Origin of the sequence: Pedobacter riviphilus (assembly GCF_014692875.1) — a bacterium.
In the GTDB taxonomy this organism is placed as follows: domain Bacteria; phylum Bacteroidota; class Bacteroidia; order Sphingobacteriales; family Sphingobacteriaceae; genus Pedobacter; species Pedobacter riviphilus.
In genome coordinates, this window is sequence record NZ_CP061171.1 from 3,112,608 (window position 1) to 3,227,950 (window position 115,343).

74 protein-coding genes and 1 pseudogene are annotated in these 115,343 nt (G+C 41.1%); 29 read left to right on the forward strand and 46 right to left on the reverse strand.

Features of this window, described 5'->3' with window-relative positions; translation table 11 throughout:
• The first annotated feature begins 88 nt into the window (after positions 1-88).
• Positions 89-1,486: a hypothetical protein gene (locus tag H9N25_RS12840; RefSeq protein ID WP_190326129.1), complete on the forward strand. Its 1,398-nt coding sequence runs from the start codon at positions 89-91 to the stop codon at positions 1,484-1,486.
• 273 nt (positions 1,487-1,759) lie between these two features.
• Here the strand turns inward: H9N25_RS12840 and H9N25_RS12845 are convergent, their stop codons facing one another.
• The 16 genes from H9N25_RS12845 to H9N25_RS12920 all read right to left on the reverse strand — a co-directional run bounded on the left by H9N25_RS12845 (position 1,760) and on the right by H9N25_RS12920 (position 40,215).
• Positions 1,760-4,207 (reverse strand): glycoside hydrolase family 95 protein, encoded by a 2,448-nt coding sequence (locus H9N25_RS12845; RefSeq protein WP_190326130.1) that lies wholly within the window; start codon positions 4,205-4,207, stop codon positions 1,760-1,762.
• A gap of 97 nt (positions 4,208-4,304) precedes the next feature.
• Positions 4,305-5,915: a glycoside hydrolase family 43 protein gene (locus H9N25_RS12850; protein WP_190326131.1), complete on the reverse strand. Its 1,611-nt coding sequence runs from the start codon at positions 5,913-5,915 to the stop codon at positions 4,305-4,307.
• A 102-nt stretch (positions 5,916-6,017) separates the two neighbouring features.
• The gene (locus tag H9N25_RS12855) at positions 6,018-7,595 is read right to left on the reverse strand and encodes a DUF5013 domain-containing protein (protein ID WP_190326132.1); all 1,578 of its coding nucleotides are present in this window, start codon (positions 7,593-7,595) and stop codon (positions 6,018-6,020) included.
• A 9-nt stretch (positions 7,596-7,604) separates the two neighbouring features.
• The gene (locus H9N25_RS12860) at positions 7,605-9,476 is read right to left on the reverse strand and encodes a LamG-like jellyroll fold domain-containing protein (RefSeq protein WP_190326133.1); all 1,872 of its coding nucleotides are present in this window, start codon (positions 9,474-9,476) and stop codon (positions 7,605-7,607) included.
• A 13-nt stretch (positions 9,477-9,489) separates the two neighbouring features.
• A complete protein-coding gene (locus H9N25_RS12865; protein ID WP_190326134.1) occupies positions 9,490-11,139 on the reverse strand; it encodes a DUF5008 domain-containing protein in 1,650 nt (549 codons plus the stop codon).
• An 8-nt stretch (positions 11,140-11,147) separates the two neighbouring features.
• On the reverse strand, positions 11,148-11,852 hold the full coding sequence (locus H9N25_RS12870) for a hypothetical protein (RefSeq protein ID WP_167295143.1): 705 nt from the start codon (positions 11,850-11,852) through the stop codon (positions 11,148-11,150).
• 17 nt (positions 11,853-11,869) lie between these two features.
• Positions 11,870-13,438: a RagB/SusD family nutrient uptake outer membrane protein gene (locus H9N25_RS12875; protein ID WP_190326135.1), complete on the reverse strand. Its 1,569-nt coding sequence runs from the start codon at positions 13,436-13,438 to the stop codon at positions 11,870-11,872.
• Between the two features lie 47 nt (positions 13,439-13,485).
• A complete protein-coding gene (locus H9N25_RS12880; RefSeq protein WP_190326136.1) occupies positions 13,486-16,575 on the reverse strand; it encodes a SusC/RagA family TonB-linked outer membrane protein in 3,090 nt (1,029 codons plus the stop codon).
• 49 nt (positions 16,576-16,624) lie between these two features.
• Complete coding sequence (locus H9N25_RS12885; RefSeq protein WP_190326137.1) at positions 16,625-17,689, reverse strand: DUF5007 domain-containing protein; 1,065 nt, start codon at positions 17,687-17,689, stop codon at positions 16,625-16,627.
• Positions 17,690-17,721: 32 nt separating this feature from the next.
• Positions 17,722-18,933 (reverse strand): carbohydrate-binding protein, encoded by a 1,212-nt coding sequence (locus H9N25_RS12890; protein ID WP_167295147.1) that lies wholly within the window; start codon positions 18,931-18,933, stop codon positions 17,722-17,724.
• Position 18,934: 1 nt separating this feature from the next.
• Positions 18,935-20,506 (reverse strand): RagB/SusD family nutrient uptake outer membrane protein, encoded by a 1,572-nt coding sequence (locus H9N25_RS12895; protein ID WP_190326138.1) that lies wholly within the window; start codon positions 20,504-20,506, stop codon positions 18,935-18,937.
• 8 nt (positions 20,507-20,514) lie between these two features.
• Positions 20,515-23,460 carry a SusC/RagA family TonB-linked outer membrane protein gene (locus tag H9N25_RS12900; RefSeq protein ID WP_190326139.1) on the reverse strand — a complete coding sequence of 982 codons (2,946 nt, stop codon included), beginning with the start codon at positions 23,458-23,460 and terminating at the stop codon, positions 20,515-20,517.
• A gap of 740 nt (positions 23,461-24,200) precedes the next feature.
• On the reverse strand, positions 24,201-30,992 hold the full coding sequence (locus H9N25_RS12905) for a LamG-like jellyroll fold domain-containing protein (RefSeq protein ID WP_190326140.1): 6,792 nt from the start codon (positions 30,990-30,992) through the stop codon (positions 24,201-24,203).
• 98 nt (positions 30,993-31,090) lie between these two features.
• Entirely contained in the window at positions 31,091-31,585 is a 495-nt protein-coding gene (locus tag H9N25_RS12910) for an alginate lyase family protein (protein ID WP_190326141.1), read from the reverse strand.
• A 1,428-nt stretch (positions 31,586-33,013) separates the two neighbouring features.
• Positions 33,014-39,928 (reverse strand): FG-GAP-like repeat-containing protein, encoded by a 6,915-nt coding sequence (locus H9N25_RS12915; protein WP_190326142.1) that lies wholly within the window; start codon positions 39,926-39,928, stop codon positions 33,014-33,016.
• An 11-nt stretch (positions 39,929-39,939) separates the two neighbouring features.
• On the reverse strand, positions 39,940-40,215 hold the full coding sequence (locus H9N25_RS12920) for a hypothetical protein (RefSeq protein ID WP_190326143.1): 276 nt from the start codon (positions 40,213-40,215) through the stop codon (positions 39,940-39,942).
• A gap of 781 nt (positions 40,216-40,996) precedes the next feature.
• On the opposite strand from H9N25_RS12920, the gene H9N25_RS25470 reads away from it, so the two are divergent.
• The 3 genes from H9N25_RS25470 to H9N25_RS12935 are packed head-to-tail and all read left to right on the forward strand — an operon-like array spanning position 40,997 to position 43,523.
• Complete coding sequence (locus H9N25_RS25470) at positions 40,997-41,455, forward strand: 6-bladed beta-propeller (protein ID WP_190326144.1); 459 nt, start codon at positions 40,997-40,999, stop codon at positions 41,453-41,455.
• On the forward strand, positions 41,452-42,531 hold the full coding sequence (locus tag H9N25_RS12930; RefSeq protein WP_190326145.1) for a carboxypeptidase-like regulatory domain-containing protein: 1,080 nt from the start codon (positions 41,452-41,454) through the stop codon (positions 42,529-42,531). Before H9N25_RS25470 ends, H9N25_RS12930 begins: the two co-directional genes overlap by 4 nt.
• Entirely contained in the window at positions 42,528-43,523 is a 996-nt protein-coding gene (locus H9N25_RS12935) for a hypothetical protein (protein ID WP_190326146.1), read from the forward strand. Before H9N25_RS12930 ends, H9N25_RS12935 begins: the two co-directional genes overlap by 4 nt.
• 913 nt (positions 43,524-44,436) lie before the next feature.
• Here H9N25_RS12935 and H9N25_RS12940 read toward each other — a convergent pair.
• A complete protein-coding gene (locus H9N25_RS12940; RefSeq protein WP_190326147.1) occupies positions 44,437-44,703 on the reverse strand; it encodes a helix-turn-helix domain-containing protein in 267 nt (88 codons plus the stop codon).
• A 287-nt stretch (positions 44,704-44,990) separates the two neighbouring features.
• Positions 44,991-46,136: a hypothetical protein gene (locus tag H9N25_RS12945; protein ID WP_190326148.1), complete on the reverse strand. Its 1,146-nt coding sequence runs from the start codon at positions 46,134-46,136 to the stop codon at positions 44,991-44,993.
• A gap of 542 nt (positions 46,137-46,678) precedes the next feature.
• Between H9N25_RS12945 and H9N25_RS12950 the strand changes: the two genes are divergently transcribed.
• Together H9N25_RS12950 and H9N25_RS12955 are read left to right on the forward strand one after the other, a co-directional pair.
• A complete protein-coding gene (locus H9N25_RS12950; RefSeq protein ID WP_190326149.1) occupies positions 46,679-47,497 on the forward strand; it encodes a sensor histidine kinase in 819 nt (272 codons plus the stop codon).
• The gene (locus H9N25_RS12955) at positions 47,494-48,231 is read left to right on the forward strand and encodes a LytR/AlgR family response regulator transcription factor (protein WP_190326150.1); all 738 of its coding nucleotides are present in this window, start codon (positions 47,494-47,496) and stop codon (positions 48,229-48,231) included. Before H9N25_RS12950 ends, H9N25_RS12955 begins: the two co-directional genes overlap by 4 nt.
• On the opposite strand, the gene H9N25_RS12960 is transcribed toward H9N25_RS12955, so the two are convergent.
• Both H9N25_RS12960 and H9N25_RS12965 read right to left on the reverse strand, forming a co-directional pair.
• Positions 48,228-50,309, reverse strand: a complete 2,082-nt coding sequence (locus tag H9N25_RS12960; protein ID WP_190326151.1) for a lantibiotic dehydratase — start codon at positions 50,307-50,309, stop codon at positions 48,228-48,230. The two genes, H9N25_RS12955 and H9N25_RS12960, sit on opposite strands and share 4 nt — an antisense overlap.
• Positions 50,201-51,241: a lantibiotic dehydratase gene (locus H9N25_RS12965; protein WP_190326152.1), complete on the reverse strand. Its 1,041-nt coding sequence runs from the start codon at positions 51,239-51,241 to the stop codon at positions 50,201-50,203. Before H9N25_RS12965 ends, H9N25_RS12960 begins: the two co-directional genes overlap by 109 nt.
• Before the next feature lie 89 nt (positions 51,242-51,330).
• Between H9N25_RS12965 and H9N25_RS12970 the strand changes: the two genes are divergently transcribed.
• The gene (locus tag H9N25_RS12970) at positions 51,331-51,756 is read left to right on the forward strand and encodes a MauE/DoxX family redox-associated membrane protein (protein WP_190326153.1); all 426 of its coding nucleotides are present in this window, start codon (positions 51,331-51,333) and stop codon (positions 51,754-51,756) included.
• 118 nt (positions 51,757-51,874) lie between these two features.
• Positions 51,875-52,198: a hypothetical protein gene (locus tag H9N25_RS12975; RefSeq protein WP_190326154.1), complete on the forward strand. Its 324-nt coding sequence runs from the start codon at positions 51,875-51,877 to the stop codon at positions 52,196-52,198.
• A gap of 39 nt (positions 52,199-52,237) precedes the next feature.
• Here H9N25_RS12975 and H9N25_RS12980 read toward each other — a convergent pair whose 3' ends face one another.
• The 8 genes from H9N25_RS12980 to H9N25_RS13015 all read right to left on the reverse strand — a co-directional run bounded on the left by H9N25_RS12980 (position 52,238) and on the right by H9N25_RS13015 (position 63,156).
• Positions 52,238-53,590, reverse strand: coding sequence for a RagB/SusD family nutrient uptake outer membrane protein (locus H9N25_RS12980; RefSeq protein WP_190326155.1), 1,353 nt, complete (start codon positions 53,588-53,590; stop codon positions 52,238-52,240).
• 11 nt (positions 53,591-53,601) lie between these two features.
• The gene (locus tag H9N25_RS12985) at positions 53,602-56,799 is read right to left on the reverse strand and encodes a SusC/RagA family TonB-linked outer membrane protein (protein WP_190326156.1); all 3,198 of its coding nucleotides are present in this window, start codon (positions 56,797-56,799) and stop codon (positions 53,602-53,604) included.
• On the reverse strand, positions 56,796-58,121 hold the full coding sequence (locus H9N25_RS12990; RefSeq protein ID WP_190326157.1) for a TlpA family protein disulfide reductase: 1,326 nt from the start codon (positions 58,119-58,121) through the stop codon (positions 56,796-56,798). Before H9N25_RS12990 ends, H9N25_RS12985 begins: the two co-directional genes overlap by 4 nt.
• A gap of 50 nt (positions 58,122-58,171) precedes the next feature.
• A complete protein-coding gene (locus H9N25_RS12995) occupies positions 58,172-58,441 on the reverse strand; it encodes a hypothetical protein (protein ID WP_190326158.1) in 270 nt (89 codons plus the stop codon).
• Positions 58,442-60,257: 1,816 nt separating this feature from the next.
• Positions 60,258-61,202 carry a nitrilase family protein gene (locus H9N25_RS13000; RefSeq protein WP_190326159.1) on the reverse strand — a complete coding sequence of 315 codons (945 nt, stop codon included), beginning with the start codon at positions 61,200-61,202 and terminating at the stop codon, positions 60,258-60,260.
• Between the two features lie 100 nt (positions 61,203-61,302).
• Entirely contained in the window at positions 61,303-62,109 is an 807-nt protein-coding gene (locus tag H9N25_RS13005) for a helix-turn-helix domain-containing protein (protein ID WP_330221035.1), read from the reverse strand.
• Positions 62,110-62,257: 148 nt separating this feature from the next.
• A complete protein-coding gene (locus H9N25_RS13010; protein WP_190326161.1) occupies positions 62,258-62,689 on the reverse strand; it encodes a nuclear transport factor 2 family protein in 432 nt (143 codons plus the stop codon).
• A 65-nt stretch (positions 62,690-62,754) separates the two neighbouring features.
• Positions 62,755-63,156 carry a nuclear transport factor 2 family protein gene (locus H9N25_RS13015; RefSeq protein ID WP_223833373.1) on the reverse strand — a complete coding sequence of 134 codons (402 nt, stop codon included), beginning with the start codon at positions 63,154-63,156 and terminating at the stop codon, positions 62,755-62,757.
• Between the two features lie 144 nt (positions 63,157-63,300).
• Between H9N25_RS13015 and H9N25_RS13020 the strand changes: the two genes are divergently transcribed.
• The 8 genes from H9N25_RS13020 to H9N25_RS13055 all read left to right on the forward strand — a co-directional run bounded on the left by H9N25_RS13020 (position 63,301) and on the right by H9N25_RS13055 (position 70,072).
• A complete protein-coding gene (locus tag H9N25_RS13020; protein ID WP_190326162.1) occupies positions 63,301-64,314 on the forward strand; it encodes a helix-turn-helix transcriptional regulator in 1,014 nt (337 codons plus the stop codon).
• A 205-nt stretch (positions 64,315-64,519) separates the two neighbouring features.
• Positions 64,520-65,542, forward strand: a complete 1,023-nt coding sequence (locus H9N25_RS13025) for a sensor histidine kinase (RefSeq protein WP_190326163.1) — start codon at positions 64,520-64,522, stop codon at positions 65,540-65,542.
• Positions 65,539-66,315, forward strand: coding sequence for a LytR/AlgR family response regulator transcription factor (locus H9N25_RS13030; protein ID WP_190326164.1), 777 nt, complete (start codon positions 65,539-65,541; stop codon positions 66,313-66,315). The genes H9N25_RS13025 and H9N25_RS13030 overlap by 4 nt, the downstream gene beginning before the upstream one ends.
• A 110-nt stretch (positions 66,316-66,425) precedes the next feature.
• Positions 66,426-67,259, forward strand: coding sequence for a sterol desaturase family protein (locus H9N25_RS13035; protein ID WP_190326165.1), 834 nt, complete (start codon positions 66,426-66,428; stop codon positions 67,257-67,259).
• Positions 67,260-67,285: 26 nt separating this feature from the next.
• Entirely contained in the window at positions 67,286-67,504 is a 219-nt protein-coding gene (locus H9N25_RS13040; protein WP_190326166.1) for a hypothetical protein, read from the forward strand.
• A gap of 43 nt (positions 67,505-67,547) precedes the next feature.
• Entirely contained in the window at positions 67,548-67,937 is a 390-nt protein-coding gene (locus tag H9N25_RS13045; protein WP_190326167.1) for a hypothetical protein, read from the forward strand.
• 1 nt (position 67,938) lies between these two features.
• Positions 67,939-68,982, forward strand: a complete 1,044-nt coding sequence (locus tag H9N25_RS13050; RefSeq protein ID WP_190326168.1) for an alpha/beta hydrolase family protein — start codon at positions 67,939-67,941, stop codon at positions 68,980-68,982.
• 4 nt (positions 68,983-68,986) lie between these two features.
• Complete coding sequence (locus H9N25_RS13055) at positions 68,987-70,072, forward strand: serine hydrolase domain-containing protein (protein ID WP_190326169.1); 1,086 nt, start codon at positions 68,987-68,989, stop codon at positions 70,070-70,072.
• Between the two features lie 279 nt (positions 70,073-70,351).
• On the opposite strand, the gene H9N25_RS13060 is transcribed toward H9N25_RS13055, so the two are convergent.
• From H9N25_RS13060 to H9N25_RS13090, 7 genes are all read right to left on the reverse strand, one after another.
• The gene (locus H9N25_RS13060) at positions 70,352-71,605 is read right to left on the reverse strand and encodes a DUF2264 domain-containing protein (RefSeq protein WP_190326170.1); all 1,254 of its coding nucleotides are present in this window, start codon (positions 71,603-71,605) and stop codon (positions 70,352-70,354) included.
• A gap of 16 nt (positions 71,606-71,621) precedes the next feature.
• On the reverse strand, positions 71,622-72,980 hold the full coding sequence (locus H9N25_RS13065; protein WP_190326171.1) for a glycoside hydrolase family 88/105 protein: 1,359 nt from the start codon (positions 72,978-72,980) through the stop codon (positions 71,622-71,624).
• A gap of 408 nt (positions 72,981-73,388) precedes the next feature.
• Positions 73,389-77,735, reverse strand: a complete 4,347-nt coding sequence (locus H9N25_RS13070; RefSeq protein ID WP_190326172.1) for an Ig-like domain-containing protein — start codon at positions 77,733-77,735, stop codon at positions 73,389-73,391.
• A 283-nt stretch (positions 77,736-78,018) separates the two neighbouring features.
• On the reverse strand, positions 78,019-78,273 hold the full coding sequence (locus H9N25_RS13075) for a hypothetical protein (RefSeq protein WP_190326173.1): 255 nt from the start codon (positions 78,271-78,273) through the stop codon (positions 78,019-78,021).
• Between the two features lie 26 nt (positions 78,274-78,299).
• Positions 78,300-79,184, reverse strand: coding sequence for a discoidin domain-containing protein (locus tag H9N25_RS13080; RefSeq protein WP_190326174.1), 885 nt, complete (start codon positions 79,182-79,184; stop codon positions 78,300-78,302).
• A 171-nt stretch (positions 79,185-79,355) separates the two neighbouring features.
• Positions 79,356-80,519 (reverse strand): type IX secretion system outer membrane channel protein PorV, encoded by a 1,164-nt coding sequence (gene porV, locus H9N25_RS13085; RefSeq protein ID WP_190326175.1) that lies wholly within the window; start codon positions 80,517-80,519, stop codon positions 79,356-79,358.
• 935 nt (positions 80,520-81,454) lie between these two features.
• A complete protein-coding gene (locus H9N25_RS13090) occupies positions 81,455-82,849 on the reverse strand; it encodes a hypothetical protein (RefSeq protein ID WP_190326176.1) in 1,395 nt (464 codons plus the stop codon).
• A gap of 260 nt (positions 82,850-83,109) precedes the next feature.
• On the opposite strand from H9N25_RS13090, the gene H9N25_RS13095 reads away from it, so the two are divergent.
• Positions 83,110-85,425: a ligand-binding sensor domain-containing protein gene (locus H9N25_RS13095; RefSeq protein ID WP_190326177.1), complete on the forward strand. Its 2,316-nt coding sequence runs from the start codon at positions 83,110-83,112 to the stop codon at positions 85,423-85,425.
• A gap of 11 nt (positions 85,426-85,436) precedes the next feature.
• Positions 85,437-87,152 (forward strand): ATP-binding response regulator, encoded by a 1,716-nt coding sequence (locus H9N25_RS13100; protein WP_190326178.1) that lies wholly within the window; start codon positions 85,437-85,439, stop codon positions 87,150-87,152.
• A gap of 70 nt (positions 87,153-87,222) precedes the next feature.
• Here the strand turns inward: H9N25_RS13100 and H9N25_RS13105 are convergent, their stop codons facing one another.
• The 9 genes and pseudogenes from H9N25_RS13105 to H9N25_RS13145 form a co-directional block, all read right to left on the reverse strand.
• The gene (locus H9N25_RS13105) at positions 87,223-88,482 is read right to left on the reverse strand and encodes a DUF2264 domain-containing protein (protein WP_190326179.1); all 1,260 of its coding nucleotides are present in this window, start codon (positions 88,480-88,482) and stop codon (positions 87,223-87,225) included.
• Between the two features lie 9 nt (positions 88,483-88,491).
• Positions 88,492-89,688, reverse strand: coding sequence for a glycoside hydrolase family 88 protein (locus H9N25_RS13110; RefSeq protein ID WP_208398918.1), 1,197 nt, complete (start codon positions 89,686-89,688; stop codon positions 88,492-88,494).
• Positions 89,689-90,157: 469 nt separating this feature from the next.
• Entirely contained in the window at positions 90,158-91,432 is a 1,275-nt protein-coding gene (locus H9N25_RS13115) for a TolC family protein (protein ID WP_190326180.1), read from the reverse strand.
• 2 nt (positions 91,433-91,434) lie between these two features.
• A pseudogene (locus H9N25_RS25475) lies at positions 91,435-94,531 on the reverse strand (efflux RND transporter permease subunit).
• Positions 94,532-94,549: 18 nt separating this feature from the next.
• Positions 94,550-95,680: an efflux RND transporter periplasmic adaptor subunit gene (locus H9N25_RS13125; protein WP_190326181.1), complete on the reverse strand. Its 1,131-nt coding sequence runs from the start codon at positions 95,678-95,680 to the stop codon at positions 94,550-94,552.
• A 31-nt stretch (positions 95,681-95,711) separates the two neighbouring features.
• On the reverse strand, positions 95,712-96,413 hold the full coding sequence (locus tag H9N25_RS13130) for an MgtC/SapB family protein (protein WP_167295199.1): 702 nt from the start codon (positions 96,411-96,413) through the stop codon (positions 95,712-95,714).
• A 609-nt stretch (positions 96,414-97,022) separates the two neighbouring features.
• Complete coding sequence (locus H9N25_RS13135; RefSeq protein ID WP_190326182.1) at positions 97,023-98,390, reverse strand: HAMP domain-containing sensor histidine kinase; 1,368 nt, start codon at positions 98,388-98,390, stop codon at positions 97,023-97,025.
• 21 nt (positions 98,391-98,411) lie between these two features.
• Positions 98,412-99,095 (reverse strand): response regulator transcription factor, encoded by a 684-nt coding sequence (locus H9N25_RS13140; RefSeq protein ID WP_190326183.1) that lies wholly within the window; start codon positions 99,093-99,095, stop codon positions 98,412-98,414.
• Between the two features lie 203 nt (positions 99,096-99,298).
• Complete coding sequence (locus H9N25_RS13145; RefSeq protein WP_190326184.1) at positions 99,299-100,186, reverse strand: LysR family transcriptional regulator; 888 nt, start codon at positions 100,184-100,186, stop codon at positions 99,299-99,301.
• Between the two features lie 90 nt (positions 100,187-100,276).
• Here H9N25_RS13145 and H9N25_RS13150 point away from each other — a divergent pair, with 90 nt between their 5' ends.
• The 11 genes from H9N25_RS13150 to H9N25_RS13195 all read left to right on the forward strand — a co-directional run bounded on the left by H9N25_RS13150 (position 100,277) and on the right by H9N25_RS13195 (position 113,214).
• Complete coding sequence (locus tag H9N25_RS13150; protein ID WP_167295203.1) at positions 100,277-100,999, forward strand: class I SAM-dependent methyltransferase; 723 nt, start codon at positions 100,277-100,279, stop codon at positions 100,997-100,999.
• A gap of 159 nt (positions 101,000-101,158) precedes the next feature.
• Positions 101,159-102,568, forward strand: coding sequence for a S41 family peptidase (locus H9N25_RS13155; protein WP_190326185.1), 1,410 nt, complete (start codon positions 101,159-101,161; stop codon positions 102,566-102,568).
• Positions 102,569-102,640: 72 nt separating this feature from the next.
• On the forward strand, positions 102,641-103,063 hold the full coding sequence (locus H9N25_RS13160; protein ID WP_190326186.1) for an RNA polymerase sigma factor: 423 nt from the start codon (positions 102,641-102,643) through the stop codon (positions 103,061-103,063).
• On the forward strand, positions 103,063-103,230 hold the full coding sequence (locus tag H9N25_RS13165; RefSeq protein WP_190326187.1) for a sigma factor-like helix-turn-helix DNA-binding protein: 168 nt from the start codon (positions 103,063-103,065) through the stop codon (positions 103,228-103,230). Before H9N25_RS13160 ends, H9N25_RS13165 begins: the two co-directional genes overlap by 1 nt.
• A 195-nt stretch (positions 103,231-103,425) precedes the next feature.
• A complete protein-coding gene (locus H9N25_RS13170) occupies positions 103,426-104,448 on the forward strand; it encodes a FecR family protein (protein WP_190326188.1) in 1,023 nt (340 codons plus the stop codon).
• A gap of 170 nt (positions 104,449-104,618) precedes the next feature.
• A complete protein-coding gene (locus H9N25_RS13175) occupies positions 104,619-107,864 on the forward strand; it encodes a TonB-dependent receptor (RefSeq protein WP_190326189.1) in 3,246 nt (1,081 codons plus the stop codon).
• Positions 107,865-108,250: 386 nt separating this feature from the next.
• A complete protein-coding gene (locus H9N25_RS13180; RefSeq protein WP_190326190.1) occupies positions 108,251-109,552 on the forward strand; it encodes a hypothetical protein in 1,302 nt (433 codons plus the stop codon).
• Between the two features lie 92 nt (positions 109,553-109,644).
• Positions 109,645-110,745 (forward strand): hypothetical protein, encoded by a 1,101-nt coding sequence (locus H9N25_RS13185; protein WP_190326191.1) that lies wholly within the window; start codon positions 109,645-109,647, stop codon positions 110,743-110,745.
• Between the two features lie 198 nt (positions 110,746-110,943).
• The gene (locus tag H9N25_RS25100; protein WP_255524460.1) at positions 110,944-111,399 is read left to right on the forward strand and encodes an inorganic phosphate transporter; all 456 of its coding nucleotides are present in this window, start codon (positions 110,944-110,946) and stop codon (positions 111,397-111,399) included.
• A complete protein-coding gene (locus tag H9N25_RS13190; protein WP_255524461.1) occupies positions 111,285-112,361 on the forward strand; it encodes an inorganic phosphate transporter in 1,077 nt (358 codons plus the stop codon). The genes H9N25_RS25100 and H9N25_RS13190 overlap by 115 nt, the downstream gene beginning before the upstream one ends.
• Before the next feature lie 31 nt (positions 112,362-112,392).
• The gene (locus H9N25_RS13195; RefSeq protein ID WP_190326192.1) at positions 112,393-113,214 is read left to right on the forward strand and encodes a universal stress protein; all 822 of its coding nucleotides are present in this window, start codon (positions 112,393-112,395) and stop codon (positions 113,212-113,214) included.
• Positions 113,215-113,606: 392 nt separating this feature from the next.
• On the opposite strand, the gene H9N25_RS13200 is transcribed toward H9N25_RS13195, so the two are convergent.
• Positions 113,607-114,548, reverse strand: coding sequence for a phosphatase PAP2 family protein (locus tag H9N25_RS13200; protein ID WP_190326193.1), 942 nt, complete (start codon positions 114,546-114,548; stop codon positions 113,607-113,609).
• A 1-nt stretch (position 114,549) separates the two neighbouring features.
• Positions 114,550-115,170 carry a sterol desaturase family protein gene (locus tag H9N25_RS13205; protein WP_190326194.1) on the reverse strand — a complete coding sequence of 207 codons (621 nt, stop codon included), beginning with the start codon at positions 115,168-115,170 and terminating at the stop codon, positions 114,550-114,552.
• Positions 115,171-115,343 lie beyond the last annotated feature (173 nt).

A 115,343-nucleotide genomic window follows, 5' to 3' on the forward strand; every position in this document is an offset into this window, starting at 1 on the left:
TAGAAACTAAGCTTTTAATTATAACTTAACATTACTTTCTGAACAGATCTAACATACAAGGACTCAACGTTCTCATACTCGGTTTACCTTGAAAAATGGAGAAATTTTCATCATATTCCCTTCGTGGGTTTTCTCTTTTTTGGGTATGGGGTTTTCTCCGGTTCTTGCCTCCGCCTTAGGTACTTCAGCGCTTTTCTTCATTATTACAAGTTCGATCAGCGCGCACCAGTACCGAAACTGGTTGTTTTGGGGCATACTCATTACCTTTATGCTGCATCCTGCGTTCATTTTTTTCGCTGTATCAGGAAAAAGTTCGTACATGGTGCTCATCTTCTTCTATCTTTTTGTAATGAGCATTTTCCGGTATTTCAGCACCAATACATCTTACCATATTTCGGTGGCCAGTATCTATTTCACACTGCTTATTTTCTGTTCGTTCAAGTTTTCCTGGCTAATGCTGTTTATCCTTCCCATTATTTTTTTTGTAGCCCTTCAATCCATGACAGTTGCAAAAAACGATCCAATGGACAAGATCGCAATCGCATTCAATACCAAATCGATACGGCGTAAACTGGCTAATAAAACCCTGGCCGTATACCTCATCATATTTGCCCTGCCGATAACTGCGATATTGATTTTCAGGATGCTGAACCAGACCTACACCGGAGATGCCGATTATTATTTAAACAGTCCTTATGCAAATTATAGCGCAATTACAGATCAGACAGATAATCTCAATAATTTAGCTGATAACAAACTGGGGCGTATATTTCCTGAGGTGCATTTTTTGGTAACGGTAAGGATATTGATGTTTGCGCCCCTGTTACTGCTCTGCCTGGGCATTTTCAAGAGCATCAACCGCAACATCTTTATGGTTTTTTCCCTTTTCTTCTTCATGGAATTCTTAAAGATAAAATATCCCAATGTTTATATCCCCATTCATTTTTACGCAGCCTTTATATGCCTTTGTTGGGCTGTTATAGCAAACGCAAAAAGTACCAGAACACTTCGGTTCAATAAACATTTTTATTTCTCGATTATCATTTTACAGCTTGTTACCGCATACCTTACAATGAATGCAAGCCCTCTGCCTGAAGAAAAAAAATACCAGGGCGCACTTGTATCCATAATGACGCAAAAGCCGCTTGAAAGAGACGATGATGAAAAACTATCCAGCTACATCAAAAAGATCAGCGCTAATGATGGCATACTTGCAGATGATGCCAATGCCTACCAAATCATAGCATTAACAGGGTCTGCCAAAATTTTTCTGACTCCAGGCGAAAATAGGTTTTTGGCCGCAGTTGCTCAACCTGTAAACCATGTATCCTACATATTGGCAACCAAAAAAGAAAGCCAATACGATTCCTTTGGACTATTGAATAACAATACGGTACAAACATTACGTTTAAAAGGAATTTCGCTGCATCCGGTCTGCTCCAATAAAAACTGGATATTGTGGCATATCAAAAACGAGAAAAAATAACCATTCAGCGATACATACATCGGTTTCATTGCTTTTCAAGTCACCATCCGGAACACTTCTTACCCTAATAATTGCCAGATCTACAAATTCAACCCTCAGCGTCTTATGTCCCGAACGGAGCAACAATCCGTTAGAGATCCTGGTGGCCTTAAAGGCAGATTGAGCAAATGTAACCGTAGCTGCAAGAGAAAATATCAGTATGCATATTATTGTGGATGCGGAAAATTTTAGTGTTGCGTTAACATTCATCTGCCAAACCAGTTTTTTCAAATCTTAGTTCCTTACTTTATAGCTTTTTCCTTTACTGGTTAAAAACGTTGTCAGGTATCCATTTGCTGATTTAGTGACTTTTGTTTTAACCCCATCAACACGAATCGGGATGCTTGTTCTGATCACACAATTACCCCCATTTCCAGATCTGATCAATGCCGACTTTAATTTACCTGCATTCCATTCCATATCAACGGTAAAAGCGCCTCTGGCCTTTAGTCCAGATATGTTTCCATTCGCCCATGATGTTGGAAGAGCCGGCAATAGATGCAATTCGCCCAGGTGGCTTTGCAAGAGCATTTCTGTAATGCCTGATGTTGCACCGAAATTTCCATCTATTTGAAATGGAGGATGGGCATCGAAAAGATTTGGATATAAACCACCACCTTTTGAGACACTTAAATCGCGCATTAAATCACGAACCAGTTTATAAGCATGGTCACCATCTAGTAAACGCGCCCAGAAGTTAATTTTCCAGGCAAGGCTCCAACCGGTTCCTTCATCACCGCGTAACTCCAACGTTTTTTTGCTGGCCGCAGCAATATCGGCATTGATTAACGGTGATATTTCACGCCCAGGGTGTAAACCATAAAGATGGCTTACATGACGGTGATGTGGTTCTACATCTCTCCAGTCTTTATACCATTCCTGTAAGTTACCCGCCTTGCCAATATGAAGTGGGTATAGCTTCGCTAACTTTGCTTTAAGTAACTTTCTAAATTCATTATCGGTTTTTAATGCTTCTGAAGCTTCGATACAGTTACGGAAATGGTCGCGAACGATTGATATATCCATGGTTGTAGCGATAGAGGTATTTGCTTTTTTCCCTTTATCGTCATAATATTCGTTTTCAGGTGAGAATGATGGGGCGGTAACCAGATATCCATTTTTATCTTCTACCAAATAATCTACTAAAAATTCTGCTGCACCCTTCATCACCGGATAAACCTTTTTTAAAAAGTCTTTATCCTGGGTAAAGCGATAATGTTCATACAAATGGCGGCTTAACCAAGGAGCTGCCATATACCAGTTTGCCCATTTGGGATCGCCTTTTCCTAAATTCCCTACCGGGTTACTTAAAGCCCATATATCGCTGTTATGATGGGCAACCCAGCCTTTCATATGATAAAAGTCTCTGGCTGTTTCTTTACCTGTTACAGCCAAATCGTTGATAAACTTAAATAATGGATATTCCATTTCTTCCAGGTTACTGATTGCCGCAGGCCAGTAGTTCATTTGGGTGTTAATATTGATGGTATAATTTGAGCTCCATGGTGGTCTCATTGAGGCATTCCATATCCCCTGAAGATTTGCCGGAGGTCCGCCAGGTCGCGAAGAACTAATCAGCAGGTATCTTCCATATTGGTACAAAAGTGTTTCAAATGCCGGGTCGGTTATACCTTTACTAAATTCAATGAGGCGCTCATTTGTAGGAAGTTTCGCATTCGAAGTATCGTTGGCTGTGCCTAGCTTAAATTTAACACGGTTAAAATAACGCGAATAATCTGCCAGATGCTCAGTATATAACTCCTTCCATGGGCGCTTAATCGCTGCTGTAAGATTAGTACTGCAAATTTTTATCTCATCTTTCCCTTCGCTTACCGGACATTTATCAAAACCGTTAAAGCTGGTGGCGGCACAAATAAACAGCAACACTTCATCTGCATTTGCAACCTTCACACCAGAAGTATCCGACTTAACGCTTCCACCCTTCAAAACAGCGCGAACCTGCATGGCTACCCGCATACCGCGGCAATCGGCATCGTCATAGTTTATTGGCTTGGGATTATAGTTCACATAACTCGGATCAACCTGTGATGGGGCTTTTCCTTTAAAAATAATACCATTGTTCCCATCTGCAGTTATAATCCCCTTAAGCTGACTACTTACACTGGCAAAAAAGTTGATCATGCCAGGTTTATTCGCACTTAAACGAATAACAATGGCTTTACCTGGTGCAGTAGCTATCACCTCGCGTTTGTAGGCCACTCCATTTGCCTTGAAATTGACCGAGGCCAAACTTTCATCAATAGATAAGTCTCTTATATAATTCTCAAATTGACCGGGGCCAATATCCTGCTTCAACTTCAGGTCTGCCAAGGGCAGGTAAGATTGAGAATAAACGCCCTGCATTTTCTTTATCTCGGTATTTGCCTCCTGATAATTTTCATTTTTTAAAAGCAGCTCCCGGGTACGTAAAAGATATTCGGGTGCCTTGGGGTTTACATTAGCTTTTACCGGACCGCCACTCCATAAAGTTGCCTCGTTAAGCTGGAGTAATTCATTAGACGGATCGCCATAAATCATGGCGCCCAACATTCCATTTCCAACAGGTAAAGCCTCAGTCCATTTTTTTGCAGGTGTATTGTACCATAATAAATCATTTTTCTGTCCAAAACATTGAAAGCATAAATTGAAAAAAATAGTCAGGAAAAATAAGAAACGAATCATAAATTATATTTGTGTGTGTGTATTTTAGTTTAAAAATGGGTGAAAGCGCTTATATGTTTCTCAAATTCGAATAACGAATAGTCGTAAATACCAAACCTTATTTGGTATACTTATACTTAAAGTAATCTATATCCACATAACCTTTATCTGCAAGTTTATTATAATTGAAGATGCCTATTCTATCGCCCCGGTAACTCCCCCAGGTTAATTGGGTAACATTGCCAATTGGTAAAAACGTTTCCCCATCTAAACTATAGAAGTAACGATTTTGGCCTTGGTAATCCCAGATCGACCTCAGCCAAACCGTGTTTTCTTTTATTTTTATCCCAGGTGATTCCTGCCCATCCGCATGGTACACCATCAACCTCTCCTCACCTTGCTGTATAATACCCAGCATGCTTATAGATGTTGTAGAAAAGTGTGTTAGGCCGGCAAACTGTCCGTCGGCCATTCCACTGATATCCAGTTTCACGGTAGCCTCATTAGCCCTGGTTCGCATACTACGTTGCGTAATGGTATTACCAGCTCTTAATAAGATTTTTTTCGGATCTTCAGGTTTTATAGGTTGAAAAGCCTTAAGGCGAAGAAACCCTTTTCTTTCAGAGAGCGACCACCTGTCATTTCTGGGTTGATAGTTCCACTCCCATTGTGGACGTAATGTTGCGGATGAAAAATCGTCATCTGTTTGGATTTTTATATTTGAATTAAGGGGAATTGGGGCTTTTCCAGACCATACCATGTTCCCAATACGATCTTCGCCAACCTTACCAACTATCGGCCAGCCATCTACCCAGGTTACAGGTAACAAACTTGCTGCCCTTCCTTCCCAATCGCCGGAGCCATGATGGGTAAAAAACCACCATTGTCCATTTTTCAATTGCATTAGTCCGCCTTGGTTAGGTTCTCTGTCTGTGTTTTTGTTTACGTGGTTTAACTGTTTAATTTCCCACGGGCCGGTAATATTCCGAGATCTTTCCATCATCATTACACGGCCTTCTGCTTTTACTTCGCTAAAAAAATGATAGTATAAGCCATTGATCTTATATAATTTATTTGCCTCACTGCCTGAAGATTGATGAATAATCGTATCAGTATCCATATGCAGGCTCTTGCCGTCCTGAGCCATCTTAAAGAGATGAATGTTGTACTTTTTATTGGTTTTAGTATCCAGTTTAAAGTTTGTCGCTATAAAATAAAGCTGTCCGTCATCATCACAGAAAGAAGAACAATCGTCCCATCCCGACACCTTCCAAACCTGGTGTAGTGGCGCCCAGGGCCCTTTAGCATCAGTGGCTGAACTCATAAAAAATCCGTCGTCCGGACTACCGAAATAGACCCAAAATTTATTTTTATAATACCGGATAGACCCAGCCCATATCCCTTTGCCATAACTGTTCATCTTCGTCCAGTCCAAATTAGGACTGATCCGAGTGAGATCAGCAACTACATGCCCCGCAATTTCCCAGTTCACCAGATCTTTAGAGTGTAATACAACCATTCCGGGCGAAAACTGCATGGTTGAGGATATGGCGTAAAAATCATCGCCAACACGGATGGCATCTAAATCACTATAATCAGCAGGTATAACCGGGTTATAAAAGGTTCCATCCTTTTGCCCGCCCCAGCTTTCCGTTTTCTGACCGAAAACAGTGGCACTAAGCGTAACAAACAAAAAAGTCTGGTATAAAAAATTAAGTGCAAATTTCATAAATAAAGGTAATCAAGGACGCTTTAACCTCATCTGGTTTTTAAGGGGTTTAACTAATTTACAATTTTGACTTCCAATTCTGAGGATATTTTCTAACAAATACTAAGGGTTTAACGTACGCGTTAACGTTACTCCTGATATATTGACCGATTGGCTACCAGAAAGTGTGGCAACAAAGCCCATCGATACCGTAGCAGCAGCGTTTAGCGTAAAGGTAAATGATTTGCTTCCTGCCCCATTTATAGCCACCCTGCCTACAAAGTTTGCAGGGGTTGTTGGAGCAGCAATATCAGGAATATTAGTACCTATTGCAGCAACACTGTAGGCCCCTTTGATGTTATCGGTTGTTACACCTCCACGCACGTTTGCATCAAATTTGTAAGTACCCGCCGGCAATAAAACAGTCTGATAAATCTTCCCGTTTGTAATATTGGGTGTTGTTGGAGAACCTCCCGGCTTTCCGGCATCTGAAGCGGCATAACCAGATTCGAAGGCAATTTGGGTGCTATTGTTATTATCAAACGAGCCATAGGCACCATTCAGTTCGTTTGTTAGGCTGTAAGATTGGTGAGTATTTCCTTGCGCATTAAACAGCCAGCCCGAAAGCACGCCCCATCTGCCCTGATTTGGGTCTATGGTGCTGGTTTTAAAGGGTTGTGAAGTGTTTTTCAACACTTTTGTGATATCGGAAAATATACGCAGCGGGTCTATTAAATAAATCAGTGTGCTTTTTGCAGCATTTACCTGGTATTTTTCAGGATTAGATAAGGTAAATGCCACTGCAACTTTTGATGGAAATCTTGCAAAGATACTATCGATGTTAACCCTCATTTCAACAATAGCCGAACTCTTATAATCATCAAGGTAAACATCATTAAGATCCAATGCGGCATTTGTAAGAATAGCGGTGCCTGCAGGAAGCAGTCCTTTTGCAAGCAATTTTTTTAATGTATCGGCATTATATGCAATTGATGTTTTAAAGCCTCTTGAGGCTTTTCCACCTAAATCTACCTGTGCTTTTATAGAGAAACCATTATTATCAAAGCTTACATTATTAGCGGTTAGATTAGGAGAAGTTAGTTGCGTTACCACCTGGTTTGGATTGCTTACCGCAGCAGTAAATGATAAAAAGTGTAACTCATCTATTTTAGCTATATCTGCAGTATTTAATGTAAGCACTACAGATTTTTTACTTTCATCCAATTTTTGCGATTTTGACGGATTGGAAAGCGTGATGGCAAAAACCAGATTTTTACCATAATTCCGCTCAATAGCACTTGCAGAAACGGCTACATTAAAGGTTACACTCTTTGTACCAAACCGCACTTCAACAGATTGAGGCATTGAAAAATCAGGGAAATTGATCACTGCACCATTCGTCACCGTTTGCGAAATTGCCAGCTGTGGCTCAGGCGCAATATTAACGGTAAAAGTAGCATTAGCAGGGTTTTCCAGTGCTATCCGAACAGGAAAAATAATTCTATCGTCTCCTTTTGTGATATCACCAACATTAACTGCATTAACCAGCGATGGATAGTCGAATTTAAGCACTCCGGGCGAGGAACTCACCTCATCAACAAAGTCTTCCTGTTTACAGGAGTACAGAAAAGTGACCGTAAGCACTAAAAAGGTACAAAAGATGATCAATATTTTACTATGATTTTTATAAAACGTATTCATATCGACGAATTAATTATTTAAAAATACTTTCCCATCTAAATTCCAGTTTTCCTTGATCGGAATACTTAGCCACGACAAGATCTGTGCGGTTATATCATCCGATCCTGGTACTGTTGCAGATATATCGGGAAGTGAAATTGGACAAACGATGTAATTGCTTTTTTCCCACACGGTACTATTTCCAAGTTCAGTGCCCTTTACAAGGGGTGTGCCCCCTTTGAGCACTTTAAAATCATAATTACCATTCTCCGTTAATATTTCATTCTTAAACCTCCCGCCAGCTCCATCCCTGCAAGGCCAGTAGCTTGCGAGATAACTGTAATCAGGGTGAGAACTACTCACATAGGTGTCGCAAGAAAATTGCTTGATGGTCTCATCAGATAATGCTTTTCTCCAGATTCTGATATCAGACACATTCCCATCAAAGGGATCTTTGTTTTCATCGGGAATATAACCTATAGTATAGGGTGCATTATAAGTATCGATTAAAGGCCATAAGGTTTCAGGAATTTCTGCTTTAGTATTAAAAATGCCATCGGTATACAGCGAGACGAAACGCTTTGTGCCCTCTGTCCTAATTACAACAGCAATCGCATGCCAGTTTCCATCGGCAATAATAACCTTCTTATCATCGGCATTTACCCCAATCTCATTAGTACCTGCGGGTGTTGCCCCTCTGGCAAGTGAAAAACGCCAGGTCAGCTTTTCTATAGAAAGGCACCAGCCAACACCTCCGGTATTGTTAAGCCTGGTAATCTTTCTGCCAAAGAAACTTGGCCATTGATAGGTATAAGTGCCTATATTTTCCTTTGCAAAAGTGCCTATTGTGTTTTTGTTCTTTCTTACCTTCATTTCAATGGTAAAGTCGCCTTTACTACCGAAATTCAATGGATTTATAGCGGAAGATTTTAAAACGTCATCAAATCTGAGTTCAGCCCTGATCGCACCGCTTTGCAGCGCTGCTTCAGACGCTACTCCCGTAGATGAATAAAAGCGAACGAAGTTTCCGTCATAAACATTGCCGGTAAATGGTTTGTCTATTAGTTTTGATTGATACTTATCGTTATAAAAAAGCGTAAATGTATTGGCCTTTGGGTTTGAAAATATAGTATTATCGTTCACCACACTTGCTGCCGCCCCTCCGCGACTGGAAGTAATGATCACCATCCAGTTTTCCTTGCTATAATTTTTTCTATTTTTTAATGCCTCCATGGCCTGGCCAACATAGGTATCAAACTGAAGGATAGCATTTTTGTATTGTTGATTTGAACTCTCGTAAGCATTGGTGCTACCGGCAGTATTTACACTTTTATACATACCCACTACCACACCGGCATTATCATCCGCCAACTCTTTTAAAACAGCATTTTGGATTTCCGTATCACTATTATAGGTTGCCCTCGAATCAACAGAAGCGTCGCTTGTAAAATTGTCTGTAAACGTATTGCTGTAAGAAAAAGTTGCAATTCTAACATTTGCATTTGCCTCCTTGATACGCTGAAATACTACCGGATACAAATTCAGTTTATTATTGCCGAGTGTTGCACTTGTTACCTCGTGCTTGGCTTTTGATACCCCGGTAAATAGGTCCGCCCATGTGGTCGCCTCATCATAACCTTCATCGCTTACGGAGTAATACGAATAGGTAGACTTTTTTAAAAGGCTGGTCATATTAGGAGGCCCAACTTCTTTTAAAGCCACCCCACGCAATCCATCAACAACCAAAACCAACACTTTCCTTGCTTTCGGACTATTGAAAGTGGTATCGTTTATCACTAAAGGGGCTACCTTGTCAAATTCACTTTGGCAAGAACTTCCCAAAATGGCCACCATCCAAAAGCAGAACAGCCTTACCATTACCGTTGTAAAATTCTTTTTCATAATTTACTTTTAATTAATCCTCAAGCACTAAACCTTTGATATTCTGAACAGCTTGCGAATCGAATTTTCTAAACGAGCCAAGCAAAACGATGCTTCGCTTATTATCTTTATTTCTCTCCTCTAAAACCCTGTTAATTGTTCCTGTTAACTCGCCCAGGGTATTGTAACCTGGAGCCAAGCCTCCCTGTGGCGATAAAATCATAAATCCGGCACGCCGTACATTGTTATATTTTTTAAAATTACCCGATACCACAATCAAGCCGTTAGACAACTGCTGCGCAAACAACGGATAACCGCTATCAAAGTTTCCCGAAACAAAAGTATCATCAATTGATCCGTCGGCTTTGAGCACCAAAATATTCTGAATGGGCTGGTTGTTAAATGAGCTAAAAACACCTGTAAGTACAAATCGCTGCGTAGTACTGTTCCAGTTGATGCTTGTGATATAACCAGTAGCACCTTTACCTGCCTGAAAAGAATCGTCAACAGTTCCGTCCGTATTAAGCCTAACAATTCCACCGGCTGCCTTATTATCAAATTTTGAAAAGGCCCCTACCAATACCAATTTACCATCGGCCTGCATTACGGCATCTAAAATGTTACCATTACCGCCTTCAAGGGTAGTTCCTCCAGAGAAATGGTAAGTATTGTCAAGACTTCCATCCAATTTAAAACGTACTACCTGCCTGATGGGAACAGAGTCACGAACAAGACTATCTCTATAGCCGGTTAAGGTTGTATTTCCAGATGTGTAGGTAAACGTTCTACCCACATCGTACCGGTGGGAGATATAATATTTAACTCCTCCTACGGCAATTATTCCGTTATTGAAGTAAAAAATCCGCTTAATCGGGGCGTCTGTTCCTCCATTGAAAACGGGAACGGTAAGTTTTGGATAAGTGGCTCCACCATTCTTTGATGAATAGGTATCAACCTGCTTAAGGTCAATCGCCCCAAGAGAAGTAAGTCTTGTGATATTTTTAACCGGCCCCTTGAGGTCGAATGCAGACATATTTCCCGCAACGAAAATATTGGCATCGTTCGGGCTCGACGTAACAGCACTGAGGTAACCGCTAACTACCCCCGTACCCAATTGCAATGTTCGTTGAACCTCCCCTTCGTACGTAGTCTCCGCTATTTTTTTAATGGCCAAAACAATTCCTTTATCATTAAAGTCGGTAAATTCTCCTACCATCAGGTATTTTCCACTCCTCATTTTATAGGCATCGTAAATGGTGTTATTGGCACCTATTTTTGCCTTGAAGTAGGGATCATCCGATATTTTGCCAAAAACCTTAAACTGTGGACCAAAAAAGACCTGGTCGCCAATTTGTATGGAAGTTGAGCCTGAACTACCCGCAGCAGGAACTTTAACTTTTACCACATCGCCAACAATCGAAACGATCTCCGCTTCTTCACCACTAAACTGGAAATGAAGTTGTGTTTTATATTGTTCGGCTCCTATAACGCTTACCGTTACCACATCATTGGCACTGCCTTGTGTAGGTTCTATAGCACTGGCTGTGTTAAATTTTAATCCTAAAGGCATTTTCCCGCCTATATAGGGGTTTTCAAACTCTGTAACTTCATCCTTGCATCCGGCTAGCAATAGCAATGAAAGGCTGCAGGCCGTAAACCAAATTTTTATTTTAAAAACTGACATATTTCGAATTACTTAGTTAATAATACGTCCTGGATTAAATTTTGAGGATCAGCCCCAAACGGAAAATCTGTACTCAGCACATGCACTACAGCATGCTTAGGCTGCACATCCGAAGAAGTGATGGGGATACTGACCCAATTATCTAAAGGCTGGGATACATTCGGTATATAAGACAGCAGTAACTGCCTGTAGCCCGTGTATTTCACCCCGCCGGCATCCGCATATCTTACACCGATATTAAATACATCTCCACTATACGCTACATAATTTTGGCCCGGGAATATGGCTTTTGCGCCAACATCTATTTGTGGATAATCGTTAAGCTTGTTCGCGCCTTTAAAAATATAGTTGGAAAGATACCTGCGCCAAATCAATCCATCTATATCGGTAAGCGTCTTCACCGTGTCTTTTCCATAGGTAAATAATGTCGAATTAACTTGTTTGATCAACAAAGCAACAGCATAATCCTGCGGGGCGAAAAAGGTAAGGGTATCTTCGCTAAACTGGCGTTCCATGCCGGCTATTTTAATGATGTTGACAATAGTGTCAAAACTTCTCGGATTCGACTTTAGGTATTCTAAAGTAGTTCCGGGAAAAACAGGATTAGATTTGCCCCCATCAAAATAGTATTGATCTTTTTTGCAGGCAAAAATGAGCAGGCAAGAAAATAATACGAATAGCCATGGGCTTGATAATTTCTTAAAATAGTTCATTGTGATTATATAAATTGTTAGAACCAGTAATCATTTAATGTCATAAAAGGGTTTCTATCGCGGGCAGCCGGGTCTATCGGCCATGTCCAAGCCCCTCTGTTAAATTGATCGATTGATAGCGGGTTTGAAGTCCATTTCGGATCAAGAATCCGTTTTGTACGTACCAAATCGAAAAAACGGTAGCCTTCCCCAAGCAATTCGCGCCCTCTTTCCTTAAATATCTCATCTTTCAGATCCTGACCTACCAAACCAGATAAAACAGGAGCATTAGCCCTCATCCTGACCAAATTAACCGTAGCCGCCGCCTCTCCGTCCCTTCCTAAGTTGGCAAGGGCCTCGGCCTGGAGTAATACCGCATCAGCGTACCTAAAGAGCACAAGTGCCCAGTCGGGAAAGCCCAGCACAGATACCGGACCTTCAAATTTAGATAAGGCAAACCGCCCATTTTCCTGATCCCTATTTTGAATCATATCTGCCCGGTAATCACTCCCGTTGCCAAACAGAAAATCGATATATACTTTATTATAATGCAGCTGCGTTGTGGTTCCGTTTTCTTCATGTTTGGTTAACACAACCGGTTCGCCAGGAAATGCTGATTTATAAAAAAGATTGGAACCCGATGTAAAGGCAGAACTTTCTTTCAATTCAATTAAACTTTCGCTTGTTCCGCCAAGGAATATCCGACTTGTTTCTTCAATCGGAATAAGCGAATGCTGGTTACTCTGAATAAGTTCGTTTCCTAAAGCAGCTGTTTTCTCATAATAACTGCTTTTGTTTGCCTCATCAAATCCCGCATTCCACATATACATGTTCATTAAAAGTGAAATTGCTCCTGCTCTGTTTGCACGTACGCCATTTAACGCCGGATCATCATATTTCCATGGAAGATTATTTTTTAATGGTTCAAGTTCGGCGATACATTTGTTCAATACACTTACAAATTTCTCCCTTCCCAGTGGCGTAGCGTGATTTGCATCGATATAATAAGCAACATCACCATATATCCTAACCATAATGAAATAGGTGAGGCATCTGATAAATACAGCTTCAGCCATATACCGCTGTTTATCGGTATCACTTAACCCGGGAATTCCTTTGTTCACCTCCTCATACATGATATTGGTTTCCTGTATAACCCTGTAAAAATCCGTCCAATTGGTATTAACCGCGAAATTGAAAGCCAGCACCGTATTAAATGTTCTGGGCGATGCACCGTTAGTTAACCATGGTGAGTTTGCCGTTATTCCATAAACTACAGCCTTCATATCGTTTTTAACCAGATAATCATAAACCACTCTTCGGTTCTGGTCATTGGATTGAAAGCTGGTAACACCTGCGGCTGCTGTATTTGATGCAAGCTCTCCGAGCCTAAATTCGCCTGCAGCTGGCCAAAAGCAAGAGTTAGAGAGTTTATCCCAAAGCCTTGCGTAAATATCAATGGTAAATGCCTCCACGTCGGCACCTGTTTTCCAGTAGCGATTTCCGGAGAATCTTTCTATCGATTCAACCTCAAGAAACTTCTTACAACTTGTCCCGGTTAACACAAGTAAAAGAATTAAATAAAACCGTATATTTTTAATGTTCATATTCGTGATTTATAGTTCTAAATTCAAGCCTATTGTATACCTTCTTGCTAGCGGGTATCCCCGGAATTATCAAAACCAAGTGCAGTTACATTTTCTGGGTTGGGTCCGCTGTATCGGGAAAAAGTGGCCAGGTTATCTCCGGTTAAATAAACACGCAAATTATTAAGTCTAAGCTTATTCGCCAGTTCCTTTGGAATAGTATAACCCAGCGTAACCGCGTTTATTTTAAAATAAGAACCGTCTTCTTGAAACAAGCTCTGATTGGTTCTGAATGGAGCAACCAGAGCTGCCCTTGTATAGTTGTAGGGATTCGGATATTTTGCAATGTCGCCTGGTTTAGTCCAAATATCCAGCCCACTCAATGGTAAAACGGCTTGCGTACCAAACGGGTTTCCAGTCATGACCAATCTTTCGGCAATGGCTGTATTCATAATATCACGATCGATAGTGAACGAGCCGTTCAATGAAAGTGAGAAACTTTTATAACTTACTGTTGTTGCAAATCCGCCTGTGTATATCGGTTGCGTATTTCCGATCACCGTACGGTCATCCAGGTCGCTTATAACATAATCGCCATTACGGTCAACAAAAATGGGGTCTCCCGCCTGGTAATATCCGCCACCAGAGCTTCCCTGCCGTAACGGAAGCCCGGTTACAGGGTTTACAGGAACATCAGATTGATTGGAATAAACACCTTTGTTCTCATATATAAAATTTGACAACGAATTACGCCCTACGTGTAACACTGTACCGCCGATTACAATTTGTTGCACGCCCCCAGGCAACCTGGTTAACATATCTCTGTTCATTGCTCCGTTGATGGTGAAAGACCAATTCACTTTACTATTTAATGGAAGCGGGCGAAGCGTAAGAGAAATTTCGTTACCCCAGTTGCGGATTGATACCTCATTGCTTAAAACATTGTCAAACCCTATTATATTTGGAAGGGTTAAAGTTCTGGCCTGGCGATCGATGGCACGATAGTACGACTCAAAAGTTAGTTGAATCTTATTATTAAACAAACCTAAATCATAGCCCAGATTGTATGTTGTTCCTACCGCCGAGCCCAGGTTTTTATTTGGAAGTAAAGCCTGGTCAATTGTTATTCTTGATTGACCGTTATAGGTTCCATTTGGATTATAAGTTCCATAAACCGTAAATATGTTTCCTGTTGGCGTTATATTTTTACCCCACGTTAATCGTAACGAACTATTGGTTAACCATTTCCATTCACTAAAAATAGCTTCCCTTTCCATATTCCATCTCAAACCGATAGAGGGGCTCCTGGTATACGGATCGTCAACACCGCTGAAAGAGGTGGCGTCCATTCTATAACTGGCGTCGAAAACGTATTTTCTTCGAAAATTATAGGAGAAACTGCCCGCGAAAGAAACTGCCCGTAAATTACTGTAGGCACGTAGTCCCGCACCCCTGGTAGAAGAAGCAGCACTGATAAAGCCAAAAGGGCCCAGATAATGGTCTGAAGACAGCCCCACCTGCTTAAGATCGTTCGCCTGGTATTTTTTAAAATAAACCTCGTTAAAGCCAAATATGGTAAAGTCATGCCCGCCTTTTAAACTTTTTGAAAAGGATATTAAATTTCGGTTATAAAGTGTCTTACGGGTATCATTGAAATATTGTATTGCCGCCTGTTGTGTATTGGCAATTGCAGGTGTAAAAGTATAATCAACTGCATTTAAAATATCATAACTACCAGTCGTACGTAATGTTAATCCAGGTATTGGGTAATAGGTAAATTCGAGATTGGTCTTTAAATTCTTAGTTGGATTGCTGTTATCTACATTAAGATTGGCAAGGGCATCATTAGAGGCTAAAAATAATGAGGGGCCAGGCAAGAGAGACGATGCAGCCGCACTTCGTGCAATTCCTGTATTGAGCAGGCCAACGCCATTTCCCTTTTTTCGGTCCATAATACTTCCGTTGATCAGAGCGAAAAGTGAAATTTTTGAATTTGGCTTATATTCAAAATTATTACTAAGCGTAAAGCGGGTAACCCCTGTATTTACCTGGATACCAGTTTCCTTATAATAACCAAAATTGGTCTTGTAATTAAAACTTTTATCGCCACCTTCTACACCGATGTTATGCGTTTGATTATAGGTAGTACCATAATAGATGTCTTGCCAGTTTGTAGAGTTACTATAATAAGGATTTAAACTATCAACCAAAGCCGCAGTAGAGTTTAACAGCGAATTAATATCCCTAAAACTTCCATACTGGTAAATCTGTTGCAGTTTTAAGTCGCGTTCTGCCTTACCACCAATTGTAGCCCTTAGCTTCGGAGGCGTACTGATAAAAAAATTGGTGGTGTAACGCAATCTGGGTATTGCCGACATTCCCCGGCGGGTTGTGATCAGAATAACACCATAAGCCCCGCGCGACCCATATAACGAGGTTGCCTGTGCATCTTTGAGCACTTCTATATTAGCAATATCTTCCTGGGGGATCAGCGACAGCGGACTTGCACCACCAAAAGAATTAAAACTATCTGCAGTGGCAGGATCTACATCGGTCGGCACCCCGTCGATTACATACAATGGTGAAGTTGGACTAAGAAAAGCATCCGCATCATTCCCTGTAGTTGATGCGCTGACATCCACGTTCGAAAGCCCCCTCAGCAATACACTACCCCGAAAACCCGGTGCCCCGGTATTTACCTGTATATTTAACCCTGCCACCTTACCTTGTAGCAACTGTTCGGCATTTGCAACAGGAACCTGCTGTAAATCGTCGCCAGAAATCTTTACCGAAGAACCAGAGCTTAAATCGCGGGTCTTGGTAACAAATCCACGTATAACCAGGTCATTTAAAGTGCTTACATCCGGATTTAGTACAATATTAAGGGTCTTGGCAGCAATAACTTCTCTCGGCTCAAAACCTACTATCGTAAATTTTAATCTTGCATTTACCGGTACGCTTACCGTGAAGCTACCGTCAGCCCTTGTTGAGCTAAGCGCTCTATCCGGAGGCCCTTTCAATGTTATACTTACACCTGGCAGGCCAACATTGGTCCCTTTCTCTTTAACGGTACCACTCACAATCAAGGTACCCTGAGCTGAAAGGTCCTTTATCGAGCATAAAAGGATGAACATGAGTACGGAAAAAAATATTTTCATTTGAGTAAAATCTAAACCAGATAATAATTGATTTTTAAGTTTTATGTCCTTATTCATCTTCAAACTTTGGATTCTCGTTATGAAAGAAAAACACAATCTCCCAATCGCCAGCTTGATAGATATTAAATGGCAATGTCATGGTTGCTACCACCCTAAGACCGCTAAAACCAATTCTATTGTAACTAAAAGTCAATAGTGCCTGAAGCCCGTCTGCGGTGGTGTAAGGTGTGGGTAAGTTTGTTAATGGAATTGGATAGGCTACATCATACTTCACCGAAGTAGGACTAATTACAGGGTTGAATCCATGAATCAGTTTCTGCCAGTTTGTACCATTAAATTTTAAAGGATTGATGGCGATTGAATCCTTGTCGAAAAATTTGATCGTAAGTGTATTTCCATCACCTTTGCGCTTAAAATATACCCAAACATCTTGTTTCAATGTGGTGGTTCCTGCACCTGTCTCTCTAACTAACGGATTACCGGTAGTTACGCCAAACATGTTTACCAAGGTTGCAGGTATTAGTCGTTTAACAGCACCAGAAACTTCTTTTCGTGGAGCTGCAGTAATTTCATTAAGATGATAGGATGGTTCGTAAGGTCTTGTAGCTAAAGGAGCCAGGAACAAGGGGCCCAAAACTCTTTCACCACCACCATTGCTGATCTTTACATTAAACCGGTAAGCAGTATCTGGTTGGGGTTTTCTAAAATCTGCATCAGTGGCAGATGACCACATAATAAACTCACCAGCCGAATTAACCTGGAAAAGAGGGCGTTCTTCTATACTGCGTTTGGCATTTATTTCTTCAATGCTTTTCTCATTACCCGTATAAGCTTGTTTCCAAACGTAAACATTACGCTTCAGGTTCAATTTATCTGAAGGAGATCGATCAAGATTGGTAAAATCGACAATTTCAAATTTAATCGGGAAACTCGAATTATCCGATTTAAAATAGCTAAATAGGCTACTACGGCCCATAATTGGCCTTAATACGGGTGCCGAAGTATAATTCGCATCCGGGCTAAGAAATGGCTTATCTTCAGGTAAATTGAATATTTTTTTGCATGAAGAAAGAAAAAAAACTGCTATTGCTACAAATAAGATAGTTTTTTTCATTATCAATAAGGTTGTTCTATTACTTTGGTTCATTAGTTAACACGTTTAAATACAAAAGCATCAAAACTTAAATCAGGTACAGAGGTCATGGTACAAAAAGTCAGGTAATGATTTCCCTTTGTTAAATAAAAGGTGCCTGCTTTTATTTCATCCATCTTTCCACCGGTTATCGGCAGCGCTACACGCCTGGTCAATATTTTCCAGTCAAGCCGGAGATCGCAGTATGCAGGAGGGTTGCCCGTGCTATTTTGTACGCTATAGTGCAATTTGATTTCGTAGTTACCATCTGCGGGTACATCAATAGAATAATTGGTCCATTCACCAGTTCTCATAGCAGCAATCCTATACCCTTGCCTGTAATAAATACCTTTGTTGTATGCTGCAGGTTGCCCCCAGAGATCTACCCCTTCCGTAGTTCTATACTGCCCACCATCATTCCAGTATCTTCCGTCAATCTCGTTACAAGGGCTTCTGGTATCGTGGTAGGCTACACCGCAGCCTCCATTATCATAATCTTCCGCTTCTAAAGGTTCCGAATCAACATCGAATGTTTCTGGCAGTCTGTATGCAAAATCGCGGAAAGATGTAGAAGGTTGCTTGCTGTAATATCCAAAACCAAAAAAGTTCTTGTCATCAATGATATGTACCAGGCCGTTCTTGGTTGGTATATCGATAGAATAGGCTATGGCCGACGACCAGTTCGCTTTAAACTCCGTTCTATTTTTACTGCTGTAAACGATTGATGATGGCCCCGCGCCCACCTGCCCCATTGCAGACGAAGCGGTGGCCTTAGCATTCAGCTCATATCCGTATTTGTATGCAAAAACATTTATTCCGTTAAGAACCGATAACTTTTTAGAAGAAAAAGTGCCTTTGAGTATATAACGGCACATCAGGCTATCCAATTGATCCAAGCGGTAATCCTTCAGGTAGATCGGTTTTTTGCCTGTACGCAATCTTTGTGCATTTAAGTCGTCAGATGCCAATCTAAAACTGGCATTTGTAGAGGCAAAAAGGGTTATTGAATCTGACTTCAGCACATCGGCCAATTTCAACCGGTCGATCACAAATAATAACGAATCGAAGATTCCGGGTTTACTTTTAAGATAATCGTAAGTATTGCCTGAGAAACCCCCTCCTGTTTCCGAAGAACCACCCTTTAACTCGTTTTTTTGACAGGAAGGTAACAACAATGCACCGGCTACCAAGCCAAGTATCATTATAATAAAACTAAATCTCTTCATATTATTTCCAATAAGGATATTGTGTTAACATTGGATTTTGACTGATCAACGTTCGGGAAACGGGCCAATAGATACCGCCACTTTGGATGAGCTGGTTAAACTTTGGATCGTTATTTTTGATTTTCTTAAACCTGACATAATCATACCATCGCCAACCCTCTCCCATCAATTCGCGCCTTCTTTCCTTGAAAATGGCATCCACGAGCGGACCATTATCCCGTTCGCTTACATAGGCTGGTACGCTGTTATTGAGCCTGACCTGATTTAAAATAGCAATTGCACCATTTTTATCATTTAATGCCGCTTTCGCTTCTGCCAGAAGTAGTCCCATTTCTGTAAATCTGCTGAAAACGATTGGGCTGGCAAAAACGCCTAAATCTGAGGGCACATTAATACCTTGCTTATTTGGGAAACTAGACCATGGCACGAATATTTTCCTGAAAACAGGATAGGGTTTATCAAATCCTGTAAAAAAGCCGTCGGCCGACCTCACAATCTTCGTTACACTGTCTACCGTGAAGCGGGCATCTGCTCCCTCGTTATAAATGGAGAATAAACTGTCTTTAGATACATAAATTGCCGGGATTTTTCGGTTTGGTACAATGGGATCAGCGGCAGTTAATTCTTCTATTACACCCGATGTTGCCAATTCACCCCGGGCTACTGCAAACAATACTGCTGGGTGATTCGCGGCCCACATATACCCGATGTAACGAACGTTTACTGTAAGTCCGTCGTTTACATTACGGAATGTTCCGGCCAATGCTGCCCCAGATCCTGAAGGCCGCACGGTTTTATCAACTATCTTTTGCGCATAAATGGCCGCATTCGCATAATCGCCCTTCCAGGCATACATGTGAGCAAGCATTGCCCAAACCGCTTGTTTACTAACCAGGTAACCGTAGCCGTAGTAAGTTGCGATGTTCTGCCCATAATAAGCTCCTGTTTGTTCAGGATCAAAACCATCATAAGCATAAGGCAATTTGGGTTCCGCTTCAAGCAAATCATGTTCTATTGCAGCAAAAACCTTATCCTGGGGATCGCGTGGCTTATTGGTAAAACTACCTTCATGTGAAGATAAAATAAGCGGTACATCGCCCCATATTCTGCACATATAAAAATAAGAGAAAGCCCTTAAAGCTTTTACCTGCGCCCTGTCTAAATTATAAGTTTGCTCTACAAATCTTTTATCCTTTTCATACACTTCATGGATTCTTTCCAGGTATAAATTGGCGGCATTAATGGTGGCATAAAATGGGCGCCAGTCTGAAAGGTCATTAAGGAGCTTATAATCGGCATTCAGCATGTTATTGTGAATGGCCTTAAGATCGAGCCTCGAAGTAGGCTCAAAATCGGCCAATCGAACATCTCCGTAAATTACGTGTCGGTTATTATCAGACATTGCAGCCCGGTTAAGTGCATAAACGCCAAACAATGCAGCTCTTGCATCTTCCAATGAGCTCCACATATTGGTTTCCCCGATGGCACGTGTAGATTCTACATCTAAAATCTTCTTGCATCCTAATAAGGGAAGCAACAGGCTGATAAGCATTATATAACTTAATCTTCTCATTTCTAAAACTATTTAAAATCAACTTTTAATCCGGCAATAAACATCGTTGGCAAGGAAAGTCCGTAGCCGGTATCAATACCGCTGGTATTAACCAGTTCGGGGTCGCGCCCGGAGTATGGTGTTATTTTGAATAAATTATTCGCAGAAACAAAAACATAAAAGGACTTAAATTTTGTTGCCTTATTCGACTTCAACAACTTGTCGGTTAGATCGAAACCAAGGCTAACGCTTCTCAGCTTAAAAAAAGAGGCATTTTCTAAAAACAGGTCCTGCTCTGTCCGATAAGGAACAACCGGACTCCAGGGGTTATATATAGGATATAAAGCCGTATTACCCTGTTCCTGCCAAAACGTAAACTCTTTTACCGAATTGATGCTGTTCTCTGCTTCCTGGTTAATGAAATTGAAGCGGTTAGCCATATTTTGATTCAGCACTTTTCTACCTAAATTAAAATAGAAACTGGTTTGCAAGTCCCATTTTTTGTATCTCAGGCTGTTGTTCCAACCTCCTGAAACCACAGGTAATATATGCCCCGTTAAAATCTTGTCTTTATCGTCAACATTATAATCACCATTAATGTCTGCCCATTTCGGATCTCCTGCTTTTAATTCGGTGCCTTTATAGGTCATTTTATTTCCTGTAGATGGATTTACAGGAACCTCGTCATCAGCATTGTATATACCATTATTCTTTAATACCCAAAACTGATCAACGGCCTGGCCAACCTGTAACTTTCTATCATCTATAATAATTTCAGATAAGCCGCCCGGCAAAGCTTTTAAGGTATTCCGGTTAAAATTTATATTAACAGCGGAGTTCCAATTAAAACTTTTCTTTGCAACAGATTTTAAAATATCTGCTGATAAAAATAAATCGACACCCTTGTTATTAATATCCATACCTGGCTGAAACAATCCTTTATAGCCATACTCTGCAGCCCCCGGAATATTAATCAACTGATTTTTTGTTGTTGTTGAATAAAAGCTCAGTTCTCCTACAATCCTGTTTTTAAAAAACCCAAAATTTGCCCCTGCACTTAACTGCTCGTTATAACTCCAGGGTATATCATAACCCAGATATCCATATAGGTAAGACCTCATTAATGTTGCGGTATTCAGGTAAGAAGCAATTCTGAGTTCATTTGTCCAGCCAGCTTCTGATGCGTATTGCGTTCCCAACGAAATACGATCGGTTAATTGAGCCATACCAATCCGCCCCACACTGGCTTTAAGCGTTAAAGCCGAAATGATCGGAGACTTTGAGAGTTTGTGATTTTTGATGTCCCAGGCCCCTGAAATTACTGGAGAAAAGAACCAACGGTGAACCGGTTGCATATTAGATGCGCCATCGGTTCTGAGCAATAAACTTGCGCTGTAAAAATCTTTGAACTTATAGGTTGCAGCACTATAAAAAGATAAAAGGTTTGTAGCGGTTTGGTCGAGAAACTTGAAGGTTAACTGGTCTTTAAAAGCGCCATTGGAGCTAAAACTGCCTGCTTTGAGCAAATTCACCTTTAAATAGTCGCTTACGCCTTTATAAGCGTAAGAATAGCTGTACCGGTCTTTATCCCATTGGATAGAACTGCCTACTGAGAAATCAAAGGAGTGCTTCGAATTTAGGCTAATTTTGTAGTTGAGCGAATTATCATAAACCAGGCGCTGGCTAAGCCCAAAATAGTTGGATGCATAGTTCGAATTATCTAATAATGTACTCGGATAAAACAGGTCTCTTCCCCCTTCATTGTAACTCACTCCAAAACGGGTATTGTAGTTGATATCAAACGGTAGTTTGATCGCCACATTTAAAAAACCATTCACAATATTATTATAATTCTTATCAAATCCTTTATTGTACTCATTGATGAAAGAATTGTAACTGTCAATATTTGGTGCAGGAGCCTCTGCTAAGTCTGGTAAATACCCCACCTCTGCGAGGCGGTCCCTGTTGTACCTATTCCGATTCCGGTCTAACCGGGTACCTTTTATATTAGCACTCACCGTTATCCAGCTTCTCGGTATAATATTCAGGTCAATAGAGGTGTAATATTTATTCAAAGAAGTTTCGTCTGCGTTGCCTGAGCTTTTTTGTGTTCCCACATTAAACTTAAAGGTGGCTCTCTTAGACCCTCCAGACATTAAAGCATCAGCATTATATATTAATGCATTTTTATAATAAGCATCTGCCCAGGATGACTCACCATAATATTTGGTTGTAATTGAATCGCGCAAAAAACCAGGATAGGACTGTAACTGTGCAGGAGTAGCATATCTGGTGTAAAAGCGTTGTCTGAAACTATCTTCGTAACCCCCATTTAAGGTGGTAATTGATGGTTTTGCTGCAATACCAAGAGAAGAGTTAAAACTTATATTTGATGTTGTTGACCCCGCCCTTGTTCGGATATAAATTACACCGTTTGCGCCGCGGGGTCCGTAGATTGCCGTTTTAGACAGATCTTTTAATACTTCTACTGATTCTATATCAGCAATATTTAATCCCGCAAGCAGATTGGTTGACGGGCCAATTCTATTAAAACTATAATCAGGGCGTTGTATATCGTAGGTATATGGGTTTTCGCTTGAAAGAACAGGCAATCCATCAATAACCACCAATGGTTGGGTTTTTAAAACGTCTTCCTGCGTAATCAACGGAGTAGATGTACCATGAACAAACATGTACTGATAAGTGCCTGGCTCGCCACTAGCCTCGGTAGCAAACAACCCTGAAACATTGCCTTTTAGATATTGCTGTATACTATTAGCTGGAAAGTTAGATTTTATAGGCACCGGAACACTCTGAAGCCCCTTTGATTTGATCGGTTGCTTTTTGATCAGGATTTTCGAAGTATCTTCTAAAGGCTTTTTACTCGAAAGTGAATCAGATTGAACTTTTTGAACTGCACTTGCAGTACTTAAAAAGCCCAGCAAAAAAACACACAAAACAACAATAATACGCATAGTTTGTTCGTTGATAATAAAAGTTCTTAGGACGGTTAGCTCTAAAAGATATTTTTGAACATTTTAGATTTAACTGGTCTATATTGGTTAGTTATTTACTCAGAGGTGAGTTAAGCCTCCGTGTGATGAAAGATTTCTGAATTAATCTGCTCCCAATTTGGTCGGTCTTTATCCGTTTCCTGCGGTTTAATTTGCTGTGGCAAATTTTATATACAGTAATGTGAAACTTTTAAAGTGGCATGTTTTAATATATCCGGTTCTCAAGGGCGAAGATTAAGGCTCTTCAACATCTCATCTAAAGCTTTTTCAAGCTATTTACCCAATAGACACGGCTCATCAGATTTAATACTCTGTTTATTTTAAAAAAATAAATATTTATCTATAGGTATTCGAAAAGTAATCTCCGAACAGGAAAAAAATGATCGGCCCCCAGGTGGCTAAACCCTTCTATTATAGTTTACTAATAGGAACATACAACTGCGGGTTTTTCCATTTTTAAATCAAGCCGGTTAATCTATCAGCTATCGGATCGGGCTTAAAGTACCGGGAATTTGTTCTTTATGGCAGTTTTTTCCCTTGCACCGGCCTTTGTTAAACAAATCGAACTCAGGTTTATCGTTTTCAGACTTCCATTTATATCTGCCTGATGGCTAGCATAACTAAAAATCACAGATCAGATAGTGCATAAAAAAACCGCCCCATAATTGCTTATGAGACGGTCTTTTTTGTCAGATGATATTTTATTTATCTACGATCAGCCTGATCGGTGTTAGTTTATTCAGATACACGAAATAAACGCCTAAACGATAATTTCCTGATAAACCCACCTGCAGATCGCGGTCTGCAGCGCGATAGCTTCCGCTCTGCATTACCCGGCCTACTACGTCTCTGATGGTTACCGTAATATTCTGATCTCTGAGATCCGGCGTAAGCCTCACTTTGAAAGACTGCTCTCTAACTGGATTCGGATAAATGATATTGCTGGTTAAAGACTCTGGCGTAAGAGGCTGTGCCGTGATTACATCTGAACGGGACTGTGTACTTGAAAGACTACCCGTAGCAGGCGCTGTTCCGTACACCAGTTGCCCTTTGTAATACAAGGTAATATGTGCATTGCTGTCCATTGCGGCTTTTGGCAGATACGAATGATCGTCAGCCTCGTTAAAGGCAGACCAGTTGCTTTTATAGATGCGGAACTGGATGTTTCCGGTACTGCTTAAAGGATGCAGTTTCCCTGCCGACTGGTCGATCGATAATTCCAGGTGGCTATCGGCCCCGGCCAGCGAAGGACTGATCTCTGTAAACTGCCCTTTGATCTTGTTATTCCCCAGTTTGGCATAATCAACTACCATATTTAATCCGGCTGTTCCGTCTTTGCTAAACCAGTAACGCGCAGTCAGATCACTATAATCAATAGCACTGTTGCCTGTGTTTTTAATGGCAATAAAAGCACTGATTGTATTGCTGTTTGCATTCTGGTTTTGATTCTGATACAACACATTCAGTTTAGTTATAACTGGTACAAGTGCCGGTTCTTCTCCAGATATCAATTTACCATTGCGGTATAAGGTTATCCGGTTGTTTGTTCCGTAGCTGCTGGTATTGGCCTGGTAAGAATAATCATCTGCTTCTGAGAAATTAGACCAGTCTTGGTTGGCAAACCTGGTACGGATTACCCCGCTGTTGCTGTTTGCATTTAACTTTCCGCCAGGTATAAAACTATATTCCATGTAACCCAGCGCTCCAGAAGCAGGATTTGGTAGTTGTACGTATTTCATTTTCACGTTACTGTTTCCCATCTGGGCATAGTCTATCCAGGTATTTATCCCGGCGTAATTTTCTGCTGTAAACCAGTAACGCAGGGTTAGCTCATTGTAGTTTATCCCGATCGAATCCTGGTTAACCAGGCTGAAATTTGGCCTGATCACATTGTTGGTGAGCTGGCCACCATCGCCATCCATTGATTGTACCTGGATATTGAAAGGGATCACGTTAAACGGCTGGGTCGAACTAACTGAAGCATAAGTGTCGTTCCCTGCCTGTATTGCCGTAATAACGGCCGTTCCCTTACCTACCACCTGCAGTTTATCATTTACGATCTTGGCAACCGTGGTATCGGAACTCGAATAGCTAACCGGTAAATTAGCATTTGTTGTCGCACTTAATGTTACATCGGCATCTCCTATCCTTTTGGCAGGTAAGCTGGCGAAACTAATGGTCTGTTCAACTTTATGAACGGTTAAGGCCTGGCTTACAGGCGCGGCAGCCGCATATATTGCATTGCCTGCCTGGGTGGCGGTAATGGTGGTAACACCTGCCCCTTTAACCTGGATCATATTGTTGGCAACCCTTGCCACCGTGGTGTCTGAACTGGCATAACTGATGGCCAAACCCGAACTGGAAACTGCACCAGCGTTAAAGCTCGTATCGGTAACCGTTTTTTCTGGCAAAGCATTAAAGGTGATGGTTTGCGCAACTTGATAAACGGTTAAGGCCTGGCTTACAGGCGCGGCAGCCGCATAGGTTGCATTGCCTGCCTGAGTGGCGGTAATGGTGGTAACACCTGCTCCTTTAACCTGGATCATATTGTTGACAACCTTTGCCACTGTGGTGTCTGAACTGGCATAACTGATGGCCAAACCCGAACTGGAAACTGCACCAGCGTTAAAGCTCGTATCGGTAACCATTTTTTCTGGCAAAGCATTAAAGGTGATGGTTTGTGCAGTTGTTAAACTTTCGGCAATCTCCGCATCACTTAATGCCCTGCTATAGATCTTAAATTCATCAATTGAGCCCTTAAAAAGGGGATCATTAAACTGCGATTTACCCAGGTAATTCAACGTAGTGCCCGTAGTTGTACCTGAAGCGGTGAGCTGCGAAGGTTTAATGTTCAGGTTGGTATTGGTTGATACCAAAGTACCGTTAATGTACAGCTTTGCCGTATTTCCTGATTGGGTAACGGCCAAATGTGTCCAGGTATCCAACGGAAAAGCAAAGTTGGCACTTACGTTTAACTCTGTACCCCCGTTTTTAACGGCATAACGAACCGTTGATAGCTTTACACCATTTACAGTAGGCGTTCCCTGCTGAACGGTAAGGAACATATACTGTGTGGTACTGGTACCAAAATCGAATACACGCATCCAGGTAGAGAGTGCATCCATCCTTACCCAGGTCGAAACGGTAAAATCGGATACTGTTTTTACAATCCCTGCTGGCAAGGTAGCGTAAGAAGTAGCTGTACCATCGAGTTTTAGCGAAGTTCCATCTTTTCCGGCTGCACGGGTTGCCGTTGCCGCCAATGTTCCGTGTGTAGCGCCCCAGCTGTCAATAGCGCGGGTTCCGCTCCCCTCATCGAATTTAAGGTAAGTAAGCTGGCCAGCCGCAGGTTTTGCGGTTACCGCTGTACCCGGAGGCAATTCTCCTATGCTATCAACCGCTGCAATTACATAATAATAAGTAGTTCCATTGCTCACACCGGTATCTGTAAATTTAGGGCTACTTGTACTACCCACTGCAATATAAGGACCTCCTAATGCGGTTGAACGCTTAACGTTATAGGTAAAATTCTGAATAGCATCCCATTCCAGTACATTTTTTGCATCACCTGCAGCAGCAATTAAATTGCTTACCGCATTATTTTTCACCGTTAAGGTGATCGTTTGTGTATTGGTAATGCTGTCTTTAACAGCACCTATAATTACTGGAAAAGTACCATATTCGGTAGGCGTGCCTGATATTACGCCCGTTGTAGCATTTACATTTAGCCCGGCTGGCAAACCTGTTGCCGTAAAATTACTTAATGGCTTATCGGTAATGGTATAGCTAAATGGCCTACCCAATAAAGTAGTAAGCTGTGTATTAGTGGTAATGCCAACCAACAAGGTTCTTGCTTGTGATATTGGCCCATACACTTCATCTCCTGCCTGCGAAGCCGTAATGATTGCTGTTCCGGCCGATACGATATGGACATTCCCTTCCACTATAGTTGCAACTGCAGGGTTCGAACTGGTGTATTCTACCGGAAGCCCTGAAGAAGCGACAGCTTCCGGATCAAAATCATCACTACCTACCAGTTTTGGTGTAATGGTATTGAATGTAATGGTTTGGAAAACCTTCATGCCCTCTACAATTTCAGAAGCACTTAAAGCCCGCTTGTAAATCTTAAACTCATCAATTGAACCTCTGAACATCGGATCATTAAATTGACCTCTGCCAAGGTAGTTTAAATTTGTACCGGTAGTAGTACCCGTAGGGGTAAGTTGTGAAGGATTAATATTAATTGCGGTATTGGTTGATTTCAGCACGCCGTTGATATACAATTTGGCGGTGGTTCCGGATTGGGTAACCGCCAGGTGTACCCAGGTATTCAACGGGAAGGCATATGGAGAAGTTATACCTAACTCTGTACCCCCGTTTTTAGTTCCATATTTAACGGTTGATAAGGTTACCCCATTCGCTGTAGTGGTTCCTCCCTGCACGGTAAGGTACATATACTGGTTAGTACCGGTACCAAAATCAAATACACGCATCCAGTTGGCAAGGGCATCCATTTTTACCCAGGCCGAGATGGTAAAATCAGTTACCTTACTCACAATTCCGGTAGGAAATGTAACATAAGAAGTGCTTGCCCCATCCAGCTTAAGGGCATTTCCTGTTTTACCTGCATCACGTGTTGATGTAGCTGCCATAGTGCCATAAATAGTTCCCCAGCTGCTCACACAACGGTTTCCGCTGGTTTCGTCAAACTTCAGGTAAACCATTCCTACATTCCGTGAGGCCGAAACTTCCGGACTGGATGCAACACCATCCGGCGAAGCAACGATGTAATAATAAGTTGTCCCATTCACAACAGCAGTATCAGTAAAGGCTGTGGTGTTCACTGTGGCAATATCGGTATAAGGCCCGCCTGGTGTGGTTGAGCGTTTGATCGTATAGGTTAAATTTGCAATTGGGTCCCATTCCAGGATGTTTTTTCCATCGGTAGCCGAAGCAGTCAGGCTTATCGGAACCGTTCCAACCGGTACAAAACGGAACGGAAAAGTATAGGGAACCGGGTCATTATCATTTCCAAGCACAGCAAGTATCTGATTGCCATTTTTATACCAATAGCCGTTTCCAGCGTTTTGTGCCCGCTGAACCGCATACGAGGTACCGTTACCATAAATATTAAATGAATTGTAAGCGTCGTTGTAGGCAATAACATTACGGCCAAATAAGGCATCCTCATAAATATAATTGCTAAATGCCGGAAGTGGCGAGCTCAGGCAAATAATTTTATACCTGCCATTCCCTTGCTTTTTCACATTCCACATTTGAGTTAAGGGATTAGGATTCAACACATCAAATAAGGGCCTGTTCGTCTCGTTTTTCGTCCATAACGAATCGCTGTCAAGCGGTTTAAGATAGTAATTCCCGTCAGCAAGGCTATTCGTATAGTAATACATGGTAGCCTTATACCGTTCCATCGCATTCTCCAATATCGTAACATAGTCACTAATCTGAAAAACTGTTGATTGGGGGTTGTACAAGGATTGTACATGGGTGATACTATCGTTCAACTGTACCTTGGCCGCCACCGGAAATTTACCGCCTTCCACTGTTGTACTCGTTTGGGTGGTATCGCGTAGTTTTATCGCTTCAGCCAGTGTTTTAAGGTAAGCAGAAGACATGTCTGGTTGCGTAACCGGTTCTATTCTATAAATCTGGTTGGGGTTATCCAGCCACCTGTTCAGGTTCATTGCGGCACCATTTAACGTACTCGAGCTGGCAACCTCTAGTGCTTTCTGGCTTGGTTTCCCCACAATACTGAACGTGCTGTTCTCCCGGTCCTTAATAGACCATATCTGGGCTGAATCTGTAGCCGAATAACTGCGTTGCTCGATAAGTGCATTATTGGTTATAGCGTTGTTCACCACATCCATCGCTTTCCCACTCCGCAGGTTTACAATCTTATAATCGGTACCTGATAAAGGCGTTATTCTCCAATGCTGGTTACTGGAAGAAGAATAGGCATTTTGTCCCAATAAGGCCCCTTCGGCTGTTGATCCGTTTTTAACCTCCACGGCTTTATTGCTGTGTACGGCTATAATCCGGTACACCCCATTAAAACTATCTGAATTTAATACCTGCGGAACCGGTGGCGCCTCCGGAGTACCTCCGTCTCCTGGTGAATCTGCACTGGTGCCCGCAGTATTTACTGCACAAACTTTATAATAATAAGTCTGGCCGTTTGATAAATTATTATCCAGAAATGTATTTCCGGAAAGGCCTGTAGCAATGGTAGAATAGCTCCCGTTCAGGGAAGACGCCCGTTTAAGCGTATAGCTCACTGCGCCAAAGGAGGATAACCACCTTACCCGCATCTCTTTATCTCCGGGATAGGCATATACCGAAAGCGGGGCTTGGGGTGCAGTAACCACTCCGCCCTGCCCGCCGGTAATACTCACATTACTAAAAGTAGCGGTATTTAAAGCACCGCTGCCAGATGAACAAACCGCCAGGCCAATGTAGGCCCTGCCGGTAAAGCCAGTATACCTGCCCTCATGTGAGGCCGCCCAACTTACCCCATCAGGAGAATAATAAACGGCAACCATCTCCCCTACACGCTCAACTTTCACCCAGTAAGGAATGCTGGTTACCGGTCTCGACGCTTTCTCATAATAAGCACCACCCCTTAGTTCTGACCATCCATGCATAAACGCCTCGGCTTTCACCTCAGGCGTTATCGCTATCCATGCCCTTTGCGCGGCATTAGGGCTCAGATCAGAACGGAGCATTACCCCCGCTTTAGAACTGGAAGTAGTACCCTCAACAGATTCTACTTTAGCAATGATGGAACAATTTCCGGTCACTTCCTTATATACAAAGTGCAAGGCATCTGCCCCATGGGTCCAGATATCTCCTTTTCCTTTTACCGTCCACACATTGTTATTGTAGGAACTGCTTCCGGCAGCCGATACCGTGCCTATATCAACAGAGGTTAAGCCCCCTGTTCCAACTTTTGTAGGCTCAGGAACAATTTCTGTTTGCGTCGGTACCGTGGCTGTAGCGTTGTCTTCTGATTTATAGAACCAGGTAATTACCGGGTCAAAACGTCGGGGGATGTTATTTAGCAGTTTGTTCAGGTAAACCGAACTTTGCTTTTTACGGACGATATAGGCCCCATGGGCTATAGTCGGGCCAAACCTTCCCTGATCCCATGGAACGGTTACATCATTTAAATAATAGGCATCAATAGTGCCAAAAGGAACGTAAGGGATGGGCAGGCTTAAATTTTTCCTGGAAAAATATTCGGCATTGGCCATAATCCGGTCTTCCAGGTCCGAATAAATGTCGATACCCTGTTTATAGAGCACTTCTGCAACGAAGGCCAGGTTGTTCCAGGTACCATGGGCATGCCCCTGGTCTCTTAAACTTTCTCCGTTCTGGCCACTGGGTAAGGTATTTTTAATTCCGCAAGAGGCGATATTTCTCGCCAGGTATACGATATGCGCTATCTTGGCGGGATCATCGGAAAATGCGGCGATCACCGCTCCTGCAGATATACTCAGGTTACCTTTATTGGATGGGCCTATAGCATAAAAAGTGCAGCCCGAAGCCGGCCAGTATACGTTGTTAAAGAGGTTTTTTACGGCTGCTGTGTTCGCCGCCGTCCAACCACTCCAGCTGCCGCGGAGGATAGAAGCCGCGCCCCCATAGGCATAGGCATAATCCCTAAGTCAAGGTTGCCCAACTGGCCTCCAAACTCTGTTTGGGTAGTGGCCCAGGCAATTAAAATATCCCTCGCTTTTGCAGCATAAGCTTCATTTTCAGTAAAATACCACATTAGTGATAAATAAAAGGCCGCAGTCATATCGTTTCTCCAACGATAAAGGTTTAAATCAGGGCTACGGGTAACCGTAGCAAAAGCCTGATATGTGTAGGTCAGTTGCGCCTTGCCATCGGCAGCCATAACATCATAAGCCTGTTTCCAGGGATAATCTCCGGCCCTAATGTGTGCTTTTAAGATACTCAGATCAGAAGCCGACAGCGGAGCCCCCGGATGCACGAAGGTTTGGGATCGTGCCGAGAAGCAAACACTCAAAATGAATAACAGCAGGATAAAAAAGTACTTGTTCATCATATTTAATGGTTTAGGTTATTAATTATTTAAAAGGTTGCAGAAAATTGAAGTGCCACGCAAAACTTTTAACAGGTTCTTTGCTAAAAAAAAGAATGTCTGATCTGTTGAATAGTGCCAAAAGCAGCACAGCGGTGTATCGTCTTTCGGTATACGTTCAGGAAGATGCTTACAGGCCATAGCCTGGGCATGATGCGTTTTAAGTGAGACCATTTGTTAATTTATTCGAGCAATATTTTAGTGTTAAGCGTTGGCATATAGTACCCTATATGTTTTCATATAGACAAAATTATTATTTGCCCATACTCTCTTTGTAAACAATATTCTACAAACAAAAATTAATAACCAGTAAAGTATGGCATTATATGATATACATTTCTTTAGTGGCCCGAAAGTACAGCAGGCAAATTATGCCCATATTATATATTTGTTAATCTATTGATTTAAGTCAAAGTTTGCCGCCAGGAACAAAAAAGTTCGGCTCATCGCGGGCAATACCTGGGAAATAGAAGGAGTAGCGATAACAGAAAACTGACTTTTTTGGTAGAAATGTCAGAACAATGAAATATTGATAGGCGTTTGCGTCTGCCCTGCTGAGTTGGTTTGATTTTTGAATTGTTGTCCGTATGAAAAAGTATCTTCCATATTTGTTTGCCTCTGGCGTTTCAGCAGCAGCCATTATATCCTCCTTCACTCTGGCCGACCCTGAACTGGGAATTTCAACAGCTTTCTTAAGCTGGGTAACCTGTTTCTGGATTATTTCCCGAGACAGGAAAAACCGCAACTGCCTTTCATAAGTTTAGCATTCCATTAAGGCTCAAAGTTACCTGCGGCCGTAGCCGGTTCGCAAAGGGCTTCGGATATTACATCGCATTTTCCATTGATGGAGGCTATGCTCACCAATCATATAATATCGATCTAAAACAAGCAATTGTTGGAAACCACCAGTTACTACAATGATCTATATTTCACACATACTGTCGAAATATGAAATAAGTAGGTTATCAACGAAAGTTAAACAGACTATAGCCCAGATTGAGTCAATTAATTACTGTTATTTTTTTATCTAGTGTTCGAGTTTTCCGACCAGCTGGATACATGGCAGTGACCGTAAATGAAACAAATAAATTCATTAGGTAATAAGATCATTGATCAGAGCCTATTCCAAGTACAAATCTTTATGTGGTAACCAACGGCTTGCATCGGATGGCAGTTATTTTATCACACGTATTCATCTGTGTATATCTTCCTATCTTTGGGTATCTTCGCTCGGTTATGATGTCTGAACACAAACTGGAATTCTTCGAATTATTTGGTGTGGTTTTGATGGAAGTAATAAGGGAAAGCAAAAGAAACTTTCCCTTATTATAATATATTCTGATATCCCTGCTGTCGGTGGCGTTGGAGTTGATTTTGGGCAGGGATGCTTTTTTAATAGCTTATTGCCCTGAAATTCTGCCGACTTAGAACCCAGTTTTCAAATTGACGGTTAAATTCGGCTAAGTTTCTGGCCATAGTATTGGCGATGTTGCTAAAGTTGAAATTAACGCTTACTTCGTAATTTGCACCGAATGCGCCAGCTGATCCAAAGAATCCGTTTTTGGATCCCATATTGATACCCATACTCGCTCCTCCAACTGTCTTAATATCCCAGCCGTAACCTGCGCTTACAGTAGTTTCATGGGTAATGAGGTTGTGGCTGACTCCTCCTCCTACTCCCATATAAACGCCGACGCCAAGGTCGCCTTCAAGGCTTGCGTTTGCAAAGTTGCCAAGGCTTACACCGCCTTCGATACAAATACTCTTATCATCGGTGCAGAATTCGAAACTTCCGTCTTTGGCATCGCTAGGATGGGTCTGGTTTTCATTAAAGATCTGCACCATAGCTCCTGATACTGCTCCGTTGGCAAATTTTCCCCCTCCCAGAGCAGATGCGGTACCGCCAACAAGTCCGGAAAGCAAGATACGCTGCTCATTTGTTACACCAGGGAGCTGTGTTACTGGAGTGGCAGCTGAAGTAAAGGATCCTGCCAAGAATCCATGTTCAAAACTTCCTCCCATAGCCTCTGTAGCTATTCCCTGGTTTAGTCCATGCAATGAGGCTTTAGCAAAGTAGTTTCCTTTTAAGAATTCGGGGTTATTGCCGAATGCCTCTCCGATCCCGAAGGTAAAGCAGGCGGAAACACCACCAACTATGCCACCCTTCAAACCATTTTCAAATGCTTGTCCGAAAGTACCACCATTAACCAGTGTGGAGGTGAAACTGCCGGCAAAACCTGCTGCTGCACCACTTGCAACAATCATTCCTGGGGTGACAGTAGCTCCTGCGGTATAAATTGCCGGGGCGGCCAGGTATCCACCTGCAACAGATATTCCCCCCACCAGGGCCCCTTTCCACCAATTTTCATTCCATTGCCAAGGAAGAAGCGAGCCTCCTGCGGCTGAGGCACCCAGGTATGCGCCTACAATAACAGCCACGAGAAATCCAAATTTGCCGTTTTTGTCGATATAGACTGTGGGGTTATTGTACCCATAAAGATATCCGTTAAAAAACTGGGTATTGGCATAACGGTTGTTGGTAATAGGGTCTACACCTGTGAATCTGCCAGATATCGGATCGTATAACCTTGCCGCCATATCTACCAGCCCATAACCATCAAGAGCTATATTGTTCAAATAGCCTTTTTCTTTGGTACCCGTTTCCATGTTTTTTAAGGCATTCCAGTCGTATTTCCATGTTAAGGGATCTCTGCGCAGCCCCCAAATGTCGTAGGCGAATTCTTTCAATATCTTTCCTTTTTCATCTGTAACTGCAATTACGCTCTGCAGGGCATCTTTCAAAAAGTATTCTGCAGTACCTGAGTGACTGTAGAAACTTGCAACAGTTTTGCCTTCAATCTGTATGTTTATCTTTTGGTAGCGCAGCTGTTCTGCCATATTGAGTTTATAGTTGTATTCTGAAAGTCCTCCCAAAAATAGACTTCCACTTCCGCTAGAACTGTTATAAAGGGCACATTTTGTTTCGTCATATGCGTAATGGAATCGGGTATCGGAAATAGAATAAGGAAGGTTGAACTGATTGTAGACGATATCAGTTCTGCTTCCGCCGAAAAGATAGACGAAAAATGCTTCCTGGATATTGCCCGCAGCATCGTAATCGATGGGGTCTTTTCTAACGGTGCCGTTTGAAATATTGGTCAGCTTTACTTCCTTAAATCTGTTGCTGCCAACTTGGTATGCATATTCCAGTTTATAGTCAGCCCCGTACTGTTTTTCTCTGATGTCGCCATCATCTTCATATTTTACAGTTGTGCCATATATCCCGGTTTTGACTGCGATAACCCGGTTAAGTTTGTCATAGTAAATGGAATCTGCCAGGAGAGAATCTTTCGAGGACTGTCGGAAGACAAGGTTTCCTATCTCATCATAGCTGTATTTCATTCCTGCGATGACTTGGGCATTTCGAGTGTATTGGATGCTTTTCAGGCTGTTTAGTTCAGGGCTAAATTCCTGCACTGATCTAATACTGTCGCCCAACTGATAAGCAGTTGTCGTGCCGATCGCATTTTTATCAAGGAGCTTCCAAAATTCTATGGTACGCCCTGCTGTTTTTGAACTGGCACGAACAAGCGTTCCGTTCTCATAACTGTAATCGAGCACAAATTTACTGTTATCATTTTTCATCCCGGTATTAGGATAAATCAGGCTAGAGAGTTGACCTCTTATGTATCTGTATTCATAGATGAGCGTGTTTTTGCTTTTACTCGATGAATGGGGCTCATATAGCCACGATCCTTTGCGGATCTGGTAGCTGTGGGTAAGCATCTGTCCAGAGCTATTATAAGTAAAGGTCTCATCTAGCGGATGGTCGTCGGAGTTAGATGAGATAGATTTTAAGCGCCCTTTTCCCTCCAGAGCTTCGTCCTGGCGGATATAAGTGTAACTGAATTCATGTCGGTTGTATCCAGGCCTATCTGCTTTGATCCCTGTGAGCCTATCGAGCTTATCATAGCTGAAGGCTTTTTCATATCCTTTTGGATCAGTGGTTTTAATTCTTCGTCCATAGGCGTCATATACCGCCGACTCAGGTTTTGAGAAATTGGGACTGATATACTGGGTCCGATTTCCGTTAAGATCATATTCCATTCGGTAGGCCAATCCGTTTTTATCGGTAATGGTCCGTACCCTTCCAAAGTTATCATAGGCGTAGCTGATTGTAAAACCGTTATCGTCGGCTGATTTTTCCAGTTCTCCAAGGATGTTTTTTATGGAGGTGCTTCGCTGTCCTTTTTGATTTATGATTTGGGAAGTAAGGCCAATGTATTCGTTCTTAATAGTTGTATTGTCCGGAAGCAGTGTTAATATTTTTCTGTTGAGCGCATCGTATCTAAAGGTGGTATAGTTTGTTTTTTCTCCCTCAAAGTATGGACTGGATGACCGGGTAAGGTTGCCTTCAGCATCATAATGGTAGCTGGTAAATACTTTTTTGAATCTATAGTCAAGATTTACTTTGAAGACTACTTTACCGGTATTATCGAAAAAATTGATTACGGGAATGCTATGATCTGAGATGCTGCTGGTTTCGACACTAAAATAGCTTGCATTACCGTAGATTGAGCAGTTAGTGCATATGCGCATTTCTTTTCTATTTTCAATGCCTTCTGGTAAAAGTACCTTCTGAAATCTTCCAAATTCATCTGCTGTAGTTGTAGTCCTGCATCCTTTGTCTGCCAATACGCTTTCGACTACCAGACCACTTATAGGATCGGTAAGCTTGGTACTCAGGTACCCCATGGCATCTATTGTGCTTTCCACAAACCGATTGTCCTTGTTGTAAACAGTGGAAATGGTTTTGATCATTGCAGGATCCGGGTTATTGGTAGGAAATATTTTGCTCTCCAAAATGCTACCCGACTTGTTATAGCTATAAGTCTTGGTCAGGCTCAACGGACTCACAGGGTCATCTGCGTCTGATATTTCTTTGATTAGCTGGCCAGTTTCATTGTGGTAGAAGAAAATGGAGGTTCTAACTGTTTTCTGCTCGCCGCGTTGGGTAGTAATTTCTGAAGACTTTAATCTACCCAGTAACCATTTATCTTCATCTATCCATCCATCTTCTACAGAATCGTAATAAACATTGCGAAGGCTTTGGGTGATTTCACTTAGTCCTTGCCCTTTTTTTATCTGGGAGGATAAAATATTTCCCCACCTGTCATATTTGCTTTCTATATCTGAAAAACTCGTAGGTATACCTAATAGATCAAAAGTAGCCGAAGTTTTTTTGATGTTAAATAGGCTATACACGTTTTTATTGTCCAGATGGAAAGTTGTTTCGTATCTCATGCTTTCATCCGAGACCTGGCCCAGCGCCCCATGTACGTAGGTTTTAATTGATTTTATGGGCATTATGCCAAGTTTTAACAGCGAGGAATCCACTAAGCTGGTCTGATCGGTACGGTTTCCGTTGTTTTCATTGATAACCTGTTTGTGCTCAAATCCCAGAAACCCTCGCCCATTAAGTGATACGACGGCATTATAGTAATTGTAGGAGGTATAGTTGAGGGATTTAGAAGAAAGACCGTTAGTAACACCTACCCGCGATACGGTATAGATCGGCGCATGACAGGGGATATAAGGGTAGGAAAGAGCTGTAGATGTAAAAGGATTTTTCTTTTCAATTGTGGATGATGCATATTCCAAGCTTATTTTGCTTTGGTTGGAATGGGTGATGAGGCTGATGTAGCCGTTTTTGATAGTTTCATTTATCGCTACAAATGCAAATAAGCGATCTTCGAGTTCGTTTTTCGGCAGGCCGAGGGCAGAATCGCTGGGTACCTGCCTTGGGTAAGCGAGCATTAGGTCTGAAATGCCGTCGGCATTAAGATCGGCCACATAGGGCTGCCAGTAATCTCCATAAGTAAACTTTGTATAGTACTTATAGCTCTGGTTGCCGCAGAACCAGCCACTTGCCGTAGTGGTAATCGAATCTCCCCAGTAACTGCTTTCGATGATACGTTTGATGTTGTTTTCGATGTTGAGCTTCTGAGGGATGAAGTTTTTGAGGATATCTGACATGGGTGCCTGGTATGGGCGGGAAACCCTCTGTGGATAAAATCCGGTCTCTTCGGGGAATATCTGCCTGATGTTGCGCAGTAGGCATTCATGTTGGCTCATTCCGGCGCAGTCTACTATTTTTTTTATGCGGCCGTCGTCCCAGATTCTTTCCAGTCTGTACAACTGGGAAGCGCAATAGGGCATTACGTAGTCAGTTATGTATCTTTGGCTATAAGAAAAGTTTTTAGCCAGTAGCAACTCGAAATCTCCATCGGCTTTGCTGAGTTTGAACTGTCCTTGCCCATTTCCGTAAGCAATGAGTTGAAACCAGCCTTTTTCATCGGTCTTCTGAAGAATCAGGTCCGGATTTCCGTCTCCGTTAAAGTCCCCGAAGCTGGATTTATGGTTGTAAGCAAATTTTTTGCTGTTTGTTAAGACACTCTTGTTACGAAAAGTAAATGTTCCGTCTCCCTTTCCCAGGGCAACATATACTGCCCATCCGTCCTGATCTGAGTTAGATATGAGGATATCAATATTGCCGTCCTTATTGATGTCTGCATACATGAGGTTTCCCAGTTTGGAATAATCTCCTTCTGCGATGGTCTGGTTGGTACCTTTTTCGATCAGGGAATCTAGCTGGCTCTGGTTGAGCTCGCCAGCCGCTATCTTTTTCATGATATCGTCATAAGACATTCCATCTGGAAATTTGATGTCCACTCCAGGGTTAAAAACAACCTGATCTGCTTTGTTCTCTTCACTTTGGATAAAGCCCAAGTCTTTGCTATTGGCAAACATGAAGGATTTAATGTACCAGCCATCTTTGTTTGTCCAGGTATATAGCAGATCAGTTATGCCATCCCCATTTAGGTCTGTTGCCTGGGAGTTGTAGTTTTCATCTGGTATGTTGCCTTTACTGTATACTCTGCGTGTACCAGCCTTGATAGCGGAAGGAGAATAAAAGAAGGATTGGTAGTTAATCTGTTTTTTATCTATGTAGTAAAGCAATATATCAGAATATCCATCTGCATTGAGATCGCCTACGCCAAAGCAGAAGTTCTTAAATTCGAGGGCAGGTAGAGAGGCGATATTGCGTGAGATGGACTCCTTTAATTTAAAATTGCCATTGGATCCACCAGTTGAAGAGTAGTAAGTGTAGATACAGAATTTATCGTTTTCTTTAGAAAGGTAGACCAGATCGTTAAGCCCATCGGCATTAAAGTCTCCTGTAAAAGATTTTGCTTTGGCATCGATGGTGGTTAGCACCGTATCCACATGTGTAAAGTGCGTAAAGTTTCCCTTTCTATCGTTTAGCGACAGAAAGTATGTGAGTTTGTTACCGTGGTTTTTGTGCATGAGCTTATCGGGAAACCCGTCGCCGTTAAAATCTGCTATGGCCACTTTATAATCTTCCTCTAAAGTAATATCTTCTTTAAATGGGGCTTTGGAAGAAAGTCTGTGCTCGGTTTTGGCCTTAGACCAGTCAAACAGAATGGCATTGGAAGCATCGCTCATTTTTTTTCCATAACTGGTTTTGTTGTTTTTGTCAAGGTATCCTATGGTAGACTGATAAACCCTATTCAATAAGAGGCGGTTGGATACGGGATCGAGAATGTAATCAAAATTGTATTCTTTGAGTAGCTTTTCAGATGTACTCTGTTGTGGTTTATAGTAAGAAATAATTGAGGCGAGGGGCTTATTTATAGTAATGGTTTCTCCTCTGAGATACTGCGTTCTGCTCCAGTTAACTGGATTAGACTGCCCGAAGAGTCTTTTGCCCCAGTCGTAATTAAACTTTACCTTGCCCGTGGCGGATTGATCGTTGCCACCATAGTAAATTTCATCGGGAGAATAGTAATTGTTTTCCAGATTATATTTAAAATAGATCCAATTATTATTCTTATCTCGGATGAGGGTCACAAGCCATATCAGGGGCACGTTTTCGTTAATGAGTGTTTTAGTGTAGACGATGCCTTTAGTGTTCTCCTCTTCTAATTTTGACATTCCTGCCATACTACGGAGGTTCTGGATATCGCCGTAATAGTATTCCAGTCCGTCTTTGGTTTCAACCTTGATCAGCCTGATGCCGTTGATGGTGTTTACTCCAGTGTTTTTCTCTATAGTTGCTCTTTTAAAAGAATTGTTTTCGGTAAAATACCTGCTGCCCAGCAGTCCTTCATCCCCTACTACAGCGAAAAGGCGCTGACCATCGAGCTGCAGGTGGTCTTCAGCACTGAATAAAACTGGCTGGGAAAATCCGTCAATGCTGTTAGAGTTACCTGTCCTTGTAATCATGGAGAACCCGTTCAATGACCATCCTTCCCCAGGATCGAGGATGAACTGCTTGAACTGTAGGATACCGAAAGCTGTGGTGTCATGCCACCAACGCCAGGTGATACCGAGAAAGGTAAATCATACAGCGCCGAACCTGTTTCGGAAACAGAGAAGGCTCCCTTAAAGCCCGAGTATAGTAGCGGATTATCCTTTTTTAGTTTGTTTAAAAAATCGAGTCCGGGGTTCTGGGCAGCAGCCTGGAAACCAAAGATGATTAGTAGGGCGATGTAGATGAATAGCCGGTTCATAGTGAGATTACGTTTATTTGTTTCTGTAATGGTGCTTTAATTTACCTATAGAATTAGATCTGCGGTTTCATTTTATATATCTGCTCTGATTCACAGCACATTCGTACTGGTACAGATAGGAAATCGGCTTGAACAGTTTGCTTGTTTTTCCGACACGTTAAGTATCAGATACTGAAAATTACAGATAAATACTCTTATGATCAATACCTAATTTTGAGTACTTATTACCTTTGACTATGATGGATTGTTTATCTTTTTTGAAGCTACACGAAAGTCAGTGTATGAAACCTGAATATCAAACGAATCCAAATGATTTTATGGCTGGTATTGATAAGACAGAAAACTAAATGATCTAAAAGACTAGCACGTTTGTTCTGCGCCCTTGTTTTTTCTGAAAATAGCGGAAAAGGTAATTCTTTCTTCATAAAAGAATGATGGATGATTTGCATTTATTTAATTAGCCATGGGTTGATGTTTACCCAGGTGATTCAAAATTACCATTACAACCATCAACCAAACTGAAATTGGCGAATTACTCCATTTTATTGCCATCTGCAATTGAATTTGATCATATTACCACTTTAGAACACACACTAGTTGTCTTTTTTTCATTTTCATTTTATACTATCAAGACCTTATACCCTTTCAATAATTGAATAAATATCCATAGCTATGTTTTTTTATTAAATTAGAATATATATATATTCGATAACCAAATATCCATCCGAACGCGCTTATGAACTTGTCCAAAATTACATCTGTACTATTGCTAATTCTTGTGATGGCTTCGCCTAAACAGAAGCCCAAATCTTTTTTAAAAAAAAACGTTAAGGAAATAAATATAAATACTGTTGTAAATGGCGCCAGGTTTGTCGACTCTAAAAATCTTTATGACTCGGTAGTGTATGTCCCCCTAAAAACTACCCGGAATAATCTGATTGGCAAGATTGATCAACTGGGAATAACCGATAAATATTTTATAATACTGGGCCAGGCTTCAAAATCTATTTCAATCTATTTAAAGGATGGAAAGTTTAGCGCTTGTTTCATCAGCCATCTTCCAGCGGCCTATATTTTAAAATCTTATCAGCAAATAGCCAAGACAGAAAAACTTCCGCCCTTTACTGTGCAATCCCGCAGTTTATTCGAAGGCATCAGAAGCCTGGACAATCCGGTCTTGGTCAAACTTTATCCAAAAAAGTTCATTTTTCCTAAAAACTTTTCTGCTAAAGGGATATGAAAAATCTTATATCCGGCAACCCTTGCTTGGTGAATAAGGTTTCACAACAGCAGTTAGTATTTATATTGATATTATTCCTATTTTCATTTCAGTTTAGTACTGTCTGCTCTCAGGTAACGTATAAGGGAACTGTGATCAGTGAAAATGAAAAGAAACCGCTTGCACTGGTAACGGTAAAACTTCAGCAGCAACAAAGAGATTCCATTTCAAACGAAAAAGGAATTTTCGAAATCCATGCCAACCAACAACGGGATACGCTGATCTTTAGCTGTATCGGCTACGATATCAAAAAGATACCTACAGTCAACTTTATAAATGGACAGACTGTACTGTTGAAAGAGGATAATTATACACTAAACGAAGTGCAGATCAGCGTGAAGAAACAATTCGAAGTTTTAGGTAAATTTTCTTATGATGAGGTCAACTATAGCATTAAAAACGAAAACCAGGAGCTATTCGTTTCCTCACCACGGCCCATTGCAAAATTGTTTGAGACGACGGCAAGTGATTTTAAACTGGAGTATATTACTCTTGGCCGTTTTGTGCAAAAACATTCTCCTCCATCCAAACCGCTTTTTTCACCAAATGGCCGTACTACTTTATTTCCGCTTAACGATGAACTTTATTTTAATAGGAATAAACACCTCGATACATCGAAGGTTAATATTTATATAACAGGCGTAGATTCTATAACCCGTGGACCCGACACATTGCTCTACTACAAAAAGATAGAAGTAATATTGAACAGTTATCAGACCTTGAACCAGATCGATCTGCGGAAGCTGAACATCCGTCCTCCCGGTTCAAGGTTTTTTGTTATTATAGAATGGCTTTATGAACTCCAGAACCAGACCTACAAAATCGGCCATAAAATGGTGACCGACAATCTTCAGAACGTTTTTATCCCCCAATATACCATTGGCTATGAACCTTTTATTGCGCTATATCCACAATCTGCCGATAAAACAAGTAATCGCTTTATCAAACAAGACGGAAAGTGGTATGCGCTGGATAAACCTGCAGGAGATGCTTCAAGGGAAATCGCACTGTCCATAAATATCTCATACTACAAATGAAAATGCTTAAATACCTGATTCTGTTCTGTGCTTATGCGTTGTTTGGGCAGATACCAACGTTACAAGGGCAAGAAATCAACCGTGTTACGATTTTAATCACCGACAGTACGACTAAAAAACCTATAATCGGCGCTCTGGTGTCCTGTAAAGCCAGACAGACCTATACCATGGCCGATAAAGTGGGAAAAGTGGATCTGATAGCTACCAGAACCGATTCGATTTACGTCGAGATGCAAAACTACTTATCAAAAAAAATCACGATAAAAGATGCGGAAAATGGAAGGGTTCAACTGGTCCAAAAAAAGGCAATAGCAAGCGGTTTTAAACAGATCAAAAGCATTAAAAAATTAACGCTTAACGAATTTAACATCGCCAATGTGAAGCACTATGTGTATTTTCCAGATCCGTTTAACCCTTTGCCATACCAACAGGTGGCTCAACGTTTATATAATCCGGCAGAACGTTATATGTTGGAAAAAATTTCTGTTGCCCAGCTCTTGTTCGACGTTAAGCTAGCAGTTTCTGAGAATAACCGTCTTGTTTTCACTTACAACTATAGAGATGGCGATTCTCCTGGCGGAGATAACAGCAGACTTTACAAGTATGAGGATTTGCAAAATACTACTTTTAGGGTCAGGGTCTATCGTGCCGATGCTGCTGGTTTTCCCGCTGAAGATCTATGCAATGAGGAAATCAATATAACTGCGGAAAACTCAGAAAAAATCGTGGCGAACCTTTCAAAATATAAAATTATCATACCAAAGGGCGACTTCTTTGTCGCCATACAATGGTTGCCTAACATAGATAATGCAAGTCAGATCGCATACAGTACGTTTTCTTCAACCAAACTAACCGGTTTCAAACCTTATGTAGGTGTCGAACCAATCAAGGGTAAAGACGTTACATTTTTTGTGAAAGATTATTCAGGAAATTGGAAAATAAGTCCGGATAAAGTAAAATTGGCCATAGCTATTACAGGCAGCACAGAATAGGCGCTATAGAAAACTACCCGATGTTAACCGTCAATAAATTGACCATTATGAAAAGAAAAAATTTAATCAAAGGTACATTGATCCTCTTTGCACTAGCAGGCGGTGGAGTCCAAATTAATCTCCAGACTGAAGAGATAATCCAGAGGCATTTTTTTGGCATCAAAAATACTTGTTAAGATGCCCAAATCCTCAACGGAATCAAACTTGAGGCTGAATGAAGATACTAGGTTGTGAATATCATAAAAATCTCTAGCCCTAGACTTCTAGGTCAGACTAAACGCAATATCTCTATAAGAAGGATTTTGCTAACAATGCGCCCTATATTTCTCAAGAGCCAGCATCTCAGGAGAATAAACATAGACAATAGTCCCATCAAAATCCTTTGCCATCGAAAAATCAATATCGATACTAGATCGGCTAGACAGATCATATAAAAGATTAATTTTATTGGGTGTTGGATGTTGGTCCCCTTTCGGGATGTCACTCTGATGGAGCACGACCCCTTCTAGTAAGAGATTTTTAATTATCGACTTTTAAAATCTGAAATTATTTTCTCGACTCATTTCTAGGAATCTTCAACTCCGCAATCCGCTTCAAATCCTCCATAAAAAAGTTCGTTAACGATCTCGTTGGGAGCACCTCACCAGCCAATCAGTTTTAGGCTTGGTTGTCTCATTTTTTATTTTACGCAACCCGCTATTATGCTATTAATTATTATTTACTCGATTACAATTGATGGATGGTGATAGTGTTTAGAGCTGATTATAAAATAAATGCTCCCCTAGCTGGTTTAAAGGGAGCATTTAAATATTCAGGTAAATAACCGTTTTCTCATTAACCAGCAAGCCAGGCCCAGTACCGCTACCAGCCCGATGTACAACATAGCCAAACGCGGCTTTCTGCTTATATGTTATTACTTCACGGATTGATCAAACCCGTCGCTGAAGAACTCAGCAAGGCTAATATCCAATGCTGAAAGCACTTTGAGCAAAGATGAGAAATACAGATCTTCTCCATTTTCATATCGCCAGAGCTGGGTATGGTTAAGGTCATGTTTAAAGGCAAATTTTTCATAGTTCCGTTCCCCTTTAGCTTCCCTAAGGGAACGAATCCGTGCACCAAGCAATTTTAAAACTTCCTTTATATGCTCGCTCTCCTCTTCGTTTTTAGCTCTACTCATAACGTAAAGTAAACCAAAATGATGCGCGAGAGGTACTTCTAAAAAGAAACATCATAACAGATACATCTTATTAGAAACAAATTTATTATCTTTATAAAGCTGCAGATATTAAAAAATATATGGAAAAGGAGGAATTATTACAGACCCCTATTAACAGGCTTGGTTTTAGTACTGAATTCTGTAAAGCTTGTGATTCAATGCATTTCAGCACATTGAAGGACATCACATCTCTTTTGCCTGAACGACTGATCAATAAAAAAGGGTTTAGCTATAGCTGGCTGGGGAACTCAGCGCATATTTAGATAAGAGAGGACTGTTGCATTTATTGCAACGGCCATAGGAAAAAAATTACGGTTGATCCGCAGGACCATACGCTGTAACAGGTCACGCACACGTGCGGCAGTATGTTGGTCAATACTATAAAATTCTTTACTCAGGCTTCCAGGAGAAATAACAGCTTGTCTTTTACTTTGATAGTGACCAGCGAAACCTTTAAAAATAAACTGAAGATTCTGAGTGGCGAAAACACTTTCTTCAAACAATAAACGGATTAGACAGGAAAGATGTGCAACAGACAATTCCAATGGTATCTTAGGAATAGCAACTTCACTCCTCTTGCTCAAAGACTTTTCTGTTAGCAGAATTTCTTCCTGGAGCCAATCTCCCAACATAATTTTTAGAGATGGCCATGAAATATTATAAGCTATGTGTTTCACTTCAGGAACAGATGCCACCGTAGCCTTTTGATTATGTAGATAGTTGATTTTGTCGTCTAAACAAATAAAAGCTTCCAATTCCTTACGGATCTTATTCTGTCGGTAAACTAAAAAAGCAAGGTGGTTAAAATTAGCGCTGGAAAGAAAAGAGATGAGATTGTTATCTGCCTTGTCCGAAAAGATATCAATCAAAAGCATTTGCTCAATAATATACTTAGAATAGGATATTTCCCGAAAAGAATACCGCCTGGAGTAATTGATCTCATTGAGTTCCTCTACCCATTTACAGACCGAAGTTTTCAGCTCAGCGCTTATTTGTGCTTTTTTAAGTTTACTTTTCAGCAGCCGAACATCCTCGCTCCATTGTTCAATTGAGCGTTGATGATAGGCTATAGGCGCCATAGCATCATTATTAAAATAGTTCGGAAAATATTGCTTTAAATGGTCAAGGAGGAATAAAGGGTCAGTAGTTTTTTTTGAAAGTTCAATATCTGCCATATTAAAAAGGGTATCCGAAATTTTCAGGATACCCTCAAGCTGATAATAAAAATAACGCCTTAAGCTTTTATCAGAAATCTCCGAGAAAGCCATCATTTTCCATCCTTCAAAAAGCCGTTGGGATTTTGATTGGAAAGTCGATTCTACGATAATATCGTTACCTGAATTTCCCCATGTAGAGAACAGTTTCTCGATATCATGTAATTCATCTTTAAGCATAAGATGTGATCAATTCCAATACCTTTGTAACTAATTTTTTAACAAATGGGTACTGGTTATACTGATTGTAAGGCTAGTCGTATCGGTATCACGATTTTGCAGCTTGGCACCCATTGTCTTAAAGTTGCTCACTCTAATAGTTTTTTTCTCTGGAAGTTTAATTGAATTTTTCATGATTTTATATTTTTTATATTAAATTAAGAGTTTGCGAAGTTGCAAGGATATTTATTACAGATTCGTAAAGTTTTGGAGTAAAAAAAGCTTTCATAGTACAGGATATGTTAAAACTAGTGGTAAAAAAGTTTAATAAAAATTTCTTGTTGGTACACATTATCTGCTGGGCTTCGTTCATCACCTACGAACTGACAATGGTCTATATTGCCTTAGGTACCTTAGAAAGACCTTGGGTTTATATAGTATTTTATACGATTAATATTTCATTTTTTTATCTATTTGCCGCATTACTGAATTATGTTTTCAAAGAAAGGAAACCTCGGTATTTCAAAGGTATCCTGGGGTACATTTTGCTGTTTAGCATATACATGATAACTAAATCAGTTGCCGATTATCTGATTAATAGTTCGCCTGCAAATCATTCCAACACCATCCTTTATGTGGAAAGTTTCTTACAGCGAAATATCATGAGAGCATTATACTTCTCTATTTTGGCCATGTTTTATTCGTTGGCAGGTCGCATAGCTTTTTTCAAAAGACAGACGCTGGAGGCGGAAAAGCGTCAATTAATTATTGAAAAAGAAAAAGCAGAGTTAGAAAACCAGCTTACCAAATCCCGTAACGCCTATCTGCAACAACAGATTAACCCCCATATGCTCTTCAATGCGCTCAACTTTGTTTACAACAGCGCCCAAAAATATTCCGATGATGCCGCTAATTGCATTTGGCTCCTTTCGGAGATCATGCGTTTCAGCCTGGAGGAAGCAGGTTCGGATGGAAAAATTAAACTGGATAGAGAAGTTGAGCAGATTGAAAATCTCGTGGCCATTAACCGCTACCGGTTTAAAGAGCCGCTATATCTCAAGCTAGAAATGCATGGTGATTTCAGTCGCTATAAAATAATTCCACTGATCTTGCTTACACTGACAGAAAACCTGTTCAAACATGGGAACTTGACCGAAGTTACCTCTCCGGCTGTACTGAAGTTAACCACAAACGAAACAGGACAACTAACCTTTTACAGCAGAAACTTAAAAAAATCAAAGAACGGACATCCGCGTCAGCGAAAAGCACTGGGTCTACAAAACATCCGGCTTCGCATGGATTCATTTTACAAAGGCAATTACAAGCTGGAAATCAATGAGCCTGGCGAATTTTACGAACTCACTTTAACCCTTAAATTATGAGCTTAACCTGCTATATCATTGATGATGAATATCATTCAATTGAAGTACTCGCTAAGTACATCAATCAAACCCCAGGCCTGGAACTGGTTGGTAGCTCCACCAACCCGCTTTTAGCACTGGAAGAATTATGCACTATCCAAACTCCCGATATTGTTCTTTTAGATGTCGATATGCCACAGCTCAACGGCCTTGATGTGGCAGACCTTATCGGTTCAGCAAGCAACATTATTTTCACAACCTCCTACCGCGAGTACGCACCTGAAGCATTTGAAAAAGATGCAGTAGATTACCTGCTAAAGCCCATTAATTACGCCAGGTTTTTAAAGTCAGTTACCAGGGTGCGCTCAAACCTTACCAGTCAGGTAGATCAAATTGCTGCTAGCCCATTTTTTTTCGTCAAAAGCAACATTAAAGGAAAATTTAACCGGATCACCATCGCAGAGATCCGTTATATCGAAAATATTGGTAACTATATCATTATCCACATGAATGACGAAAAAGTAACCACTTACATCACTTTAGCGGAAGTCCTTTCCAAGTTGCCTGTTGAAGGTTTTTCCAGGATCCATCAGTCTTATATTGTCAACCATGCAGCTATTCGTTCATTGGAATACGCCCAGGTAAGGCTAAGCGGAGGAGTGAGTGTTCCGATTGGAGGGACTTACCGCACCGCCTTCCGGGAAAAAATCCAGCCCGCTTTACTCATCAGTAAAAGAGACAAAAGTGATCACTAGACTGAAGATTTTCCGCGGGCCAAAAGCGAAGCATTATACTTTTGCAGGCAATAGTAAACGAGCAACTCCTGTTGCCTTTGTCTAACGGAAAAAGTCCGGTTCAGTTGCATATGTACCAGATCGGCTAATAGCACCATTTTTTTATCATTTGAATAGCTGCTGGTAAGCCCGTTTAAAACTGACATCTGCTTTAAAAGCGGCAAAAGGTGCTTCGATAATTCTTTGCTTTCCAGCAAATCCGCTATTAATAATTTCTTCTCCCGGTATTTCTCATCCATTGCGATCTTAAGCGTTTTATCTGCCCTGAACTCCGCCATAAACCGGTCCTTCACCTTACCAAGGTAATCCAGAGCATCAGCCAGAGACGGAAAAAAGCAGCTGACCATGCGATAGGCAGTAAGTGTGGCCAGTTCAAATTCGCTAAGTTGAAGGGAACTGTTCCCCCTTAAAGTTAACGCAAACGCAGCAAGGTGGCTTCCCACGCAAAAAAGTTCCTCAACATGTGAAATGAGACCGGGGCCATACCGTTCGAGTTCTCTCCGGTAGGTATCTCCCTGGAAATCCCGGATGAGTTTATCATGTCCGGATGATTCAATTTTTTTTCGCAAGGCCACGAGTATTGCGCCAAGATCATGTTCTTCCGCCTGAATACGCAAACGCAGGTGATAACCTTTATCGCTGTAGCGGATGAAAAACCAATTTTTGATCCGCTTTTTCTGTGCTTTGATGAACGGAAAAATCACCTTACTAAGGATTTCTTCCGAAGCACGTGGAATGCAGAAAATTTTAAGGTAAAGCCAGTTACTCCCCATTAAAAAGTCGCGTTGCTTTTCGCCGTAAACAGTAGTACTTTCCTTTTTTAAGGGTTTATAAATATTATTTTCGTGGGCAAGAAAAGCAATCATCTGTCCTGCAAGTGGCTTTTTACCAGACAGAACGGAGCGGTCTGGCAATAAATATTCCTGAATGGTTATCTGCTTTAAACCATCAATGCACTGCAGAAAAAACCTCACCTCAGTGGAATTGGCCAGATCAAAAACCAACTGCTGGTCTGTTGCCCCTATGGTGATGTGCCGGGGCAGGTGGTGCTTTCTGCGAAAACCATCCAGGGTTTTGAATGGATCAACGTTATCTCGTGCAGTTAATGGCGCTATGTCAGATTCCTTAAAATTCCATTTCGCCAGGCAGAGGATCACCTTTCCGTAACAGACCCGTGGATAAAAAGTAAGGCCTGGAAAAAAGTTCTCCAGGCTAAATGACAGTCCTGCCTGTACCCCCTGAAATTGCAGATCGCACAATAGCCGGAAAACCGGCGAATGGTTATTTCGAAAGTTATAGGCCGTCGCCAGCCGGGGAATTACTCTTTTGTTCAACTTAGACGACTCTAATATCAATTCATCCCCTTTAAGAGAAAGCATGAGTTCGCCTGGCAGTACCAGGTTTTCAGCTGGCTGCGAAGGAAATACATTCAGGGGTATCTCGTGAGCATAAATGGGCTTGCGACGATTGATATTGTCCACATGGCTATCAGACTGCTGGGCAATGTCGGCAAAAACAACTTCTGGGTTTGCAGTAGTTTCCTTTGCGGCAAGCTCGCGGCAAAACTGGTGTACCGGATCACTGAAACAGGAAAACCTTCCGATCAGCGAAGCGGCGGTTACCCCACCCGAACTTTCGATGATCAGGTGCTCGCCCGTCGAACGGTACATGAGCGCCTGCGTCTGGGGCAAAGGCAATACTGCCTTTTTATGATTTTCCAGTTTAATCACATCACCTTCACTGATCTGCAGGGGCGACCAGGGATCGCGAAGGGTATCCCCTATCCAGAGCCTGAAGATAAACTGCTGGGAGGCATGCCATCCAAGTGTTCTATTTTCATCTTCCGGTTCAGGGAAAGGAATATTCTCCAGGATATCCTGGTCAGGCATGGATGGCGCCATCTCCCCATAATGCAGCCCTCCATCGGGATCTAAGGCCAGCAGCAAAGGCACCCTTTCCTGATCAAAGCGGGCACGGAAATCACGGATAAAACGCGACAGATCAGCAGGCTGCTCAGCGTTTGCCAATAACTGCAGCACATGGACTGCTTTGGACAATTCTTCCTGTTCAGCGCTATCTGGCCCCCAGTGTTATTTGGCCTTTCCAGTGCTGCATAAAATGGCTGGCCAAAAGGCTTATTTTCCTTTGCAATTTTACCGACATCCCTGGCCAAAGCCGACAGATCGGCTTCACCCAATAAGGGAATCCTGATGTAATTTTTCCAGAAATTACTCCAGCCAGGTAAGCCAGGGAAGCGCTCACTCACCTCATTGCTGATTACTCTTCCCTGAGTGCCATTGAAAACCGCCCCTGCATCAAGCAGAAACCCGATGTATTCTTCTGCATCTTCTGCTAAACATTCAGCGTGCTGCACAATCCAGCTCAGCAGTATTTTTTTTGAAATCTTCTTTGAAGATAAAAATGAAAACAGCTGTACATTAAATTTTACGGCTGCAATCCCTTCCAGAGAAAAACTAAACCGGCCCTTATCATCCAAAGATGATTTCGTATAGCGGAAAACGTCATTAAACCGGTACAGCGTAGGGTTGACCATTAATCCGTCTGGCAGATCAGCCTCCGCCCTGTTCTTCAATTTTCTCAAAAAATTCTGGTCAGGCCATAAATGAAGGATTGACTCATCGCTTCCGGCAAGCCTGACCTGACCACCGCTTGCCCATTGCAGTAAAGTGAAGGAGGAGAAGCTTCCAAAAGGGGTTGGCCGGAAACACATCCGGTTATAATACTTATAAAGGGTATGTTTTTCCTTATCTGCTAATTTATCGAAATCAAATTCCTTTTTTTCAAGCAGCGCATAAAACGCTGCGCTTGCCAAAAAAACTGCATTGCGAAAAGCCTGTTCCTGCAACACTTCCGGCAACCGCGAGAGATCATAGCCTGTAAAGCTATAGTACGGTGCCCGTAAAAATAACTGCGGTAAAAACCGGTATAGCATTGACTGACTTTCTTTCATCTCTTCGTCGCTTAAAAGGGTATACTACCCATCTCATACTGTTTTGGCTTTTCTATTCGCCCTTAATTTGTTTCTATAATTCTTTTACCATGAAGGCAATTTTTAAATCCACGGTTCCTCCCCTGCTCGTACTGCTGTTTGTATACGCTGCATTCAGTAAACTCTTTACTTTTTCAGCTTTTGACCAGCAGCTCCACAACCAGGCCTTTCCCGGCTGGCTTGCAGATTTTCTACTGTATTTTTTGATCCCAGCAGAACTTGTTACCGCACTCCTGCTATGTTTCAAAAGGACCGTACTCGTTGGTCTGCTGGTTTCAACTGTACTTCTGCTCGCCTTTACCGCCTACATCGCACTGGTGTTGGCAGACTATTTCAGCAAGGAGCCCTGTAGCTGCGGCGGCGTATTAAAATGGCTCGGATGGAAGTCGCACCTCATTTTTAACCTCGTATTCACCGCATTAACGATAACTAGCTTAACTATTCATCTAAAGCAGGAGGTTCGTGACAACGAGTAACCAGCATAAACGGATACTGGTCCTATCCAATACAGAAAAATCAACCGATCGAAAGACCACCGAACCAGATCGACTTCATTTATCCTCCCTAAACGGAGATTATTTAAAACTAAATACCATGCTAAAAAAATTAAACCTTGGCCTTGTAGCCCTCGTATTGGGGTTCGGCCTAACCATTACTACAAGTGCATTTAAACCAGCCAAAACAGACATCCAGTGGAATTTTATTGGCGATCAGCTATCTGAAGCTACAGACGGCCACCAGTATTCTACTACCATGAGCCCGCCTACCAGCTGTAATTCGGGCACTGCAGTACCTTGTTACCTGACTACACCCGAAACGGTTGATACGCAGGACAAGCTGAACCAGTACATCGAGGATACCTACGGCGACGATGCAGCCGCTGTAAGGGATGCTGCTCCGGCCAAACGCGCACTGTAAGTGAACGAGGGCTTGGTTAAATTTACCAGGCCCTTTGTTTTACCGCTCATTCTGGGGCATGCCCGTTAGTGCAATGATATCTTCAGGCAGCGGCAGCGCATACCGCTTATCATTTGGTGTTAAGGTATAAACAGTTCCCCCTATTGTGCGCTTCAGCACGATACTTCCACCATCGGCATTCAATCGTTTAATATCCATCCACCTCATCCCCCTCATTACCAGTTCCTTTCTCCTTTCGGTCAACACCATATCCAGTGCGGTAGTTTTGTCACTCGCTGCCAGGGGCACAAATGTTCCGGCTTTAAACCTAGCCACCAAAAGCTTGTTCAGCGTCTGTATGCCAAGGGCCGTTTTTCCGTTCCTTACCTGGCACTCGGCAAGGGTGAGGAACATTTCATCAGTAGCTAGTCCGAAAAAAAGTGCGGGCTGGAAATAGGTACCTTTAAAATAATAAGCACCCCCACTCTGTAAATAAAATACCTGCTTTCTCAAATCATCAGTATGGTAGGATTGCAAAAGCTCGGGAACAATCTTGGCCCTGGTGCTGGTTACAATTGTTGAAGGTGGAACAAACGTGTTAAAAACCACTTCAGGATTAAACAGCGCTATAGGATAGCGGTCGGCAACATTAAGTTTATTATAATCCAGAAGCACCCCATTGATCCGCAGGCAGGAATCAGCGTAATTTTCAGCGGCCTGGTAATCGCCCATATATAAAAAGGCACGCGCCAAAAGCCCATAGGCACTCGCTTTTGATGGCCTGGTGGCACTTAATGCTCTGTCCGGCAAAAGCGGCACCGCTGCTTTTAGATCAGAAAGTACCTTTTGGTAACCTTCCTGTACGGTCGCCCTGGTAGAAGGCGTATTGAAATCGGCACTTGGGCGCAGCGGAATACCGAGGTCTGCTGCTGAAGATACCTGGTAAGCCTTTGCCCAGACGCCGAGCCCCTGCAAAAAGCATTTGGCGCGGTATACCAGTGCCTGTCCTTTTACATTGTTGAATTTGACGTCCCTTTCAATCGTTGAGGCTTCCATTCCCTCCAATACTGCATTACAGGAATATACGGCTTTGTACAGATAGGCCCACTCGTTGCTTCCAGGTTCAAAAAGATTATCCTTTTGCCAACTGTACATCCTGCGCTCATATTCGCTTGGCAGGGCCGCAAGGTCGGCATCGGTAAGGTAATAATCATCAGCCGATATTTCCGCTGAAATCAGATCGTTAGCGGTCAGCACGCCGAAATTGTCCATCAGCGCCTGGAAATCGCCCAGGGCTGAGGGGATGACTAGCCGCTGATCGGGTTTTTCATCCAAAAGCTGCTTACAGCCTGAAATCCCAATACACAAAATAGCCAGCAATAGCCAATATCCAAAATAGTATCTCTTTTTCATCATCATAAATTTTAAAGGCCTGCCCTTAAGCCGAAAGCAATGGTCTGCCCCGGGGGTAAGTTAAAGCTACTGGTTACATATTCAGGGTCGAGGTGATGTTTGTTCGCCCTGTAAATTATACCGGCGTTGGCCAGGTTGGCAAATACGTTTAATGTTTTTAAACCGATCTTTTTTGCAAGGGACTTATCGAAAGCATAATCAAGGTTGATGTACTGAATGCGGATATGGTCGCCCCTATCAATCAGTACTTCAGCAGAGCGGTAGAACGATTCCCTGCTGCTGGAAACCGGATAGGGCATTGAGGGTACCTGGGTAAAAGCCTCATCGCCCGGGGCTTTCCAACGGTTACTAAAATCGGCATGCCCACTACCGCTGGCAAACAGACTGGTATAATCAATACCCTTACGCCTGAAATAATAATCAAACTTAAAGCTGAGCGCTACTGAAAGGGTAAAGCCTTTAAAGCCAAAATCGTTTACCATATTACCGAAATAACGTGGCAGCGCAGACCCGTAAAATACCAGGTCAGCAAGTTTGGTACTGCTGATGATACTGCTGTATGCCTTGCTCGGCTGGCCGTTCAAAAAGCCCAACGGGTCGCCCGTTGCCCCATCAAGGCCCGCCCAGCGGTAAGAGAAAATGGAGTATACCGGCAAGCCCTCTACACCCGATACCGTGGCATTAGACTGCAAAAAATTGCTCCCCTGTACCGATGGCAGGTAATACTTCGCTACTTTATCCCTGTACACCGAAAGGTTAAGCGTGGAACTCCAGGTAAAATCGCCCTGAAGGATTCTTGCATTCAGTTGCAGATCGAAACCGTTCCCTTTTATTTCGGCAACATTGCGTAATACCGTGGTTCCTACTCCGGTGGTATAATCAATCGGGTACACCCCGAACAGATCAGAAGCATGTTTCCTGTAATACTCCACACTGCCCGAAAGCCTCCCTTTCAGCATAATAAAATCCAGGCCCACATTCAGCATCCTTACCGATTCCCACCTCAGATCGGGGTTGGCATATTTGTCAAAAATGGCATAGGGCGATTGCGTATAAGGCGAATTTACCTGATAACGGATGGTATTCACCCCGCTCATGGATGGATCGGCATTGCCACTGAAACCCAGAGTAGACCTTACTTTCAGCTGGTCTACAAAACCAAATTTAAAAAAAGGCATCCTTGAAATATCCCAGGCCAGGCCTACCGACCATAGCGGTTTCCATTTATCGTTTGTCGCGACACCAAAAAGGTTAGAGGCATCAGCCCTGGCACTGGCCGAAAGCGTATAGGCATCCCGAAAGGTATAAGCCAGGTTTACAAACTGCGAAAAATAATTATTGGCCGATTGGCTCAGGCCGTTACCATCAGGAATATAGGCTGCACTTCCGGTAACCGAGTTGGGAAAAGTGCGGGTATAATCAACCTGCCCTGTGTTGAGCTTGTCGGTATCCAAACCATACATCCTGCCCGATACCCCTGTTGATTGTGCCTTCCTCCACTCTACCCCAACTAAACCATCAAGCCGGTGCGAAGCCCATGCCCGGTTAAAATCAAGCTGCCCCCTGTACTGTTCCGATCTCAGCCGCCCCTCGTTCCTGTCCAGGATGGCACCTAATGGAACAGGATAACTTACTACCCCACCAGCACCTACCTGCGCAAAACTGTTAATCAGGTTCCGGGTGTAATAACTTCCCATCTGCTGCAAAATTTCCCTGGTGGTCCGCTGCTCTTCAATATTGTATTTAAGCGATGCCTTAAAACCCAGCGGCAGTTTATAATTAAGGTCGAAATTGGCCATCAGATCCGTAAGCCTGGTTACATTATCGGTGTATTGAGGATCTAACAGCGGATAATACGACCAATCTAACAGTTGCGCTACCGCTGGCGAGGCAAGATAGGTAGCCCTGTAATTCTTGGTAATAGACAAAGGGTTTCCATTGGCATCGGCAAAAGCAGCATAAGGATAGAGTGTAGATGTACTCAATATCCCGCCAATGCCAGGCTGCCCTGCTGTAACCTTACCACCCGTATAACTGAACACCGTATTTAAATTCAGGTTGCGCAACAACGTAAAACTGTTGCTCAGTCTCAGGTTCTGCCTTGCATTAACACCATCCAGGTTATCTATGTTTCTGTTATAGCCTGAAGAAACCAGCCAGGAATGCTTTTCACTCCCGCCCGATAGCGAGAGCACGTATTGCTGGTTAACCCCGCTTTTGTACACATACCGGTCAAAATCATCATAAACATCGTGCGCGGCAAAGCCTGCCTTGGCCAGTGCCAGATCAGCATCAGACAGCTTGCCCGAGGCATTCAAAATCAGCAGCTCAACAAAAGGGGTTAAAGCAGGTTTCTGGGTAGAATTGATCAGGCTGGTATAATAGCCCTTACCATATAAAAACTGCTCCACATCCAATGCATCGGCTGATGAAATGCGCTGCTCGTACCGCAGATCAGGCTTTTGCACAAAAGCCAAACTGGCTGAAAAGCTTACCGAAAACGGCGCATTCCTTTTGCCTTTTTTGGTGGTAATTACAATCACACCATTTCCGGCGCGGGTGCCCCAAATGGAAGCTGCCGCGGCATCCTTTAAAATGGTTATGCTCTCCACGTCTTCAGGGTTGATATTGGCCAGATCACCGGCATATGGAAAATCATCAAGCACAATCAGCGGGTCCCTAGGCCCACGGATGGTGCTGGTACCACGGATAGAAAACTTGCCCGTAGCCGAGGTACTCCTGTCATAGGTAAGCCCGTTGCCAATGGCCTCTAACCTATCGAGTATGTTTTTCCCCACCTGCTGGTCCAGCCTCGCCTTATCCAGTTTATCAAACGATCCAGTGGCCCGCGTTCTGTCCAATACCTGGTAGCCCGTGCTTACTGTTACATCGCTCAGCTGGTTATCGGCCGGCAGTAGCCTGACCATAAATGCCTTTGTTAAGGGGATATTTACTGTAGTACCATAGGTTTTAAAACCCACCGCACTGGCCAGAAAACGGTAAGTACCAACAGGCAGACTAACTGAAAACATACCCTTGGCATCCGTTTGGGTTTTACGTACCAGCCCATCAGCCCCTGTCAGCTCGATATTTGCCGGAACGGCAATACTATCGGCAGCACTTAAAATTTTGCCGCTAAAGCCTTCCTGCCCAAAGGCTATTATCGGGCAGAGCCCGATCAATAAGATTAGTATATGTATATTCCTCATTTTAATTGTTTAATTGTTTGGTTTGCCTGATCGCTGATCACCATCATGGTCATTTTTTTCTTCGCTGGCTGCAGGCGCAGCCCGTACAACTGAAGCCCAGCATTTACCTCCTGCAGGTTACCCATTAAAGGGATGCTGATGGATATACGTTCGTTGGTCCCAGTTTTGTTGATGATTGGCACACTGTTCCAGTCCAGGTTTTCTAAATGATCGACAAGTGCTTCAACCGGAACATTTTTTAAGTTCAATACCCCTTGCTGGCCAGCGCCTTTATCCAGATTTTCGACACCACCATTGTTTAAAGCAGTACGTGCGGTAACGTAACGCTCCAGCACCAGGACCTTGTTTTTTTCGGTTTTAAAAGTAGCCGTATAAGGCGAGTAGGTATTCAGGTCATCCAGCATCATGGGGTATAATTTGCCCGATAACCGTTCGGGTACTACAAACTCATAATTGTAACTATCGCGCAAGAAACCCGATGAATCGGCGCCTACATACCTGATCTGTTTATCAGAAAAGCGCTGGCCCAGTGCGCGCTGCAGCACCCTGCCAATTGTACCGTAAAGGCTGAAAAAATCGGTATTGGTAAAGGCACGCCCCAGCAGCAAGCCAGAAGTTTTAGCCTTTCGAAACTGTGTACCGCTGGCCAGGCCCGATACCCGGCCCTTAATTAACAGGCTGTACCGAACCAGGCCTTCAGTAGGAAAATCTGCCGAACTGAATAAAGGCAGCGCCGGATCGATGTTCTTTTTATTAACGAAAGTACCACTCTCTCCCGCCATAGCCTGCAACAGTTTCGCCTCCTCCAGTTCTTCCTCACCTGTTATGGCCAGCACTTTCCCATCCCTGCCGATCCATACATAATGGGGTACGGTACGGTGCGGAAAAATTTTATTTAGCAGCGTATCTGCTACAACGGCAGTAAAAGCTTCGCCATGTTCGTTTTTCCTTTTTAACAAGAACGTGGTTGCCCTGGCTACAGGTTCGTTATTCACCAGGATCACCTGCAGATCGTTCTGATATTTCTGTTGCAGCATTTTCATTTTCGGGAAACTGGCGATACAGGGCGAACACCAGGTGGCCCAGAAATCCAGGATGAGCAGTTTGCCCTTAAAAGCAGAAAGCGGGAAGACTGCCAAATTCTGACCTGCCCCATGAAGACCGGAAACATTCCTTATCAGTACATCCGGCACCTGCTGACCGATAGAAATCCCCCGATGACCCGCAGACGCAGCCACACTGGTAACAGCTATATTTTTATCCTGCCCATACACCCAAAAAAATGGGCATAACAATAGCAGGAAGCATATTTTAAGCTTCATTTTGATTGATTTAAACGTAAAAAAATTAGAAATTGAAAGTAAAGGCTAACTCAAATCTTCACTCCCTCAACCTTACCCTCCTCCATCAGTGTCTGCACCGCCACAATCAGTTCGATCAGGCCATCAAACACCTCACTAACCTCCTGCTCACTGATATCCAAATCCAGAAAACCAGCTTTATCATTCAGCGCATACCCCTGAAACACCTCCAGCAAAACCAGCTTTATTTTATCGACGCTATAGTGATCATAAAATAATTCCAGCACCTGTTGAGCTGTTTTCAAAGAAGGGCTTCCAGGATTATAATCAGATAAAGTCATAAATTGATGGTTAGAGAAAAGTGTCAGTTGATTAAAGCAAAAGCAAAGTTTGAATACTTTACAGTAACATTTGGCAACTGGATTTCAGCAGTGATCGAAAAAATCTTAGCTGCCAAGGTAGCCTTATTCTGGACCTTTAATAATATTTTTGATAGGGTTTTGGAGCGAAGGTGAAATAAAATTAATCTCAGAATTTGTAACCAAGCTCACATTGCCATCAATACAACAGAAACACGTCAAATCATCAGGGCCTGGTTTCACTCCGCCTATTTTCCGCTGTACCTGCCCGGACCCATACTTATTTTTAATAACCAGTCTTTGCCTGCTACCACCTACAGGCCAAATGCTCCATACCGCCAATGAGCTATACAAAAAAGCCCAACAGAGAAAAAAAAGCGGCAAATAACTACTATCGGTCTTCATATATGCAGAGTTAAAAATTCTAAACTAAAAATTGATCAAAGGCAGTCGCCCAAAGTACCCAATTGTGGAAGAGGCTAAGCGGCAGAAAAACTCCCTCCCTGGCCTAAAAATCCAGGCGTACAAATCCCGTTACGGCAAAGCCGTTTATTTTTTCAAACACAAAAAAACGAGAAAGGATGAGCAAACAACGCCCCAATAAACCAGCGCCCAAGCCCCAAGCAAACAAAAAATGAGGCAGGCCATCATTATTAAGAACCTATTTTATTTTCGACCATAAAGGCCAACCTGCCCCATCCAAAAAAAACTATTCAGGATTCTTTGGCTTCAAGGCATAAAGCCGGTCAAACGGACAAGTCAATAAGGACTGATATAGAAATGCTTGAAAATGGCAAACCATTAAAACAAAATACTGGAGCGTAGTCGCATCGGGCAGCATCAACCAGTTAATCGAATTTATTTTTTGTTTGCTCATAATCGTAATCGTATGTTATGAGTCCTGGCGGAGAGAGAAAAAGTGGGCTTCCCAAACCATAACCTCATAATGTTTCTCACGCCTTACGTTGAAATGGAATTACAGCAGAAGCCCAATCTTATTTTGGAAAGCTAAAAATAGCAATTCCGCTATAAGAAATGGGATAAAATCTGCTGTCCTGCTCCAACGGCGTGAGATTTGAGGTTGCAAGACTCTTAATTTTACCTTACTGGTTTTATTTTTTATTACGTAAATGTAAATAAAAAAAAGCTAAACGTCAAGTAATTACATGACAATTTAAATAAAACATCAAAAAACACTGCCAACTATATTTTTTAGCAATAAAATGATAAGTGAGAGAGAGAATGTAAGGGGTGGGCACATTGTTTTGCTTGCTCCTGTCTGACTGCACCCCAATATTCATTTTGAGCATAAATGGGATTGCTGCACAATAGTAGCACGCTATTACCAAAGTAGCAATCAATTATATTGTGAATGATATGATTTACAGCAGAGTCTTGACGTCTTTCCAATCGCAACTTTGATTTTAGAATTCTTTACCTAGCTTTATTGATAGAAAAGTTCACTCAATAACTTACAGTCACCTTTAGCAATTTTTATTGTACCACCAGGTACCCGAATACAAAAGGAGCTGTTCGACCTTTTCGGACAGCCCCTTTTTTTGCCGATAAAATTCTGAAGCATGAATCTTTACAAAATCAATAAATGATGTTCCAATTTGTTCAAAAACTTAATGAACCGTATTTAAGTCGGTTTTAAGGATTTGAAAATAACATAAAACAAAAAAGCAGCTCTTTTAAGTACTGCTTTAGATTCCTAACCGGGTAATTCTCGCCCCAGATCATCACTTCTTTGACCAAATTAACTGACTTAGCCAACCATATTTACCTATAATACGATTTATTTTAGCCATGAAACTTTATGCTCACTTTTATGGTTTTTACCTATAATAGCGGCATATAGTGCCGGTTTTCTGGCCATGATGTATCTTGAGCCGCCCGCATCGGTAAGTTTTTGGGGATCTAGTTCTGCAATTGCAGTTTCATCATCTAAAGACGTGCATTCTGCTATTACCTCGCCAAAGGGATCTAAAATCATCGAACAACCATTTTTTAACTGATCGTCGTCCATTCCGATAGGATTTGAAAAAACGGCATAAACAGCATTATCGTATGCTCTTGCGGGCAACCACTTCATTAACCATTTCCGGCCTTTATCGCCATTAAATTCTTCTTTCAGTAACCGGGCGTTCGCATTTTTATCCTTCCACAGGCTGGCATCAACAAAGCCCGCTCCGGGCCTGCTTGATGGTGTACACATGGTTACATGTGGCATAAAAATTACCTGTGCGCCTAAAAGCCTTGTTGCTCTTACATTCTCGATAATGTTGTTATCGTAGCAAATTAAAATTCCACATTTCCAGCCTAGCAATTCAAATACGGTATAGGCAGCGCCTGGTTTGATATAGGGGTTAATAAATGGGTGTAACTTACGGTGACTGGCGATTAAGCCATTACCATCTACACATACATATGCCTTATAGATTTCATCATTTTCATCTTTCTCAAACAGGCCTGCAAGAATAACAATTCCATATTTCTTTGCAAATCCTACCAGCGCAGCTACGCTTGGTCCGTTTGGTATGCGCTCGCTAAGCGCTAACATTTGCGCGTAGCTCAGGTGCCTGGCAAAGGTATAACCTGTAATGGAACATTCATGGAAACTGATAACATCAGCACCGGCCTTTGCAGCCTGCTCGGCAAGCTGCTCAATCATTTTAAGATTATATTCCTTATCGCCACTTCTGTTTTCAAACTGTGCAGTAGCTATTTTTATTTTTTTCATCACACAAAATTATTCCCTGGCCGGCAACAATGATTGGAAAATTCCGACAAGCGTATACATATGACTAAAAAGCGATAGGGCTGGAAATAAACATCTGTTCCTAAAACTGCATAAAATTAATGGCCAGTTTATTTACTTTTAATTGGTACTCCATGGGTGTAATACCTGTCATTGTTTTGAAATAGTTATGGAGGTGAGCTTGGTCATAATAACCCGCTTGATAAACCGCAGCAGTTAGTTTGCGCGCTGGAGAAAGCGCGCTGAAGATTTTTAAAAAGTGCTGGAACCGGATTATATTCATGAACTTTTTGGGTGAAACACCAATCTGCCTACGATAGTGCCTTTCCAGTTGCCGTTCACTCACTTGTAGTTCTTTTAACAAGTTTTCCATTTTGATAAGCCCCTGATGCCTGTTGATGAGTTCAAGGCTTAAAAGTAGATCATGGTTTAAACCGCTGCTCTTTTGGAAACGTTCAAGGAGAAAACTTTCGAGGGTGTTTATTACTTCGTGAAGGTTTTTACTTTTAGCCATCTTTCGTTCAAACGGGATTACATCAGGCCCGAAGAGATCAGTGGGAAGAAATATGCCATCATTTAGCTCATCGGCAGGCATCCCAAATAACAAATGGAGTGCAAATGGACGCAATACAACAACCAACAAAGCCATTTGACCCTGAATTTTAAGATCTCTATAAACAGACATTTGGCCATAGATAAACATTGATGGCAATTGTTGCCCAAATAGATAATCACTAGTGCTGATCAGCATATTCTCGGTCAGCGGAATAACGATGCCCGGTTGCCCATCAGAAAACAAACGATAGGTTATGCCACCCACCTCATTGGCATCTAATAATAAATAATGCCTGAGAAATGGCATTAGCTTTTTACCCGGTTCAAACTGCATTTGACTTATAATCTACACCAATAAGTTTATTCTACCTATTTTGTAAAGGTAACGGGATTGAGCCATATTTTTATCCCTACGGGAAAGTTTCTGCAGGCTCAAAATCCATTCCGTAGTTTGCTGTTTATAAGAGACGGGGCGGCATGCTTCAGGCACGGGAGATGCCGGAAATATCTAAAGCCCTTACCAAACCAAAAGTATCTTCCAATAGCCTGTATTTAACAATCAACCCATCAACAACGGTTATCTCTGTAAAAAATAGCGATTTATAAACTTTCGCTGTTTTTACCATCCGCGTTACAAAATTTCCCGAACTAATTACTACATTTCCAACAACAGCGATATGATCAATCGATGCAGAAATGGCTGCTGTATTTTGCCATAGCAGTTCAAAAAATTCCCGAACCTGATTACCGGTTTTTCGGGTTCCCAACCAGGGCGCGATTGTTTCGTCTCCGGGAACATACCAATCAAGCTCTTCCGGAAACATTTCCATTATCTTTTCGATGTTACGTTCACCCAGTGCAGCATAATAGCGCAATACTACATCGAGGGGACGGTAAGATTCAGTTGCTTTCATATATTTTAGTATTACAACATCATAGGCCGGACAGTACGAAATAGTCTGTCCGGCATTTAAGTGATTTAATTTTTCCAGAAGCCATCCTCCTGCACCTGGTCGGCAGAAAAAATCTCTACATTACATATTTTACCATTCTCAACGGTGTAAATATCGATATTGTAAACGTCGAGTTTTTCTCCAGAGGGTTTCTCTGCTATCCAGTGTAACAGACATGCCACCCGGTTGCCATTTAAGCTAATAGAATGATAAGCATCTAACTGTAATGTGTTACCAGAAAGCTCGAACATTTTACCTACCATTCCGAATACCTCTTGCTGTGAACGCTTTAGGCCAGAGATTTCGTTGTTGCCGGGCTGCGACCAGTTTACCCCTGGAGATAACAGTTGGCCAATTTTTTCAAGATCGATCGCTTTGACCGAAGTCAAAAATTCTATCACTGTTTGTTTTGACTGATTTTCCATCATATTTTTTTTATTAGTTTCTGACCCAAAGTTCGCAGGTTGAACCGGAGTTAAGATTACCATTACACGACATTGAATTATCTTTTTCCGCCAAATTATTTTTATTCTCTACGATATTGATATTTTAGCTTTACGTATTTATCTATTATGGAAGACCAGGTTAAAAATTTCGTATTAAGGCTAATTGGTTACGCAGTTCAAAGAGACATATCGGCAGAAAAACTTCTACGTGCCTCAAACATCACCTTAGATGAACTCACCGTATTAAAAAAGCCACTTACGGCTAAACAGATTGATGATGTTTGGTTTAATGCCGTGGCTATAAGTAGAGATAACTTGTTTGGTCTTCATTTAGGTGAATCTTTACAGATACAGGCATTGGGAATTGTTGGAGAAATAATAAAAACAAGCAGAACAGTGGGTGAAGCGGTAACTAATGCTGCTCCCCTGGCCCATATCATCTCGGCATCGATAGAACTTAGCATTTTTAGGGATGACCATCATTTTTCGATAACATTTGTACCGGCCAGCGGGGATTGGGCCCAGCATACAGCCGAAATACAAGCCGTTGACCTTTTGATGGTTCTGGTTATACACGAACTTGACGGGTTACTGTTTAAGAAACTGTACCCAAGTTCGGTCAGCTTCGCCAGATTGCTGGATAACCCTGGTGAATATGAGCGCGTTTTGCGCTGCAGGCCGGATGAAAATGCAAAAACCACCCAAATTTCATTTGATATTGCCTATTGGGATGAAAGAATTATAAGATCAAAACACGAACATCAGCAGGTTTTGCTTTTGGAAGAAGGCCTTTGTCAAAATACGCATGTAACTGACCGGGCATTAAAAAAGCGTATCTACAATTACATACGCTCTAACTCCTACCTAAAAATGGTTACCCTCGAAGATATTGCCGGTAATTTTAATCTCAGCCCGCGCACGCTCCAGCGTAAATTAAAAAATGAGGAGATCAATTTTCAGCAGCTGGCTGATGAAGCCCGTAAAAACCTTGCTTTAATGTATTTGAAAGATGATTCGCTTCAGATAAAAGAAATAGCGACCATGCTTGGTTACAATGAAGTAAGCGCATTTATACGTGCCTTTAAACGATGGACAGGAACAGCACCCGCTCATTTTCAAAAAAAAAAGCATCTCCTGTAGATACCTTAGAGAGGCCGTTATGGTGAATTATGCCTTAGACTAGCAACGGCATGGTACTTCACTTATTGATATTGACCGATACCCTGAACCTTTGCCATGGCAGAACACAATAAGGACAAGCATATTTTGGTCAACTGGCCCCTGAATCTGTCAGCTTCACCCTGGTTAAAAACAGTTTGATGTATTTTTTTCATATGTTTAAACGATGGATAAAAATGAGCGTCGAATTTCCTGGTACAGTTCGCTGTTGATAGCCTTATTGGTTAATACACCGAAGCTGCTGGCGTTACGCGAGAAAGGAATTGTTGCGCAATACTGGCATTTTAATCCCTTTGAACTGCTGTACCAGTTTTTGTTCAATCTGTTTTTCTGCGGATTAATATTCCATTTAAACCTGACCCCATCTTCAAAGCTTTACATTTACCGTGAAAGACATAAAACTGGCCTGTATGTTGCTTTAAATGTATTAATATTCCTTTTTGCTGTTTTTTTGGGAGGTGTGCTTCAAAACAAATTATTTTTATCGGCGCAATTGCCGAGGATTTACATAGTGGGCAACTTCGTGCGGTTATTTTTAAGTAGTATTTTAACTGGTATTCTGATTAAAATTATCTTGCTTGTCCGCGCTGCAAAAAACAAGGAAGTAGAAAACGAGCAGCTCAAAGTGGCTTATATGCAAACAGAACTGGAGCTTTTGAAAGAGCAGATGAACCCACATTTTTTGTTTAATTCTTTAAGTAGCCTTTCGGGTGTGATAAGGGAGAATCCGGCCCTGGCGCAAAAATATGTCCGCGATCTATCTACCGTTTTTCGCTACGCTTTAAATCCCTCCAAAAATAATCTGGTAACACTTGATGATGAATTAAAGATGTTAAAGGCATTTGCCCAGCTCGTTACCATGCGTTTAGAAAATGCTTTTAAAATGGAAATCAATATTCCGGATGAAGTATTGAATTATAAATTACCCCATTTAACTTTGCAACCTTTGTTAGAAAATGCCGTAAAACACAATGCTGCAACTTTTACAAAACCCTTAAATGTAAAACTTTATATATATGGTGATTTCCTTGTTCTTAGCAATAATCTCAACGAAATTCCGCGGCCTGAAAGCAGCAACGGAATGGGACTTGCAAATTTGAACGAACGCTTTAAGATTATGGTAAAAAAAGAGATCGAGATAAGCAAAAGCCAAAAAGAATTTCTGGTAAAAATCCCTTTAAAAGCATGAAGACCATCCGTACTGTTGTTATAGAAGATGAAGCTGTTACCGCGAGGAACCTCATTCATTTATTAGGAGAAATAGCGCATGATATTGATGTTGTCTCAACATTAAGTTCGGTTGAAGAGGCCATTAACTGGTTTACCGCCAACGAAAGCACCTACGATTTAATTTTTATGGATATCAGACTTGCCGATGGATTGTCATTCGATATCTTCAAACAGATCAACATTGATAAGCCTGTAATTTTTGTAACCGCATATAACGATTACGCCATCGCGGCTTTCAAAAATAATGGTATCGACTACATCTTAAAACCTTTTGACGAGGAAGAAATTGCCAATGCCGTAAACAAGTACAAAAGATGGATTGGTAGTGTTGAACCACAGGTATTGCCAGTGTTTGCAGATTTATTGGCACAGATTGGAAACCGCTCTAAATCTTATAAAAAGTCTTTTCTTATTCACTACCGTGATAAATTGATACCCGTAGAAACGGCTAAAATTTCGTGGTTTTATACCGCTAATGAAATTGTTTATGTCAGAACAATGGATGATAGGCAATACGTGATGGATTTTACCATAGAACAGCTGGAACAGCAGCTTGAGCCAGATTCTTTTTTCCGGGCTAACCGCCAGTTTATCATCAATCGTCAGGCGATAACTGAAGTTGAATTTTATTTCAACGGAAGATTGTTGGTTAAAGTAAAACCAATTGCAGAAACGCAAATTTTGATTAGCAAAGCCCGGGTACCCGAGTTTAAAAGATGGATGAACACTTAAATCATTTCGCCCCTTTGTTTTTCAGCTTCACCTGTTTTTAGGCCACAGCAAAATTCATTTTTATTCAACTTTATCCTGTCTTAACAAGTCAGTATTTAATTTAAATGAAAATGAAAAACCACATTGGTCAATATCGCGTATACATCCTGTTATTCCTTTTTGTATTAATTGTTGCCGAAATTATCTGGAGCTGGAAGAAAGAAAAAGAAGCTTATAATGTTAAGGAAACTTTTGCTAACCTCCTTATTTTTGCAGGCTTTCAGTTTTCAAAATTCATATTTGCAGGTTATCAGTTAACGATCCTGGGCTTCTTTGCAAACCTGGCACCAATAAAACTGCCGCATAATGCCTTTGTTTTCGGGCTAACGTTTATCACCGCAGATTTTATTTATTATTGGTTTCATCGCATTTCGCATGTTTGGAAACCACTTTGGGCATTTCATTTAATTCATCATTCGGCCATGCACATGAATTTAACCGCAGCATATCGTCTTAACTGGTTTTCTGCAATTGTTAGCCCCTTGTTTTTTATCCCGGCTGCATTATTTGGTTTACCTACCGATTTTATTGTGATTTCTTATGCGCTTAATCTCTCTTACCAATTTTTTCTACACACGGAAGCAGTTGGAAAATTGGGCCTGATTGAGCAGGTGATGGATACGCCGTCATCCCATCGTGTTCATCACGGGAGCAACCCGATTTACATCGATAAAAATTTTGGTGGGGTATTTATTATCTGGGATAAACTATTTGCTACTTATCAACCTGAAACAGAAAAAGTACGTTACGGTTTAACAACAGGCTTTTTAAGTTATAATCCATTCCGCCTGGTGGCTCAAGGTTTTATCAACTGGTTTAAACCGAAAAGTTCAAGTCCACTAAATAACAGTTCAACCCCACATCTTTCTGTTTCAACCGAAAAGCAAGAACATGCACTAAATTAATTTGTCTATTTAATAAAAAACACATCATGAAAAAATTTATTTTAATTATCGGTATTGCGTTTTCAAGTGTATTACTTGCAAATGCCCAAAGAAAAATAGCTGTGTATACACCGGCCAAAAAAATTATAGTGCATCATCGCCCGATACTTGTAAAACCTGTTGCCAGCGTTGTTGTAGTAAAACCCGCACCGGTTGTGGTGGTAAAACCTGTTTTCAGGAGGAGAGTAGTGGTTGTTCATCACTAATCTTATGCAATTTTCATATTTTTAAATCAGTAGAAACCCAATCATGAAAGTCCCTAAAATTATAAATCGCTTTGCCGCTATATCGGTGTTATTAATATGCGGCTCAAGCTCAGCGTTTTCCCAAAACAAAGAGAATAATTTCAAGAATAAAACACCCGAAGAGCGTGCTAAATTTCAAACAGAAATGATGAAAAGCAAACTCAATCTCAATGCTGAACAGCAAAGTAAAATTGAAGGAATAAACTTAAACTATGCTAAAAAGTTCGAGCCAATTATAAAAAGCAGCGATAGTAAAATAAGCCGGTTTAAGCAAGCAATGTCTTTACAGAAAGCTAAAGATGAGGAGTTAAAAAAGGTGTTTACGGCTAGCCAATATAAGCAGTATGAGAAGTTTCAAGAAGAGTTAAAAGGTAAGCTAAAAGATAAAATTTAACATGAAAAAGTTACTCAGATTTTGCTTTTTACTACTCGTTTTATCAGGTTGTTCTAAAGGCGGAGATTCGCCATCAACCGAACCGGTAGATGATGATTTAGATGGTCCTATTTCCCGTCCGGTTTCCGGTTACGGAGCAGATGGAAACTTTAAGGTTGCAGAGATTAATTTTGCAAACCCCACCTATTCCGGAACCAATGTAACCATCTTTTACCCTGCCGGAATTACCACCCCAAGGGGAACCATTTTCTATTCACATCCTTATGGAGGAGAAGATAAAAATTATGCTAGAGGCCTTTTCGAGTTCATTGCAAAAAAGGGATTTGTAGTTGTTTTTGTTCCTTACCCAACAACTGGAGTAAGCATTGATGATAGATATAACACACTTTGGGCAGGATTTTTAAAAGCCGCAACAGATTATCCAAATCTTATCGATAAAACCCGTGTAGGTTTTATGGGGCATTCTTTTGGCGGAGGTGCCTCAATTGCCCTTGCTTATAAAGCCTTTACCGATTATGGCTGGGGACAAAATGCTCGTTTTCTTTTCACTATGGCACCTTGGTACAGCTATCAGATTACCAACGCGCAACTTCAGAATTTTCCGGCCAATACAAAAATGATTGCCCAAGTTTATGATGAAGATACTGTTAACGACCATCGCTTAGCGATAGATGTATTCAAAAACATCAGTATTTCAAATGCAGAAAAAGATTTTATCTATATCAAATCGGCCACAATTGCAGGTTATACTTACCACACAGAACACACCATGCCAAATACCCGAACAGCGTTTGATGCCTATGATTATTATGGCATTTACCGTTTGCTCGATGCCATGATGGATTATAGTTTTAATGGTAACCAGGCTGCCAAAAACGTTGCTTTAGGAAATGGTTCGGCTGAACAAATAACCATGCCGGGCTATAAAAATGAAACCTTGCCAACACTGGAAGTGAGTGATAATCCTGTGCCGAAGTATGCGCAAAGCCGTTACGAATTTCAGTGCGGCAATATTGTTAACCCCAGAATTGGAAATTGTAATTAAACAGATGAAGAAGTTGATTTTTATTATTTCGATTTTATTTTATTGCGGAAATTTAAGCGCACAAAATTTTTCTAAAATCGATAACTGGCTCCAGGACCACGCCGATGTGATGGGCGGTAGAGTTTACCTGGTACTCTATAAAGACGGGAAAATTGTTTACAGCAAAGGAGTAAGCAAGCTTTCTGCAAAACAGAAAGTGGTAGGAAAAATCTTAGCGAAGAGACAAGGTAACACTGCCGATTTCAGCGATTACACGGCTACAACGAGGCAACAAATTGCCAGTTGCAGTAAATGGCTCAGCGCTGCTCTGGTTATGACTTTTGTTGATGAGCACAAGCTGAAACTTAGCGATACGGTAGGAAAATACCTTCCGGTGTTGTCTAAATCGGGCAAAGGAAATATTACCATTAGCGAATGTTTATCACATATGACCGGCATAAATTCGCCTGGTTTAAAAGAGAGTTTAAGCGATATGCGCCAAACCAACAGCATGGATGAGGCCATCCAAATGATTGCTGATTTGCCTATGGAGGGCGAACATGGAAAGGTTTTTCGATACAGCAATACTGGATTACAAATAGCTGGGGCAGTAATTGAAAAAATTAGCGGCAAAAGTTTCGAAACCTTATTTTCGGAAAGGATTGCTCAGCCTTTAGATATGAAAAATACCGATTTTGGGAAAGGTAAAGTTGCATTGCCTGCTGGTGGAGCAAGCAGTACACCAAACGATTACATGAATTTCCTCATCATGATTGTGAATAAAGGCCTGTTTAATGGCAAAAGAATTCTATCAGAAAATAGCGTAAACCAAATGCAAATTAACCGGGTAAACGCAGAGGTTAACAAAGCTTACGCACCCACTGAGGCAGGGAATTTTGGTTATGGTTATGGAGAATGGGTAATGGAAAACAGTACAGCCGGCAAACCAAGCAATTCAGTAACCAGCCCGGGCCTATTTGGCAGTTTCCCCTGGATTGATAATCAAAAAAAATCTGCTGGTTTTTTGATGGCTTTTTACCTTAATAACAAAGGCAGACATGAATATTATATAGAGTTGAAGAAATTAGTTGATGAAGCCTTAGCGTATTAAATGCACGTTGATGACGGCATGTTCTTTTTAACCGTGAACCTGATTACTCTTCATTGCCCTGTAATTTGGCAAAAGTGAGGCTGTATCATAAATTTTATTTCCAATCGAATTTGTCACATTGAGCTTGCCGATGCATCATATAGTATAAAGTTTTTCTCAACATTTAAACAGGCTCATCGACAGGCTCAAGATGACAACTATATTTATAATACAGCCTCTTTTAACAGATAATTGCAAAACAAGCTCGCATACAATTAAAATTAATTTATTTTCATTTAATTATTTACCTGCTGAGTGATCTTTTAAGAAAGCATTACCTGTCCAGGCTTTTTGAGCGGTCCAGGGGGCGGCCGTTGCTGTCCAAAACACATTATCAGCAGGCAGGCCTAAAGGTAAAAAACCCAATGTTGCCATATAAAGGCTGCCTGTACAGGTGTATGGATCGGCAATTTCTGGCTGGTGGCCATTAAACCCTAAAACCAACCAACCCTGTTCATCAAAATTCTGGTTACCCGCATACATATTTTCGAATACTTTGGTCAGCGCACAACGCACCTGTGCCGGGCTTAATTCTTTCGGTAGTTTTCCATCCAGCGCAATCTGCCCAAGGGTTTGAAAAGCAGCAGTACGGTAAGTTACACTTCTTCCCAGCGGCGGATATTCTCCTGTTGAAGAAATCATGCGTTCGGTAATCTGGGCATAACGTGCAGCCCGCTCAGTGGCCTTGGTTAACTGTAGCTCGCCCATCTTTTTCTTGGCTACCATTACCTTCAGAATGTCTATCATCATCGGATGGATAACATAAGAATTGTAATAATCGGTACTGAAGCTCGAGCCATCAGAATACCAACCATCTCCAACGTACCATTCGTTTAGTTTGTTAATGGCGGTCATGGTGCGGTATGGTTCATAGTCTTCACCAACGCTTAACAGCCATGCTTCTTCTATTGCTGTAAATAAGAGCCAGTTGTTATAAGCGCCAGTTCTGTTTCTTAACGATTTAATTTCGGCTATGTATCTTTTTTGGGTGGTTTCGTTTAGTGCTTTCCAAAGATTGGGCGCACGCAAAAAGCCCTGTACTACATATGCGGCATCTACAATGGGCTGTGCATCTGTTCTGAAATTGATATAATCAGCACTTAATGGATCAACAGCATTGCTTAAAGCCTGAATGGTTTCTGCTTTAAACTTTGCCCTTAGCTTTCCCTCTTCGGTCTCATCATCTGGCAGGCTTAACCAAGGGGCTATACCAGCAAAGGTACGGCCTAAAGCTTCTGTATACCCCACCTCCCTTACATTGTTATAGTAGTGTGGCGCCACCTCGGTAGCCATATTTTTTTTCAATGTATTGCCGGCCAGATTATGAATAACGGGATAGGCAATTTTGTATAAAGTTTTTACCCAGAATGCCCTGTCTTGTGCACCACTTGTTATTGCATTTACTTTCTTCTTCTTTCCAGTTTGTGCATGGGTAACTGCACTTGTGGTTAAAAATACAAAACCTATTAAAAAGGCATATTTAAAATTGTTCATGGTTAATTTTATCATTTTATTTGATGCTGATTTCGAAAAATTTACTGGCTCCGGCGGTAAGATCCTCATTAAGATATACCTCGGTTATTTTTTCATCTTTATAATTAACACCTAAAGGCACAATTTGGCCACTAGCAGCGTTTCTTGCTATTAATTGTTCGGGATTTTTTACTTTAACCTTTTTTATAATTTGCGGCCATGCAATTTTTATGGTCTGATTATTACTGGTTGAAGATCCATTGTATGCCTCGGCAATAATGTTTCTATCATGATTTGCCAGGTTTAAACGGAACAGCTCACTCCCTGCCAATAAAAAGGCACCAACACCGTAAACATCTGTATCGTCATATCCAACCTTATCTGGTGCTGCGCCTTGTGCCTGCACAAAACCCAGTTTGCCATCAGGATGAACAGAAGAGCTAAGCGCATCCCATGCTTTAGAAATTACCCCATTATATTTTTTGTAAGGGATGAGCCCGTTATTTACGCCCCAGGCCATTGCATAACAGATAAATCCGGTACCGCTGGTTTCTTTTGAAGCATAACTTTCGGGATCGAGCAAACTGGCATGCCAGCTTCCATCTGCCTGTTGCAGCGACGCTAACCGCTCAGCCATGCTCTTAAATAATTTCACTAATTTCTTACGCTCGGGGTGATTTTCGGGTGTTACCGATAAGAGGCGCACTAAGCCTCCCATTACCCATCCATTCCCCCTGCTCCAGAATACTTTTGTTCCATTTTTTTCCTTTTTGTCGAAGTAACGGCTATCGCGGTAAAAAAGATGCTCATCCTTATCGTATAAATAGGCCGTAGATTTCCACCATAATTGGATTGATTTATCCAGGTATCTGGCATCTCCGGTTGCCTGGCTTAAATAAGCCAGTGCCGGTGGCCCCATAAACAAGGCATCGCACCAGGCCCACTCTCGTGTATAAATACCATTTTTCCATTCCAGGCTTTCTGAATGTGGTAAAGAAACAATGGTATCGGCCAGGGCTTTAAACTTCCGGATATATTCGGGTCTTTTATAAATGGTATATAACTGCGAATAAAGCTGACCAACGCAATAATCGTCTGCGAAATACCGGTATCTTCCTGTTTCCCACTTGTTATCTTCACCCACCTGAATCAGCTTTTTATAATAACTATCGTTATCGGCCAGGCGCCCCCATGCCATCATTCCAGCATACATGGCGCCACTGGTCCAGTCTTTTTTCGGGTTTTTCCACCCGGCCGTTTCTAAATTTGTCCATTGCCAATCGGCAACCTTTTTCATCTGGCTAATGATCTCACTTGCCAGCAGCTGTTTTTTCTGCGCATTTACCTTTCCGAAAGCGAAAAGAACCAAGAGGAATAGAATTATTTGTTTCTGCATTTAATGATTGATTTTAATGATCTGATTAATAGCATCCTATCATTTATTGTTTATTTAAGATGTATGTAATGTACAATTCGCGTTATCTGCCGGTATGTAAAATTGTTTAATCAACTGAATATTATATGAGGAAAATTTTAAAGGAATAGTGTGAAAAACTTAAATTTTAAGGCTTTTTAACGCTTTTTAGGCCATTTTCAGTGTAAAAACCTAAAGGCCTATACTTTATTATAACAAACTTCTGTTAATCAAAACAGATAACGACCGATCTAGCCATGTTAAAGACAAGTTCTTCAAATGAGCAGACCTTTAAAAGAGTGATAGCTCTCTAACATTAAAAATGACCGCATAAAAAAAGAGAGTGCTTTTTAGGCACTCTCTTTTTCATTAATCTTAAAAATTAAATGGCTATAACTTAATTACTTTTACAACCCTTCTTTCTGTGCCTTGTCGCACTTCTACCAGATATACACCAGTAGGGAGTTCTGCACCAAAGGTTAGTTGTTCTGTAGCTGCTATTTTAGCTTCTTTAACCAATTGTTGGGCAATATTGTATACCCTATATTGTAATGCTTCGTTACTTGGACTTTCTACCTGCACTTTAAACCCGGTTGTACTTGGATTTGGCCACGCACTAACTTTTAATGCTAGCAATGATCCGATGTGGTTGCCGTTATTGGTATTTAACGGCAGCTCTTCATAATTCACTGCAGCCGCTTCCTGATTTAATAATAGTTCGGGCTTGTAGCTGGCCGCCTCACGCGAATTAAAGCCTACCAGGTTACCAAATCCTTTCGTTCCCTGATTGATCAATCTTAAGGAAACTATTTTTTTGCCTAAAGCAAGCTGGCTATTAATATATGCTGTTACATCAAGTTCATACCAGGCACGGCCTGTATTTTTAACGGTATAAGTACCAAGTAGTGTACCGTTTTCAGATGGCCTGTTATTCCAGGTAATGGTGCCCTCTCCCCAGGTGGTATTAGACAGACCATATACCGATATCATTCTGGATGGATTAACATCTATATGAGAAGCATATATCCTGATCTTTGCACTGTTTACAGCTGAACCAGAAAATGAGCTATAATCGAAACGCAAATAAGATTCTCTTAAAAAAGACCAATTATCGCTACTTACGTCCAGGCTTTTTGAGTTTCCATAATTTGTGTTTGCAAAAATCCCATCACGCACAAATGCATCAGCCACCGGATTAACGGTTAAAGCCTGTGGCAGGTTTACCTTCACATTAACGGCTGAAGATACAGCCACTCTGCCTAAATTATCAGTTGCTTTTGCGGTGAGTGTATACGTTCCAGGAGAAACATTGTTCCAAACAATGTTATACGGTGTGGTTGTAGATTGCCCCAGTAATACTGTTCCCTGATAGAATTCGACTTTGGTAATCGTTCCGGTAGTACTGGCATTAAGGGTAATATTTGAATTTGAGGTAAATGTAGCATTGTTTAGCGGAGCGTTTATCGCTACTGTTGGTGCAGCGCTAACCGTAACATTTACAACAGCAGATAAGGCTGTTCCGCCATTATTATCGGTTACCTTTGCGGTAAGCGCATAGTTTCCTACCTGAAGATTTGTCCAGGTAAAGCTGTAAGGAGCAGTAGTTGACTGACCTAAAAGTGTATTACCCTGATAAAACTCAACTTTACTTACTGTCCCGTCGGCATCGGTAGCATTGGCATTTATGCTAAGGTTTGTACCTGCGGTAAATACGGCAAGATCTATTGGCGAACTGATGGCCACAGTTGGCAAGGTGTTGATGGTAACCTTAACGGTATCTGAAACTGTTACCCCACCATTATTATCAGTGGCTTTAGCCGTAAGCGTGTAAGTTCCTGTAGCAGGAGCATTCCAGGTAAAGCTATAAGGCGCAGTGGTTGACTGGCCTATAAGCGTGTTACCCTTATAAAATTCCACTTTGGTAATTGTTCCATCGGCATCGGCAGCATTGGCGTTTACCACTATATTAGTACCTGCAGTATATACAGCATTGTTTGCAGGTGAGCTGAGGGCTACTGTTGGCAGCGTATTAACGGTAACCTTAACGATATCTGAAACTGTTGTTCCACCATAATTATCAGTGGCTTTAGCCGTAAGCGTGTAAGTTCCTGTAGCAGGAGCATTCCAGGTAAAGCTGTAAGGAGCAGTAGTTGACTGACCTAAAAGCGTGTTGCCCTGATAAAATTCCACTTTGGTAATTGTTCCATCGGCATCGGCCGCATTGGCATTTACCACTATATTAGTACCTGCAGTATATACAGCATTGTTTGCAGGTGAGCTGATCGCCACCGTAGGTAAGGTATTGATGATAACCTTAATGGTATCTGATAGTGTTGTTCCTCCGTTATTATCAGTTGCTTTAGCTGTAAGCGCGTAAGTTCCTGTGGCAGGGGCATTCCAGGTAAAGCTATAAGGCGAACTGGTTGACTGGCCTAAAAGCGTGTTGCCCTGATAGAACTCTACTTTAGCAATTGTTCCATCGGCATCGGCAGCGCCGGCCTCGATAGTAACGTTGGTACCTGCTGTAAATACAGCATTGTTTGCAGGTGAACTGATCGCCACCGTAGGTAAGGTATTGATGATGACCTTAATGGTATCTGATAAGGTTGTTCCTCCGTTATTATCGGTTACCTTAGCGGTAAGTGCATAGGTTCCGGAAGCAGGATTATTCCAGGTAAAGCTATAAGGCGCAGTGGTTGACTGACCTAAAAGCGTATTGCCCTGATAAAACTCTACTGAGCTGATTGTTCCATCAGTATCAGTAGCATTCGCATCGATAGTAACGTTGGTACCTGCTGTAAATACAGCATTGTTTGCAGGTGAACTGATCGCCACCGTAGGTAAGGTATTGATGATGACCTTAATGGTATCTGATAAGGTTGTTCCTCCGTTATTATCGGTTACCTTAGCGGTAAGGGCATAAGTTCCCGAAGTAGGATTATTCCAGGTAAAGCTATAAGGCGCAGTGGTTGACTGACCTAAAAGCGTATTGCCCTGATAGAACTCCACTGAGCTGATTGTTCCGTCAGTATCAGTAGCATTCGCATCGATAGTAACGTTTGTACCAGCGGTAAACACAGCATTGTTTGCCGGTGAACTAATGGCCACGGTTGGTAAGGCATTTATTGTTAGCTTAACCGTGTCGGATACCATTATTCCTCCGTTATTATCGGTGGCCTTAGCAGTAAGCTTGTAATTTCCTACAGCAGGATTAGTCCAGGTAAAACTATAAGGTGCAGTGGTTGACTGACCTAAAAGTGTGCTTCCCTGATAGAATTCTACCTTAGCAATAGTTCCATCGGTATCAGCAGCATTTACGTTAATGGCAACATCAGTACCCGCTGTAATTACAGCATTATTGGCTGGTGATGTAATCGCAGCTGTTGGGAGTGCATTAGCTACATCTACAGCTGGGTAAACCAATTTTCTCGTACCATCATATCCAATAGCATAAACACTGGTAGAACCTGCCCCATATTGAACTGTTGTAGTTGCGTTTGCTGTGGTTGCTTCTCCAGCCCCATAAATAGCCACATCGGTAAGTACCTTTTGGTTATAGGTCTCAAAAGCTACTGCATTGGCCCATTTCGAATTGTCAATTTTTAATGTGTTGGTATTAACGGTTACACCAACCGTTGCAACTGCAGTTGTTGCCAATGGCGTACGGTTTTTAAAGGTGTTTATCGTATTTGCCGATATGTAATTTAATACCGGAGATACTGGTTTAGGATATCCTTTAGCCTGTATACTTGCAATTAGCGCATCTATCTGTGCTTGTGTAATGGTTAACCGCTTAATAGAATAATCGTCTATATCCAAGTCAATTGGCAATAGATAACCGCTTTTAACAAAGAAATCGGTCAGATCCTCTTGAACGGCATCGCAGGTAGCACTTACAAAATTGAGTAATAACTGACCTTCACTTAGACCTGTCTGGCTGGTGGTGCGCATTTTCTCCAGCACATCGCCATACCAGAAAGCCACATCTGGCTGCCCAACTGGGGCTGGTGTACCTGATAATCGCTGTTGCATGGTAGGTAGATTTTTACTTGCACCAGCAAGCTGATAATATACTTCCAATTGCCATAAAGGCACCAATCGCACAAATACGTCACCCTGTGCCTCCATGTGTTTTTTCTGTATCAGGCAATTATCAAACAACGATCCGTACCGGCCACCATATACACTGGCAGCGCCTGCCTTAGGTACATCGTTACCTTTTTCAAGTCTTGTCGTATTTGCATAATTGGTACTAAAGCGATATTGTATCCATGCCGAATTAACATTGTTTGTTACCTCGGTCATGCCTATCCATTTCGCTCCCGGTCTAACCTGGTTATTATGACCAAACTCATGGGCAATTCCCCATGGATCTTTAAAAACCCCTGTAGCACTTGCCAGGTTAGCGCCACTTCCGCCAACACCTATAGGATAATTTACACCGTCGCCTCCCGCGTTGGGGTTTCCATCTCCGGTTATAGACCTTAGAAACATATGGTTTTTAGGCACTTTGTTATATTTTGTAAGGCCGTTTAAAATATACTCATTGTGTACAATGGTATCGTAGGCCGTAACCAGCTCTTTTCCTCCAGATGCCGAATTACTGATCAGTATATTTTTGTGTAGATTTAGGTTAGCATAGGTTCCTTTTATATCTAACTTCGGGTACACACCGTTAAGCAACATCTGTGTCCACTGGTCGTTGGTATCGGTTAAGGGATTGTAATATCCATTCACCTGGCCTGTAGTAACATTAATCTGTATAGGCTGCAGATTGGTATTATCGCTAAAATAAGCGATATAGCCTAATCCATCATGAAGTACATTAATAATATTTATCCCTTTTTCAAGGGATAGCTATCGGTAGTAGCACTATAATCAAGCGCAAAATCTTTAATGATTAATTGTGGATTTACCCCATAGGTATCGCCAACAAAAACAACCGCTTTGGTATTCGCCTTAAAAGCAATTCCAGTTGGATTTTCAACCCTGTTTAAGCCGTTTGTTTTTAGTCTGCTTTCTACCGTCCCCGGTTTGGGTAAAAATCATAGGTTTGGACACGGTATTTCCTATTGTAGCTATTGTTAAAAATACATTGTGCCAAAGATTTAAAAAATGGAGAAGCAATGGCATCAATATCAGTCTGCGTTATTCCAGGTTTTAACGTGGTATGCAGATCATCAGCAAAAATATTGGTGTATAAATTGCCGGCGCTGTTTTTCTGATAGAACTGCATTTCAGCACAACTGGCGAAATTATTTTTACCCGTAAGCACCTTAACTACAATTTGGGTAACGTTGGTTAATGCTGTGGGAAACTGATCTGATACGCGGCTGTACTAAAACCCGTATCAAAATTCATTAATTTGGTTAAAGTAGTTTGTGTTGTCGTTTTATACCAGATTTCGCCTGTACCAAAAATACCATTTGAGCCACCATCTTGCCTTGGTACGTAACTGATATAATCGATAGTAGGATTGGTGGTAAAATTATAGGTTAAACTGATCGGGAATCCTCCACCCGCATAGTTAGAATGATATAATGTAGCTGTATTATTATCGTAGGTACGTGAAATATCTTCACCCGCATTTGCTGCAGGACTTACACTGGCGCTTGAAATGGCTAGTTTAACATCAGAATAAGTCGAAAAATCTTCTGCTATCGGATTATCGCAATCTAAAGGCTGAACAGCTGCACCTGTTTCTGCAGAGCTAAAATTGATTTCGGCGCAGCTCGAAAAATTGCCTCCTGCTGACCTGATTACAAAGCGCACGATATAGGGTTTTACAATTGGGTTTGCCGTCATGTCGATCGTTTTTACGGCATTGGTTTGGGCCCAGCTGATATTGCTCTGCTTACTTACAAAAACCGAAGGTGCATCAGACGTAGTATAATAAACATCTACAGTAGTCCAGATACCATTTGGACCCGATTGCCTTGGAGTATAATCAACCTTATTAATGCTTTTTACACCAACAAAATAAAAGTCAACCGTATCTGGCATTGCGTTTAAAGACCAGTTAGAGTGATACATGGTTGTCAGACTACCATCGTAGGCTTTGGAAATTTCGGCACCAGGCTGTGATGGCCGTTTTGAAGCGGCTGCGGTGATGGTGACCGGGTTTTGGGCATTCGCAATTGCACAAAGCAATAGCATAGCAAGAAAAGAGAGTAATCGTTTTTTCATTTAGTCTGGGTTTAAGTTAAATAATATTTGTATTATATTGCTTTTCAACCGCTTGCCTGGAAAGGCTGTTGGTTATCGAAGCCGTTGGTTTAGTTTTATTCAGCCCTCTCCTCCTATTCTGACATATCTTTTCCGCAGTAACGCGTGATCGGGAAATGCCTGTTATTCCCGTTATTTTCCTTTCTTCGGGAGAAAATTTACCGCAAGGCCAAACCGCAGCGTATTGGCCAATGGATTGCTTCTTTCAGCAGTAGCCAGGTAAGACATATCAATACTGTAGATTTGATGCCTAAAACCCGCTCCGAGGGTAAAATAACTACCATCACCTTTCTGCGCATCCTGATAGTTATAACCTGCACGAAATACCATCATATCTTTAAATAGCAATTCGAGTCCTGTTGATAAACCTATTTCCCTTGCTTCTTCACTAAAGCCTCCGGGTGCATCATTAAATGACCCAAAAATTCCTGCCGGAACAGACCTATCGGGATTCTTTCCGCTGATAATCTTTCCATCAGCTGAATAAATGGGCTGCGTAGGTATAAGAAGTTTATTCAGATCTAAAGCGAGTGTGAGTTTGCTTTCATTTCCGATGAAAGTAACTGCAGATCCGAGTTTGAGCTCGGTAGGCAGAAAATATTGCTTCCCGGTATTGCTATAGCTCATTTTTGTCCCAATATTGGATATATTCACCCCCATCGACCAATCTGCAGGGCCTCCGAACAACATGACTCCGGTTCGGTAGATTCCGGATATATCGGCTGCCAGGGCCCTTCCTGGCCCTGCCTGCACGCCTGAACTTGTTGCCCCTGTAAACAGGTTGCTATTGATAAAACGGATACTTCCGCCCAGTGCAAATTCTTTTCCGAAACTCCGCGCATAGCTTATATCAACCGCAAACTCAGAAGGGCGGGCCATTCCCAACTCCTGCGAATTATCATCAGTGAGATTAACCGTACCCAGAGAAAAATATCTCAAAGAAGCCCCTATGGTATTACGTTCATCCAACTTGCTGTAACCGCTCAGATAAGAAAGATTCATATCTGGAACCAGATTCCTCATCCATGGCGTATAGGTTAGTCCTATTCCTGCTGATCCCTGGGGCAGATAGGCCATAGATGCGGCATTGATGGCCGCCGAATGGGCATCAGCCTCAACCGCCACCCCGGCATTTCCCATTCCTGCAATGCGGGCACCCGGAGTAATCCGTAAAAAGGGGGCTGCTGCTATTAAATTGTTAGATCTGGTGCCATTATCTATTTTCCCTGCCTGCTGTGCATCTACTTGTATAACAACTAAATCAAGCAGCACTAAAAGGAAAAGTATTTTGTTCATCGGTTATTTATTGGTTATGAGTTAAAATCATCAGTCTCTTAAATCCAAAAACAACCATTATTTCTTCCACTATTAACCACTGGTTTGTATTAGCCAGTTTTTCTATTATGACATTACATTGCCAGTACCTTTTCTTGAAAGGCATATCGCAAATGAAATTCTCAATTTCGGGTAATACTGTAATTCTTCTTGAGTTCAACATAATATTTCTTTCAAGAGATTATACAGCAAAAACTCGCTTGTAGATTTAGTTGGTTATCGCAACCAATTAGTTGGTTTGGTTAGTTGTAAAATGCTTATAAGATGATTGGTATAGTTCTTAGTTAGAGACCTTTATCAAAACTAAACACATTTGATTTAAGTCAAATAAAAAAGACAGCACAAACGTTTGTTTACTAATAAATTGCCAGCAAAATTGTGTTTAAACAGGGCTAATGTTATCAATAATGTTACAGAATTTGCTCCAAATTTTTTAAACAATGAGGTAATGTTAGCGGCAGAAATAGAAAAATAGTAAATTCTATTTAACATGGTTAAATTCACTGGTTAAGCGCATAATTATCCTGATTATTTGAGAAATAGGCAACATATGTAAATTTATTATTACAAAAATAGGAGATGATCGAAATAAATAGTAAGACAAAAACTGGAAATCCATTTAATATGGGTTTATTGGTGATCACCATTTTATAACAAAATTTGAAATAGAGAATTAAACGCAAACGTTTGTGCTTTGTTTTTAAAAGAGCGCTGCACAATGATTATAGCCTTTCCTGGGTAATTACTCGGGTTCGTTTATATTAAGCCCATCCAACTTACCAGATCTATCCTATAAGGAAATTAAGATCAGCAAACTGGTGCAAAATATCCCGAATAGATATAGCATGAGCCGTTCGCAAAATCTTTGCTGTACTGGCATCGCCCAGGCTTTAATCCTAATTTTCAGAAATGGGTTTGTTTTCATAAACTACAGGTACTTGCGCCTGTAACCAGATCGTCATCCATGCGGATCCCATCCGGCTGGCAATGGCCTCTTCTCTACCCGGATAGCTGTTTTCCTGATCACCTGCATAAGTATGCCCATCCGCAAAACGCTTTTGCTGAACCAGTACCTTATCCATATGCAGTTTAGCCCAGTATTTTCCTTTATGCTTTTGGGCAAGATTATCCCAACCATAAGTAAATGCGGCAATATCGAGATTAGCATAGTTATCGTAAACCCCTTGTCCCCAGTCTGATCCTTCTGGGTAATAAACATCAGCAGTTCCTTCGCGATACATGGTACCGCCCGGTGCCTTATAGGGTGGTGATGAAAATTGATGCGCGGTTACCGAATAATAAATTTTATCAAGATTGAAGCGCGCTGACTCTGGTGTTTTTTTTCCAGCCAGCGCAAATACAATCGGCGCATTTATCATAGATGCAATTGCATTGTACTGCGGATGGATGATACCATGATTGATCACAAAACCAGGTTCTTCCATGTTAGAGCCCTGCACCCAGTGATTAACAGGATATCCGTGTATCACGCGCGAATTATGCAGATCGGAAGGCAAGGCTGTTGAGGCCATCAGATATTCGACAGCCTTATGCAACCATTTATCCGAATTCGGATGGTTTGGCAACATCACTGCAGCTAAATATAACAACTCGGCATTCCAGGCATCTTCTTCAATTTTAGAATCGCCAGGAAATAATACTTTCCCACTACTGTCTTTATAATAAAGTGGAACTAAGTTAAGAAAACGGTCTGCCTCCGAAACAATCATCCGGGTGATGTAAGTTTGATCTTTTTTGGAAAAATCATCCCATAAAAGCCAGGCCGCGTATCCCGAATAATAAGCCCAGTGGGCCGCCTGCCAATCGCCACCCCATACCTTGCGTTTCTGGTTCACCTTATGATCGTAGGCAACAGCGCTTACCATTTGGATTGTTTTATTTTTAGCCTCTTCCAAAGAAACTCCTGTTATAGCAGAATCGTATATCCCAGTTTTGATGGCAATCGCAATACCGAACGACATTGCCGCAGGAAAACGGTATCGGTATTCGTTAACCTTTGATTTGCTTTTAAGATCGAGGTAACCGCTCGAATCTTGCTGGTATTTTTTTATATCCCGATACCAGGTTGTGAGCGCAAATTTATTGGCATTTAGCAGACTTGTTTGCACAACTTTTGCCAGTTGATCATGAGGCGCTTTTTTTTGGAAACTGCTCCAGTTAATCGGCATTACTTTTACCGTGTAGTTGGTTAATGGGCCCGACTGGCTGTAAACAGTTTTTGTACTGAATAAAATGGTGATTAGAAAAAGTAATAGTCTAGGTTTATACATTCGATTGTCTCCGGTTAATTTTAATACATGCTCATTCTAATGTGCATAATTTTAAAAAACTAGTTAATGGGTTTATTTGGTTATAGATCTTGTTGATCAATTGTTTGGTTAGGTTAGCTTGTAAATTTCCTTAATTAACTGATTATTAATAAGAGAAAATCTTAAACAAATAGGCAGAAAATCTTAAATTCTACGATTTTTTCAATACTTCGCCAGTCGATTATGAATATTAAAACCAAATATCTCATAGCTTTGTTACAATGATCATCCTGCTCCATCTAAATTTAAACAGAAAATGCGCCATCCGTATATCCGGCTGGATAGGCATCATATGCTTAATACTGTGTGGGTCTTTACAGGTAAATGCCCAATTGGCTGTTTCTACGCATTTTAGTACAGAAGACGGGCTTGTTCAGAACAGTGTACTTTCTATTGCTCAAGACCGGCAGGGCTTTATGTGGTTCGGCACCGAAGGTGGTTTGAGCCGGTTTGATGGCTTAAGGTGGCGCAGTTTTAAGAATATCCTGGGTGGTACAAATAAACCTTCATCTGATGCTTTGATCAGGTCTTTGTTTTGGGACAAGCAGAACAAGTTGTGGATGGGTACTTTATTAGGATTGATCACCTTCGATCCACTTACCGAAAAATTCAGACAGATCAAGCTTCCCTACCAAAAGCAACCCGAAGTTAGACAGGTAACAACAGATCGTTCTGGAAATATCTTGGCCAGCACCACAGCCGGTATAGTATTAATTACTCCAGGAAATAAAATCATTGCCTCTCCTAAGACTTTTGATGACGGGGAAAACATATTATGTTATACGGTATGCCAAGCACCCGATGGCAAAATCTGGTGCGGTACAAATAGGGGGCTTTTTGAGATAAAAGCCAAAGCTAATAAGATTACCCTGACCAGAACAGCTGCTGAACTACCCATTTTCTTGCAAAAGGAGAAAATTACTTCAATTAAAATAGATAGTATTGGAAGGTTTTGGTTTGGGTCTTATTCCTCTGGTCTTTTATTATGCGATTATGAACAAGGGAGATTCGCCAGCGAAAAAAAACAACCTATGTTGCCAGGTGGAGCCACACACAAGATCCGCTCGATCATCAGTTTACTAGACCATAAAATTAGCGTTGCCACTGCAGACGGACTGTTTTTTTTCGATATTAATACACTGGGCATGATTGAGCTGAACAGCAAGCTGGGCAATGAAGAGACCCTGCGCAACAGTTCTGTACATAGTGTGTTTCAACAGCATTCGGGAACCATTTGGATTGGGACTTACTACAGCGGTTTGGACTTAATAAAGCCAATCCTTACCCCTTTCCACCATCTAGCTATTGGTCCAACTTCTTTAAACCTTAATCATCGGGTGGTGAGCAGCATGTGCAACCGTAATCAAAAGGAGCTTTGGATTGGCACCGAAGGCGGAGGAATAAATATTTTTAACCAGGTTACCAAAGAAGTCTCTTATTTAAAAAACCAACCGGGTAATCATAAATCAATCAGTTCAAATTTCATTAAAACCCTGTTTAAAGATAAGGATGGGAATTTATGGATTGGAACTTTTTCGGGCACTTTAGATGTATTTAATGCCAACACTAATACGATCGAACATCGCTCAACTGAAAGTGACCGTATTACAGAGGTGAACTCAATTATAGAAGATAACCAGAACCGGCTGTGGATGACCTCGAGCGATGGCTTAAAGGTGTATAAACGTACCGGAACCGGTTTGAAAGCGGATGGATTGATGCAGGAAAAAGCGTTAAAATCTTTTATAGCCGGTGTTGCCTTTCAGGATACCAAAAAAAGGTTATGGTTTGCCAACGAAACCAAGGTAATGAAAGTTGAAGGTAACATCATCAGCACCTATCATTTAAAGTATGCTGTACATACCATTTCTGAACACCAAGGAATCGTTTATTTAGGTTTGGAAAGCCATGGCATAGCTGAGTTTAATGAAAAGCGTAGGCAGTTTATTCCATATCGTTTGAATAGTCTGATCAGCAAACGCTCAATAGTAAGTATAGCTTTTGATAGACAAAACCATATCTGGCTGGCCAGCGATAGTGGATTGCTCAAGGTTACACCACAAAAGAAAATCGTTACACAATATACCAAAGCAGATGGACTGGTGAGCACGAACTTTAATATCAATGCTAAATATCAAAGTGGCAATAACCTGTTTTTTGGAACACTGGATGGATTGATCTATTTTGATCCGGAACAGATCAGGAACAATACCTCAAAATCGAGTATAGTAATTACAGGTATGCGAATTTTCGATGTACCTGTAGAGATTGACAGTTCGGTACTGCGCAAATCCATCACCTATACGGATAGGGTCGAACTTAGCCATAACCAGAACTCGTTAACCTTCGAATTTGCCCTGTTGGATTTTATTAAACCCAGAAAAAATACATTCCGGTATACGCTTCAGGGATTAAGCAAGGGATGGACAACAACTAATCTAGCAGAAGTAACATTTAACAACCTTGCTCCCGGCAATTATACCTTAATGGTAAGTGGCAATAACGGCAGCCCCAACTGGATGCCCCCATTCATTTAATCATTAAGATATTGCCTCCATTTTGGGCAACATGGTGGGCATATACCCTATATGGTTTTATGCTAATCAGCATTATTTTCTTCATCAGCCGTTATTTTGTATTACGCACACTCTTAAAAAGAGAAGACGAACTTCACCAATATAAGATCAATTTTTTCACCAATGTATCTCACGAGATCAGAACACATCTGAGCCTTATTTCTCCACCGATAGAGCAGCTCGTTTCGGATGAACATTTGAATAAGAAACAAAAAGATAAAATATTAGGGGTTGCCGGCAATGCCAGACGGTTACTCACGCTCGTTAACGAACTGCTTGATTTTAGAAAAACCGAGGACAAGCATCTAACACTATCTGAAAATGTACAGGATTTGCTGCCAATATTGGAAGATTGCCTGCAGATGTTTGCAGGAACAGCTGAGCGAAAACAGATTACTACCGTATTCGAAAGTGAACATCAAAAATCAGCCTTTTTGTTGTGCGATGCCTTCCAATTAAAAAAAGCCATTATTAACCTATTGGCCAATGCCTATAAGTTTACACAGAATGGTGGCCTGGTTGAACTCAAGATTAGCCAAACCGAGGGCAATGTGACGATCAGGATTGAAGATAACGGAAGGGGGATTTCGCATTCGCATTTAGACAAATTATTTGAAAATTATTATCAGGTTGCAGACCATGGTTTTCAAAATACAGGTTATGGTATCGGCCTGGCCTTATCTAGGGCTATTGTTGAGCTTCATCAGGGTACTATTACGGTAACAAGCCGGCTGGAGACTATGAACGAACCCGGGCATACTTGCTTTACGATTTCCTTACCAAAAAGGCAAAAAGAAACGTACGATTGGCAAGAAGTTTACTACGCAGACAATACTTTTCCTGATCATGAGACCGAACAAGTACATTATGAACAGTTATTGCCCCTAACACTGGCTGATGAAAGCCAGAAACCAACCATTTTATTGGCTGAGGATAACCTTGAACTGGCTACCTTATTGGATGATATCCTTAACCCTTATTATCATGTAATAATCAGCAGAAATGGCAAACAGGCATGGGAACAGGCAAAACGGCATATTCCAGATCTGATCATCAGTGATGTTACGATGCCAGAAATGTCGGGGTTTGATTTTTGTGACCTAATCAAATCCAACGTAGCTACAAACCATATTCCTTTTATATTGTTAACAGCAAAAACACAGACCGAAGATGTAATTGCCGGCTTATCCCACGGTGCTGATGTTTACCTTACCAAACCATTTACCCCACAGGCTTTGCTGTTGCAGGTAAACAACCTTATTGTAGCCATACAGAACATACATGTGCATGTTAGCCAGCTATTGAACAAAAATTCGGCACCGATTGACATCTTTAACCAGTTAATCCAAACCAAACTCGGGGCGGAAAGTCAGAAATTTATGAACCAATTAATCGAAAACATAGCGGTTTCTATAGAGAACCCTGAGTTTGGTGTTAACGAACTGGCTAAACTGATGAACATGAGTACGCCAATCCTGTACAAAAAAGTGAAATCGGTTACCGGTTCTTCAGTGAACGATTTTATAAAAGGGTTGCGACTAAAAAAGGCAGCAGAGCTTTTGGAAACCAAACTTTATACGGTTTATCAAGTTTCTTATATGGTAGGCTTTTTAGATAGCCGATACTTCAGTAAGGAATTCAAGAAATTTTTCGGAAAGTTACCTTCAGAATGGCCCGAACTTGACTAAAGCTAAGCTTAATGTATTATGCCAGTAGTTACGCCTAACTACTGGCTTTTTTGATTTGAATTGAAAGTCACTAAAAATCTACATGATAATCTTTAGCAAAGGGTTTTGCTGCCCAGGCTTTTTTCGATGTCCATTCTGCCGAAGGTGCGGCCCAAAATTCGTCGGTAGCGGGTAAACCCAAAGGAAGGAACGATAGCGTTGCCATATACAAACTGCCTGTAGAGGTATAATAATCTGCTATTTCAGGATCGTGGCCACAAAAACCAAGCTGCAACCACCCTTTTTCATCGAAAGTTCCAGGTATTTCATATATATTCTGTTTAACCTTAGTTAAGGCAGAACGTACCTGAGCCGGCTGGATAGTAGTTGGTAATTTATGCATGAGGGCGATTTGGCTTAAAGCCTGGAAAGCACCTGTTCTGTAGGTAATTGAACGTCCAATTGGTGGGTAGGTTCCTTCAGGAGAAATCATGCGCTCTTGCCCTACTACATAACGCTGCATCCTTTTTACAGCCAGATCATACCGTTCTTTTTTAATCAGCTTTTTATCCAGCATCACGGCAAGTGTATCTACCATCATCGGGTGGATTACAAAAGAGTTATAATAATCAAAAGCCATATTAACGCCATCGCCATACCAACCATCTCCTTTATACCAGGCATTTAATGTATCTACACCCTCATTTAGGCGGCTTTCATCATGTTGTTCGCCAATCGATAATAAAAAGGCCTCGGTAATAGAACCAAATAACAACCAGTTATTTTTAAAGGGTTTTCTGTTTCTTAATGATTTAAAGGAAGCAATAATTTCGCGTTTTGTTTCTGGCTTTAAAGGTTCCCACAAAGCTTTAGGGGCCCTTAAAAAAGTTTGTGCGAGGTAGGCTGAATCAACAATAGGCTGATAGTCTTTAGTAAAATTTAATTTATCAGGACTGTTTACCGCGAAACAGCTATCCAACCCCTGAATGGCCTGTAATTTCAGCTTGTTTCTTAAAATGCCTTCAGTTGTTGTATCATCAGGTAACGAAAGCCAGGGTGCAATGCCAGCATAGGTACGGCCAACGGCTTCTAAATACGATACAGCGGGTGTTCTGGAGTCGAATTTAGGCGCCGTAACCACTGGCATATTTTTAATGAGCGTTCCATTGGCTAAATTGGAAACCACGGGGCTGGCAATTTTATATAGCAATTTATACCAATATTCTCTGTCGTTTTTTGGCGCAGTGCCTGTATTGCTCTTAATTTTTGTTGCTGATAAAACTTCTTTAGGATTAAATAACCCAAATACACCAGTTAATGACAACGCTCCTATAAATTTTCTTCTTTCCATTCTTGTGTTTTATAAATACCAGTTTTTATAGCGCATTAACGCCTCTAGATAGTAATAATCGGCGTAACTCAATGGAACGTCGACTTCTGATTTCAAGGGTAAAGCCCCTGTGCTGTGCATGAGCAAAAACCCGCCGTTTTCGCCCGGCTTTGCAGTATATGATTCAGATGAAAGTGAAACGATCATTTTCTTTGCTTCACCTACATATAATTTTCGCTCGCTTTTTGTTGCGTACTGCCCTAATTCCAACAAAGCAGAGGCAATAACCGCAGCGGCGGATGCATCACGGTAAGTATCTGGAATATTAGGTGCGTTAAAATCCCAGTATGGAACCTGATCGGCAGGCATATTCGGATGATTAATGATAAATTTAGCGATGTTTTTTGCCTGATTTAGATATTGTTTGTTTTTGGTAAAACGGTACATCATGGTATAACCGTATAATCCCCAGCCCTGGCCACGGCTCCAGGCCGATTCGTCGAATGCGCCTTGAGCAGTACCTCTTTTAAGTACTTTGCCTGTAGTCATATCGTAATCTACTACATGGTAAGAGCTATAATTTGATCTGAAATGGTTTTTAAGCGAAGTATCGGCATGATTAATGGCAATTTTCTTGTATTTTGGATCACCACCATGATCTGATACCCATGCCAGTAACTCCAGGTTCATCATATTATCAATAATAACAGGGCCTTTCCACTGTTTACTACTATTCCACGATTGGATTACTTTAGCAGCCGGACGGTAGCGTGTGGCCAACGAGGCTGCAGCGGTATCGATAGTTGGCTTATATAGTTTATTACCTGTAATGCGGTAGGCATTGCCAAAACTACAGAACATCATAAAACCTAAATCGTGGTTTCCGGTATAATGTTTCTCCTGCTCTAGTATAGCCAGGCGTTTTTCTGCTTCTTTTAAGGTACTGGAGTCCTTGGTATATTCGTAAATATAGAGTAGCGAACCTGGGTAAAAACCACTGCACCACCATTTAGTATCGCTCGTTTCCAGTTTATTATTTTTTGAATAATAGGTTTTCGGCATGCGGTCTGCCGGTGTGTTTTTGGCCAGTAATTGATATTGTTTCTGAGCAAATGCAAACTGCTTGTCGAGCAAGGTTTTCATTTCTTTTTTCTCATCAGCTGCCTGTTGTGCATGAGCAATTACTGTTGTAGCCAGAAAACATATGGCGCACAATAATTTCTTCATCGTTTAGGTAAGTTAGTATAATTCATTTTGTGTTAAGCCTTAACATAGGCTTTGATGTTGGTTGTGGCAAATTTGTGCTTTTACAAGTTTAAAAGAGGTGAAAATCATAAATGATATGGTAGAAAATCTGTAATCAACTACATTTTTCGGGTATATTTTACATCAAACTATTTTACAGACCATATTTTATGCTACCCACCGTTTTTAAAAAACAATGCCTACTTGGCTTGTAGGCAATTTTCCTCGTGTTCCGCTTTTACACTTCTGCCCAATGTCATTAAGTTAAGCCCCCGACAAAAGTAGATGTAACTTAACCACAGATAAAAAGGATTAAAAACGCCCAACTTAATGAATTGGATAACACCACAGCCTGGGCTAAATGGCTAAAACAGCCATTCATTTTTTAGGGGGCTGCAAGGTACACCTACACTGTTTGTAAACCTGATAGCATCCCAATAAAAAGATACGATCAAATATCCCAAATTCCGGCAGCTCGCTCCAACTCTACCCAGGCCCTTGCATAGTTTGCCTGTGCACTATAATAAGCCTGCTGTGTATCGCTATAGATTCTCCGCGCAATCAGCACCTCAAGCAAAGAAGTTTCGCCTCTTTTATAACTGTATATTTTGGCATCCAATACTTTTTTCCCTTCACTTAATAAACCATTTTGGTATCGCACAACCTGCTTTTGAGCAGCCAGATAACTAAAATAGGCTTGTGCCACTTCTGATCTGATTTGCTGCAAAACGCTTTCATATCTTAATCCAGCCTGCTGAATGGTGAAACGGGCAGCTTTGAGATCGCCTTTGTACCGGTTTGAAAACTTCAAAGGAAAGCTAATGCCTACATTAACAGTTTTGTGATAAGGTGTGGGCGCTATTTCATTTATTGAAACACCATTAAACTGTAAACCTGCATTGATCCCTAAATCAGTTACCCGGTTTGCCTTTACCAGCGCAAGCCCCTTATCAGCCACCGTTTTACTATTTGTTGCCGCAATAGCATCAGCACGCAAATGCTGGGCCTGTTCTATTAGCGATTCCAAATTTAAAGTACGCGTTAAATTTTCAAAATTTGCCGCAGGACAGATCAGCGTATCGGGGTTTTTCTTGCCAGCAAAGGTACCCATTACCAGACGTGCATTTTGCCAGTTAGCCTCATACTGATCAATACCGCTGAGCAGGTTGTTAGCCTCTAACTTAGATTGCCTGGCATCGGTTTGAGAAATGGAACCAAGTTGATAACGGATAGAATCCGCATCGGCAATCTGTTTCACAATGAGATAAGATTGTTGCTGCAACCGCAGCAAATACTGCTGTTCAACGGCATTGTAATAAGCGATGGCTGCATCAGCACGTAAATTGCGTAAATAATCGAGCAGTACAGCCTTATTTAACTCGGTTTCACTTTTTGCGAGTGCAATCCGGGCCGTTCTCTTACCACCTAATTCAAGTGTGGTAGATAAACCAAAGCTTACACCCTGCCCCAATTTTAACTTTTTCTGCTGATTATCAAATACTCCTGTAGAAAACTCGGGATCTGGAAAAACCCGCGCACTTTCTATGCCTGCTTCGGCAATACTTACATCATATTTCTGGGCGGCATAACCAATATTCTCTCGGCCAACCAGATTCAAATACTGTTGCATCGACATTTCGGATACAGCGGGTAAAGTGTTTTTTTGTGCATATACCCGTGTTAAACTCAGCACGGAAAGCACTGGAATTAAATATTTTAAATTCATGATTATAGATTGATGGGTGGATTAAAATCGTTTTTACCCCATTTACTTTCTGATAGATAATAAAGGGCTGGCAGTACAAAAAGGGTAAGTGCAGTGGCTGCAAACAGGCCATACACAATTACCGTGGCTAAAGGGCGTTGTACATCAGAGCCAATGCCTGTAGCCAGGGAGGCTGGCAAAAGGCCGAGTGCCGCAACGCTGGCCGTCATTAATACCGGCCTGAAGCGGTCTTTAGCACCTAAAATCACGGCCTGGAGCAATTGATAACCTGCCTTACGGAGATCGTTGATGTGCGAAACCAAAATAACGCCGTTTTGGATAGCAACTCCAAAGAGTGCAATAAAACCAACTGCCGATGATACGTTTAACGTCATGCCCCTTAGGTTAAGGGCCAGCATTCCGCCAAAAAGTGCCAATGGTACAACGCCTAAAATTAGGCCCGCCTGCCTGAATTTGCCAAAGGCACCATATAACAGCAGAAACATAATAGCCAATGCCAGGGGTACAACCAGTGCTAATTTTGCATAAGCACGGTTTTGGTTTTCGAACTGGCCGCCCCACTCAATGTTATATTTTTCGGTATCATATTTTACATCTTTGTTAATTTTAGACTGCGCGGCTTTAAGGAAAGTACTCAGATCAGTTCCCCTTAAATTTAGCCTTACCGTGAGTTGCCTCCGGTTCATTTCCCTTGAAATGGAACTTTCGCCCAGGTCGGTTTTAATATCAGCAACCTGCGATAGCGGTATCAATGCGCCGGTTGAAGCATGTAACATCAGGTTGGCAATTTTATCAGGCGTATCTCTACTGGTTTCCTTATACCGACATATTACATCATAAACCCGATCACCGGCAAATACCTGCGATATCGCCTTACCTCCAATGGCAACCTCTACCAATTGGGCCACATCGTTCATGTTTAAGCCATACCTCGCTACCGCATCGCGGTTTATCCTGATCTGCAATTGAGGCAATGGCGGTTCCTGATCAATGGCAATATCTACCGCTCCTTTTACCTGCTGTAAGGTGTGCACTACCTGCTCGGTAATGCGTCTGGTTTCTTTAAAATCTTCGCCAAAAACCTTTACTACCAGTTCGCTATGGGCACCAGCTATTTTATCCATCACCCCATCAATCATAGGTTGGGTAAAGGCAATTGAATAACCGGGCAAAGTAGCATATTCTTTAGCAAGTTCTTCTATCAGATCGGCTTTGCTATATCCATGCTTCCACTCGGCATAGGGTTTTAAACCAACAGAAACTTCAAAGTGCGAGGGGGTAAAATAATCGGTACCCTCATCATTACGCCCTGCCTGTACATTTACATAGGTAATTTCTGGATGTTTTAATGTAGCTTGCCTTAACGCATTGCTCATTTCTTTCGATTTTTCAAGTGTAACACCGGGAGGGAGCGATACCTGTAACCAAATTGATCCTTCATCCAATGGCGGAAGAAAATCCTTGCCAACTGTTGCCGAGAATAGCACTGCCCCACCAGTATAATTACCAGGGGCAAAAATATTTTTTTTGGCTTCGCGAGTATTTTAGCTACACGCTGCTCATACCAGAACGAAAGTTTTTCAAGCCATTTGTTGTGGTAAATTTTGCCAGGTTTTTTATATATCACATAAGCCAGTCCAGGAATAAGCAATAATGCAACGGCCAAAGCCCCCAGCAAAGCATAACCTACTGTAAACGCCATTGGGGTAAAAAGTTTCTTTTCTACACGCTCAAAAGAAAATAAGGGAAGATAGGCCGTTATGATGATGATAGTGGAAAACAAGATAGGTTTAGCTACGGCCAGTGCCCTTTTACCAATCGAAACCTCTTCAAACGGCTCATCAGGATTTTCTTCCCTTTTTTTGAGAATGGTTTCGAGCATCACAATTGCACCATCAACAATAATCCCAAAATCTATAGCCCCCAAAGAAAGGAGATTAGCCGGAATTTTGGTAAAATGCATTAATATAAAAGCAATAAGCAGCGATACAGGCACCGTAATGGCCACAATTAATGCGCCCCGCCAGCTTCCTAAAAAGATAATAAGTACTACAATAACCAGCCCCATCCCTCTAAAAGTGTATGCGAAACGGTATTAAGTGTAGTATTTACAAGGTTAGTCCTGTCGAGATAAGGGCGTATACGCACCCCTTCAGGTAGAATATTTTTATTCAGCTCATCAACCGCTTTATGTATACCGGTAAGTACAGCCGATGGATTTTGGCCTTTTAACATCACCACAATACCTTCAATACCATCATCGTAATTTACTTTACGATCAGTATAGCCTAATATCCCTTTACGTTCCAGTGTGCCATATTTTAGTTCGCCAAGGTCTTTTACAAAAACCGGCACACCTTTAACCGACTTTACCACCACATCGCCCAGCGCAGGTAAATCTTTTACCAAACCGATTCCCCTGATTACGTAACCCTGCTCTCCCCTGTTTAAAATGCTACCGCCGGCATTTGCATTATTACTGCTAATGGCTGTTTGCACATCTGTTAGCGCAACCTGGTACTGCGTTAGTTTATCCGGATCGATCTCTACCTGGTATTGCGTAGTGATCCCACCGAAATTAGTTACATCTGCCACGCCCTGAACCTGCTTTATTTTGGGGATAATTACCCAGTTTTGCAGATCGGTGAGTGCTCTGAGGTCGCGGTTTTTACTTTCGATAATGTAGCGGTAAATTTCGCCAGTTGGCGAAGTAAGCGGATCTAGTCCTGGAGCTGCACCAAATGGCAGGCTTACACCAGATAACCTCTCCTGAATACGCTGACGGGCCCAGTAATCATCTACCCCGTCATCAAAAACCATTGTTACAAGCGAAAGCCCGAAAAGACTCCTGCTACGCATCACATGCATGCCAGGTAAACCGTTTAATGCCCGCTCGATGGGAATAGTAATTTGTTGCTCTACTTCTTCAGCAGCTAAACCAGGCACCTGCGTAACCACCTGCGAGGTTACATCGGCAATATCCGGATAAGCTTCAATAGCCAGTTGTTTCCACGAATAATAACCAAATACACCCAGAAGGATAAATAAGGCTACAAAAAGCCAGCGCTTCTTAATTGCGGTAAAAATAAGTTGTTTCATTATAAATAAATTGAAATATTATGGCTTGGCCTGCAATAAATAGAAGCCGCCTGCTGATACGATTTTTTCGCCCTTTTTAAGTCCCGATTTAATGATTACCAAATTTGCCGTACTGGCACCGGTCTCCACTTTTCGCCGCTCGTATTTACCATCTGCATCAATTACAAAGACAAAACTAGCTCCGTTCATCTGTAATAATGCTTTGCTTGGGATAGCAATTACGGCACCCGGCGGAGCTAAAAAATCTACATTAACATACATGCCCGGTTTTAACAGCAGATGTTCGTTTTCACATTCTATAAATACTGCAATGCTTCTGGTTTCTTCATCAACCATAGGGGCAATCCGGTATATCTTTGCCTTTAATTTTTTACCGGGTATTGCGGCAATTTCAATTTCACAAGCGCCGTTTTCGTGGATATATTGAATGTCTTTTTCTTTTACCTGCCCAACAACCCATACCTTCGATAGGTTGGCTATAGTAGCCACGCTGGCCGCATCATCTTTGATAAACTGGCCCAAAACCACCTTATTTTCTATTACTTCGCCTTTAATGGGCGAATAAACTGTTAATGGCTGTCCTAATGATAATTTTTCGGGATCTGCTTTAAAAATCTTAATGCCGATTAAAGCATTTTCGTATTCCTTTTTCTCCACATCAAAAGCTGTTTGGGCCTCTTCGAGCTCCTTCTGGATACCCACACCATGGGCCATTAAATCCTTTTGACGTTTTAAAACACGTTCGGCCTGTTGCATCTGCGACTTCTCCTGAAAGAAAACCTTTTGTGCCGTAATAAAATCAGGCGAACTGATCTCAAACAAAGGTGTCTCGGCTGTTGTTTTCATTCCGGGTTTTAGAAACGACCGGGTTACGCGCCCTTGAAACGGTGGGGCAATTTCGGCGTATTGGGTAGGGATTGCTTTTACTGTTCCGGCGGTAACCACCTGCTGAGAATAAGAAATCGTGTCTACCAGGCTTTCTTTTAACCTTGCTTTTATCGGATCGTGATCCGGAACAATAACCAAGTTATCTTTTTCACTGATGCCTATAGAGGCTTGCACGGATGGCTGTTGTTTGCAGGATACAAATATGGCCACGATACCAGCCAAAATAATTGATGCAAAATGAGGGTTGTTTTTTAGTTTCATATCTATGTGATTATTTGACGAAGGCGATTATTTACAGGTCATTTTCATCACCGGCCTTGTTCCAGCTGATTTCTGATACCTGCTGTTCGATTGTTAAGCGGCCCGCGATCTTTTCCATTAGTGCATCTTCATTGCTGTTGGCAAATATTTCGGCGGTAATAATGGCAATCGAAGGGTTTACATCATCGGTACTTTTTAACGAGCGCAACAAAAGTTTACTGTCATTACCGGTAAACTGCAATAGCAATACCCTTAAATGGTTTTCTACATCCTGCCGGCATTTAATAATCAGTACATATGGTACGGGTACGTGTGTGTTTTTGAGTGGGAGACGGCTTAGTTTTACACCAAGCGGGCGCATGATCATGTGTGTAAGAATAATCAATGTGGTAAAAAAACCAGCTTCCATGATAAAGCCGGTACCGCAGGATGCACCTACTGCTGCTGAGCACCATAAGGTTGCTGCAGTATTTAAGCCGCGTACATGGAGGCCATCTTTCATAATCACCCCTGCACCTAAAAATCCAATGCCGCTTACTACATAAGAGATTACCCTGCCAGCAGCATCGCCACCTTCTTTTACACCCAGGGTAACAAACATACAGGCGCCGATACAAACCAACATATTGGTGCGTAAACCTGCCATACGTTGCCGCCATTGCCGTTCGGTGCCAATGGCAGCACCTAAAATAAAGGCTATTATCAGCCTGATCGAGAAGTCAAAAAAAGTCATAAATTTCTAATTATGCCCTTACCAGGCATAAAAGAAACTTATACCTGCAGGGCGGTTAAAATGTGGATAGTTACGGTATTTAAATAGGGGCCAGCGTCCATATATTTTCTTTGTTTTTTAATTGTGCTGCAAAAGTAAAACATGGCTTTTAAAGGCACTGTTAGAGGAGAAACAGAAATTTATTAGAAATTTATTAGAAAGGTTTTGTTATTCTGAGTGTAGCGAAGGATCTGCAAGAAATGCACCTGAAAAGTAAATAGTAAATAGATCTTTTGCAGTAGTGATAGACCGCGAAAAGTAGTCAATTGCGAGATACGAAGATAACCGAACGAAGTGAGCTCATGAATGCCTTTAAAAGCAACCGCTAAATGAATAATCTTACAACGATTGCTATGCCCTATAGTAGTAGGGTTGCTTCGTCGTACTTCCCGCAAGCACGACTCTTTTTATTGGATTCTGCAAGGATAGTTTAACGCATCACAGCCCAGAGGACAGTTCTATTAGCATCAGTAAATGATGAACCGGAAATACAGATAATAAAGAGATCCTTCGCTTAGGATGATAAAATTCTAAAGGAAGGAATAATTACTTTTCTATCGCACCGGATAACTAAACATGTGGAATTTCTACACTGAAAATGCTCCCCTCATTTATTACAGAACGAATTTGTATCGTACCATGATGCATGGAAATGATTTTTTGGGTAAGCGATAAACCTATTCCATTTCCTGTTGTAAACGTTTTGTTATTGCCCCTGTAGAATGGAGTAAAAATATGGTGGATATCTTCAGGTGGAATTCCAATCCCGGTATCGGCAAAGCTTAACCTGATCATATCAGTACCAAAATCAATTTCTACCGCACATTGGTGATTAGATGAAAATTTGCAGGCATTTTCCATTAGGTTAATAAAGGCTATCTGAAGCAAATACTCGTTCCCGTTAACCAGAACATCGCCATCTTTTTCAATTTCACGGGTAAACTGAATATCCACTTTATAAGCCTGATCGATTTTAAGCACCGCCTCGCGGGCGTCCATCAATAATTCATCAGCACGCTGTGTTTTCATGCTGATGGTATGCTGATCGTAACTGGCTTTGGCCAGATCAAGCAAACCGTTGGAGAGCCGCACCAGTCCCTGTGCATCGCTCAAAGCAAGCTTAATGATTTCCTGATATTCTTTTGTAGTACGTTCTTTAATCAACGCCAACTGCAGCTCGCCAACGATGGTAGATAAAGGCGTACGGAGTTCGTGCGAGATATTGCTCACAAAACTTTTTTGCCCATCAAATGATTGTGCCAGGCGATCGAGCATATGGTTAAAGGTACCGGCCAGTTCGCCGATCTCATCTTTTTCGTTTTTAACCTGAACCCGGTTGTGCAAATTTGTGGCCGTAATTTTAGCCACCTCCCCTATAATTCCGGTTACAGGCTTTAATGCACTTCCCACAAAATAATAGCCAGCTACTATTGTTAAACTAATAATGATAATGAAAGAAACTATTAAAGCGTATTTAAGTTCCTGCAAGCGGCTTAAACCATATTGATCGTTTGCCGCAGCAGTAATTACATAGTTTTTTTGGTGGTGCTGGTAGAGTAACCCCACTACCTGTAATGAACCCTGCTCGAAGGTAATTTCTTTTTGCTGCACAATCTTATCGATCATTTTTTTGGTCTCTTTAACCTTGTCTATCTGCACCGCATCATGGTAAAGCAGGTTAAATGAGGTATCGTAAATGGCCACTTCTTCTTCAAAAAGCGAATTAGGGGCACTTTTATAAATGAGCTGCAATACCTGGGCAGGAACTTTTGCGTCAAAAAGCAGGTTAGCTTTCATAACGGCTTCTTTTTTTAACTGCTTGTAATACTGATCTTTTCTAGTCTTAGCACTGTAAATGTAAACAAAGATGGCAAAGGCCAGAAGCAACGAAGCAAAAAGCGTAAAAAACAACAATAAGAGTTTTATCCTTATTTTCATTTTCAGGCATCAATTATGTGTTTAACCTTCTTTAAATATAAAGCCCATTCCAGGTTTGGTATGGATCAGTTTCACGGCATGGTCCTTATCTATCTTCTTCCTGAGGTAATTGATATACACATCAATAAAATTGGTACCCGAATCAAAAGTATCCCAAACCTTTTCTGCAATTTCGGTTCTGGATAAAACCCTTTCTGAGTTGCTCATCATATATTCCAATAAACGGAATTCTTTTGGTGTGAGGTTTACCTGTTCATGATTGCGTTTTACGATTTTCGTTTCAAGGTTCATCTCCAGGTCGGCAAAACGAAGTATAAAACCCTGTTTAAAACCGTTGTTTAGGCCTTGGGTTCTGTTAATCAGCGCGCGGATCCGGGCATGAAGCTCCCTGAAATCGAAAGGTTTTACCAGATAATCATTAGCCCCTGCATCAAAGCCTTCAATTTTATCGTCGGTTGTGCCCAAGGCAGTAAGCATAATAATCGGGATATGGGGTAAATTGCGCCTAATCTCATTACATAAATCAATCCCATTAATTTTTGGCAGAACCAAATCCAGCAAAATCAGATCAAATGGCTTAAATAAAGCCATTTTTTTTCCCATTTCTCCATCATAGGCCAATGTAACCTGAAAACCAAGTTCAGTTAGCCCTTTTTGGATCATTTCTGCAACCCGAAGTTCGTCTTCAATAACGAGTATCTGCATTGGAACATTTTAGATCACAAATCTGGGTATTATTTATTTATGTTTTATCTTTTTTGCAATCATAATAATGTATTTGTAATGTGGCAGGCATTGCCAAGTAACGTACATTAAAAATGAAAAGCCACTGATAGCTAAAAACACAGGAATTTACTCAATTAAAAAGAATCGCTTAAACAGGAGATATCCGTTTAACATTTGAATTATCAATTAATTTTTAACTGGGTATAGTGTTTAATAAACCAGGTTAATGCAGGGTTTTTATTCGATTCTTTATAAGCCAACACCACCTCTGTATTAATAGGAATGGCATCAAATTCAATAAATGAAACTTTCAACTGTGCGTATTGCTCTTTTAATGATAATGGCAAAATAGACACCCCCAAGCCCGCTTCTACCAATTGTAATATGGAGTGTACATTGTTGGCCTCGTGGGTAATGTCTGGACTAAAGCCCATCCGCTGGCAAATTTCTATAAGTTTCTGGTTATACTGGGGTGCAAAATCTTTATTAAAGAATATAAACGGACTCTTCTTCAAAAAATCCGAAAGTCTGTGCTGATCATCAATTTTTTGATCTGTTAAAGGGATAACCACCACAAAGGGATCAAAAAATAAAGATTCTACTTTCAATTTTTCAGATAAAACCGGGGCTCTTAAAATCCCCACATCTAAGCCGCCATGTTCGAGCGACTTAATTTGGGCCAGCGTAGGTACTTCGAACAAACTCGTTTTCAGATAGGGGAATTCCCGGTGCATCAATTTTAAAATTTCTGCCAGGTGCGATTGGTAAACGGAGCTGATATAACCAATCTTTAATTCGCCGCTAACGCCTTCATGAATTTTACGAACAAATCTTTTACTTTCTTCCAGTTTGGCAAACACAGCATCTACTTCAGCCTTAAAGTACTTTCCGGCATCTGTTAATGCAACCCGCTTATTACTCCGAACAAACAACTGTACACCAAGTTCTTCTTCAAGTTCTTTAATCTGCCTGCTCAAAGGAGGTTGAGAGATAAAAAGTTTGGTTGCTGCCTTGGTAAAGTGAAGTTCTTCTGCCACGGTTTTAAAATACAACAAATGTCTAAGTTCCATACTTATAATACTTAATAGGTATTAAGTTATGCTAAAATTGATATTTTACAAATATGATTAACAGCGCTAACTTTACAAAAAAATAAAGCAATGAATAAAGATTATTCGCATAAAGCAACAAATGAAGAAATTAGAACAAGGTTTGATAACGATGTAGAACGTTTCTCGAACTTAGAGAGCGGACAACAAACCACTATCGACGCACCACTTACCATGGAGCTTTGCACAGGAGCAGCCAAATACACTAATCCGAATGCGAAAGAACTATTGGATATTGGATGTGGTGCAGGTAATTACACATTAAAAATGCTCAGCAAAATCCCAAACCTTAACTGTACACTTAACGATTTGAGTTTACCGATGTTAGAACGTGCAAGAGACAGGGTATCGGCACAAACAACCGGAAAAATAACACTTGTACAGGATGATATGCGTAACCTTAATTTGCCCGATAATCATTTCGATATTGTACTTGCTGCTGCAACATTTCATCATTTGCGCACCGATGCCGATTGGGAGCTTGTTTTTACTAAAGTTTACCGGGCCTTAAAACCAGGAGGCAGTATCTGGATTTCAGACCTTATTGCACATGATTCCGTTTTAATCGATAATCTTTTTCAAGATCAATATGGAGCCTATCTTGAAACGTTAGGTGGTGCAGCATATAAGCAAAAGGTATTTGATTATATTGAATATGAAGATACCCCTCGCTCTTTAAACTATCAACTGGCTTTGTTGCAAAAAGTTGGGTTCAGCGTTACCGAAATCCTGCACAAAAACGCCTATTTTGCAGCATTTGGTGCGATAAAATAAGATATGCCTGGGTTATAGTGCTACTATAGCCCAGGTATAATTTCCATTATGTTTAAATGAGTACTTTAAGGCTACGTGTTATAGATAAAATCCACTTTTAAAATTAATATCGAGTTAACAATAGTAGTTTTAAGTTTGCTTCTAAAATCAGGAAAGGCGATGACAAACTCCATAATCTACTTAAAAAGAACAACTTATTACAGTATTTATTTTGTCATTCTATTTTTAGCCATTCTGTCATCCTGCAAAAAAGGCAATAAAACCCCTGATTATCCGATTGGAAGCAATGAGAATATCAACACCTGGATACTCGATAGCCTTAAGCGATACTATTATTGGAACGAGCAATTACCTGCTAAGCCCAATCTCAGTTTATCTCCAAAAGATTTTTTTAATTCCATCCGCAATTCATCCGATCGCTTTTCTTATATCAGTATCCCGAACGATCCTTCCACCGCAACACCAAGCAATAGAAATTTTGGTTTTGATTATGCAACAGTAAGCGACCAAAACAGCGCAAAGGTTATCGGGGTCATTAAACTTGTATTAAAAGATTCTCCTGCTTCGAGAGCTGGCTTAAAGCGTGGAGATTACATCAGTAAAATTAACGGGAAAACGTTAACCGTAACCAATGCGCAAGCTTTGCAAACCGAAATATTAAACAGCGACCGCTTTTCGATGGGTTTAGCCGAGCTGAATAACAATACCTGGACAGATACACGCACGGTTGAGTTAAATAAAGGTATAATACTCGACCAACGGGAGATTAGCAAGGTGATAGAAAGTGATGGAAAAAAAATCGGTTACCTCTATTTTCTGGATTTTAATGGTGGTTTGGCCAGCTCGCTCACCCCTGTTTTCAGTAATTTTAAAGCAGAAGGCATATCCGAACTTATCCTCGATCTGCGTTATAACGCGGGTGGTCAGGTAGCAGAAGCAGCAGGCATATGTGCCATGATTGCTAAAAATATATCTTTCGACAAACCTTTTATTACCTACCGGGGCAATAAAAATGGAGGAGCCAAAACAGAATCTATCGGTACTGCAGCTACTTTCGATGGCACTGTAAATTTTAATACCCTGTTGCAGCAAAACCTTGGGCTAAGCCGGGTTTATATTTTATCAACAGCCGCCACAGCATCTGCATCGGAAGTAATAATCAATAACCTTAAACCTTTTATCCAGGTGGTGCTAATCGGCGAAAAAACAAGGGGAAAAGATGAAGCATCATTTAGGATATTTGATGCCCGAAGCCCTAAACAGGTGAACTGGGAAATGCACCCGATTGTTTATAAACTTTTTAATGCACAGGGCAGCGGTGGGTATGCTTCAGGTATCACCCCCGATATCGCAGTCAATGAAATGAGCATTTTGCCTTTGCTTCAACTGGGTGATGCTGCAGATCCGATGGTAAAAGCGGCGATCGCTTCAATCACAGGTAAAGCCATCAAAACTTCGGTTGCTTTAAATCACGTACTTCCTGAAAGCTTTAAGGCCGACCATATTTTAATGGATTCGAGGGTGCAATCTGCCCAGCAAAGTATTGTAACCACTCACCGGTTAAAGTGATAGAAAAGGTTTTCATTGTGTTAACATTAACTTTAAACGCGACTACTAACTTGGCTCCCATAACCGGTACTTATGGAACAGTTGGAAGATTTTAAAAATGCAAAACTCCTGAACGCAGTAAAAACTGGCAATTCGGCTGCTTTTAATGAAATTTACCACCAGTACCGCAAAAAAATATATGGTTATGCCTATCATTTTACCCGGAGCAGAGAAGAAGCTGAAGAACTTACGCAGGATGTTTTTGTAAGGCTCTGGGAAAACAGATCGAAGATCGATCCGGGAAAAAATTTTGATGCCTTTCTTTATACCCTCATACGCAATAATTTTCTCGCAACACTCCGTAAAAAAGCCAGAGAAAAAGCCTATAGCAACGAAAATCTTAAGCATGAGCAGTCTTTTAATGCCACAGAAGACGAACTTAATGCCAAAGATACCAGGCAGATTGCCCAGGAGGCAATAGAAAGCCTTTCTCCGCAGGTAAAAAAATATACCTGATGAGTAGAAATGACCACCATACACATGAGGAAATATCGCAGTTGATGGGCATTTCCAAAAACACGGTAAACAATCACCTTAAAAAATCGCTTGGGATTATGCGTAAATATTTTAGAACATATTCTCCAGAAACGATTATATCTTTTGTATTGGTAATGTTTTGTTAAGATCTGTTAATGGTCTCTAACAGTCGCCCTCCTGAACTTGTTTCAGGATCTATCCTATTTCAATCCATCGCTGTTGATTATTGAAAATTAATTAACGTCCAAATTTTTTAAAATAAATTTCATTTCCCTATAGCTGTATCGCAACTCTCGTGCATATATACAGTAGTGCGCAGCATAAAGCTTACAAACATTAAGGTGAAAGAAAACATTAAAATACTATTTGAACATTACTTAGCAGGTAAAACCGATCCGGAGCAAGAAAAAATTCTGATGGAGTACCTGGCCGATCCAGCGAATGCCGATAGTGAATTTCATGGTGCAATGGAAAAGGCATGGGCAAAACAAACAAGAGAAACCGATTACTCTAGAACTGCTGCTCAAGGACTGGCGCAAATATGGGATAAGGTAGAGGAACGCCAACCAAAAAGCCGGTCACTCTTCCCACTATTAAAATATGCCGCAGCAATTGTGGTCATCGTTTCTGCATCGCTTGGCTGGTATGCATATCAGAAAACACAACAACCTGTGCAAACAGCCATTGCCTTTTTAAGTAAAACCACTCAAAAAGGCGAAAAAGTAAAGTTGATTTTGCCCGATAGTTCTATCGTATACCTCGGTGCCGGCAGTAAGCTTACCTGGCCGTCGCACTTTGTGAAAGGTAGTTTAAGAAATATCCGGTTGGAAGGTGAAGCATTTTTTGAAGTAAAACATGATGCCTCAAGCCCTTTTATAGTGCATAGCGGACAGATGCAAACCCAGGTTTTGGGTACTTCATTCAATATTTATGCTTATCCAAAAGATGGAACTTTCAGTGTGGCCGTGCGTACCGGTAAAGTAAAGGTTTCGGAGAACAGTGCGGGAAAATTAAAACAACTTTCGCTTCTTACCCCTGGAATGAAGTTATTATACCATTTAAAAGCACGCGATTATACCGTTAGTAACGAGCGTATCACGGAAGTAAATGCCTGGATCAAAAATAGCTTTGCCTTTAAAGATATAAGTCTGCCGAATATGCTCAAATCGCTGGAAAGGTATTACAACATTCATTTCGAAGTAAAGGTCCATAAATTAAACCAATGCAGGTATAATGCCACATTTACGAACAAAAACATTGGCGAAGTAATGGAAGAAATCCGTGTAATGAGCGGCAAAAAGATGAAATATAAAATAGACACTGCGAACAAAACAATTACCGTATGGGGGGAGGGCTGCCAATGATAGGTTAGCTTATACTTAAGGACGCAACACATCTGCGCAACATTACCAGGTTTATACCTATGAAAAACAAATTAAACCTCTTAACACAAACATGGAGCCGGATTGCTCGAACAATCCAGCTCCTAAACAAAAGTTTTTAACCCGTGAGAATTAAAAAACATCTTGAACCTATGAAAATAGGGTTTTATGAATATATAAAAGAATATATTATCAATTTCGGTTACAGGCCAGCGGCATTTATGTTGATGCTGTGCATCCTTTTATTTAACCAAGGGATAGCAAAAAGCCTTGAGCAAACACCAAGAGAAAGTAGTGTAAGCATCAAAATAGCAGAAATGAGCATCTCTGATGCCCTGAGTCTTTTAGAAGAAAAAGCAGGGTTATCGATTAATTATAACAGATCGATTTTTAACCAGAACAGCAAAATAAGCCTCGAGGTAAAAAGTATGCCCCTCGAGCTGATTCTCAAAAAAATACTTACAGGAACCAGGGTAACCTACAGGTTTGCCGATGGCAATACTATATTGCTCTACAAGCTTCCTGATCCGGTAAAACCAGGGCGGATATCGGGTAAGGTATTCGACGAAAAAGGAATAACCCTTCCGGGTGCTTCCATTAAAATTATCGAAACAGGCAAAGCCACACAAACGGCCAGCGATGGTAGCTATACTTTAATTGCCGAACCCGGAAAATATACGGTAGAGATCAGTTACATATCTTTTGTTACACAGCGTATAAGCGAGGTAAATGTAAAGGCTGATAAAAATACACCGTTAGACATTTCGTTAAAACCTGATGCAAAAGGCCTGCAGGAAGTAGTAGTAACCGCCAATTACAAAAAAGCTTCGGTTGAGGGTTTACTGGCGCGCCAGAAAAATGCCTCCGAAATCAGCAACGGAATCAGTGCCGAACAAATTTCAAGAACACCAGATAAAAATATTGGTGAAAGTTTAAAACGCATCAGCGGGGTGAGCACTATTGATAATAAGTTTGTTATTGTGCGCGGAATTGGTGAGCGTTATAATTCTGCGCAATTGGATGGTGTAACCCTGCCGAGTACCGAGGCACAAACCCGTAATTTCTCTTTTGATTTAATCCCATCAAATCTGGTCGATAACGTGGTGGTGAGTAAAACGGTTACACCTGATATGAACAGCAGTTTTGGTGGTGGGCTGATACAGATCAATACCAAAGATATTCCCACAGAGAATTTCATGAGTTTTACTGCAGGAACATCCTATAATGATCAAAGTACTGGCAAGGATTTTTTGAGCCACAAACGTGGCAAGTATGATTATTTCGGATTTGATGATGGCCGTAGGAAATTTCCGGCTGGTTTAGAACATACGGAGCGTACTACAGCCCCCAACAATACCCTTACAGACGAACAGTATCTGCAAAAGCTGATTGTCCAAAGCCAAAAATTCACCAATGATAATTTTACGATGTACCGCTATAAAACCGCTCCGTCTCAAAATTATCAGTTTACCTTGGGTAGAATCGTCGGGATTGATACGACAAATAATAAAAAACTGGGCTTCACCACATCGTTAAGTTACCGCAATAATCAGAACATTAACACTATTGAGCAGCAAATAAGAGGCGATTGGAATGTTAATACCCCAAACTCTGGTGCGAAATACCTGTTCAACACTACTTTAGCCGCCATACTGAATGTGGGTTTACAACTTGATAAAAACAGGTTTAGTTTCCGCAACACCTATACACACATTTATAACAACGATTTAGTAAGAACCATTGGTTACGATGCCGATAATGGATTTGAATTCTTTACCAAGGGTAAAAAACCAAATGCCATTGTAGAAGCCGACGACCCTACCTATACCGATCTGTTACAGAATAAACTAAACGGGCAGCACCAGGCTGGCAAGGTAAAGCTGGAATGGAATTTATCGCGCACATCGATAGATCGTAAAGAGAAAGATCTGAGTATTGCTACGCAGAACTTGCAGCAATTTGGTAATGATTACGAATATTTTTATCAGGCAAGCGGGCAAAGGGAGGGCTATATTAAACCTACCTCACGGCATAACTACAGTAATAACGAACACCATTTTGCCTGGAGTGGCGATGCCAACATGCCTTTTAAAACTGGTCTGTTAAATAACATCATAAAAACGGGTTATTTTGGCATACACAAAGAAGGAACGTTAAACTGGGAAATTGCATCGCTTGTTCGCAGCGCAACGATACCCGATAGCCTGAGGTACATTTCTATTGGCCAAATGACCGATCCCTCCAAAATTGGCAATAATGGTTACAACTACTTTATTAACCCTTATTTTTTAAACGGTTATAAAGGAAAAAGTATTACCCATGCAGGCTATGTAATGCTCGACAACCGCCTTGCGGAAAAATTACGCCTGGTTTGGGGTGTAAGGGCCGAATATTATAAATATACGGAGCTACGTAACGATTTAAATGTTAGGGGGACAAGCAGCTTTGTACTTCCGGCCGAAAAAAAATGGCGCTGGTTGCCATCGGCTAATCTAACCTATAGCCCGGCAAAAGAAATTAATATCAGGACAGCTTTTTCAAACGCTGTAGTAAGACCCGAATTAATGGATAACAGCCAGTTTTTCAGGTACGACCCTATGTTCGATGCTCAGTTTGGTAACGAAGGTTTAGCCAGTACACAGATTAAAAATTACGATCTTAAAGTAGAATGGTTTCCTGGCTTGGGCGAAATTATCTCGGCAAGCGCCTTTTATAAAAAGTTCGATCAACCGGTTGAAGTAGTTTACAGTATTTCCAACGGCGGTGGTTTTTATTACATCAAAAACTCTGATGAAGCCAAAGTTTACGGATTGGAACTGGAGTTAAGGAAAAATCTGGGATTTCTTACGGGCAATACCCTGTTATCGCGGTTAACACTTTATGGCAACCTCACGCTACAAACAGCCAATGTCATTGGAACCTACGAAACTACAGGTGCCAATGGCGAGAGCGTTACAGTAAGCTCCAAAGCCAAAAGAAACATGTATGGGCAGGCACCTTACCTTATTAATGTCGGTTTACAATATTTAGACGAACACTTTGGTTTTAATGTGGCTTATAATAAATCGGGCCGCAAAACCACATTGGTGAGCCCGGAACTGAATAATATCGAATATGAAAACCCACGCGATCAGATTGATGCGCAGATCAGTTATAAATTTTATAAAAACAGGTTTGAAGTAAAACTGAATGCCGGTAATTTACTCAATAAAGCTTCATTGATTTATAGAAATACAGGGAGTTATGAGCCTAACCCCGATTACCAGGTAGGTTCTGATTACAGCAATAAATTGCGTTTAAAGCCTGGTTTTACCAATAATTTGGAAGATGGAGACCAGGTGATGTTTTTGCAAAAATTTGGTCGTACGTACAGTACTTCCATCACTTATAATTTTTAAACCGACCATGAAAAACAGCTCTAATAAGGTTACACCATTTAGCAAGAAAGGAGGAAAATTATTTCCTGTATAGCCATAAAAAAAACGAAAGGTTGTACCAGAACCCTCCGTTTTAAACCGATCATTTCTAGTAGAACGGCAAATCAGGATAAACCTGAAATATTTTAAAATATACTGTTAAAAACCCAGGGTGGCTAACAGATTTACTTAGTAAAATCAATATGAATGACTAAGATATAAAAAAACATAACATTTAGGTATAAACATGTTTTTATTTCCTTAAAAACATTGGATAATTGGCCAGTTTACCTGAATGACCTTGAAAAAATCAACCAGAAAAACATGGATCATACCTATAAGATCCTATGAAAAACAAAAAAATGAAAATGAAAAATTTCAAAAACTTAATCGGTCTTTTATCAATTGTTGCTGTTTCATTTACAGCTTGTAAGAAAAACGAAGGTGGTGCTGATACATTCGCTAACCGCAGCACTTCGGCAGCAGATTATTCACAATCATCATTACCGGTTGTTGCCGTTAGCGGAGACATTACCAGCTCTGTTACCTGGACAGCAGGAAACGTTTATGAATTAAGTGGTGTAGTAACCGTTAGAAACGGTGCAACTTTAACCATCCAGGCCGGCACCTATATTAAAGCTTCGGTAAATACACCGGGTGTACAAAATGGTGTATTGGTTATTGCTAAAGATGGTAACATCAATGCAATAGGTACAGCTGAAAACCCAATTGTATTTACCAGCCGTTATCTTTTGGATGGTGATGCCAGCACAACAGGTAAGCCAGGCGATTTAGGTGGTGTAATTGTTTTAGGTAATGCTAAAATCAACGTTGGCGATAAACTGATTGAAGGTTTAGCAAATGAAGATAAGTTTCATTATGGAGGTAATAATGATGCTGATAACCGTGGTACTTTACAATACGTACGTATCGAATATGCAGGTTTCCAGTTGGCTCCGAACGTTGAGGTTAATGGCCTAACTTTAGGTGGTGTGGGTAGCGGTACTACAATCGATCACGTACAGGTTTCTTATGGTTTAGATGATGGATTCGAATTTTTCGGGGGTACTGTTAGCCCAAGCAATTTAATTGCTTTAGCTTCTGATGACGATCAGTTTGATTTCGACAATGGTTTTACCGGAACATTAACCGATGCGGTAGCCATTGCTGATAAAAATTCTACACACAGCACAAGTGGCAGTAACAGCGATTCAAATGGTATCGAATCAGACAACAATGCACCTGCTGAAGATGCAACCTTTAGCTTAACGCCTAAAACGCACCCAACTTTACAAAATGTGAGCGTTTTTGGTACTGAAAACCCTAATGGTATTGCTGGTTTAGGTTACCGTAATGGTATCCGTGAGCGCAGAGGTTCGGAAGTTACTTTATCTGATGTAATTGTTTCTGGTTATAACACTGGTATTGCTTTCGATGCTGATGCCAATGCAAGCCTTTCAGATATTAATAGTACTTCTGTTCACGGTTTCACCAATTCAATCACGGCGGCAGTTGGTGCTTACGTAGATGGTGGTGGTAATTCATTAGTAGTAAACGCAACCAATGCCAGTTATTTTGGTGTTAGCCAGCCATGGTACAACACACCAGGTTCGCCGGCTACAGTTACGCTACCAAGCTGGGCTTCAGGTTGGTCAAAACTTGTATTCTAATTTTTTTCTCTCTTAACTAAAGGCGGCCGTACCCATGGGTACGGTCCCTTTATTACAAAAACAGATAGCTGTTTTAAATGTAATTACCCTTTATGAAACTAAAAATTTTTACCCTTTTCTTTCTTTCTGCTGTTGTAGCCTTAAGTTTATCTTGCCGCAAAGCGGAGCTGCTTCAACCAGAGCCAGCTAAAATTATCCAGTTAAACATTACTGGCACCACTGATGTTGATCTGGAATACCTGTATAAAGATAGCATTATAGCCAGTACCAAGGCAGGCACAGGCGGCATTGGTGTAAAAACCCTGCTTGCTGTACAAGATCAGAACTCCATTTTAAAAATCAGAAATAAGGCCACTGCCGAAATATTACTGACCAAAACGATTGCTGCAGCCCCATTCGACCAAAACATCAATGTTTTTTACGATGGTATCAAAATATATAATAATGCCATTTCATTACGGATTAAGGGTTATGCCCTATCTGGCGAACTCGAGTTCTTATTAGATGGAAATTTATTATTTTCAGCAACAGGTGCTGTAAATAAACCATATTCCATCCTTATTGATAAGGGTACCACGAGAGAAATTTCTATCAGAAAAAAAGGTGAAACTGCCATTTTGTTAACCAAAACAATCGAATCGACCGCGGCTCAACAAAATATCGGTTACTTTTTTGACGGCACTAAATTAGTGGATAATGTAAAACTCGATCCACCTGTTAATCCAGCCAATATGATGCTGACGGCTAAATTTGAAACTACATTTCCAAATCAGTTTAAAAATATAGATGTGGATCTTGTATTTTATACCAGGCTTAAAAATGCATCAAATACAACTGTTGGTACGAAACTAATACCAGAACTCAGATTTACCCTTCCTAAAAATGGTTCTTTTAATTCAATAGAGCTCCCTGCTTTACCGGGTCCGAATTATATTTACAGCTTCGATATATTTGAAAAGGGAACCACGAATGATCCTTATATTTCCGGTACACCTTTAGTTCTGACCGGTTATACAATTAAACCGAACGAAGGAAGAATTACATCAATATTTGCCGACAATGGGATTAATTTTGAGGCAGGAAAATCGAAATTATATTTAATTACCGATGGCAAAACAAATGTATCAACGCCTACAAAATCTGTTTATATATCGGGAGGCAGGTTAACCGACCTTTCGCAATATTTTCAATAGGATTTATCATTATTACACAGAAAAGGGAAAAACCAAAGCAAACTGCAGCGGCTATTCCCTCTTTTCCTTTTATTACCATTTGCGCATTAACCTATTAATAACAATCATTTAACTTACAACACGATTTAAATCAGCTACTTATTCATTTATTTGAATAACGCAGATGAGTGATCTGCAATGGATACCCAAACTGATCTTATGCCGTCGTTCTGCAACATCATTTCCTTTCTAGGAAACACCGATTTAAGTACTCCCCTTGTCATCATTTTTATAGTATGCTTACTTGCTGTAGTTGGGTTCGAATTTGTTAACGGGTTCCACGATACGGCCAATGCCGTAGCTACAGTGATTTATACAAAAGCACTTAAACCAGTTGTGGCCATCCCTTGGTCGGGGTTCTGGAATTTCATGGGCGTATTTACAGGAGGAATTGCCGTAGCTATGGGCATTTTAAAACTGGTTCCCTTAGATGCCTTAATGAACCTTCCTATTGGTGTGGGCGCTGCCATGGTATTGGCTGTTTTATTGGCCTCCATTGCATGGAACCTAGGCACCTGGTATTTGGGTATCCCTTGTTCGAGCTCGCACACCATGATTGGTGCCATGATTGGTGCTGGTTTAGCATTTACCTGGTACTATGGGGCAAAGGCGTAAACTGGGGCAAAGCCGAAGAAATTGGCTTATCGTTAATCTTATCGCCTATTATTGGTTTTGGATTGGCTGTTTTGCTGATGTACTTTTTAAAACACATTGTGAAATACCATGCCCTTTTCCATATCCCACATGGAGAAAACGACCGTCCGCCTTTACTCATTAGAGGCTTACTCATCACCACTTGTACATTAGTGAGCTTTTTTCATGGCAGTAACGACGGACAAAAAGGTGTTGGTTTGCTGATGTTGATCCTGATTGCTTTTTTGCCTGCAAAATTTGCTGTAAATCACCATATCCCAAATGATAAAGTACTTTTCCAATTGAACCAAACCGAACAGGTACTTCAAAAAACCGCAGCACTTAATCATGGTAAAAGACTGGATATCACCACGCTGGTGACTAAAATAAATAAGGCTAAATTTCACCTGTCGCTAAAAAATGAAACAGATAAAAAAAATACCTATCTTTTCCGTAAACAGATAGAAGAAGTAATTGCTGCGGTAAAAACGGTAAGGACAGATAAAACATTGATCATTGACAAAGCCGACGATCAGCTCCTTGCCGATAATACTACCGAATTAGCCAAAGTGGTTGAGTTTGCACCTTTATGGGTTATACTTTTAATTTCCATTTCGCTGGGGCTTGGCACCATGATTGGATGGAAACGGATAGTGGTTACCATTGGTGAGAAAATTGGGAACGAACACTTAAATTATGCCCAGGGTGCAACATCCGAAATCGTAGCCGCATCTACCATCGGTTTAAGTACAGCCTTCGGATTACCGGTAAGTACCACACATGTACTATCGAGCGGGATAGCCGGTGCCATGGTGGCTTCTGGCGGAAAAGAGAATTTAAACAATAATACCTTAAAAAATATTGGCTTGGCCTGGATACTTACGCTACCCGTATCAATCGTTTTAGCCATCTTGTTATTTATGCTTTTTCATTTGTTTATCTAACCTTTTTCAATCAACCCATATCCTTTAAAAAATGAAACAGATACTTGTAGCAACAGATTTTTCGAGAAGTGCAGGAAATGCCCTGGCTTATGCGCTGGCTATGGCAAAAACGCTAAATATGGAGGTTGTGGCCATCCATGCCATCCACCCTACCGAAGGCATAAATAACAGTACTTACAATGCCATTTTTATCGAATTTTATTACGAAAACAAAAGGACTGCCTTAAAAGAATGGGCCGAAAACATCAGAACGAAAGAAAATTATACTGATGTTAAATTAGAAACCAAATGCGATGTTGGTTTTTTAAGGGCAGTAATTACCAATCATACCGAAAACAACCTGGTAGAACTTTTGGTAATGGGCATTACCGGGGCAACAGGCATAAGTGGTATTGTGGGCAGCAATGCCAGCATGGCCGTTACCAAAATGAGAATCCCAACACTAATTGTTCCCTTAGAAAGCAGTTTTACAAACTTTCCGATTATTACGCTGGCTACCGACTATGAAACCGTTTTATCGCCTAAAGACATTACAGCACTGAGCGAGCTCTTAAAAGCTTCGGGCACGAGAAAAATGCAGGTGCTTTATGTTGCCGAAAAATCGGATGAACTCCATATTCAAACCGGAGAAAAAAGAATTAAAGAATTGCTTCCTGATACAGAAATAGAATTTAACTACATTATAGACAGTAGCGCGCCAAATGGTATTATGGATTTCATAAAAAGCAACCATACTGATATACTTTGTTTAGTTAAACATCACCACAATATTATTTACCGGTTATTTACCAGTAGTACGGTTAATCAGGTACTGAACAAATCGGTAAAAGCAATCCTGGTTTTACACGAATAGATTTTTTATTGATTGACCTGATGTGATTTTCTTCCAAGTACCCAGCGGTTACGCATGCAACGGTAACACCTATAACGTTTCATAGGTAACCAAAATAACAAGGCTTTAATTATAAATGTTCGTGGAATTCTTTCCATATCAGATTTATCGCCTTTACCGCATGGGCATACACCTTGATAATGCTCGTTTCCGATTGATTTGATCGCTGCTGTCATGACACAAGAAATTGAAAGTTTATACTAACCTTATAGATAAACAAAAATATAGCGCTAATGTTAACATAAAATAATCTGTTCAACACCAAAACAGGTTTATGACTTCATTATCAGTAAATTTCGCCTTAATTTCCCTGTAAAAACTCCGCTATTTTGATTTAAGATCAGCTATTGGGCTTAATTACCAATTGCGCTTATCATCGTTGCTATAAGCCGTTTCAACTTCGTATGATGTATTAAATAATTAAAAGAAATAATACCCAAAAATGCGCAGATTACTCCAGCCAATACATCAAGCGTATAATGATGGCTGGTATAAACAGCCGAAAACCAGATTCCGAGCATAACGGTAAAAAAGAAAATATTAATTTTCCCCAAGCGGTTTTTTAGGCCATAATAAACAACAATAACGGGATACGATGAGTGTAAGGATGGCATGGCAGCAAATACATTAGAACCTTTGCTGTATATCCCATGAAAAAGTGTAATACCAAAAAAATGGTCGAAACGGGCCAATCCTGCAGTATTGCCGGCTGTTTTGGCTATAAATTCGAAGCCGTGTTCCTGCACATACCATGGTGGTGCTGCCGGAAAAGCATAATAAACTACAAAGCCCAATAAATTTACCCAAACAAAAGTGAGCGAAAACTGAACAAACTGTTCTTTATTCTTAAAGAAAAGATAAGTAGCAAATGCCAAAGGAACAGGCACCCACATTAAATAGAAAAAACCTGTCAATACATCTAAAAATGCATTACTGTTTATCTTCCAGTACTCGTTAGGGGTAAGTATTAGCCCATGAGAATGAACACCAAACAACTTTTTTTCAAGTGAATACAAATCTTCAATATGCACTTGATTAAAAAGATAGTTTGGAAAGGCTTTCATGTAATCAAACAATATCCAGTATACAATAAAGATTGAAAAGCCGAGAATAAAGCGTCTTGTTCCCTTCGAGATAAAGAACAAAGCGTTAAAAATAAAAATCAGCACCAACTGATCGGTTTTAAAGCCGACCAGCAGCGCTGATAACAATAGATATCCAACAGATATAGCAACTGTTAGATAAATATTCCGGATATTATAAAAACTGTTTTTAAGCAATACTTCTTGCTGCATGTTATTTTTTATCAAAATTAGACCTAAAAATATGGTCCCAAAAAGTCCAGCTTACACCATAACCTTTGGTCGAATCGGAATAATGATGAAGCATATGGTGTTGCTTTAGCTGTTTCCAGAAACCGCTTTTAAAATTAGCATGGTGAAGGGCGTAATGCACCATATCGTAAAACAGATAACCAATCATAAAGCCTGAGAAAAATGGATAAACCATTGTATCGGGTAACAACCAATCGAAAAGAAAGTAAAAACCCAAAGCCATAGGGATACTGGCTGAAGGCGGCATCACCAATCTTTTGGCATCATTGGGATAATCGTGGTGTACCCCATGAAAAATGAAATGGATTTTCTTTCCCCACTCGGCTTCTGGTTCGAAATGAAAAACATAGCGATGCAAGATGTATTCGGTGATGGTCCAGATGCCAAGGCCGAACAAAAACCATCCCGCAAAATTTAAAACAGGCATTTCGATTTCCCAAAGCGCTTTCCAAAAAAGAAAAGCAATAACCGGAACATACACGATTAATGGCACATAAAATCGAACTTTTGATAAACTTTCCAAAAAGTCATTCTTAAACATCCTGATGGATGCGGTTGAATTTGAAACAAAATTCTTTTTCATTTGGTCATATTTTTTAACTGGTCTTCGACTCCGCTCCGGACTGACAAATTGAGATAGATTTCCCGACTGCGCTCCGCTCAAAAATGAAGGATTCCAGTAGAAACAGTCGTCATTCTCGCGCAGGTGGGAATCTTAAAGCTTATGGCATTACGATTATTCATAAGTCTTCCTTT

What these genes read in the sequence shown, in the direction of transcription:
- H9N25_RS12845 (WP_190326130.1), bottom strand. Translation starts at nt 4,207, where the DNA reads ATGATTCGTTTCTTATTTTTCCTGACTATTTTTTTCAATTTATGCTTT.
- H9N25_RS12850 (WP_190326131.1), bottom strand. Translation starts at nt 5,915, where the DNA reads ATGAAATTTGCACTTAATTTTTTATACCAGACTTTTTTGTTTGTTACG.
- H9N25_RS12855 (WP_190326132.1), bottom strand. Translation starts at nt 7,595, where the DNA reads ATGAATACGTTTTATAAAAATCATAGTAAAATATTGATCATCTTTTGT.
- H9N25_RS12860 (WP_190326133.1), bottom strand. Translation starts at nt 9,476, where the DNA reads ATGAAAAAGAATTTTACAACGGTAATGGTAAGGCTGTTCTGCTTTTGG.
- H9N25_RS12865 (WP_190326134.1), bottom strand. Translation starts at nt 11,139, where the DNA reads ATGTCAGTTTTTAAAATAAAAATTTGGTTTACGGCCTGCAGCCTTTCA.
- H9N25_RS12870 (WP_167295143.1), bottom strand. Translation starts at nt 11,852, where the DNA reads ATGAACTATTTTAAGAAATTATCAAGCCCATGGCTATTCGTATTATTT.
- H9N25_RS12875 (WP_190326135.1), bottom strand. Translation starts at nt 13,438, where the DNA reads ATGAACATTAAAAATATACGGTTTTATTTAATTCTTTTACTTGTGTTA.
- H9N25_RS12880 (WP_190326136.1), bottom strand. Translation starts at nt 16,575, where the DNA reads ATGAAAATATTTTTTTCCGTACTCATGTTCATCCTTTTATGCTCGATA.
- H9N25_RS12885 (WP_190326137.1), bottom strand. Translation starts at nt 17,689, where the DNA reads ATGAAAAAAACTATCTTATTTGTAGCAATAGCAGTTTTTTTTCTTTCT.
- H9N25_RS12890 (WP_167295147.1), bottom strand. Translation starts at nt 18,933, where the DNA reads ATGAAGAGATTTAGTTTTATTATAATGATACTTGGCTTGGTAGCCGGT.
- H9N25_RS12895 (WP_190326138.1), bottom strand. Translation starts at nt 20,506, where the DNA reads ATGAGAAGATTAAGTTATATAATGCTTATCAGCCTGTTGCTTCCCTTA.
- H9N25_RS12900 (WP_190326139.1), bottom strand. Translation starts at nt 23,460, where the DNA reads ATGCGTATTATTGTTGTTTTGTGTGTTTTTTTGCTGGGCTTTTTAAGT.
- H9N25_RS12910 (WP_190326141.1), bottom strand. Translation starts at nt 31,585, where the DNA reads ATGATGAACAAGTACTTTTTTATCCTGCTGTTATTCATTTTGAGTGTT.
- H9N25_RS12915 (WP_190326142.1), bottom strand. Translation starts at nt 39,928, where the DNA reads ATGATTACAAGGACAGGTAACTCTAACAGCATTGACGGATTTTCCCAG.
- H9N25_RS12920 (WP_190326143.1), bottom strand. Translation starts at nt 40,215, where the DNA reads ATGAACCGGCTATTCATCTACATCGCCCTACTAATCATCTTTGGTTTC.
- H9N25_RS25470 (WP_190326144.1), top strand. Translation starts at nt 40,997, where the DNA reads ATGGCTTCGCCTAAACAGAAGCCCAAATCTTTTTTAAAAAAAAACGTT.
- H9N25_RS12930 (WP_190326145.1), top strand. Translation starts at nt 41,452, where the DNA reads ATGAAAAATCTTATATCCGGCAACCCTTGCTTGGTGAATAAGGTTTCA.
- H9N25_RS12935 (WP_190326146.1), top strand. Translation starts at nt 42,528, where the DNA reads ATGAAAATGCTTAAATACCTGATTCTGTTCTGTGCTTATGCGTTGTTT.
- H9N25_RS12940 (WP_190326147.1), bottom strand. Translation starts at nt 44,703, where the DNA reads ATGAGTAGAGCTAAAAACGAAGAGGAGAGCGAGCATATAAAGGAAGTT.
- H9N25_RS12945 (WP_190326148.1), bottom strand. Translation starts at nt 46,136, where the DNA reads ATGCTTAAAGATGAATTACATGATATCGAGAAACTGTTCTCTACATGG.
- H9N25_RS12950 (WP_190326149.1), top strand. Translation starts at nt 46,679, where the DNA reads ATGATAACTAAATCAGTTGCCGATTATCTGATTAATAGTTCGCCTGCA.
- H9N25_RS12955 (WP_190326150.1), top strand. Translation starts at nt 47,494, where the DNA reads ATGAGCTTAACCTGCTATATCATTGATGATGAATATCATTCAATTGAA.
- H9N25_RS12965 (WP_190326152.1), bottom strand. Translation starts at nt 51,241, where the DNA reads ATGAAAGAAAGTCAGTCAATGCTATACCGGTTTTTACCGCAGTTATTT.
- H9N25_RS12970 (WP_190326153.1), top strand. Translation starts at nt 51,331, where the DNA reads ATGAAGGCAATTTTTAAATCCACGGTTCCTCCCCTGCTCGTACTGCTG.
- H9N25_RS12975 (WP_190326154.1), top strand. Translation starts at nt 51,875, where the DNA reads ATGCTAAAAAAATTAAACCTTGGCCTTGTAGCCCTCGTATTGGGGTTC.
- H9N25_RS12980 (WP_190326155.1), bottom strand. Translation starts at nt 53,590, where the DNA reads ATGAAAAAGAGATACTATTTTGGATATTGGCTATTGCTGGCTATTTTG.
- H9N25_RS12985 (WP_190326156.1), bottom strand. Translation starts at nt 56,799, where the DNA reads ATGAGGAATATACATATACTAATCTTATTGATCGGGCTCTGCCCGATA.
- H9N25_RS12990 (WP_190326157.1), bottom strand. Translation starts at nt 58,121, where the DNA reads ATGAAGCTTAAAATATGCTTCCTGCTATTGTTATGCCCATTTTTTTGG.
- H9N25_RS12995 (WP_190326158.1), bottom strand. Translation starts at nt 58,441, where the DNA reads ATGACTTTATCTGATTATAATCCTGGAAGCCCTTCTTTGAAAACAGCT.
- H9N25_RS13000 (WP_190326159.1), bottom strand. Translation starts at nt 61,202, where the DNA reads ATGAAAAAAATAAAAATAGCTACTGCACAGTTTGAAAACAGAAGTGGC.
- H9N25_RS13005 (WP_330221035.1), bottom strand. Translation starts at nt 62,109, where the DNA reads ATGCAGTTTGAACCGGGTAAAAAGCTAATGCCATTTCTCAGGCATTAT.
- H9N25_RS13010 (WP_190326161.1), bottom strand. Translation starts at nt 62,689, where the DNA reads ATGAAAGCAACTGAATCTTACCGTCCCCTCGATGTAGTATTGCGCTAT.
- H9N25_RS13015 (WP_223833373.1), bottom strand. Translation starts at nt 63,156, where the DNA reads ATGATGGAAAATCAGTCAAAACAAACAGTGATAGAATTTTTGACTTCG.
- H9N25_RS13020 (WP_190326162.1), top strand. Translation starts at nt 63,301, where the DNA reads ATGGAAGACCAGGTTAAAAATTTCGTATTAAGGCTAATTGGTTACGCA.
- H9N25_RS13025 (WP_190326163.1), top strand. Translation starts at nt 64,520, where the DNA reads ATGGATAAAAATGAGCGTCGAATTTCCTGGTACAGTTCGCTGTTGATA.
- H9N25_RS13030 (WP_190326164.1), top strand. Translation starts at nt 65,539, where the DNA reads ATGAAGACCATCCGTACTGTTGTTATAGAAGATGAAGCTGTTACCGCG.
- H9N25_RS13035 (WP_190326165.1), top strand. Translation starts at nt 66,426, where the DNA reads ATGAAAAACCACATTGGTCAATATCGCGTATACATCCTGTTATTCCTT.
- H9N25_RS13040 (WP_190326166.1), top strand. Translation starts at nt 67,286, where the DNA reads ATGAAAAAATTTATTTTAATTATCGGTATTGCGTTTTCAAGTGTATTA.
- H9N25_RS13045 (WP_190326167.1), top strand. Translation starts at nt 67,548, where the DNA reads ATGAAAGTCCCTAAAATTATAAATCGCTTTGCCGCTATATCGGTGTTA.
- H9N25_RS13050 (WP_190326168.1), top strand. Translation starts at nt 67,939, where the DNA reads ATGAAAAAGTTACTCAGATTTTGCTTTTTACTACTCGTTTTATCAGGT.
- H9N25_RS13055 (WP_190326169.1), top strand. Translation starts at nt 68,987, where the DNA reads ATGAAGAAGTTGATTTTTATTATTTCGATTTTATTTTATTGCGGAAAT.
- H9N25_RS13060 (WP_190326170.1), bottom strand. Translation starts at nt 71,605, where the DNA reads ATGAACAATTTTAAATATGCCTTTTTAATAGGTTTTGTATTTTTAACC.
- H9N25_RS13065 (WP_190326171.1), bottom strand. Translation starts at nt 72,980, where the DNA reads ATGCAGAAACAAATAATTCTATTCCTCTTGGTTCTTTTCGCTTTCGGA.
- H9N25_RS13080 (WP_190326174.1), bottom strand. Translation starts at nt 79,184, where the DNA reads ATGAAAAAACGATTACTCTCTTTTCTTGCTATGCTATTGCTTTGTGCA.
- porV (WP_190326175.1), bottom strand. Translation starts at nt 80,519, where the DNA reads ATGAACAAAATACTTTTCCTTTTAGTGCTGCTTGATTTAGTTGTTATA.
- H9N25_RS13090 (WP_190326176.1), bottom strand. Translation starts at nt 82,849, where the DNA reads ATGTATAAACCTAGACTATTACTTTTTCTAATCACCATTTTATTCAGT.
- H9N25_RS13095 (WP_190326177.1), top strand. Translation starts at nt 83,110, where the DNA reads ATGATCATCCTGCTCCATCTAAATTTAAACAGAAAATGCGCCATCCGT.
- H9N25_RS13105 (WP_190326179.1), bottom strand. Translation starts at nt 88,482, where the DNA reads ATGGAAAGAAGAAAATTTATAGGAGCGTTGTCATTAACTGGTGTATTT.
- H9N25_RS13110 (WP_208398918.1), bottom strand. Translation starts at nt 89,688, where the DNA reads ATGAAGAAATTATTGTGCGCCATATGTTTTCTGGCTACAACAGTAATT.
- H9N25_RS13115 (WP_190326180.1), bottom strand. Translation starts at nt 91,432, where the DNA reads ATGAATTTAAAATATTTAATTCCAGTGCTTTCCGTGCTGAGTTTAACA.
- H9N25_RS13125 (WP_190326181.1), bottom strand. Translation starts at nt 95,680, where the DNA reads ATGAAACTAAAAAACAACCCTCATTTTGCATCAATTATTTTGGCTGGT.
- H9N25_RS13130 (WP_167295199.1), bottom strand. Translation starts at nt 96,413, where the DNA reads ATGACTTTTTTTGACTTCTCGATCAGGCTGATAATAGCCTTTATTTTA.
- H9N25_RS13135 (WP_190326182.1), bottom strand. Translation starts at nt 98,390, where the DNA reads ATGAAAATAAGGATAAAACTCTTATTGTTGTTTTTTACGCTTTTTGCT.
- H9N25_RS13140 (WP_190326183.1), bottom strand. Translation starts at nt 99,095, where the DNA reads ATGCAGATACTCGTTATTGAAGACGAACTTCGGGTTGCAGAAATGATC.
- H9N25_RS13145 (WP_190326184.1), bottom strand. Translation starts at nt 100,186, where the DNA reads ATGGAACTTAGACATTTGTTGTATTTTAAAACCGTGGCAGAAGAACTT.
- H9N25_RS13150 (WP_167295203.1), top strand. Translation starts at nt 100,277, where the DNA reads ATGAATAAAGATTATTCGCATAAAGCAACAAATGAAGAAATTAGAACA.
- H9N25_RS13155 (WP_190326185.1), top strand. Translation starts at nt 101,159, where the DNA reads ATGACAAACTCCATAATCTACTTAAAAAGAACAACTTATTACAGTATT.
- H9N25_RS13160 (WP_190326186.1), top strand. Translation starts at nt 102,641, where the DNA reads ATGGAACAGTTGGAAGATTTTAAAAATGCAAAACTCCTGAACGCAGTA.
- H9N25_RS13165 (WP_190326187.1), top strand. Translation starts at nt 103,063, where the DNA reads ATGAGTAGAAATGACCACCATACACATGAGGAAATATCGCAGTTGATG.
- H9N25_RS13175 (WP_190326189.1), top strand. Translation starts at nt 104,619, where the DNA reads ATGAAAATAGGGTTTTATGAATATATAAAAGAATATATTATCAATTTC.
- H9N25_RS13180 (WP_190326190.1), top strand. Translation starts at nt 108,251, where the DNA reads ATGAAAAATTTCAAAAACTTAATCGGTCTTTTATCAATTGTTGCTGTT.
- H9N25_RS13185 (WP_190326191.1), top strand. Translation starts at nt 109,645, where the DNA reads ATGAAACTAAAAATTTTTACCCTTTTCTTTCTTTCTGCTGTTGTAGCC.
- H9N25_RS25100 (WP_255524460.1), top strand. Translation starts at nt 110,944, where the DNA reads ATGCCGTCGTTCTGCAACATCATTTCCTTTCTAGGAAACACCGATTTA.
- H9N25_RS13190 (WP_255524461.1), top strand. Translation starts at nt 111,285, where the DNA reads ATGGAACCTAGGCACCTGGTATTTGGGTATCCCTTGTTCGAGCTCGCA.
- H9N25_RS13195 (WP_190326192.1), top strand. Translation starts at nt 112,393, where the DNA reads ATGAAACAGATACTTGTAGCAACAGATTTTTCGAGAAGTGCAGGAAAT.
- H9N25_RS13200 (WP_190326193.1), bottom strand. Translation starts at nt 114,548, where the DNA reads ATGCAGCAAGAAGTATTGCTTAAAAACAGTTTTTATAATATCCGGAAT.
- H9N25_RS13205 (WP_190326194.1), bottom strand. Translation starts at nt 115,170, where the DNA reads ATGAAAAAGAATTTTGTTTCAAATTCAACCGCATCCATCAGGATGTTT.